Origin of the sequence: Streptomyces sp. NPDC053513 (genome assembly GCF_044544765.1) — a bacterium.
In the GTDB taxonomy this organism is placed as follows: domain Bacteria; phylum Actinomycetota; class Actinomycetes; order Streptomycetales; family Streptomycetaceae; genus Streptomyces; species Streptomyces litmocidini.
The window spans coordinates 669929-756297 of sequence record NZ_JBITXP010000001.1; the positions used below are offsets into that span (position 1 = coordinate 669929).

General features: G+C 71.8%; 73 protein-coding genes and 1 pseudogene. 33 read left to right on the plus strand and 41 right to left on the minus strand.

Annotated features, from left to right (window positions below; all coding sequences use genetic code 11):
• Positions 1-457: 457 nt before the first annotated feature.
• The 6 genes from ACIGW4_RS02800 (at position 458) to icmF (ending at position 8343) form a co-directional block, all read left to right on the plus strand.
• Positions 458-973: a toxin-antitoxin system HicB family antitoxin gene (locus ACIGW4_RS02800; RefSeq protein WP_399578051.1), complete on the plus strand. Its 516-nt coding sequence runs from the start codon at positions 458-460 to the stop codon at positions 971-973.
• 97 nt (positions 974-1070) lie between these two features.
• Positions 1071-1913: a DUF4097 family beta strand repeat-containing protein gene (locus tag ACIGW4_RS02805; protein WP_123456909.1), complete on the plus strand. Its 843-nt coding sequence runs from the start codon at positions 1071-1073 to the stop codon at positions 1911-1913.
• Positions 1914-2048: 135 nt separating this feature from the next.
• Complete coding sequence (locus ACIGW4_RS02810) at positions 2049-3050, plus strand: ATP-binding cassette domain-containing protein (protein WP_399578053.1); 1002 nt, start codon at positions 2049-2051, stop codon at positions 3048-3050.
• Complete coding sequence (locus ACIGW4_RS02815; RefSeq protein WP_399578055.1) at positions 3047-3832, plus strand: ABC transporter permease; 786 nt, start codon at positions 3047-3049, stop codon at positions 3830-3832. The genes ACIGW4_RS02810 and ACIGW4_RS02815 overlap by 4 nt, the downstream gene beginning before the upstream one ends.
• Positions 3833-3974: 142 nt before the next feature.
• Positions 3975-4805, plus strand: coding sequence for a glycoside hydrolase domain-containing protein (locus ACIGW4_RS02820; RefSeq protein WP_399578057.1), 831 nt, complete (start codon positions 3975-3977; stop codon positions 4803-4805).
• 307 nt (positions 4806-5112) lie between these two features.
• Positions 5113-8343: a fused isobutyryl-CoA mutase/GTPase IcmF gene (gene icmF / locus ACIGW4_RS02825; RefSeq protein WP_398706493.1), complete on the plus strand. Its 3231-nt coding sequence runs from the start codon at positions 5113-5115 to the stop codon at positions 8341-8343.
• Between the two features lie 283 nt (positions 8344-8626).
• On the opposite strand, the gene ACIGW4_RS02830 is transcribed toward icmF, so the two are convergent.
• Positions 8627-9124, minus strand: a complete 498-nt coding sequence (locus ACIGW4_RS02830) for a hypothetical protein (RefSeq protein WP_399578059.1) — start codon at positions 9122-9124, stop codon at positions 8627-8629.
• Positions 9125-9394: 270 nt separating this feature from the next.
• Between ACIGW4_RS02830 and ACIGW4_RS02835 the strand changes: the two genes are divergently transcribed.
• Both ACIGW4_RS02835 and ACIGW4_RS02840 read left to right on the plus strand, forming a co-directional pair.
• A complete protein-coding gene (locus tag ACIGW4_RS02835; RefSeq protein ID WP_359591223.1) occupies positions 9395-11044 on the plus strand; it encodes a phospholipase A2 in 1650 nt (549 codons plus the stop codon).
• A gap of 191 nt (positions 11045-11235) precedes the next feature.
• Positions 11236-14034, plus strand: coding sequence for a S8 family peptidase (locus ACIGW4_RS02840; protein WP_399578062.1), 2799 nt, complete (start codon positions 11236-11238; stop codon positions 14032-14034).
• Between the two features lie 77 nt (positions 14035-14111).
• Here ACIGW4_RS02840 and ACIGW4_RS02845 read toward each other — a convergent pair whose 3' ends face one another.
• Positions 14112-14768 carry a DUF5701 family protein gene (locus ACIGW4_RS02845; RefSeq protein WP_399578064.1) on the minus strand — a complete coding sequence of 219 codons (657 nt, stop codon included), beginning with the start codon at positions 14766-14768 and terminating at the stop codon, positions 14112-14114.
• A 212-nt stretch (positions 14769-14980) separates the two neighbouring features.
• On the opposite strand from ACIGW4_RS02845, the gene ACIGW4_RS02850 reads away from it, so the two are divergent.
• From ACIGW4_RS02850 to ACIGW4_RS02865, 4 genes are all read left to right on the plus strand, one after another.
• On the plus strand, positions 14981-15868 hold the full coding sequence (locus ACIGW4_RS02850) for a DUF4436 family protein (protein ID WP_399578067.1): 888 nt from the start codon (positions 14981-14983) through the stop codon (positions 15866-15868).
• Positions 15869-16226: 358 nt separating this feature from the next.
• On the plus strand, positions 16227-17636 hold the full coding sequence (locus ACIGW4_RS02855; RefSeq protein WP_399578068.1) for a phytoene desaturase family protein: 1410 nt from the start codon (positions 16227-16229) through the stop codon (positions 17634-17636).
• 152 nt (positions 17637-17788) lie between these two features.
• A complete protein-coding gene (locus ACIGW4_RS02860; protein ID WP_185094720.1) occupies positions 17789-18712 on the plus strand; it encodes a serine hydrolase in 924 nt (307 codons plus the stop codon).
• Positions 18713-18880: 168 nt separating this feature from the next.
• Complete coding sequence (locus ACIGW4_RS02865) at positions 18881-19912, plus strand: nitronate monooxygenase family protein (protein ID WP_123456897.1); 1032 nt, start codon at positions 18881-18883, stop codon at positions 19910-19912.
• A 120-nt stretch (positions 19913-20032) separates the two neighbouring features.
• Here the strand turns inward: ACIGW4_RS02865 and ACIGW4_RS02870 are convergent, their stop codons facing one another.
• From ACIGW4_RS02870 to ACIGW4_RS02975, 22 genes and pseudogenes are all read right to left on the minus strand, one after another.
• On the minus strand, positions 20033-20746 hold the full coding sequence (locus ACIGW4_RS02870; protein WP_123456896.1) for an alpha/beta fold hydrolase: 714 nt from the start codon (positions 20744-20746) through the stop codon (positions 20033-20035).
• A gap of 172 nt (positions 20747-20918) precedes the next feature.
• Positions 20919-21827 carry a helix-turn-helix domain-containing protein gene (locus ACIGW4_RS02875; protein WP_399578071.1) on the minus strand — a complete coding sequence of 303 codons (909 nt, stop codon included), beginning with the start codon at positions 21825-21827 and terminating at the stop codon, positions 20919-20921.
• Between the two features lie 41 nt (positions 21828-21868).
• Positions 21869-22720, minus strand: a complete 852-nt coding sequence (locus ACIGW4_RS02880; RefSeq protein WP_359589626.1) for an alpha/beta hydrolase — start codon at positions 22718-22720, stop codon at positions 21869-21871.
• Positions 22721-22858: 138 nt separating this feature from the next.
• Positions 22859-24106 carry a PucR family transcriptional regulator gene (locus tag ACIGW4_RS02885; RefSeq protein WP_399578076.1) on the minus strand — a complete coding sequence of 416 codons (1248 nt, stop codon included), beginning with the start codon at positions 24104-24106 and terminating at the stop codon, positions 22859-22861.
• Between the two features lie 134 nt (positions 24107-24240).
• The gene (locus ACIGW4_RS02890; protein ID WP_399578078.1) at positions 24241-26259 is read right to left on the minus strand and encodes a LuxR C-terminal-related transcriptional regulator; all 2019 of its coding nucleotides are present in this window, start codon (positions 26257-26259) and stop codon (positions 24241-24243) included.
• 367 nt (positions 26260-26626) lie between these two features.
• Positions 26627-27079, minus strand: a pseudogene (locus ACIGW4_RS02895) (ATP-binding protein); the annotation flags it as partial.
• A gap of 59 nt (positions 27080-27138) precedes the next feature.
• On the minus strand, positions 27139-27267 hold the full coding sequence (locus ACIGW4_RS02900) for a hypothetical protein (RefSeq protein WP_398706475.1): 129 nt from the start codon (positions 27265-27267) through the stop codon (positions 27139-27141).
• A complete protein-coding gene (locus ACIGW4_RS02905) occupies positions 27264-28100 on the minus strand; it encodes an alpha/beta fold hydrolase (RefSeq protein ID WP_123456891.1) in 837 nt (278 codons plus the stop codon). The genes ACIGW4_RS02900 and ACIGW4_RS02905 overlap by 4 nt, the downstream gene beginning before the upstream one ends.
• A gap of 132 nt (positions 28101-28232) precedes the next feature.
• Positions 28233-30989, minus strand: a complete 2757-nt coding sequence (locus tag ACIGW4_RS02910; RefSeq protein WP_399578081.1) for an ATP-binding protein — start codon at positions 30987-30989, stop codon at positions 28233-28235.
• On the minus strand, positions 30986-31873 hold the full coding sequence (locus ACIGW4_RS02915) for a carbohydrate ABC transporter permease (protein ID WP_399578084.1): 888 nt from the start codon (positions 31871-31873) through the stop codon (positions 30986-30988). Before ACIGW4_RS02915 ends, ACIGW4_RS02910 begins: the two co-directional genes overlap by 4 nt.
• The gene (locus ACIGW4_RS02920) at positions 31870-32835 is read right to left on the minus strand and encodes a carbohydrate ABC transporter permease (protein WP_399578087.1); all 966 of its coding nucleotides are present in this window, start codon (positions 32833-32835) and stop codon (positions 31870-31872) included. Before ACIGW4_RS02920 ends, ACIGW4_RS02915 begins: the two co-directional genes overlap by 4 nt.
• Positions 32835-34166: an ABC transporter substrate-binding protein gene (locus tag ACIGW4_RS02925; protein WP_399578088.1), complete on the minus strand. Its 1332-nt coding sequence runs from the start codon at positions 34164-34166 to the stop codon at positions 32835-32837. Before ACIGW4_RS02925 ends, ACIGW4_RS02920 begins: the two co-directional genes overlap by 1 nt.
• 102 nt (positions 34167-34268) lie before the next feature.
• A complete protein-coding gene (locus ACIGW4_RS02930; RefSeq protein WP_123456886.1) occupies positions 34269-34994 on the minus strand; it encodes an alpha/beta fold hydrolase in 726 nt (241 codons plus the stop codon).
• Between the two features lie 50 nt (positions 34995-35044).
• Positions 35045-35359 (minus strand): GNAT family N-acetyltransferase, encoded by a 315-nt coding sequence (locus ACIGW4_RS02935; protein WP_123456885.1) that lies wholly within the window; start codon positions 35357-35359, stop codon positions 35045-35047.
• Between the two features lie 46 nt (positions 35360-35405).
• Entirely contained in the window at positions 35406-36143 is a 738-nt protein-coding gene (locus tag ACIGW4_RS02940) for a GPR1/FUN34/YaaH family transporter (protein ID WP_398706464.1), read from the minus strand.
• Positions 36144-36159: 16 nt separating this feature from the next.
• Complete coding sequence (locus ACIGW4_RS02945) at positions 36160-38046, minus strand: amidohydrolase (RefSeq protein ID WP_399578092.1); 1887 nt, start codon at positions 38044-38046, stop codon at positions 36160-36162.
• On the minus strand, positions 38043-38996 hold the full coding sequence (locus ACIGW4_RS02950; protein WP_399578094.1) for an alpha/beta hydrolase: 954 nt from the start codon (positions 38994-38996) through the stop codon (positions 38043-38045). Before ACIGW4_RS02950 ends, ACIGW4_RS02945 begins: the two co-directional genes overlap by 4 nt.
• A 45-nt stretch (positions 38997-39041) precedes the next feature.
• Entirely contained in the window at positions 39042-39863 is an 822-nt protein-coding gene (locus ACIGW4_RS02955; RefSeq protein ID WP_399578096.1) for an alpha/beta fold hydrolase, read from the minus strand.
• Between the two features lie 112 nt (positions 39864-39975).
• Positions 39976-41427, minus strand: coding sequence for a dihydrolipoyl dehydrogenase family protein (locus tag ACIGW4_RS02960; protein WP_399578098.1), 1452 nt, complete (start codon positions 41425-41427; stop codon positions 39976-39978).
• Positions 41427-42005 carry a Dps family protein gene (locus tag ACIGW4_RS02965; protein WP_399578100.1) on the minus strand — a complete coding sequence of 193 codons (579 nt, stop codon included), beginning with the start codon at positions 42003-42005 and terminating at the stop codon, positions 41427-41429. Before ACIGW4_RS02965 ends, ACIGW4_RS02960 begins: the two co-directional genes overlap by 1 nt.
• 113 nt (positions 42006-42118) lie before the next feature.
• Complete coding sequence (locus tag ACIGW4_RS02970; RefSeq protein WP_123456878.1) at positions 42119-42628, minus strand: DoxX family membrane protein; 510 nt, start codon at positions 42626-42628, stop codon at positions 42119-42121.
• Between the two features lie 5 nt (positions 42629-42633).
• Positions 42634-43296, minus strand: a complete 663-nt coding sequence (locus ACIGW4_RS02975; RefSeq protein WP_123456877.1) for a hydrolase — start codon at positions 43294-43296, stop codon at positions 42634-42636.
• A gap of 370 nt (positions 43297-43666) precedes the next feature.
• Between ACIGW4_RS02975 and ACIGW4_RS02980 the strand changes: the two genes are divergently transcribed.
• On the plus strand, positions 43667-47935 hold the full coding sequence (locus tag ACIGW4_RS02980; protein WP_399578102.1) for a ricin-type beta-trefoil lectin domain protein: 4269 nt from the start codon (positions 43667-43669) through the stop codon (positions 47933-47935).
• 73 nt (positions 47936-48008) lie between these two features.
• Here ACIGW4_RS02980 and ACIGW4_RS02985 read toward each other — a convergent pair whose 3' ends face one another.
• The 5 genes from ACIGW4_RS02985 to ACIGW4_RS03005 all read right to left on the minus strand — a co-directional run bounded on the left by ACIGW4_RS02985 (position 48009) and on the right by ACIGW4_RS03005 (position 57987).
• Positions 48009-48632: a hypothetical protein gene (locus tag ACIGW4_RS02985; protein WP_399578104.1), complete on the minus strand. Its 624-nt coding sequence runs from the start codon at positions 48630-48632 to the stop codon at positions 48009-48011.
• An 80-nt stretch (positions 48633-48712) separates the two neighbouring features.
• Positions 48713-55912: a polymorphic toxin-type HINT domain-containing protein gene (locus ACIGW4_RS02990; RefSeq protein WP_399578106.1), complete on the minus strand. Its 7200-nt coding sequence runs from the start codon at positions 55910-55912 to the stop codon at positions 48713-48715.
• 409 nt (positions 55913-56321) lie between these two features.
• Positions 56322-56789 carry a GNAT family N-acetyltransferase gene (locus tag ACIGW4_RS02995; RefSeq protein ID WP_399578108.1) on the minus strand — a complete coding sequence of 156 codons (468 nt, stop codon included), beginning with the start codon at positions 56787-56789 and terminating at the stop codon, positions 56322-56324.
• Between the two features lie 56 nt (positions 56790-56845).
• Positions 56846-57199, minus strand: a complete 354-nt coding sequence (locus tag ACIGW4_RS03000) for a hypothetical protein (RefSeq protein ID WP_123454042.1) — start codon at positions 57197-57199, stop codon at positions 56846-56848.
• A gap of 128 nt (positions 57200-57327) precedes the next feature.
• A complete protein-coding gene (locus ACIGW4_RS03005) occupies positions 57328-57987 on the minus strand; it encodes a hypothetical protein (protein ID WP_398713204.1) in 660 nt (219 codons plus the stop codon).
• A gap of 1530 nt (positions 57988-59517) precedes the next feature.
• Between ACIGW4_RS03005 and ACIGW4_RS03010 the strand changes: the two genes are divergently transcribed.
• Entirely contained in the window at positions 59518-60099 is a 582-nt protein-coding gene (locus ACIGW4_RS03010) for a DUF6932 family protein (protein WP_399578110.1), read from the plus strand.
• The gene (locus ACIGW4_RS03015) at positions 60096-61004 is read left to right on the plus strand and encodes a hypothetical protein (RefSeq protein ID WP_399578111.1); all 909 of its coding nucleotides are present in this window, start codon (positions 60096-60098) and stop codon (positions 61002-61004) included. The genes ACIGW4_RS03010 and ACIGW4_RS03015 overlap by 4 nt, the downstream gene beginning before the upstream one ends.
• 992 nt (positions 61005-61996) lie before the next feature.
• Here the strand turns inward: ACIGW4_RS03015 and ACIGW4_RS03020 are convergent.
• Entirely contained in the window at positions 61997-62809 is an 813-nt protein-coding gene (locus ACIGW4_RS03020) for a protein phosphatase 2C domain-containing protein (protein WP_399578113.1), read from the minus strand.
• A 1-nt stretch (position 62810) separates the two neighbouring features.
• A complete protein-coding gene (locus ACIGW4_RS03025; RefSeq protein WP_399578116.1) occupies positions 62811-63647 on the minus strand; it encodes a sigma-70 family RNA polymerase sigma factor in 837 nt (278 codons plus the stop codon).
• A gap of 166 nt (positions 63648-63813) precedes the next feature.
• On the opposite strand from ACIGW4_RS03025, the gene ACIGW4_RS03030 reads away from it, so the two are divergent.
• The 12 genes from ACIGW4_RS03030 (at position 63814) to ACIGW4_RS03085 (ending at position 70898) form a co-directional block, all read left to right on the plus strand.
• Positions 63814-64146, plus strand: coding sequence for a hypothetical protein (locus tag ACIGW4_RS03030; protein ID WP_399578119.1), 333 nt, complete (start codon positions 63814-63816; stop codon positions 64144-64146).
• Between the two features lie 2 nt (positions 64147-64148).
• Entirely contained in the window at positions 64149-65498 is a 1350-nt protein-coding gene (locus ACIGW4_RS03035; protein WP_399578121.1) for an FtsK/SpoIIIE domain-containing protein, read from the plus strand.
• A gap of 84 nt (positions 65499-65582) precedes the next feature.
• Complete coding sequence (locus tag ACIGW4_RS03040; RefSeq protein ID WP_399578124.1) at positions 65583-65762, plus strand: hypothetical protein; 180 nt, start codon at positions 65583-65585, stop codon at positions 65760-65762.
• A 22-nt stretch (positions 65763-65784) separates the two neighbouring features.
• Positions 65785-66501, plus strand: a complete 717-nt coding sequence (locus ACIGW4_RS03045) for a DUF2637 domain-containing protein (RefSeq protein WP_399578126.1) — start codon at positions 65785-65787, stop codon at positions 66499-66501.
• Positions 66502-66521: 20 nt separating this feature from the next.
• Positions 66522-66710: a mobile element transfer protein gene (locus tag ACIGW4_RS03050; protein ID WP_399578129.1), complete on the plus strand. Its 189-nt coding sequence runs from the start codon at positions 66522-66524 to the stop codon at positions 66708-66710.
• 19 nt (positions 66711-66729) lie between these two features.
• Positions 66730-66885, plus strand: coding sequence for a hypothetical protein (locus ACIGW4_RS03055; RefSeq protein WP_107103710.1), 156 nt, complete (start codon positions 66730-66732; stop codon positions 66883-66885).
• 11 nt (positions 66886-66896) lie between these two features.
• Complete coding sequence (locus ACIGW4_RS03060; RefSeq protein ID WP_399578131.1) at positions 66897-67217, plus strand: SpdD-like protein; 321 nt, start codon at positions 66897-66899, stop codon at positions 67215-67217.
• A 5-nt stretch (positions 67218-67222) separates the two neighbouring features.
• A complete protein-coding gene (locus ACIGW4_RS03065; RefSeq protein ID WP_399578134.1) occupies positions 67223-67768 on the plus strand; it encodes a GGDEF domain-containing protein in 546 nt (181 codons plus the stop codon).
• Positions 67769-67863: 95 nt separating this feature from the next.
• Entirely contained in the window at positions 67864-68046 is a 183-nt protein-coding gene (locus ACIGW4_RS03070) for a hypothetical protein (RefSeq protein ID WP_399578137.1), read from the plus strand.
• Positions 68047-68050: 4 nt separating this feature from the next.
• Positions 68051-69457 carry a replication initiator protein RepSA gene (repSA, locus tag ACIGW4_RS03075; protein WP_399578140.1) on the plus strand — a complete coding sequence of 469 codons (1407 nt, stop codon included), beginning with the start codon at positions 68051-68053 and terminating at the stop codon, positions 69455-69457.
• 2 nt (positions 69458-69459) lie between these two features.
• Positions 69460-69660 (plus strand): helix-turn-helix domain-containing protein, encoded by a 201-nt coding sequence (locus tag ACIGW4_RS03080; protein WP_150230041.1) that lies wholly within the window; start codon positions 69460-69462, stop codon positions 69658-69660.
• Entirely contained in the window at positions 69660-70898 is a 1239-nt protein-coding gene (locus ACIGW4_RS03085) for a tyrosine-type recombinase/integrase (RefSeq protein ID WP_399578143.1), read from the plus strand. The genes ACIGW4_RS03080 and ACIGW4_RS03085 overlap by 1 nt, the downstream gene beginning before the upstream one ends.
• Positions 70899-71677: 779 nt before the next feature.
• Here ACIGW4_RS03085 and ACIGW4_RS03090 read toward each other — a convergent pair.
• A complete protein-coding gene (locus tag ACIGW4_RS03090) occupies positions 71678-72436 on the minus strand; it encodes a phosphoglyceromutase (protein WP_123454038.1) in 759 nt (252 codons plus the stop codon).
• A 125-nt stretch (positions 72437-72561) separates the two neighbouring features.
• Between ACIGW4_RS03090 and ACIGW4_RS03095 the strand changes: the two genes are divergently transcribed.
• Positions 72562-73875 (plus strand): MDR family MFS transporter, encoded by a 1314-nt coding sequence (locus ACIGW4_RS03095; protein ID WP_399578146.1) that lies wholly within the window; start codon positions 72562-72564, stop codon positions 73873-73875.
• A 68-nt stretch (positions 73876-73943) separates the two neighbouring features.
• Here the strand turns inward: ACIGW4_RS03095 and ACIGW4_RS03100 are convergent, their stop codons facing one another.
• The 6 genes from ACIGW4_RS03100 to mshA form a co-directional block, all read right to left on the minus strand.
• The gene (locus tag ACIGW4_RS03100; protein WP_123454036.1) at positions 73944-74207 is read right to left on the minus strand and encodes an ABC transporter permease; all 264 of its coding nucleotides are present in this window, start codon (positions 74205-74207) and stop codon (positions 73944-73946) included.
• Positions 74204-74512, minus strand: coding sequence for a hypothetical protein (locus ACIGW4_RS03105; protein WP_399578149.1), 309 nt, complete (start codon positions 74510-74512; stop codon positions 74204-74206). The genes ACIGW4_RS03100 and ACIGW4_RS03105 overlap by 4 nt, the downstream gene beginning before the upstream one ends.
• Positions 74513-74549: 37 nt before the next feature.
• A complete protein-coding gene (locus ACIGW4_RS03110; protein WP_123454032.1) occupies positions 74550-74807 on the minus strand; it encodes a hypothetical protein in 258 nt (85 codons plus the stop codon).
• 13 nt (positions 74808-74820) lie between these two features.
• On the minus strand, positions 74821-77343 hold the full coding sequence (locus tag ACIGW4_RS03115) for a hypothetical protein (protein ID WP_399578150.1): 2523 nt from the start codon (positions 77341-77343) through the stop codon (positions 74821-74823).
• Between the two features lie 527 nt (positions 77344-77870).
• On the minus strand, positions 77871-78359 hold the full coding sequence (locus ACIGW4_RS03120) for a YbjN domain-containing protein (RefSeq protein ID WP_359592056.1): 489 nt from the start codon (positions 78357-78359) through the stop codon (positions 77871-77873).
• A complete protein-coding gene (gene mshA, locus ACIGW4_RS03125; RefSeq protein ID WP_123454024.1) occupies positions 78352-79719 on the minus strand; it encodes a D-inositol-3-phosphate glycosyltransferase in 1368 nt (455 codons plus the stop codon). The genes ACIGW4_RS03120 and mshA overlap by 8 nt, the downstream gene beginning before the upstream one ends.
• 321 nt (positions 79720-80040) lie before the next feature.
• Between mshA and ACIGW4_RS03130 the strand changes: the two genes are divergently transcribed.
• From ACIGW4_RS03130 to ACIGW4_RS03140, 3 genes are all read left to right on the plus strand, one after another.
• Positions 80041-80835 (plus strand): class I SAM-dependent methyltransferase, encoded by a 795-nt coding sequence (locus ACIGW4_RS03130; RefSeq protein ID WP_123454022.1) that lies wholly within the window; start codon positions 80041-80043, stop codon positions 80833-80835.
• A 239-nt stretch (positions 80836-81074) separates the two neighbouring features.
• Complete coding sequence (locus tag ACIGW4_RS03135; RefSeq protein WP_123454021.1) at positions 81075-82124, plus strand: C40 family peptidase; 1050 nt, start codon at positions 81075-81077, stop codon at positions 82122-82124.
• Positions 82125-82467: 343 nt separating this feature from the next.
• A complete protein-coding gene (locus ACIGW4_RS03140; protein ID WP_398713186.1) occupies positions 82468-83769 on the plus strand; it encodes a PP2C family protein-serine/threonine phosphatase in 1302 nt (433 codons plus the stop codon).
• Positions 83770-83800: 31 nt separating this feature from the next.
• Here ACIGW4_RS03140 and ACIGW4_RS03145 read toward each other — a convergent pair whose 3' ends face one another.
• The 3 genes from ACIGW4_RS03145 to ACIGW4_RS03155 form a co-directional block, all read right to left on the minus strand.
• The gene (locus tag ACIGW4_RS03145; protein WP_123457405.1) at positions 83801-84148 is read right to left on the minus strand and encodes a DUF2516 family protein; all 348 of its coding nucleotides are present in this window, start codon (positions 84146-84148) and stop codon (positions 83801-83803) included.
• A gap of 90 nt (positions 84149-84238) precedes the next feature.
• Complete coding sequence (locus ACIGW4_RS03150; RefSeq protein WP_399578155.1) at positions 84239-84790, minus strand: hypothetical protein; 552 nt, start codon at positions 84788-84790, stop codon at positions 84239-84241.
• A 37-nt stretch (positions 84791-84827) separates the two neighbouring features.
• Positions 84828-85217 carry a helix-turn-helix domain-containing protein gene (locus ACIGW4_RS03155; RefSeq protein WP_123454015.1) on the minus strand — a complete coding sequence of 130 codons (390 nt, stop codon included), beginning with the start codon at positions 85215-85217 and terminating at the stop codon, positions 84828-84830.
• Positions 85218-85308: 91 nt separating this feature from the next.
• Between ACIGW4_RS03155 and ACIGW4_RS03160 the strand changes: the two genes are divergently transcribed.
• On the plus strand, positions 85309-85755 hold the full coding sequence (locus tag ACIGW4_RS03160; protein ID WP_399578158.1) for a helix-turn-helix domain-containing protein: 447 nt from the start codon (positions 85309-85311) through the stop codon (positions 85753-85755).
• A 10-nt stretch (positions 85756-85765) separates the two neighbouring features.
• Positions 85766-86182, plus strand: coding sequence for a VOC family protein (locus ACIGW4_RS03165; RefSeq protein WP_359592055.1), 417 nt, complete (start codon positions 85766-85768; stop codon positions 86180-86182).
• Positions 86183-86369: the final 187 nt, after the last annotated feature.

The window sequence follows — 86369 nt, forward strand, 5'->3', positions numbered from 1 at the left end:
TGCCCCGTGGGGGGCGCCGCCCCCCCCGCCGCCCCCCCGCGCCCCCCCCCCCCGCGGCGGGGGGGGGCCCGCCGGGGGGCGCCCCCCCCCCCCGGGCCCGGCCTCGTTCGCATGGGCGGGTGCAGGGACGGGGGTCCGGGACGGGTCCTGGAGGGGTCCTGGAGGGCATCCCGGGCGGGGCGCCAGAACGCCCGGCAGCCCCGTGCCGGGCCGCCGTCCGCTCGACGAAGACACCCCCTGAGCCACACCGTGACGCCATGCGGCACCGCATGGCACCGCATGGCGCCAAGTGACACCAACTGGCGCCACCCACAGAGCCCGCACCTATCCGATGCCACAGCAATACCCCTGGACGCCACGACGTTTTCGCAGGTCAAGGCAGGCGTGCGCCGAGGTGGCCCCACCAGCTCCCCCACGACGCTTGCACATGACGCCATAGTGGTGCCATGATGACGTCATGGACCTCACCCCGTATGTCGAGAACCTCCGCCGCGAGCTCGCGGTGGCCGCCGAAGCCGGCGGCGAGGAGGCACGCGAGCTGGCCGAGCGACTCACCGCCCCCCTGGAATCGGCGGCCCGGCTGACCCTGCTCAACGCCCTCTCCGCCGCCACGGACGAGATCACCCGTGAACTCGCGCCCGGCTCGGTCGACGTACGGCTCCGAGGCCTCGACCCCGACTTCGTGGTGATGCTCCCGCCCACCGGCGGCGCCCCCGCGGAGCCGGACATTGCCGCCGAACCGCTCCCGGCCCCCGCTCCCTCCGAGGGCGACGAGGGCGGCACCGCCCGCGTCAACCTGCGCCTGCCGGCCCACCTCAAGACCCGCGCCGAGGAGGCGGCGGCGCGCGAGGGCCTGTCGGTCAACGCCTGGCTGGTACGGGCCGTTTCGGCCGCGGTCGGCGGCGGCAGCCGGCCGCGTACGCCGGAAAAGCCCCAGAGCGTCGGACAGAGCATCACCGGCTGGGTGCGCTAGCCGCACCTCCGGGTCCCACCGCTCCACCCGCACCACCTCACCCACACCACGTCCCACCTGCGGGGACGACCTGAAGACTCAAGAGGACGGGACAGCCATGCCTTCTTTCGACACCCCCGAACCGATCTCGGCCACGGCGCGCGTGGAGGCCGGTTCCATCCAGTTCATCGCGGGCGACCGCGCCGACACCGTCGTCGAGGTGCGGGCGCGCAACCCGAAGAAGGACCTGGACACGCGGACCGCGGACCAGACGGAGGTCACGTACGCGAGCGGCGTACTGACCGTCAGGACGCCGAAGTCCAACCTGTTCGGCCGCACCGGCGTCGTCGACGTCACGGTCGAGCTGCCCGCCGGCTCGCGGATCGACATGACCGGCTCCTGGACCCAGGTGCTCGGCGAGGGCCGGCTCGGCGAGGTCCGCGTGAAGACCTCCTCCGGCGACGCCCGCTTCGACACCACCGGCCCGCTGCACCTGACCGCGTCGCACGGTTCGATCACGGTGGACCGGGTCGAGGGCAGGGCCGAGATCACCACGAGCTCCGGCAGCCTGCGCGTCGGCCTCGTGGACGGCCCCGCCGTCCTGAAGAACTCGCACGGCACCACGACCCTCGGCGCCGCGACCGGCGACCTGCGGGTGAGCGGCGCCAACGGCGACATCGAGATCGGCCGCGCCGAGGCCTCGGTGGCCGCCACGACCGCCCACGGCACCCTGCGCGTCGGCGAGGTGGCGAGCGGCACCGTCCAGCTGGAGACCTCGTACGGCGCCATCGAGGTCGGCATCCGCGAGGGCGTGGCCGCCTGGCTGGACGCCCACTCGACCTCCGGCCAGGTGCGCAACGGGCTCACCACGTCCGAGGCCCCCGGGAAGACGGAGGACACCGTCGAGGTCCGCGCCCGCACCCGCCACGGCAACATCGACATCCGCCGCGCCAGGGCCTGAGCGCCGGCTCCGCACCAAGGCCTGAGCGCCACTTCCCCGCGCGCCACCCACGCGCCGGGGTCGAGCGCCGCCTCCGCGCCCGGCCCCGCGCCCCTCTTCTCCCCTTCACCCTTCACCCCTCGATCGGAGGGCCCCATGCCTTCTTCTGTCATGCCCATGACCAATCAGACGAACGGACGGCCGACGGCGGCCGCCATCAGCGCCGTCGGCCTGCGCAAGTCCTACGGCGACAAGACCGTCCTGGACGGCATCGACCTGCACGTCCCGGCCGGTTCGGTCTTCGCCCTGCTGGGCCCGAACGGCGCGGGCAAGACGACGGCGGTGAAGATCCTGTCCACCCTGATCACGGCCGACGGCGGCCAGGTCCGCGTCGGCGGCCACGACCTCACCACCGGGGCACAGGCGGTGCGGGCCGCGATCGGGGTCACCGGACAGTTCTCGGCGGTGGACGGCCTGATCACGGGCGAGGAGAACATGCTCCTGATGGCGGACCTGCACCACCTGTCGAAGCAGGAGGGCCGGCGGGTGGCCGCCGAACTCCTTCGGCGCTTCGACCTGACGGAGGCGGCGAAGAAGCCTGCCTCCACGTACTCCGGCGGCATGAAGCGCCGACTGGACATCGCGATGACGCTGGTCGGAGCCCCGCGGATCATCTTCCTCGACGAGCCGACCACCGGCCTGGACCCGCGGAGCCGTCACACCATGTGGGGCATCATCCGCGAGCTCGTCACGGGCGGCGTGACGGTCTTCCTCACCACCCAGTACCTGGAGGAGGCCGACCAGCTCGCCGACCGCATCGCCGTCCTCAACGGCGGGAAGATCGCCGCCGAGGGCACGGCCGAGGAGCTCAAGCGCCTGATCCCCGGCGGACACGTCCGGCTGCGCTTCACCGACCCGACCGCGTACCGCACCGCCGCCGCGGCCCTGACCGGCGCCGCGCGCGACGACGAGGCCCTGGCCCTGCAACTGCCCAGCGACGGCAGCCAGCGCGAACTGCGCTCCATCCTCGACCGGCTGGACTCCACGGGCGTCGAGGCGGACGAACTGACCGTGCACACGCCCGACCTCGACGACGTCTTCTTCGCCCTCACCGCCACCACCCCCGTCCCCGCCCCGTCCGAGGAGTCCGCCCGATGAGCACCCTGTCCCTGGCCGTCCGTGACACCACCACGATGCTGCGGCGCAACCTCCTGCACGCCCGCCGCTACCCCTCCCTGACCCTGAACCTGCTGCTCACCCCGGTCATGCTCCTGCTGCTGTTCGTCTACATCTTCGGCGACACGATGAGCGCGGGCATGGGCGGCGGCGACCGCTCCGACTACATCGCCTACCTCGTCCCCGGCCTGCTGCTGATGACCATCGGCTCCACCACCATCGGCACCGCCGTCTCCGTCTCCAACGACATGAGCGAGGGCATCGTCGCCCGCCTGCGCACCATGGCCATCCACCGCGGCTCGATCGTCACCGGCCACGTCATCGGCAGCGTCCTGCAGTCCGTGATCAGCGTGCTCCTGGTCGGCGCGGTCGGCGTGGCCATCGGCTTCCGCTCCACGAACGCCACCGCCCTGGAATGGCTCGCGGCCCTCGGCCTGCTGGTCCTGTTCGCCCTCGCGCTGACCTGGATCGCGGTCGGGATGGGCATGGTCAGCCCGAACGCCGAGGCCGCCAGCAACAACGCCCTCCCGCTGATCTTCCTCCCGCTGATCTCCAGCACCTTCGTCCCGGTCGACCGGATGCCCGGCTGGTTCCAGCCCATCGCCCAGTACCAGCCCTTCACCCCCGCCATCGAGACCCTCCGCGGCCTGCTCCTGGGCACCGGGATCGGTCACAACGGCTGGCTCGCCCTCGCCTGGTGCCTCGCCCTCGCCGCCCTCGGCCACCTCTGGACCAGGAAGGTCTTCAACCGCGACCCCAGGTGACCGGGACACCCGGCAGGCCGGCTCCCCCGGGCGGCGCACACCGACACCGCGTCGGTGTGCGCCGCCCGTTCGGTCGCGATCACCTCCCCCAGTAGAGTGGGCGGGCTCCGGAAGACCGGAGCCGGATCGTGTGGGGTGGGGAATGGCGAAGCACCGGCTGTCCAGAAAAGGCCGCTACATAGCGCTGTCGACGACGGCCGTCGCGGTCGTGGCGGGTGCCGGGGTCGCGGCGCAGACCTCCATGGCGGCCACGGCGTGGCCGGCGCAGAGGACCTACACGGGCCGGGCGTTCGACGCCTGCACGGCGCCCTCGCTCACCGCGATGAAGGCGTGGAAGAAGGACGCGTACTACGGCGGCGTCGCCGTCTACGTCGGCGGGAAGAACCGCGGCTGCGCCCAGCCCAACCTGACCAGGTCGTGGGTGAAGTCGGTCGACGCGCTCGGCTGGCGGATCATCCCGCTGTACGTCGGCGCCCAGCCGCCCTGCCAGAAGAGCGGGAACAAGGAGAGGTTCACCGCGGCCACCGCGGTCTCGGTCGGGGCGAGCAACGCCGACGACGCGGTCGCCAAGGCCTCGGCGCTCGGCATGAGGCCCGGCAGTCCGGTCTACCTCAACATGGAGCCGTACGACACCGCCGACAAGGCGTGCAACGACGCCACCCTCGCCTATGTCCGGTCCTTCACCAAGACCCTGCGCGCCAAGACCTACCGCGCCGGCCTCTACGGCTTCAGCAGCTCCAGCGCCAAGGCGGTCGCCACGGCGAAGGACCGCACCGATCTGCCGGGCAACCTCTGGTACGCCCTGTGGAACGGCCAGGAGACCACCACCAAGGACTGGCCCTGGGACCCGAAGCTGTACACCGACCACAGCCGCGGCCACCAGTACAAGGCGAACAGCAAGGAGACCCGCGGCGGCTCCACCATCACCGTCGACCGCAACGCCTGGGACGCCCCCGTCGCCATCGTCGGCTGACCGCCACCCCGGTCCCCTGCCGACCGCCACCCCGGTCCCCTCCCCGGCCGCCCGGCGCCTTGACCGCCGTCGTCCGACACGCCGTCCGGCGCCCGTACGACACCGGCGCCGACGGCCACCATCCGCTCGCGGACGCCCCTTGTTCCCCGAGCTCGACGGCCTGTTCCCCGCCCCGCGCGGGGTGCGGAGCCCACCCCCCGCCACGCCCCACCGGTGTGCACCCGGTCACACCGGTCTCACCTTCTGCCAAACTAGTAGGACGTCCTACTATCTGTGGGGTCCCACTCACCTCCCCGGGAAGGTCCACATGACCGCTCTGCACCGGCCCGTGCACCCCGTCCGTCTGGTCACCGCCTCGGCGCTCTTCGACGGACACGACGCCTCGATCAACATCATGCGGCGGATCTTCCAGTCCCAAGGAGCCGAGGTGATCCACCTCGGGCACAACCGGTCCGTGCAGGAGGTGGTGGACGCGGCGCTCGAGGAGGACGTCCACGGCGTCGCGGTCTCGTCCTACCAGGGCGGGCACGTGGAGTACTTCGAGTACCTGGTCCAGTCGCTGCGCGAGCGCGGCGCGGACCACATCCGCGTGGTGGGCGGCGGGGGCGGCGTCATCGTGCCCGAGGAGATCACCCGGCTCCGCGCCAGCGGAGTCACCATCTTCTCCCCCGAGGACGGTCAGCGGCTGGGTCTCGCCGGGATGATCAACTCGGTGATCGAGCAGTGCGACTTCGACCTCTGGGACGGCGGGCCGGCCGACGCGGCGGCGGTCCTCGCGGGCGACCGGGGCGCGATCGCCCGCGCCATCACGGGTGCCGAGCTCGGCAGGCTGACCCCCGACTTCCTGGACCGGCTGCGCACCGCCGCGGCGGCACGCGTCACCCCCGTCCTCGGCATCACCGGCACCGGCGGCTCCGGCAAGTCGTCGCTGACCGACGAGCTCGTCCGCCGGCTCCGCGTCGACCAGCAGGACAAGCTGCGCATCGCGGTCATCGCGGTCGACCCGACGCGCCGCCGCGGCGGCGGCGCCCTGCTCGGCGACCGGATCAGGATGAACTCCCTCGACGGCGACCGGGTCTTCTTCCGCAGCCTGGCCACCCGCGGCAACCACGAACTGCCCGAGCACCTGGCCGATGTGATCGACGTCGTCAAGGCCGCCGGATTCGACCTGGTGATCGTGGAGACGCCGGGCATCGGCCAGGGCGACGCGGCGATCGTGCCGTTCGTCGACACCTCGCTGTACGTGATGACGCCGGAGTTCGGCGCCGCCTCGCAGCTGGAGAAGATCGACATGCTCGACTTCGCCGACGTCGTGGCCATCAACAAGTTCGAGCGGCGCGGCGCCAAGGACGCCCTGCGCGACGTGGCCCGTCAGCTGGTCCGCAACCGCGAGGCGTTCGACAAGCGGCCCGAGGACATGCCGGTCTACGGCACCTCGGCGGCCACCTTCAACGACGACGGCGTCACCGCCCTCCACCAGCACCTCAAGACCGCCCTCGCCGAGAAGGGGCTCACGCTCGCCCAGGGCGCCCTGGCGCCGGTCGACGTGCGCCACTCCTCCGGCATCCGGCAGGTCGTGCCCGCCGACCGGGTCCGCTACCTCACCGAGATCAGCGAGACCGTGCGCTCGTACCACTCGGAGACCGAGCGCCTCGCCGAGGCGGCCCGCCGGGTGCAGCGCCTGGACACGGTCAAGGCCGAGCTCGCCCGGGCCGAGTACGACGACGCCGGCGTGGACGCGCTGCTCACGGACGCCCGCAAGCGGCTCCCCCACGAGGTCGCGGACCAGATCGAGAAGTGGCCTGCCGTCGTGGAGTCGTACTCCGGCGACGAGCAGATCGTGAAGATCCGGGACAAGGAGATCCGCACCAAGCTGACCCGCGAGTCGCTGTCCGGCAACAAGATCCCGCGCGTGGCCCTGCCCCGGTTCACCGACCACGGCGAGCTGGTGCGCTTCTGGCGCCGCGAGAACCTGCCCGGTCACTTCCCCTTCACCGCCGGGGTGTTCCCCTTCAAGCGCGACGGCGAGGACCCCGCGCGGATGTTCGCCGGCGAGGGCGACCCGTTCCGCACCAACCGGCGGTTCAAGCTGCTGTCCGAGGGCCAGCCGGCCACCCGGCTCTCCACCGCCTTCGACTCGGTCACGCTGTACGGCCGCGACCCCGGCGAGCGCCCCGACATCTACGGCAAGGTCGGCACCTCCGGCGTCTCGGTCGCGACCCTCGACGACATGAAGGCGCTCTACGACGGCTTCGACCTGATCGCGCCGACGACCTCGGTGTCCATGACGATCAACGGGCCGGCCCCGACGGTGCTCGCGTTCTTCCTCAACACGGCCGTCGACCAGCAGATCGACAGGTTCCGCGCCGCCGAGGGGCGCGAGCCCTCCGCCGACGAGGCGGCCGAGCTGCGCGCCCACGCGCTCGCCACCGTGCGCGGCACGGTCCAGGCGGACATCCTCAAGGAGGACCAGGGCCAGAACACCTGCCTGTTCTCCACCGAGTTCTCGCTGCGGATGATGGCCGACATCCAGGAGTGGTTCATCGCGAACAAGGTCCGCAACTTCTACTCGGTGTCCATCTCCGGCTACCACATCGCCGAAGCCGGTGCGAACCCGATCAGCCAGCTCGCCTTCACCCTCGCCAACGGCTTCACCTACGTGGAGACGTACCTGGCCCGCGGCATGGACGTCGACGACTTCGCGCCGAACCTGTCGTTCTTCTTCTCCAACGGCATGGACCCCGAGTACTCCGTCCTCGGCCGCGTCGCCCGCCGCATCTGGGCGGTGGCGATGAAGGAGAAGTACGGTGCCAACGAACGCTCCCAGAAGCTGAAGTACCACGTCCAGACCTCCGGACGCTCCCTGCACGCCCAGGAGATGGACTTCAACGACATCCGCACCACCCTCCAGGCGCTCATCGCCATCTACGACAACTGCAACAGCCTGCACACCAACGCCTACGACGAGGCCGTCACCACCCCCACGGAGGAGTCGGTCCGCCGCGCCCTGGCCATCCAGCTCATCATCAACAGGGAGTGGGGCCTGGCGATGAACGAGAACCCCCTCCAGGGGTCGTTCGTCATCGACGAGCTCACCGACCTGGTCGAGGAGGCCGTGCTCCAGGAGTTCGAGCGCATCAGCGAGCGCGGCGGCGTGCTCGGCGCGATGGAGACCGGTTACCAGCGCGGCCGCATCCAGGACGAGTCGATGCTCTACGAGCAGCGCAAGCACGACGGCACCCTGCCCATCATCGGCGTCAACACCTTCCGCAACCCCCACGCGGACACCGCCGAGCCCGGCGCCGTCGAACTCGCCCGCGCCACCGAGCACGAGAAGCGGTCCCAGCTGGAGCGGGTGCAGGACTTCCAGACCCGCCACCACGACCAGGCCCACGAGGCCCTGGCCGCCCTCAAGGAGGCCGCGGTCAGCGGCGAGAACGCCTTCGCCGTCCTCATGGACGCCGCCCGCGTCTGCACCCTCCAGCAGATCACCGAGGCGTTCTTCGAGGTCGGCGGCCAGTACCGCCGCAACGTCTGACGCGCCCCGCACCGTACGCGGACGCGGCGGTCCGGTGCGGGGGAGGGCACCCCCCGGGGGGTGCCCTCCGCCGCACCGAGGGGCAAAGAGGTTACGTATGCAACCAAGTAGAGCACTTGGCCGTACGACGCACCGTGAAATGGTGACACCCCCCGAACTCTTCAAAAGAGGGACGGTTCGCGGGCTTTAAGCCCGTTTTGCCGTGACCATACGGCACTAATGGGTCACTCCGCGCACCGATAGAAAAGTGACTTGGATCACATGACGTCAAGGATCGGCACCGTCACTTCGCAAAGGAGAACGGACCTTTCCGGGGCGCCACACACGCCTCGACGAGGGTCATGTCACCGTCCACCGAGCCGTTGACGCAGAGCCTTCCGCCCTTGTCGCGCAGGTCGAGGGCGAACGTCGTGGCCGCGCCCGACCGCCGGAGCCCGTGGATGCGTTCGTCGATGTAGCCGAGGTCGTTCAGGACCTTCCTGACCTTGGCCGGGGTGGGGTCCGCCAGCTCCCAGACCTCCCGGGTGATGCGCTCCTCGTGCCGGGCGCTCGCGCACCAGTCGTGAGCGTTCAGCTCCACCTCCGGCCCCGCCGTGGGAGCGGGTGCGGCCGCGTCGCCCGGGGGCTTCTCCACGGGGCCGGGCGCGGGACACGGCCGCGCCACCTCGTCGAGCATCGCGGTGAACGCCCCGTCCGCCGCGGTGCCGGCGGAGGAGCCGTCCCGCACCCCCGCCGCCTCCTGCTGCTGGGTTCCGCAGCCGACAAGTACCAGGAGAGCCACGGCAGTTGCCGGGAGGAGTCGCCGCGTTCGGACGAACGAGCCGGTCTGAGCTGGGATTTCGTTCATGCGCACAGTCTGTGGCGCGGCTCCGGGCGCCACATGAGTACGCGTACTCAACCGCGTCCGGGCACGCGGCGGCGTTTGCGAAGCGTTCACAGGTGCAAGCAAACGGTGACTCCGCACCTCGTCGAGGCAGCCTTGTGGAGTTGATCAAGAGCCCCCTATGGTCCGCAGCAATCACCAGCCGAGCACCACTCCAGGGGGCAACTCGTGCGCAAAATCGCACTTCCCGCCATCACGGCGCTTTCCCTCGCGCTCCTGATGCCGCAGCAGTCCATGGCGGTGACGACCGCCGAGCAGGCGAGCGCCACCACGGCGGAGGTCCCGGACCAGCCGCTGGCGGAGGGCACGCTGTCCACGATCGGTCCCGGTCAGTACTCGACCGCGGACAAGACCTTCGAGGTCGCCGAGAACGACGTGGACGCCGCCCTCATAGGCCGACGCCACACCGTCGCCGAGCAGCCCGACGGCAGCCTCGCCAAGCCCGAGTCCGCACCCGCCACCCGTCCCGAGATGGGCGTCTTCGGCCCCAACTGGGAGGCCGAGTTCGTCGGCGGCCAGCTCAACCGGAAGCTGGAGCAGCAGGGCGACAAGATCGTCGTGACCGACCTCGGCGTCGACGAGAAGATCACGTACACGCTCACGTCGAGCATCGACTACCCCGACGGCGGCGGCGTCAAGAAGTACGCGACCGCCGACGGGTCCCAGGTGACGGCGACCTCCAAGTGGAACGACGCCACCGGCACCCTGGTGACGACCATGGTCGAGGTGCTCGGCGTGGACCTCTCCACCGTCGCGGCGGGCGACGACACCTTCACCGACGCCGCCGGAAACCCCATCCCGGCCGCGGACCTCAAGCCCACCTACAAGTGGCAGCAGGCCGCCACCGGCACCGACAGGTGGCGGGTCACCAGCGTCGGCAACAACACCTTCGCCACCACGGTCCAGTACGACGCCAAGGGCCGGGTGTTCAAGATCTCGACCCCCGCCGCCGGCGAGAGGCTCGCGACGTCCACCGCGGTCACCTACGCGGACTCGACCACGGCCGCCGGCACCTCCCTCGGCGACTACACGGGCCGCGTCAAGCAGATCAGCGTCACCGAGGGCGCCACCACGCAGACCCTCGCCCGGTACGCCTACGACTCCTCCGGTCTGCTGCGCACGGTGACCAACCCGAGCGAGGCCGCCGAGCCGCAGGCCACCTACTCCTACGACGGCGTCAACCGCCTCACCGACATCAGCTCGCCGAGCAGCGGCAGCTGGGACCTGAGCTTCGCGGGCAACTCCGCGGCCCCGACCGCCACCGTCGACGGCGAGGCCGTCCCGACCCCCGGCGTGCCGGTCGAGGGTGACGCCCCGGACGACACCACCGGCGTCACCGACCCGCCGCCCGCCACGGACTTCCCCGGCGGTGAGATCACCGACCCGACGTCGTACCCGTCGAAGTGCAGCTGGGCGCGGCACTGGCTGTACTACTGGAAGACCGGCTGCACGGCCAAGGTGGCGCACTACGGCTGGCACTCTCCCAAGTGGAAGAAGACGCCGACCGGTTACTGGGTGCGCGGCATCAACCACGACCACTGCACCACGGCGCCCGACAAGCCGCTCGGCTACAACTTCATCCCCGCCTGCGACATGCACGACTACGGCTACGGCCTGATCGGCAACACGTACAAGGGCTACAAGTACTACCTGTCGCGCAACAAGGGCCTCGCCGTGGACGCCGTCTTCTACAGCACGCTCTACAGCAAGACCTGCTCCGCCTACTTCTGGAAGAGCACCTGCCGCTCCCTCGCCAACACGTACTACGCCGCGGTGACGGTCTTCGGCCGGGCCAAGAACGGCGCGAACGCGACCTGATCCCGGGCGGGGACCTCTGACGTCCCCCGGCCCGACCTCCTGACGGATCGGGCCTTCGGGCGGAAACGGCCGGGCGGCGCGACATCGCCGCCCGGCCCCTTCGCACCCGATCCCTCCACCCCCATCTCCACGGACCCGGCCGCGCCCGCCCATCCACGGACCGCGCCGGGCCCCCTGCTCCCCGAGGCACCATGAAGAAAACGATCTGGGCCACGGTCGTCGCCGCCGCGATGACCACGACCCTGGGTGCGATACCGGCCCAGGCCGCCGCACCGACGAGCACCACCGGCACGGCCACGGCCGCGGTCGCGGGCGAGGTCGTCGACCCGCCGCTGTACGACAGGACCGCCGACGGCTCCACCGTCCGCGTCAACGTGCTCACCCAGAGCCGTACGGACCTTCCCGAAGCGGCCACCGCCGGCGAGACGAAGCAGAGCTTCGACGCCCTGCCGGTGGTCACCCTCAAGGTGGACCGAGCGGGCCTGGACCGGCTCGCCGCCCAACCGGGCGTGGTCAGCGTCACCGAGGACAGGCCCGAGAAGGCGACCCTGGACGAGAGCGTCCCGCTCATCGGCGGCGACGCGGCCGCCAAGGCGGGCAAGACCGGCGCGGGCAGCGCCGTCGCCGTCCTGGACAGCGGTGTCGACACCCACCATCCGTTCCTGGGCGGCCGGGTCAGGGCCGAGGCCTGCTTCTCGCCGATCGATCCCGATCTGGGCGCCACCAGCCTCTGCCCCAACGGCGCCGCGGAGCAGGAGGGCACCGGCTCCGCCGACGCCGCGTCCGGGCCGTGCGCGACCCTGAACGCCTGCGACCACGGCACCCATGTGGCCGGCATCGTCGCGGGCAACGGCGCCGGCCTCACGGGCGCTCCCAAGCAGGGCGTCGCGCCCGGCGCCGACATCGTCGCCATCCAGGTGTTCTCCCAGTTCAACACCGCCGACGCCTGCGGCGGCGAAGCGCCGTGCATCGGCAGTTTCCCCAGCGCCCAACTGGCGGCGCTGGAAGAGGTGCTGAAGCTCAAGCAGGCCGGTACGCCGATCGTCGCGGCCAACCTCAGCCTCGGCAGCGGCCACTACACCACCGCCTGCGAGAGCGACCCGCGCAAGGCGGCGATCGACAACCTGCTCGGCTCCGGTGTCGCCACCGTGGTCGCGGCCGGCAACAACGGCTACACCGACGCGGTCAGCCTCCCCGGCTGCATCTCCTCCGCCGTCACGGTCGGCTCCACCACCGACGACGACGAGCTGTCCTCCTTCACCAACCGGGGCCCGCTGCTCGACCTGTTCGCCCCCGGCACGAGCATCGTGTCCTCGGTGCCCGGCGGCACCTACGCCTCCAAGAACGGCACTTCGATGGCGACGCCGCACGTGGCGGGCGCCCTCGCCGTGCTCAGGCAGGCCTTCCCCACCAAGAGCGTCGCGGACCTCGTGGCCCTGCTGAAGAGCAGCGGCCGGCCCATCGTCTACACCGGCGCCACCACCCCCCGCATCGACCTCGGCGCGGCGCTCGGCGGTGGCGGCAGCACTCCCCGGCCCGTCGGCATGACCGACTTCAACGGTGACGGCGTGGAGGACATCGCGATCTCCGACCCCCAGGCCACCGTCGGCACGGACGCCAAGGCCGGTCTGATCCGCATCGTGTACGGCGGCGGCAAGGGCACCGCGGAGATCAGCCAGGACCTGGACTGGGTGCCGGGCGGCTCCGAGGCGGACGACTACTTCGGCGAGACCCTCGCCACCATCGACTGGAACAAGGACGGCTTCACCGACCTGGTGGCCGGCACCCCGAGCGAGGACATCGGCACCGCCGCCAACGCCGGCATGGTCGACATCCTGTACGGCGCCGCCGGCGGCCTGGGGGCGGGCACCACCAAGGCCACGCACTTCGAGCAGGGCGCGGGCACCGGAGCGATCGCCGCCTCGACCGCCGAGGCGGGCGACCGGATGGGGCACTCGCTCGCGGCCGCGGTCAACGACGCCGGCCGGCCGTACCTGCTGATCGGCACGCCCGGCGAGGCCATCAGCACGCTCACCGACGCGGGCACCGCCTTCTACGTCTACGGCACCACGAGCCTGACGATCCACCAGGACAAGCCCGGCGTCCCCGGCGACCCCGAGAAGGACGACAACTTCGGCTGGTCCCTGGCCGCCGACCAGAACTACATCGCCATCGGCTCCCCCAACGAGGCCATCGGCACCAAGGCGAAGGCCGGCGGCGTCGTCATCTTCGACGCCAACGCGTTCGACCCCGAGGGCCGGCCGCTTCCCCTGGCCGGGCTCGACCAGGACAGCGCGGCCATCTCCGGTGACGCCGAGGCTGGCGACCAGTTCGGCTACGCGGTGGCCATCGCCCCGTACCGGCCCATGGGGACCTCCTCCCCCGCCGACTCGATCCTCGCCATCGGTTCGCCCGGCGAAGGCGTGGTCGTGGGCACCGAGAACCGTCTGAACGCGGGCCGCGTGGTGCAGATCCGCATCAAGCCCGACGGCACCTGGAGCTACCTGCGCGAGCTCAAGCAGGGCACCGCGGACGACGAGGTCTCCGGCACCTCCGAGACCGGTGACCGCATGGGCGAGACGCTGGCCGCCGTCAACACCGCCCCGAACGCGGTGAGCACCATCGCCTCCATGCGCCTCGCGGTCGGCACGCCCGGCGAGGCCCTCGGCACCGCGACCAAGGCGGGCGCGGTCCACACGTTCTCCATGGCCGGCTCGGCCGGGCTGAACGACCGCTGGATCGAGGCGGGTGACGGCGACGGGATCCCCGGCACGCCCGGCGCCAACCAGGAGCTCGGCAGGAGCATCCACTTCACGGCGACCCACCTGTACGTGGGGATGCCGTTCGGGCCCAACGCCGCCGGTGCGCTGTACGCGCTGCCGATGTCCAACGTGACCCAGGGCGGCACGGTCGCTCCCGTGACCACGTACAAGCCCGGCTCGGGCGGCCTGCCGGCCAACGGCGTGGCCTTCGGATACGCCGCTCGGTAGGAACGCGCTCGACGGGTCCGTGCGGCCCCGCCCCACCGGGCGGGCCGCACGGCCTTTCGCTGTCGCACGGCCTTTCGCTAAGGGCGGCGGCCCGTGGCCGATCCGAAGCCCAGCCAGGTGTGCCGGTTGCCCCACCAGCACCAGCCGACCTTCGGGGCGTCGCGCCGCTCGCGGCCGTCGCGCCCCGTCCCGTTGCTGATCCAGATCGCCGGCGTACGGGCGTCGTAGGCGCCGTTCGCCTTGCGCAGCCGCGACCCGATGGTCATGAAGCAGTGGTTGCGCTCCAGGGCGGCCGGCTGCTGGAGCACCCAGTGGATCCCCTCGGCGAGCGTGAGCGGGCTGCGTCCCTCCCCCACGATCGCCGGCAGCGCCTCCTCGGGGCTCCAGTCGGCCATGTGGTCGCCGCGGTCGAGGCCGGTGACGAGGTAGAAGGGGGCGTCCGGGAGCTCGACGCCGTACGGCCGGAAGTCGTCGACGTCCGGCATGTCGACGACCACGAAGCCGGGCTTGTCGCCGCGGCGGAGCAGCGGTGCGAGCGCGGACGGCGGAACCCGGTCCGGGTGCACGGCGAGCAGGGCGTCGGTGTCGGCGGTCGCGGCGGCCCCGGTGAAGGCCCGCAGCTCGTCGGCGGTCCTCCCCGCGAGCTCGTGCACTCCGAGCTCGATCAGTCTCTCGGCCTGGGCGGCGAGGGAGGGCAGCGGGGCGAGGGCGGTGGTGGTCACGGTGTCGGTCAAGGCACTCCCGGGTTCGGAGGGATGCGGAGGGATCGGCGTGGCGTCGAACGACGCCCGCCGCGGAATTGTTCCCGCCGCGGCGCGAGAGGAGCGGGAACCGGGCGCGGCGCCCGGGCCTCCGCCTCCACGGCGACAAGGCGTCGAACGCCTACAGTGGCCATCTGCGATCGAAGGGTGACGGTACGTGTCCTTCTCGTCTCGTCGGAGTCACCATGGCCTCGCCCTCCCCCGTCCCCTCCCCCGGCCCACGCCGCTCCGGGGCGTCGCTCCTGCCGGTCCTGATCCCCCTCGCGGTCCTGATGGTGGTGGCGGTGGCCGTGGGGTCCCGGCTGCAGTTCACCGAGCGGCAGGCGATCGACACGGTCCACACGTCCGGATCCCGTGCTGCCGACCGGGTGGACGTGGAGGCCGTCGTCCAGAGCGTCGACGCCGCGGCCAGAGAGCTCGTCCTGCGGGTCAGGGTCGTTCCCCGTGGGGCTCTCGGCGAGGAGGAGGGGACCGCCCCGGTGGGCGATCTCAGCCTCCAGACCTCCGTGGCGACCCTCAGCGACCTGGCGTTCGGAGCGCACGAGCGGCTCGCCCCCAAGGACGTGCAGGTCGCGATCGCGGGGGGATCGATCGGTGACTACCCGTTCGACACCTACGAGACCGACATCGAGTTCTGGGCGCTGATGGGCGGCAAGGAGGTGCCGGTCCGGTTGTCGGTCTCCAACAACGACACGCGCTTCTCCCTCTCCGCGACGCCCCCGGCCTCCGGGCAGGACGCCGTCGTCGGGCTGCGGCTGTCCCGGTCGACCAGCCTGCTCGTCTTCGCGGTCTTCATGATGGTCGTGATGTGGGCGCTGGCGTCGTCCGTGCTCCTCGGGGCCTGGTACCTGGCGACCCACGGCACGGGGGTGGCCTGGCCCGCCCTCGCCTGGATGGCCGCCACGCTGTTCGCCCTCGCGGCGTTCCGCAACACCGCCCCCGGCGCGCCCCCGATCGGCTGTGTCATGGACTGGTTCGCCTTCTTCTGGGCCGAGACCGTCATCGCCCTGTGCCTGATCACCGTGGTCACCACCGGCGTTCGCGGCGCCCTCCGCTCGGACGACGCCCCCTAGGAACTGCCCGCTGCGGCCCTCAGCCGTCAGCGGCGCCGCCGTCCTCCCGGCCGGGTCCCCCGGTCCGTCGTCCGAGCCACCGGGCGAGGGGCTCGGCCGTCACGCCGTGGAGGATGACGCTGAGCAGGACCGTCGAGGCGGCGAGCCTCAGGACGAGGGCGGCGTCCTGCTCTCCCGGGGAGACCGTAGGCGAGGACCGCGAAGACGAGGGACGTGACCCCGCGCGGGCCGAGCCGGCCCATCACGTTCCGGCCGGTCCGCCGGGCCGCCCGGGAGTGCTTCGTGAGGAACGCCGCCCTGGGTATCGTCGGGCGGGACCGCCGGGACGTGCGCGCCCTCACGGGAAGGAAGCCGTCGCATGACGACAGCAGTCGTGGTCGGCAGCGGGCCCAACGGGCTCGCCGCCGCCCTCACCCTCGCCGCCGAAGGCGTGAGCGTCCGGGTCGTCGAGGCCGCGGACGTCCTCGGCGGCGGCGTCCGTTCCGGCGAACTGACCCTGCCCGGTCTCGTCCACGACGAGTGCTCCGGCATGCACCCCCTGGGGCCCGGCTCCGCCTTCGCCCAGCGGTTCGACCTGGCCGGGGCCGGGCTGAAGTGGCGCTGGGCACCGACCGAGTTCTCCCATCCGCTCGACGGCGGGCGCGGGGCCGTGGCCGTCCGCTCCGTCGCCGGGACGGCGGCCGGCCTCGGGGCGGGCGGCCCTGGCTGGAAGGCCGTCTTCGGCCCGCTCACCGAGCGGTTCGGCACCATCAGCCAGGAGTTCCTCCAGCCGGTCCTGCACCTCCCGCGCCACCCGTTCCACCTGGCCCGACTCGGCCTGTACGGCGGCCTGCCCGCCACGCTGCTCGCCCGGCGCTTCGGCTCGCCCGAGGCGCGGGCCCTGTGGATCGGCACGGCGGCGCACGCCTTCCGGCCGCTGGGCACGCCGTTCTCCTCCGCCATCGGGGTCGCCCTGACCACGGCCGCGCACGCCTATGGCTGGCCGGTCGCCGAGGGCGGTTCGGTCGGCATCCGGGACGCGATCGTCCGCCGCGCGACCGAGTACGGGGTGCGGTTCGAGACCGGCCGCCGGGTGACTTCGCTGGAGGAACTGGAGGCCCCGGACCTCGTCATGCTGGACACCTCGCCGTCCGCCGCCGCCCGGATCGCGGGGAACCGGCTGCCGGCCCGAGTGCGCCGGGCGTACACCGGGTACCGGCACGGGCCGGGAGCGTTCAAGGTCGACTACGCCGTCGAGGGCGGTGTGCCGTGGGCGCACGAGGGCTCGCGCTCCGCCGGCACGGTGCACCTGGGCGGCGGCGTCGCGGAGATCGCCGCCGCCGAGAAGGAGGTGGCGGCCGGCCGGATGCCCGAGCGGCCGTTCGTCCTCGTCGGCCAGCAGTACCTCGCCGACCCGACCCGCTCGGCCGGCGACGTGCACCCGCTCTACGCCTACGCCCACGTGCCGGCCGGTTACACGGGCGACGCCACCGGGGCGGTCACCGCGCAGATCGAGCGGTACGCCCCCGGCTTCCGGGACCGGATCCGGGCCACGTACGTGCGCACCACCACGGAGCTGAGCCGGCACAACGAGAACTACGTCGCCGGCGACATCGTGACCGGCGCCAACGACCCCCTCCAGCTGCTCTTCCGGCCGCGCGTGGCGCTCGACCCGTACGCCACGGGCATCCCCGGCGTGTACCTGTGCTCCGCCGCCACCCCGCCCGGAGCGGGCGCGCACGGCATGTGCGGGTACAACGCGGCCCGGCGCGCGCTGGCCCGCCTCTGATCCCACCGGGGCCGTCGGTCCGGCGCCCGCCGGAGGCCGGGACACCTGATTCCCCGATCTCGCCGGATTCGTACAACCATCCGCACCCCCTGGACGTCGTACACGGCGAGCACGCCGTACGCGTGTTCGTTTCGCTTCCAGGGGGGACCCACATGACTCACCGCATATCCCTGCGTGCCCGCGTGCTTCCGGCCGTGGCCGCCGCCGGGATGCTCGTGCCCGTCGTCGCCGGCGCGGCACCCGCTTCCGCCGCCACCGCGCCGCAGGTCGGCTGCACGTCCGGCAAGGCCGGGCTCGCCGCCAAGCTGCAGAAGGACATCACCGCCGCCCTCGCCACGCGCGGCGGCACCGTCGCCGTCGGCCTGCGCGACCGCACCACCAACACCACCTGTACCCTGCGCGCCACGACCTCGTACGACTCGGCCAGCGTCGTGAAGGTGACCGTCCTCGCCACGCTCCTGTGGGACGCCAAGAAGACCAACCGGTACCTGACCTCACGCGAGACCAGCCTCGCCACCGCCATGATCACCAAGTCCGACAACGCGGCCACCACCTCCCTGTGGAACCAGCTCGGCGTCACCAAGGTGAAGGGTTTCCTGGCGGCCGCGGGCATGACGACGACGGTGCCGGGGTCCGGCGGCTACTGGGGGCTCACCCGGATCAACGTCACCGACGAGCAGCGGCTGCTCTCGCTGATCACCGCCAGGAACACCGTCCTGAGCGACAACGCCCGCGCCTACATCCTCAAGCTCATGGGGAACGTCATCACCTCGCAGAGGTGGGGCACCCCGGCCGGTGCACCCTCGTCCGTGTCCAAGCACGTCAAGAACGGCTGGCTGCAGCGCTCCACGCGCGGCTGGCGCGTGCACAGCGTCGGCACGTTCCAGGGCGGCGGCCACGACTACACGATCACCGTGCTCACCGACGGCAACAGCACGATGAACTACGGCGTGAACACGATCCAGGCCGTGGCCAAGGTGATCCACCGGGATCTGTTCCCGACCACGACCGCCGCGTCCCGCTACACGCCGACCGCCACGCCCCAGGAGGCGTACGTCGCGGTGCCCCAGGGCTGACGCCCGATCGCGCGCAGAACCCGGGGCCCGCACCGAGACCGACGGTGCGGGCCCCGGCCGTGCCGCGTCGGTCCGGCATGCCTCGAACCGTCGCCCACGGGATGATGGGACGGAGGAGCGATCGGCCTGGCCTCGCGTCGGGGACGGCCGGAGCTTGAGGAGGTCGTGATGCTGACCACCCCCGTATGTCACCTGCTCGGTATCGAGGCACCCGTCGTCTGCGCGGCGTTCGGCCCCTGGGACGAGGTCGACCTCGCCGCGGCGGTGTGCCGGGCCGGTGGGCTCGGGAGCCTGGGCACGGCCCTGCGGAGCGCTCCGGAGCTGCGGGAGCAGTGGGCCCGGCTCCGGGAGCTGACGGACCGGCCCTTCGCGATCAACCACACGACGCGGCCGCTCGACGAGGACGCGTTCCGGGCCACGCTGGAGGAACGACCCGTCGCGATCTCCTTCCACCTGGCGGTGGCGCCCGATCTCGTCGCCCGCGCGCACGATGCCGGCATCCTCTGGATCCAGCAGGTCTCCGACGCCCGCCAGGCCGAGGAGGCGCTCGGGGCGGGTGCGGACGTGCTCGTCGCACAGGGCGGCGAGGCCGGCGGACAGGGCGGGGACGTCGCCACGATGGTCATGGTCCCCCAGGTCGTCGACATGGCGGGCGAGGTGCCCGTCGTCGCGGCCGGCGGGATCGCCGACGGCCGTGGTCTGGCGGCGGCCCTGACCCTGGGGGCCCAGGGCGTGCTGATGGGGACGCGTTTCCTCGCCTCGGAGGAGATGAGCGTGTCACGGGCGTGGAAGGACCGGATCGTCGCGTCCTCGGCCACCGACGCGGTGAAGGCCGTGGGCAGCGAGCGGATCCTGCCGCCGTTCAACCGCCCCGGCAGTTCCGGTGTGCCACGCGTCCTGCGGACCCCGCTGGTGGACGCCCTGCGCGAGCATCCCGAACGAGTGGACCCGGCCGAGACCGTTCCCCGGGTGCTGGCCGCGATCCGGTCCGGTGGCGGTGACGAGTACCTGCCCTTCAGCGGTCAGTCCGTGGCCCTGGTGCACGAGATACTGCCGGCCGGCGAGATCGTCCGCCGTACGGTACGGGAGGCCGAAGCGGCCCTGGCCCTCGCCGTCCGCGCCTACACCCCCTCACGGCCCGCCGGCCCGCCGGAAAGCGGAGCGGACGCTCCACTGGCCCCGGCCTCCTCCGATCTCTGAAGAGGCTTCCCCGGCGGACCGTCTCACGCCCTTCCGCCGGTGCCGGGCCGGCCGGTCGCGCGGCCGACCCGCGTGCCCGTGGGGAGCAGCTCCTCGGTTCTCCGCGTCGTGGTCCTCCGGTCAGCTCGTCGCCCGTACGGCGGCTCTGATCAGGTCGGCGACCCGTGCGGGCTCGGACAGGGCGACGGCGTGGGAGGCGTCCGGGAGTTCGACGACGACGGATCCGGCCCGTGCGGCGCCGAAGCGCTGGACCTCGGGGCCGATGGTGCGGTCCGCCCCGGCCACCAGGGCCCAGGACGGTTTCGTCCGCCACGCCGCCGCGGACGCGCTCTCGGTGAACGCGGCCGCGGCGAGCGGGCGTTGGGCAGCCGCCAGCACGCCGGCGACGTCCTCCGGCATGTCCGCCGCGAAGACGGAGGGGAAGGCCGTCTCCTCGATCGTGACCTCGACCGCGGAGCCGCCGTCGAGGAGCGGGTACGTCCACTCCTTCAAGTGGCCCGTCAGCGGGGAGTCGGGGAAGTCCCCCTGGAGGCGACCGAGGCTCTCGCCCTCGTGGGGCACGTAGGCGGCCACGTAGACGAGCCCCACGACGTTCTCCGCGGCACCGGCCACGGTGATCAGCGCACCGCCGTACGCGTGGCCGACGAGTACCGCCGGGCCCTCGATCTGCGCCAGGACCGAGGCGAGGTAGGCGGCGTCCGCGGTCAGGCCCCGGAGCGGGTTGGGCGGGGCGATCACCGGGATGCCGCTGCTCCGGAGTTCCGAGATGACGCCTATCCAGCCTGTCGCGTCGGCGAAGGCGCCGTGCACGAGGACGACGGTGGGGTTGGGCATGCGAGTTCTCTTCTCAGTGTCGGTCCGCGTGCGGGGCGTCGTCACGACGACGGTCGGGGCGCGGCCCGGAATTCGGCAGAGGTCCGTGCGACGGTTGCTCACGGTAGGGCCGGGGAGACGGCGCCTCTTGTCCCCGCGCGCCACCACGCTGTCATGACGGCGCACACGCGTCTCAGCGCCTCGGCTCGTCCCGGGTGCCGGGGTGCGTCGGGGCGAAGGCCGAGGTCGCCAGCGCCTGCCATTCGCTGGGGCTCATGCCGTAGGCGCCGCGGAAGGTGCGGCTGAAGTGCGAGGGGCTGCTGAAGCCCCAGCGGTGCGCCATCGCGGCCATGGTGATCCTCCGGTGGGAGCGGCCCAGTTCGAACCGGCAGGACTCGAGCCTGCGCTGCCGCACCCACTGGCTCACCGTGCTGCCGTCGTTCTGGAAGAGCTTCTGCAGGTACCGGACGGAGATGTGGTGGGCGCGTGCGATCGAGTCCGGTGACAGGTCCGGGTCCCTCAGGTGTTCTTCGATGTGGGCGCGGATGCGGGACAGCATCTCGTTGCCGGTGGCGGACGCGTCGTCGGCCTCGTCCGTCGTGTCCGCTTCGAGGAGCTCCATGACCAGGACGGAGAGGAGGTGGACGGCCGTCCTGGCACGCCGGTCCCCGATCGTGGACCGGCGGAACTCCGCCCTGGCCGCGAGCGCGGTCAGGAAGTCGGACGCCAGCGCCCCGATGCCCTCCCCGCCGCGCACGGGTACGCCGAGCACCCGGTCCAGTTCCGACTCCGTGACGCCCAGGTAGCAGCGGGGCACCCGGAAGAAGATCATCCGGCAGTCGGCGCCGAACTGCAGCAGGTGCCGTCGGGCCGGGTCGCAGAAGACCAGGTCGTTCGGCTCCAAGAGGGTTTCGGCGCGCTCGTGGACGACGGTGACGGGCCCACGGACGTGGACGCCGAGGTAGACGTGGTTCCGGTCGTTCGTGTCCGGCATCTCGGAGACCATCTGGACCAGCCACCCCGAGCGGGAGGGGGACGGGGCCGGATCGGACGCCTGCCGGGGCACCCGTCCGGGCGCGGGTGACGTCAGTGTGAGGCTCATGGGGGTTCCTGGTCGTGGGTTCGTGCGGGCGGAGGGCGGGTTCACGCCCCGTTCGCCGGCTCCTCGGCCAGGAACTTCTCCACCACGGCGTTGAAGGCCGGCGGGTTCTCCAGGAAGGGGAAGTGCGAGCTCGCCACGTCGGAGGCGAAGACGTGCAGGCGTGCGCCGGGAATCCGCTCGGCGACGAAGCGCTGGGAATCGGGGTGCACATGGCTTCCCTCGCAGCCGATCACCAGGGTCGGCACGTCGATCCGGGGAAGCACGTCGCGCCAGTCCTGCGCACAGTGGTCGAACAGCAGCGGTACGCCCGCGTGGGCGGGTGTCGACCGGATCTCCTCGGTGACGAAGGCCAGCACCTCGGGGTCGGGCTCGCCGGTGAACATGCCGCGCACGAAGTCGGCGAGGAACGTGTCGCCCTCCGGCCCCGCGAGTGCCGCGCCCAGGTACAACAGCCCCGACACGTCGAAGATGGCGCCGGAGTCCCGCTGTTCCCGCTCCGTCATCCAGGGCACGGCGGCGACCGCCGCGGGCTGGTCGACGGCGACGAGGCGCCGGATCCGGCCGGTCCCGTACTGGTCGACGAAGCTCCACCACACCGAGACGCCCATGGACCAGCCCAGCGCGTCGAAACGGTCCAGCCCGAGGTGGTCGACGAGTTCGAGCACGTCGCGGGAGAGCCGGGCGATGCGGTAGCCGTGACGCGGTTTGCCGGACTTACCGTGGCCGCGGAGGTCGACGGTGACGACGCGACGGCCGGGCGCGAGACCCTCGACCTGGTGGCGGAACATCGCCTGCGTCTGCCCCCAGCCGTGCAGCATCACCAGCGGGACGCCCTCGCCGCCGGTGTCCTGGTACGCGAGCCGCGCGCCGTCCGTCGTGATCAGTTCCTCCATGACCTCTCCCCTGGTCAGAGGCGGTGTGTCGGTCCCGCCCGTCCCGGACATCATCGAATGGGGCCCGTCGCCCGCACCACCGCGAGCTGTAGGAATCGGGCCGTGGATCCTCCTCGCTTTGTCGAAGCGGGTCCGCGGTCAGGCGGCCGCGTCGTCGCCCGGGGCGAGGAGCTCCTCGATCCTGAGGCCGAGGTGCAGGGTGAGCCGGTGGGCGCCGTCGTCGAGGTCGAATCCGGTGATCTCCTGGATCTGGCGCAGGCGGTAGTAGAGCGAGGTGCGGTGGATGCCCAGCGTGTCCGCGGTCCTGGGGATCGACCCCGCGTGTTCGAGGAAGCAGCGCAGGGTGTCCCGCAGGCGGTCGCCGCCGTGGGCCTCGCTCAGGGCACGGAGCGGCTTCGGGACCAGGGACGCGTTCAGGGCGTGCTCGGGGAGCTGGAGCAGCACGGCGAGTTCCCCGAGGAGTTCCCAGTCGCCGGCGCTCCTCAGGGAGGGCAGTCGGCGCGCCGCGCGGGCCGCCACGAGCGCCTGTTCGTACGAGGTCCATGCCTCGTCCAGGCCGGCGTGCCGACCGCCGACGCCGACCACGGGGTCGGCCGACGGGTCCAGGAAGGTGCGGAGTTCGTCGAGGATGCGGGCGGACTGGGCGGCGACCTCGTCCGGGCCCGGCGGCCGGTCGCGGAGTTGGAGCAGGATCGCCCGCTCCTTGCCGATCGCGATGAGGCCCTGGGCGGAGCGCGTCTGCCGGAAGCCCTCCAGCGCCGCCCACAGGGCGGCCTCGGACTGTCTCACGAGTTCCGTCCCGCAGCTCAGTTGGACGACGGTGACCAGGACGTGCTCCGCCGCCCCGATCAGCCCGAGTTCCTTGCCTCGCCGGCGCGCCGCGGTGCGTGCGGCGACGTCGGCGCCGACGAGTGCGAGGGCCAGGTCCCGCTCGTCGGCCTTCCGGGTGTCGGCGGCGATGTGCTCTCCGTACATCTGGGCGGCCATGGCGTCCGCGGCCCGGGCGATGGCGGTGGTCTCCTTCTCCTCCAGCGTCTTCTCGGGCACGACCACCACGAGCAGTCCGAGGAGGTGCCCGCGTTCGCGCAGCGGCACGACGTAGCGGGGCAGCAGTCCGAGGTCGTCACGCCCTTCGATGAACCCGGGCCTGGACCACTGGGTCACGCCCTGGGCGAGGACGTGGCGGATGGCCGCGTTGTCGGCGCGGCCCTGCAGCAGGGTGACGATGCGCACCGGGTCCTCGTCGCCGAAGTGGCGGCTCGTGCAGACCATGCGGACCAGCGGGTCGTCGACGGCGACGGACCGGCCGAGCCGCTCCGCGAGCTCGTCGACGAGTGCCTGGAGCTCGGGACTGCCGGGGCGGGCTCGCTGGAGCCTTGCGGTCATGCGCTGTTCCTCTCGATCGACCGTTCCCGCGGACTCCTCCGTTCCGCGGTTCTTGATCATTCTGAGGAGACGACGACGCCGGCACATCGCACGAATCGTTCATTGCCGTGACGCCCGCGTGGGATACGAAGCGACTACTCTCCGTGGTCGCGGTGCTTCACCAGCCGGGTCAGCTCCGCGCGCGAGGTGACGTCCAGCTTGGTGAAGGCCCGGCGCAGGTGCGAACTCACCGTGTGCGGCGAGAGGGAGAGCTCCTCGGCCGCCTGCCGGTTGGTCAGACCTCGGGCCACGAGCCGTACCACCCGTGTCTCCGCCGCCGTCAACTCGGGCCACGTGCCGTCGAGTCCGGCCGGCGCGGGCCGTCTGCGGACACCGGCGGCCCGCAGGCGCCGGCGCACCCGTGCGCCGTCCTGTTCGGCGCCCGCCCGCGCGTAGAGCGCGAGGGCCGTCTCGAAGTACGGCACCGCTTCGGGCCTGCGGGTGGCCGCCAGTTTGCGTCCCGCGTCCTCCAGCGCCCATGCCCGCGCCAGCACCCGGGGGCAGTCCTCGTACAGCCGGACGGCGCGTACGAGAGGGCCGAGGTCGTTGTCCAGGAGCCCCCGGGCGTGCGCGGCGGTGGCGGCGAGGAACGTGAGGTCGGGATTGAGCACGGCGCGCCGCTCGGCCAGGGCGACCGCCTGCACGGCCCGTTCGTGCGCGCCGGCGCGCAGCGCGAGACGGACGAGCACCGGGGCGTCGGCGGGGTCGATCAGGCCGGCGTAGGCGGGCCGGTCCGCGGCGGGTGACGTCATCACCTCGTCGAGTTCGGCCATGGCACGGTCGGGCCGGCCTTCGAAGTCGGCCATCAGTGCCAGCATCCAGGAGCCGAAGTGCCGGACGACGGGCGCGCCGTCGCTCCGCATCCGCCTCGCCTCCGCCGCGTGCGCTCGTGCGGCCGACCGGTCGCCGGTGTGCAGGGCGACGCGCATCATCACGTACCGGCTCGTGACGTCGGCGAGGTTGCCCGGCCCGGGACCGTCGGTCGCCTCGGACGCGGCTTCGGCGTCGGCCCGGGCGTCCGTCAGCCGTCCGGCTTCCAGAAGGACGCGGGAGCGGGTCATGCGCCACATGCGGGTGGCGGCCGTCCGGCCCTGCTCCCTGGTGAGCCGGATGCCCTCCTCCGTGGCGGCGAGCGCCTCCGCGGTGCGTCCGGTGGTGTGCGACAGGAGGGCGTGCCACAAGGCCTCCGGCACCCACAGCGAGGTGCTGACGCCCAGGGCGTCGGCCAGCGCGGCGGACCGCTCGGCCTGCCGGAACGCCTCGGTCAGGTCCATCCGGTGGAAACCGACGGCCGAACGGACCGTCGTCAGCGTGGCCTCGGCGGTGCGGTCCCCCGCCGCCGCCGCGGTCTCCCACGCCTCCGCGGCGACCTGCTCGGCCGCCGCGTGCTCGCCCGACATCGACAGGCCGACGGCGAGCATGGCGAGCAGTCGGCCCCTCGCGGCCACGGAGATCCCGGGCAGTGCCGCCCCGGCGCGGGCCTGCCGGACCGCCTCGGAGAAGTCGAACGGTACGGCGAGGCGTGCCAGGGCGAGGCGTATGCGCGCCTCGTCCTCGGGTCCGAGGCCGCCGGCCGCCAGGGCGGAGGTTCCCAGCTCGTGCGCCTGGGCGGCCCGGCCCGTCTGCCAGAGCAGCGGGATCGTCTCGGCGATGATCCGCGGGCGCTCCGGAGCGTCCGTCGGGGTGAGCTCCAGGGCCTTGAGACCGCGTTCGGCGGCCGGTCCCGGAGCGGTGGCCGCGAGTTCCGCCGCTTCGGTGCGCAGCCGGTCGGCCTCCGCGGCGTCTCCGGGGCCCGCCGGCGGCCCGGGGCGGGCGGCGGGGGAGGCCGCGCGTCCCGCCGGCGGCCCGGTGACCTGACGGCGAAGGGCCTGACGCAGGGGCAGGGGGAGTCCGGCTTCGACCGCCTCGCGGATCAGGTCGTGGCGGAACGCGAGGCGGTCGCCGCTCTCGGCGAGCAGGTCGGCGTCGAGGGATTCCCGTACGGCGGTGATGAGTGCCGCCGAGGGCCTGCCGAGCAGTTCGGCCAGCAGTGCGACGGTGACCGGGCCGTCCACGGCGGCTGCCGTCTGCACCAGTTCCCGTGCCTCGGCGGACAGTTGGTCGAGGCGGCGCACGACGGAGGGGAGTTCCCGTGGGGCGGGGGGGGCCGGCCGGCAGTGCGGCCGTGCCGTTCTCGATCGTCACCTCCTCCTCCCGCAGCGAACCGAGCAGTTCGACCAGCAGCTGGGGCACTCCCTCGGCGCGGTGGGCGAGGCGGAGGACGTCCGGGTCGGGAGGGGCGCCCAGGACGTCCTCGGTGATCCGGGCGATCGCCCGGTCCCCCAGCGCTCCGAGGACCAGCTCGTGTGCGCCCGCCTGACGGATCCTGTCCAGGGTCGTCCGGACTCCCGGCGGCACGCTGCCGCCGCGCACGGCGACCAGCCACAGGATCGGGTGCGACGAGAGTCCCGCCGCGAGGGTGTGGAAGGTGAGGAGGGTCAGGTCGTCGCACCACTGGAGGTCGTCGAGGACGACGAGCAGGGGTCCGTTCCGAGCCGCCTCCCGCAGGCGGTCCCCCAGTTCCTGAAGCAGCCAGAACCGCTGGCCGGGTGTCGTGGCGAGGTCCCGGAGGCGTTGGGCGCCCGACAGCGGTTCCTCGCCGGCGAGTACGCCTTCGAGGAGCGGGCCGAGCGGCACGAACTGTTCGTCGGGGTCCGCCGCCCCCTCGAACACCCGCGTCCCGCGCCGCCTCGCGGCCGTCGCGGCCTCCGCGAGGATCCTGGACCTGCCGATCCCGGCGGGCCCCTCGACGCGGACGATCCCGCCTTCGCCCCGGTGGAGCGCGTCGAGCCGCGCCCCGACGAAGGCCAGTTCGGCGTCCCTGCCGCGGAGGGGTGTCCGTACGCCGTCGAGCTCCTCGGGCACGGTCCTCGTCGTCACTCGGTTCACGCTCATACGGCGGAACAGTATGAACCACGCGCGGCCCCGGGCCGTCGCCCGGCCCGGGGCCCGTCTCAGTCGAAGCGCGGGTCGGCGAGTCGCCGTTCGAGGACCGTGACGTCGTCCTCGGGCTCCTCCCCCACCGGGCGCGCCGCCATGGGCGGGGCGAGCCCGGCGCCGGCGGGTCGACAGTGCGGCGTCACTTCGCCAGGAAGGCGAGGAGGGCCGTGTTGACCTCCTCGGCGTGGGTCCACAGCAGGCCGTGCGGGGCGCCCTCGATCTCGACGTAGTCGGCGGACGGAAGGGCCTTGTGGAAGGGGCGCGCGGTGCCCTCGGCGGGCAGGATGCGGTCGGCGGTGCCGTGCAGGATCAGGGCCGGCACGTCGACGGCGGGGATGTCGGCGCGGAAGTCGGTGTACCAGGTCGCCGGCGCGGCGGAGGCGGCGAAGGAGCCGCCGCGGGCCGCGGTGTCCCAGCTGTTGCGGACTGCCTCCTCGCTGATGCGGGTGCCCAGGTTCTCGTCGAGGTTGTAGAAGTCCTGGAAGAAGGCGGTGTAGTAGGCGTAGCGGTCGGCCTTCACCGCGGCGACGACTCCGTCGAAGAACTCCTTCGGGGCGACGCCGTCCGGGTTGTCGTCGGTCTTGAGCAGGCAGGGCTCCAGCGAGGCGAGGAAGGCGACCTTGGCGACGCGGGCGGAGCCGTACGTGGCGACGTAGCGGGCGACCTCGCCGGTGCCCATGGAGAAGCCGACGAGGACGGCGTCGTTCAGGTCGAGGGTCTCCATCACGGTGTTCAGGTCGGCCGCGAAGGTGTCGTAGTCGTAGCCGGTGGTCGGCTGCGAGGACTGGCCGAAGCCGCGGCGGTCGTACGTGATCACGCGGTATCCGGCGTCGAGCAGCGCGGCGCTCTGGCGCTCCCAGGAGTGGCCGTCGAGCGGGAAGCCGTGGATGAGGACGACGGGCCGGCCGGTCCCCTGGTCCTCGAAGTACAGCTCGACGGGGTTGGTGTTCTCCTGGCCCACGGTGATGTACGGCATGGGGGTTCCCTCGTTTCGGGTGGACTGGTCCGCGCGTCGGAGCGGCGCGGCACGCCCGTCACGCTAGGACCGGTCCCGCGCCTCCTGTTGCCGTACCGCGCACCGCGCCTTGCACGGGGGCGCAGAGGTGGCTCAGTCGTCGGCGGCCGTTCCGGCGTCGTCCTCCGCGAGGACGATCCGGGCCAGGTGGACCCTGGAGCGCACCGCGAGCTTGCGGAAGATCGACGCCAGATGGGTGTTGACCGTGTGCGGGGAGACGACGAGGGCCTCCGCGGCCGACCGGTTGGTGTGACCCGCGGCGATCAGCCGGGCCACCTTGCGTTCCGAGGCGGTGAGCGCCTCCCAGCCCTGGTCGGGGCGTGGCCGCAGGCGTCCGGTGCGCCTGCCGGGCCGGTCGGCGGCCCGTTCCTGATCGGCCCGGAGACGGTCGGCCTCCGCGTCGGCCCCGGCCCGGACGTAGATGTCGTGCGCCCTGGTCAGGGCGGATGCCGCGGTGGGGTCGCCGGCCGTGCGGAGCGCGCGCCCGAGGTCGGCGGACGCGGCGGCGAGGGGCAGCGGCCGGGGGCCGGTGAGGAGGACGCGGACCGCCCGCTCCAGGAGTCCCCGGTCGCCGTTCACCAGGGCGGCCGCGTGGGCGGCCGTCCCCCGGGCGGTCGGCACGGCGGGGTTGCGGGCGGCGTGGGCGGCGGCCTGGGCCGCGAGGTCCTCGGCCAGGCTCCGGTCCCCGCCGCGCAGGGCGATCCGCACGGCCTGGACGACGTGCGGGCGCAGGAGCCGCCACCGGAGGAAGGGGTGGTCCCGCTGCGCGGAGCGGAGCCGTTCGGCCGCCGTCGCGTGGTCGCCGTCGGAGTCGGCGACGACGGCCTCGAAGTACTGGTGCGTGGCGTGGTTGCCCGTGTTCGGCCGGTCGGCCACGGCCGTCCGCACGACGTCCAGGTGTGCCCGCGCTGCTGCGCGGTCGCCGCGCAGCAGCGCGAGGAGACCGCGGTTGACGCGGATGTTGACCAGGTTGCCGGGCACGCGGAGGTCCGCTTCGAGCCGCTCGGCGGTGACGAGGTCGGCGTCCGCGTCGTCGAGCCGGCCGAGTCCCATGTTCAGGGTTCCCTGGGCCCAGATCAGCATCGCGGGGCGCAGGGGGGCGTCTCCCGCCGTCCGGAGCAGTCGCCGTACGGTGTCGAAGTCGTCCATGTGGATCCGGGCGACGGCCTCCTCCGCGAGGAAGGCCGTGTCGAACACGCTCAGCGCCGTGTGGTGTTCGACGGCGGCGGCGCAGTCGCCGGCGTTGAGGGCGATCTCGCCGAGGCCCCACAGCGCGAGGACGCGGGCCTCCCGGTCACCGGACCGCTCCGCCTCGGCGAGCGCCCGTTCGCCGGTCTCGCGAGCGGCGTCGAGGTCGCGCCCGCGGGACCGGGCCAGGGCCTGCCGGGCGGTGAGCCGGGCGCGGATCGCCGGTTCGGTGACGGCCGCCAGCGCCGCCGTCGAGCGGCGGGTCAGCTCGTGGACGTCGTCGAGGTGCCACAGCGCGTCGCCGAGTACGGACTGCAGACGGGCGAAGACGTCCAGGGGCGGCCGCCGGGCGAGCAGCGCGTCGCCGGTCTCCCGTGCCCGGGTGTACCGGCCCGCGCGGGTCAGCGCGACGACGGCCCGTTCTCCCACGTCGAACACCATGGGCGCGTGCGGCGGTACGAGTTCCAGGGCGCGTACGGCCAGGTCGGCGGCGAGACCGGGCATCACGGCGATCACGTCCGCGGCGGCCGTGCCGAGCAGCCCGATCGCCTCCTGGTCGCCGGGTTCGGCGCTCTGCAGCAGATGCGGGACCGCGTCGGCGGGGCTCCGGCCCGCCGCGACGAGCCGGGTCGCGGCCTCCCGGTGCAGCGCCCGGCGTACGGAGGGGGCGAGGTCGGCGTACACCGCCTGGCGGAGCAGGTCGTGGCGGAACCGGAGGCGTTCGCCGTCGTCGTGGAGGAGTGCGGCGGCGATCGTCTCGTCCACTTCGGAGCTGAGTCCGGAGGCGGGCCGGCCGCACAGGGCGGCGGCGTCCGCGAGCGAGAACGCGGGGCCGAGCACCGAGCCGATCCGCAGGAAGTGGAGGGTGTCCGGCCGGAGGCCGGCCAGCCGGCCGCGTACGCCGAGGACCAGCCGCTCGGGCGGTTCCGGCCCGTCCGCGCCCGACGCCGCGATGCCCGAGAGCATCTCGGCCGCGAGGAAGGGGTTGCCTCCGGCCCCGTCGAGGAGCTCCTCGACCCGCGCCGGCACGTCTCCTCCGAGGACGTCGCGTGCCAGCTCGGCCAGGGCCGTCGCGGACAGCGGCCGCAGGGGGAGGGTCGTCGTCCGCGGCCCCTGCGCGTACGGTTCCGGGTCGTTCCTGCCCGTGAGCAGCCAGAGGACCGGGGAGCTGAGCAGCCGTGCGGGCATGACGCTCAGGGCGAACCGGCTCAGCGGGTCGGCCCAGTGGACGTCGTCGACCGCGATCAGTACGGGCGTGCCCGCCGAGCGCTCCTCGATCAGCTGGGCCAGCCGTTCGACGAGCCAGATGCGCTGGTCGTGGTGGCCCGCGAGGTCCGCGAAGTCCGTGCCGGACAGCAGCGGCGGGTCGCCGTGCAGGAGGCCCGAGGCCAGGGAGGCGAGCGGTGCCAGCTCGTGCAGTTCCTCGGCTCGTCCGTGGCTGACGAGGAATCCGTGGGCCCGTGCGATCGAGACGGTCTCCTGCAGCAGGACGGTCTTCCCGATGCCGGGCTCGCCCAGGAGCAGCGCGGTCGCTCCTCCCTCGCCGTCGCGCACGGCCTCGACCAGGGCGCGCAGCCGCTCCAGTTCGGCTTCGCGGCCCCGCAGTCCGGGCCGGCTCAGCCCCGCCGCCGCGGCTGGCTCCTCGGGCCGGCCGGGGCTCATCCCTTGACCGATCCGGCGAGCAGTCCCCGTGCGACGTGCCGCCGGAGGGAGAGGAAGACGAGCAGCGGAACGAGCGCCGCCACGAAGGCTCCCGCGGTGAGCCGCTGCCAGTCGCCGCCGTACGTCCCGGCCATGTTCGCCAGTCTGACCGTCATCGGCGCGGTCTCGGCCGTTCCGCCGGTCAGGGTCAGTGCCACGAGGAGGTCGTTCCACACCCAGACGAACTGGATGACGGCGAAGCCGACCAGGGCGGGGCGGGCCAGCGGCAGCACGATCCGGAGCAGCAGCGTCCCGTGGGAGGCGCCGTCGACGCGGGCGGCCTCGACGAGGTCCCGGGGCAGCCCCGCCAGGAAGTTGTGCAGGAGGAACACCGCGAACGGCAGCGCGAAGACCGTGTGGGCGAACCAGACCTGGCCGAACCGCGCGGGGCCGGTGAGGTGCCACGCGGGCAGGAACAGCCAGCCCTGGGAGAAGAGCTTCAGGAGGGGGACGAGCGCCATCTGGAGCGGCACCGCCTGGAGCGCGAAGACGCCGACGACGAGCGCGTCCCGGCCCCTGAAGTCGATCCAGGCCAGGGCGTACGCCGCGAAGAAGGCCAGGACAAGCGGGAACAGCACCGAGGGGAGGGTGATGACGACGGAGTTGACGAAGTACTCCGCGAGCCGCCCCGACCCGTTCCCGCCGCCGGACAGCACCTCGCCGTAGTTGTCGAGCGTGAGGTGCGGCGCACCGAACAGGGTCCACCAGCCCGTCGTCCTGGTCTCCTCCTCGGGACGGAACGAGGAGAGCAGGAGACCGAGGGCCGGTGTCGTCCAGAGGACCGCGATCACCACGGCGACCGACGTGAGGGCGCGGGAGGCCAGGCGCTCCCGGACTCCGTTCACCCCGCCCTCCGCCGCGCCCGGACCTGGTGGGCGACGAAGGGGGTGACGAGGGCGAGGAGGAGCACGGCGAGCGCCGCGCCGCGGCCCGTCTCCCCGTAGCGGAAGGCCTGGTCGTACATCTCGTGGGCGACGACGCCCGTGCCGAACTGTCCGCCGGTCATGGTCCTGACGATGTCGAAGGCCTTGAGGGTGCCGATCGCCTGGGCGAGGAGCACGACGAGCAGCGTGGGTCTGATCGACGGCAGGATGATCCGCCGGAGGATCTGCCGGGGGGACGCGCCGTCGAGTCGGGCCGCCTCGGTCAGCTCACCGGGGACGGCCCTGATCGCTCCGGCCAGCAGGACGGCCGCGAAGCCCGCCTGTGTCCACACCGTCGCCACGACGAGGAACAGGACGTTCCAGGGAGAGTCGACGAGCCACTGCCGCGGTTCGCCGCCGAACGCGACGACGAGCCGGTTCAGCAGTCCGATCTGCTCGGCCCCGGCGGGACGGTAGGCGTAGACGAACTTCCAGACGACGCCCGCGCCGACGGAGGAGACCGCCATCGGCATCAGGAGGAGGGACAGCGCGAACGTCCTGAACCGCGACCGTACGACGGCCGCCGCGTAGAGGAGGCCGACCGCGGTCGCCGTCAGCGGCACCAGCACCACCCACGCCAGGGTGTTGCGCAGCGCCACCAGCGCCCGGGGGTCGGTGAACAGCCACACGTAGTTGTCGAGGCCGGCCCACGCGTCTCCCCCGCCGTCGGTGAACGACAGCGCCAGGGTGCGCAGAGCGGGCAGGAGGAGACCGACCGTGAGCAGCAGCAGCGCGGGGGCCAGCAGGATCAGGGCCGCGGCCCTCCTCCGTACCGGCCCCCGGTGCAGCGCGAGGAGGACCAGGGCGACCACCGCCGCGAAGGCGGCGACGCCCTGGAGCAGATAGAGCAGTTTGGGCTGCTGGGCGACAGCGTCGAACGACATCAGCGGCTCGGCCAGGACCGTTCGATGGAGCGGGCGACCTGCCGGGTGCTCGCGCCGCCGATCCAGTCGACGGCTCCCTTCCAGAACGTCCCCGCGCCGACCGACGCGGGCATCAGGTCCGAGCCGTCGAACCTGAACTGTGTCCCGGGGTCCTGGAGCAGCTGGATCGAGAGCCTGTCGACCGGGGTCGCGGCGTTCGCCGGGTCCGCTCCCCTGTTCGCCGAGACGAACGGGCCCTTCCTCATGCGCGCGTTCGCGAAGTCCGCGGAGGCCAGGTACTCCTGGAACGCCCGCACTTCGGGGCGGTCGGCGAACGCCGCGGTGAACACCCCACCGCCCAGTACGGGGCGGTCGGCCGGTGCGGCCCCCGGCAGGAGGAAGGCGTAGACGTCCTTGTCCGGTCCGATCTCGGTGCCCTCGGGCCACAGGTCGGCGTAGAACGAGGCCTGGCGGTGCATCGCGCAGTCGCCGGAGAGGATCGGTGTGCCGGCCTCCTGGAAGGAGATCGACGCCATCGACCGGGCCGGGCCGAAGCCGCCGTTGGCGTACCGGTCGTTCTTGAGGACGGATCCCACGGTGTCCATGGCCTTGATCACCCGCGGGTCGTCGAACGGGATCTCGTGGGCGACCCACCGGTCGTAGACACCGGTGCCCTGCTGGCGCAGCAGGACGTCCTCGATCCAGTCCGTCACGGGCCAGCCGGTCGCCTCGGCGGACTCGATGCCCGCGCACCACGGCTTGACGCCCGACGCCGCGACCTTCTCGGTCAGGGCCATCAGCTCGGACCACGTGCGGGGGACGCTCAGTCCCCTGTCGCGGAAGAACTTCGGGGAGTACCAGACGAACGACTTCACGTTCGCGACCAGCGGCGTGCCGTAGAGGGTGCCGTCGACGGTCGCGTAGCCGTTCCAGTCGGCCGACCAGCCCTGCTTCGCGAGGGTCACGAGTCCGGCGCTCGCGGGCTTGAGCCTCCCGTCCCGCGCGAAGCGTTCCAGGAGTCCGGGCTGGGGGAAGAAGGCCACGTCGGGCGCGTTCCCGCCCTCCACCCGGACCTGGATCCGGGCCTCGAACTCCCCGTCCCCCTCGTACTGGACGTCGATTCCCGTGCAGTCCGCGAAGTCCGCCCAGGTCTCCTCGAACAGGTCGGCCTCCCGGTCCCGGTTCTCCCCGTAGACGGTGACCTCGGTGCCGGGGTGCTTGCCGTACCGGGCGTACCGGCCGCAGTCCGCGGTGGTGTGCGACCGCGGGGCGCTGTCCTGCGGAACACCGCAGGCGGCGGCGAGGGCGGCGAGGGTGATGACGGCGAGCGCGGACCTCGCGCCGAACCTCATGGGTGTGTCTCCTCCGATCGCCCGCCGAAAGGTTCTCGGGGGCGGTCAGAAGCTATCAGCGCTCGAACACATCGACTAATCGCCCCATCTCGAACGATCGGGTCAGCGGGCGGTGGACCGGACCGCGTCCAGGATCAGCTCCACCACGGCCCCGGGCCGGGAGAGCATGACCAGGTGGGAGGAGTCGACCTCGACGGTGGTCATGCCGGCGCGCTCGTAGCCGTAGCGCTCCACGTCGGGGTTGATGGTCCGGTCGGAGGAGGCGACCAGGCCCCACGAGGGCTTGGTCCTCCACGCCGCGACCGGTGCCTTCTCCGTGAAGGCCCGGGCGGCCAGGGGGCGCTGGGAGACGGCGAGCACCGCGGCGAGCTCGGGCTCGACGTCGGCCGCGAACAGTTCGGGGAAGCGGTCGACCGCCACCGAGACGTCGGTGCCGGTCTCGGTGGAGCCGGCCACCGGGAACGGGGTCCGGACGAGTGCGTCGGCGAGGCCGGAGTCGGGGAAGCGGCCCTGCAGCTCGCCGAGGCTCTCGCCCTCCTCCAGCGCGTAGCCCGCGAGGTAGACCAGGGCGCGGACGTTGTCCTCCGCGCCGGCGAGGGTGATGACGGCGCCGCCGTAGGAGTGCCCCACCAGGACCACCGGGCCGTCGACGGCCCGTATCACCGAGGCGATGTACGCGGCGTCGTCGACGAGGCCGCGGTTGGGCACCGCCGGGGCCACCACCGCCATGCCGGCGGCGGTCAGTTCGGGGATGACGCGGGCGAAGCCGGACGCGTCGGCGAAGGCGCCGTGGACCAGGACGACGGTGGGGCGGGCGTGTCGGGGCACGGGAGAACTCCTCGGTGGGTGGCGGGGGCGGGAGGTGGTGTCGGGGCGTCTCAGAGACCGAAGCGGGCGCGGCGCGCCTCGGGCACCAGGTCGGCGTATGCGGGGTGCTTGCCGATCCAGCCCCGGATGAAGGGGCAGTACGGCAGGACGCGCAGCCCGCGGGCCCGGGCGTCGTCAAGGGCGCCGCGGGCGAGCAGCCCGCCGAGGCCCTGGCCGCCGAACCGGGGATCGATCTCGGTGTGGATGAAGGCGATCTCGCCCTCCGAGAGGTGGTACTCGGCGAAGCCCGCGGTCTCGGTGCCGTCGTCGCCGGCGAGGATCTCGTACCGGGACTTCTCGGGCCGGTCCGTCACCTGCGGTTCCATGGGTGCTCCTGTGCGGTCGTGATGTGACGTGGTGGGTGGGTCGGGGTCAGAGCGTGCGGCGCACGCCGGCCTGGCGTTCCAGGTTGCGGAGTTGGACGGCCAGGTCGCCTTCCACGGCGAGGTGGGCGGGGCCGCTGCGGCCGATGGGCAGGACCTGCTCGCTGCGCATGTCCTCGAGCATCAGGGCGAACGCCGTGTACATCGCGACGAGCGCCACCACGAGGCCGAGCGCGCCGGACGTGCGCGTCAGCCATTCCGCGCCGGTGACGCCCGCGAGTCCGGTGGAGGCCCAACGGGGCAGGGAGGCCGCGAGCACGAACCACAGCGCGCGCTTGGGCCGGGTCACGGCCGTCATCAGCGCCCCGAAGCAGAGGAGCGCCAGGTTGAACACGCCGAGGACCCGAAGGCCGTCGGGTGCGCCGCTGAGCATGACGAGCGAGTACGGCAGCCAGCTGCCGGCGAACACCGCCATCAGCGTCGCCGCGATCACGTCACGGGCGCCGAAGGCCAGGACGCTCACCAGGAGTTGGAGGACGAAGGCAGGCAGCACGGTGAAGGCGACGGCGGCGCGGGCTTCCTCGTCGAAGAGCCCGAGTTGGAGGCAGCCCGTCATCACGGAGGCGATGGCTATTGTGAAGAAGCCGAGCGGCATGGGCGAGGCGATGGGGCGCAGGTTGATCCGGGTCATCGACCGGAGGTCCGGCTCGAAACGGCGTTCCGGGGGAACGTCCGGCGGAGTCGCCGGGGTGTCGCCGCCGTCGGCGGCGGGGGAGGCTGCGGTCATCGGGTGGATCTCCCTTTCAGTGGTCGAAGCAGGGGTCGACGAAGGACGGCGTCGTCTCGGGAGCGGAGCCGCGCGCGACGCGCCAGCGGCGGTGCTGCTCGGACTCGGCGACGGCCTCGGCCACGAGCGACGCCTGTCGGGCACCGCTCTGGTAGCCGCCGAAGTGGGCCACGGGGCTCCACTCGGGGCTCACCGGCGGGACGGCCTCGTCGAGGCCCTCGTACTCGGCGGTCGCCCAGACGATCCGGCCGCCGACGACGGTGAGGACGGACTCGATGTCGGGGATGACGTCCTCGGGCACGGTGAGGTAGTCGTCGGAGAGGATCGCGAGGTCGCCGTACGAGCCTTCGCGCAGGGTTCCCTTGACGTCCTGCTCGCCGGTGAGCCGGGCTCCCCCGCGGGTGTAGAGGTCGAGGGCGGTCTCGCGGTCGATCCGGTTCCCGGTCGGGGAGAGCGCCGTGCCGCCGACGGTCCTGCCGGTCACCAGCCAGTGGAGGGCGACCCAGGGGTTGTACGAGGAGACGCGGGTGGCGTCGGTTCCGGCCCCGACGGTCAGGCCCCGGTCGAGCATGGCCCGGACCGGCGGTGCGTGGGCGGCGGCCTCGGCGCCGTAGCGGTCGCGGAAGGCGGTGCCCTGGAAGGACATGCGGTTCTGGACGGACAGGGCGCCGCCGAGGGCCGCGATCCGGTCGAGGCTGTCGGCCGAGACGGTCTCCGCGTGGTCGAAGAGCCACCGGTTGCCGCCCGGGAACAGCCCTTCGGCCGCGAGCTTCTCGAAGACGGCCAGGTCGCGGCGGATCGTCTCGTCGTAGGTGGCGTGGAGCCGGAAGCCCCAGCCGTTCTCCATCAGCAGCCGGACGGCCTGCTCGAACTCTCCCTCGTACCCCGCGGCGAGTTCGGGCCGGGGCTCGGAGAAGTTCTCGAAGTCGGCGGCGGCCCAGGTCAGGTTCTCGCCCGCGCCGTTCAGCCGCAGCCACTCGTCCCCGTCCCCCGGCTTGACCGTCTCGGTCCAGCGCCTCAGGTCGGCGAGTTCCTGACCGGCCGTCTGCGGGAAGAGGTGGTAGGCGATCCGCAGGGACAGCTCCCCCGACCTGGCGAGGTCGACGACCGTGGCGTAGTTGTCGGGGAAGTTCTGGAACCCGCCGGCGGCGTCGACCGCGGAGGTCAGCCCGAAGCGGTTCAGCTCCCGCAGGAAGTGCCGTGTCGACGTCCGCTTGTCGGCCTCGTCGAGGGCCGGTGCCTTGGCCAGGGTGGAGTACAGGATGAGCGCGCCCGGCGCCGCGAGGAGCACTCCGTTGGGTTCGCCGTCCCGGCCCCGGACGATCTGGCCGCCGCGGGGATCGGGGGTGTCGCGGGTGAACCCGGCCGCCCGCACGGCGGCCCGGTTCATCAGGGCCGACTGGTACAGGTGCAGGACGAAGACGGGGGTGTCGGGCGCGGCGGCGTTCAGCTCGGCGACGGTCGGCATCCTGCGCTCGGCGAACTGCTCGGCGGTCCAGCCGCCGACGACCCGGATCCACTGCCCCTTGGGGGTGCGGCCGGCCTGCTCGCGCAGCATGGCCAGGGCGTGGCGGAGGCTCCGCACGCCGTCCCAGCGCAGCTCCAGGACGTAGTTCAGGCCGCCCCGGATGACGTGCAGGTGCGAGTCGTTGAGGCCGGGGATCACCCGGCGGCCCAGGGCGTCGACGACCCGCGTGCCCGGCCCCACGAGGTGGGCGAGGTCGTGGTCGTCACCGAGGGCCGCGACCCGGCCGTCGCGGACGGCGACGGCGCGGGCCCCGGGGCGGGCGGGGTCGCCGGTGAACACCTTGGCGTTGCGGACGAGGAGGTCGGCCTGCGCGGGTTCCCGGCGCCGGGCGGGGGCGAGGCCCGCCACCGGCATGCTCGTGGACGGCCCGGTCATGCGAGGGCCTTGCGCAGGGTGTCGACGGCGAGGCCGATGGCGAGTTCCGCGCCCCGCGTCTCGCGCAGCGCGTTCAGCATCACGAAGTCGTGGATGACGCCCTGGACGCGCAGGGCGGTGACGGGGACGCCGGCGGCGCGGAGCTTCGCCGCGTACGCCTCGCCCTCGTCGCGCAGGACGTCGGCCTCGGCGGTGACGACCAGGGCGGGCGGCAGGCCGGTGAGCTGCTCGGTGGAGGCGCGCAGCGGGGAGGCGGTGATCTGGGCGCGCTCGGCCTCGTCGGTCGTGTACTGCTCCCAGAACCACTTCATGGCGTCGCGGCGCAGGAAGTACCCCTCGGCGAACCCGTGGTACGAGTCGGTGTCGAAGCTCGCGTCGGTGACGGGGTAGAAGAGGACCTGGTGGACGAGGCGGACGTCGCCGCGCTGCTTGGCCATGAGGGTGAGGGCGGCGGTCATGTTGCCGCCGACGGAGTCGCCCGCGACGGCGATGCGGGTGCCGTCGAGGTCCTTGTGGTGGCCCTCGCGGGCGATCCACTGGGCGACGCCGTAGTTCTGCTCGATGGCGACGGGGTAGCGGGCCTCGGGCGAGAGGTCGTACTCGGGGAAGACCACCGCCGCCCCCGTGCCGACGGCGAGTTCGCGGACGAGCCGGTCGTGGGTGTGGGCGTTGCCGAAGACCCAGCCCGCGCCGTGGAGGTAGAGGACGACGGGGAGGGGGCCGGTGGCGCCGCGCGGGCGGACGATCCGGGCGCGGACGTCGCCGGTGGGACCGCCGTGGACGGTGACCCACTCCTCGTCGACCGCGGGCAGGGGAACGCCCTCGCCGCTCTGGACGTCGTCCACGGCCTTGCGGCCTTCGGCCACGGGGATCTGGTAGAGGTACGGCGGCTGGGCGGTGGCGTCGGCGAAGGCCTGGGCGGCGGGTTCGAGGGTCGGTCGGTTCGTCATGAGGGGTCTCCTTCGGAGGGTGTGCGGGACGGGCGGGTCGAAGCGTCAGCCGGTCGCCCGCGCGGCGGCGAGGATCACGTGGGTGACCACGGCCGGGCGGGAGACGGCCACGGCGTGGGACGCGTCCGCTTCGGTGATCTGTGAACCGGCGCGCCGGGCCATCCATCGTTCGGCGGCCGGCGGGATGTTCTTGTCGGCGGTGGCGATCAGCGCCCAGGACGGGATCGTCTTCCAGGCCGCTCCTCCGGCCTTCTCCTCCAGCGCGGCGGTGGCGACCGGGCGCTGGGCGGCGGCCATGACGGCCGCGTCCGCGGCGGGGACGTCGGCGGCGAACTGCTGGTGGAACCTGGCCTGTTCGATGACGAGTTCGGTGCCGGTGCCACCGCCGGGCAGCGGGTACGGCCGCGGGTTCACGGTGTCGCCGAGGGTGGAGCCGGGGAACCTGGCGGCGAGTTCGGCCGCGCTCTCGCCCTTGTCCGGGGCGAACGCGGCGATGTAGACGAGGGCCTTCACCCGGCTGTCGCCCACGGCGGCGCCACTGATGACGGCGCCGCCGTAGGAGTGGCCGACCAGGACGACGGGTCCGTCGACGGTGGCCAGCACGCCGCGCAGGTAGGCGGTGTCCGCGGCGAGACCGCGCAGCGGGTTGGCGGGGGCCAGGACGGGGTAGCCGGCGTGCTGCAGCCGCCTGATCGTGCCGCTCCAGCTGGAGGCGTCCGCGAACGCTCCGTGGACCAGGACGATCGTGGGCCTGGGATCGTGCCGGTCGGTACCGGCGGCGGCCGTGCCGCTCGCGGGTGCGGCACCGACCAGGGCGGTGAGCGCCACGGGCAGGGCGAGGGCGAGGGTGCGCCTCGTGGGGTGCATGAGGGGTTCCTTGTCAAGTGGTGAAGCGTGCGGGTGGTGAAGCGTTCGGGTGGTGCCGCCTTCGGATGGTGACGCGTGCGGTTGGTGACGCGTTTGCCGGCGGGTTCCCGGCTCAGAGGCCGTACGCCTCCAGGAGCCGTAGCCAGACCTCGCTCACCGTCGGGAACGCGGGCACGGCGTGCCACAGGCGCTCCAGGGGGACCTCGCCCACGATGGCGACGGTGGCCGTGTGGATGAGCTCGGTCGCCATCGGGCCGGTGAGGGTGCAGCCGACGACGACGCCCCGGGTCTCGTCGACGACGAGCTTGGCGAGGCCGCGGTAGTCGTCCGCGTGGAGCGCGGCGCCGGCGACGTCGTCGATGCGGTACTCCACCGTGCGCACCGCGAGACCCGCTTCGCGCGCCGCGCGTTCCGTGAGGCCGACGCTCGCCACCTCGGGACGGGTGAAGACGGCCTGCGGGACGGCGAAACGGTCGGCTTCCGCGCTCCACGGCTGCCCACCGCCGGTGACGGCCGGGCGCCCGGCGGCCCGCTCGGCGATCGCCGCCGCGCAGGCACGGGCCTGGTACTTGGCCATGTGGGTCAGCGGCGCGCGGTGGTTCACGTCGCCGACGGCATGGAGCCAGTCGCCGTCGACCGCGGTGACCCGGCAGGTGTCGTCGACCGGGAGCCGGCCGCCGACCGGCAGCCCGACGGAGCCGAGCCCGAGGTCCGTGGTGCGCGGGCGCCGGCCGACGGCGGCGAGGACCTCGTCGCAGACGAGGGTGGCGCCGTCGTCGGTCTCCACGGTCACGGTACGAGTGGTCTCGTCACGGGCGACCCGGACGGCCGACACCCCGAAGCGGATCGTGACGCCCAGATCGCTCAGCCCCCGGGTGACCTCCTCGCCCGCGCAGGGCTCCCAGCCGGTCAGCAGGGCCTGGTCACGGACGAGCAGGGTGACGGAGGAGCCGAGCGAGCGCCACGCGGTGGCCGTCTCGCAGGCCACCACTCCCCCGCCGATGACGACGAGCCGCTCGGGCACCGCGTCGGCGGTGGTGGCCTGCCGGTTGGTCCAGACGCCGATCCGGTCGATCCCCTCGACCGACGGAAGGGCGGGTTCCGTGCCGGTGCAGATCACGACCGCGCGCCGGGCCCGCAACGTCCGGAGCGTGCCGTCGGCCCCGGTCACCTCCACTCGGCGCTCACCGGCGAGCCGTCCATGTCCCCGTACGAGCGCGATGCCGGCGCCGTCGAGCCAGTCGGCCTGACCGGTGTCGTCACCGCGCCCGGTGAAGCGGTCCCGACGGGCGAGCACGCGCGCCGGGTCGAGCGGCGCCGTGACCGTCTGCCGGGCCCCGTCGACCGAGCGGGCCTCCGCGCGGGCCGCGCCGGGACGCAGCAGGGCCTTGCTCGGCACGCAGGCACGGTAGGAGCACTCGCCGCCGACCGCCTCGGCCTCGACGACGACGGCGGTCAGCCCCGACCGGACGACGCGGTCGGCGACGACCTCTCCGGCCGGTCCTCCGCCGACCACGACGACGTCGTACGCGTCCTCGTGCGTGTTCTCGTACGGGTCGTCCATCAGCCGCGTACCAGCGGGGTGTCCACGAGGTGCTCGGCCAGGAACCACACCTGCGCCTCGCCGGTGCGGACGACATCGGAGACGAGCAGGTCGGCGCTGCCCTCGTCGCCCTCCGCGGAGAGCCGGGCGGCGGCATCCCGGGCGTCGATCAGGATCCGCTCGTGCGCGTCGAGGAGCCGCGACAGCATGACGGGCACCGGCTCGACGCCGTCCGGCGGACGGGGGATCGACGTCAGCTCCGCGACGTGGCGCGGGTCTCCGACGGCGACGCCGCCGAGGCTCTGGACCCGCTCGGCCAGGGCGTCGACGATGGCCAGCTGGGCCTCCGCGTGCTTGTCGAGCATGAGGTGGAGCGAGTAGAAGGTCGCTCCGCGCATGAGCCAGTGGTGCTTCTTGTAGAGGGAGTGGAGGATCTGCGTGTCGGCGAGGACGCGGTTCAGCCGCTGACAGGCGTACATGCGGGTGTCGTGGCCGAGGCCGATCGGCAGCTGCTTGAGCGTGCCGAACGCCTGGGTCTCGGCGCCGTTCTGGTGCAGCAGCGGCTGGCCGCCGCCGTGTGGAGACGTGAGGGTGTCCATCGAATGCTCCTGTACGGGGAGAGGGGAGAAGGGGGGGTGGGTGGGTGGGTCCGGCCGGCCGGTCGGGGGCGCACGGCCGGCCGGACCCGGTCTGCGTTACTCGCGCCGAGCGCTCAGCGCTCGGCGATCGCCGGGTCGGCGGGGGGCCGGTGCAGGAGGAGCCGGGTGAGCAGCCCGCTGCCGAGACCGGCCGCGAGCGCGAGGGCGGCCCACCACAGCGGGTACGGTGCGAGGCCGAGGGCCGCGTCGAGGGACCAGGCGCCGGGACCGGTGGCGGCGAGGGCGGCGGCGGTACCGATGAGGACGAGCGGGTACTCGTATCCGTCGTTCTGCACCCAGAGGCCGTGGCGCCGTTTCACGGTGAGGGCGACCGTCATGACCCCGATGGCGCCGGTGGCGGCGAGCGGCGTCAGGAGGCCGGCGGCGAGCAGCAGACCGGAGCCGATCTGGCCGCCGCCCGCCGCCAGCGCGGTGACGGCACCGCCGCGGAAGCCGTCGGCGCGGAACTCCTCGGTGCCGCCCTCCAGTCCCTTGCCGCCCAGGTGCCGGCTGACCTTCTGCACACCGTGCCCGGCTACGAGCAGTCCCACCAGCAGACGCAGGATCAGAATGCCGGTGTCCACGGACGTCAGCCGGCCGCGTGCGCGCCGATGACCGACTGCGCGTACACCACGCCCAGGCCGTACGCGCCCGCGTGGGCCTTGACGATCTCCATGACGGCGCCGTACGTCTCCTGGCGCGCCCAGTCGCGCTGCAGCTCCAGGAGCACCTGGACCCAGGTCACGGGGACGGCGCCGGCGGCGACCATCCGCTGCAGCGCGTGCTCGTGGGCGGCCGGGCTGACGCCGCCGGAGGCGTCGGTCACGACGTACACCTCGTAACCCTGCTCCAGCGCCGAGAGCGCGGGCAGCACCAGGCAGACCTCGGTCCACAGACCCGACAGGACGATCTTCTTGCGTCCGGTCTCCTTGACCGCCGCGACGAGCGCCTCGTCCTCCCAGGCGTTCATGGTGGTGCGGTCGATGATCTCGTTCTTGGGGAACACCTCGGCGAGCTGCGGCAGCAGGGGACCCGAGAAGGACTCGGCGGCGACCGTGGTCAGAACGGCCGGCACGTCGAAGGCCTTGGCCGCCTTGGCGAGGCCCACGGTGCTGTTGATGATCGCGGCACGGTCGCCGCTGCCGGTGCCGAAGAACATCTGCGGCTGGTGGTCCACGAAGAGCATGACCGAGTTGTCGGGCGTGAGCAGGTCCTTGCTCGGAGCGGCCTGCACCTTGTCGATGTCGAACATGAGGGGTCCTTTCGAAGCGATCGGTGGCGCCCGCCGCCTCCGCGGCTCGGCACTTCTTCACGCTATGAGCGGCCCGGCCGACCGCGTTGACCTCCTGCGCCCAGGAGTTGGCACGACGGCGCACAACCGGTCGGGGCGAGAGCCGCGGACCGCCGGTCGGGCACCGAGCCCGCCGACCGTCCGGGGAAGCGGAAAGCGCAGTTCAACACGTGTGCCCGAGGGCTGCGCCCACGCTCCGTCAGTGATCAAACCGGACAAGGCCGCCCACACCGCCGAGGTGGCTTGACCCCACCTGTCCGAGCCTGCATCGTTCCCGACCGTATGCCCGCCGTCAGACCGGCGGGCCCGTGCGAGGGGACACTCGAACCGCATGTCAGACATAGCCGCGAGACGCCGGACCAGCCGGCCGTCCCGCGTCCGTACGATGGGCGTCGCCGGCCGGGGGACGGTGGCTCTCGCCACCGCGCTCGCGCTCGGCATGACCGCCGCGCCGCTCGCGGCGGCGGCATCGCCCGTCACCGCCGCCACCGGCGGCACCGGCCCGGCCGCGCACCCGGCCACCGGGCAGCCGAAGGCCGCCACCGCCGTCGACAGGGCCGTGCAGGACGCCCTGCGCAAGGCCGGGGAGACCGGCAGGCCCGTAACCGTCGACGCCCTGACGACCGAGACGTCGGAGACCGTCGCGCAGCCGAACGGCCACCGGCTCATCACGAAGGCCCACGCCCAGTCCGTACGGACCAGGCAGGACGGCCACTGGCGCGCGCTGGACCCGACGCTGGCCACCGGCCCCGGGAACACCGTCGTCCCGCGCGTGACCGGCGCCCGTCTCACCCTCTCCGGAGGCGGCACCGGCCCGCTGGCCACCATCACCACCGACGACGGCAAGCGGTTCTCCGTGACCGCGCCGTTCGCCCTGCCGAAGCCGACGCTGAGCGGTGCCACCGCCACGTACGCCTCGGTGCTGCCCGGCGTGGACCTGAGGATGACCGCGCTCGCCGACGGCGGCTGGCGCGAGGTCGTCGTCGTCAAGACGGCGAAGGCCGCGGCCGATCCGCGGCTGAAGCAGCTCCGGTTCCCGGTGCGCACCACCGGCCTGAACCTGTCCGCCGACCGCGCCGGCAACATCGTCCTCAAGGACGCCCGTGGCAGGGCCCGGCTGCACGCGCCCACCCCCTTCCAGTGGGACTCGTCGTACGCGGCCCCCGCGCCGCGCTGGACGAAGTCGGCCCGGCCGGGGACGGCCACTCCCCTGCCGGGTGTCCGGTCCTCGGCCGAGCAGCCGGGTGACGGGGCGAACGTCTCCACCATGAAGGTCACGGCGAGCGCCGACGCGCTGGTCCTGACGCCCGATCCGAAGACCTTCGGCAAGGGCACCGGCCCCTGGTACCTGGACCCGACGGTGAACGCCCAGGCCAACCGCCAGGTCAACGCCCAGGTCCAGGAGAACCACCCGACGACGTCGAACGTCAACACGCTCAGCAGCCTGGGCGTCGGCTACTGCGGCTACTCGGACTGCACCGGATACGGGCGCTACCGCTCGTACTTCCAGCTCGGCATCCCGTCCCAGCTGTTCGCCGACGGTTCGCACGGCACCGCCCAGATCGCGAGCGCCACGCTGGCGGCCTCGGTGGTCAGCTCCGCCGCACCCGGCACCAACAAGCCGATCGGCCTGTGGAGCACGCCGCTGATCCCGGGCGGCGCCACCTGGAACAACCAGCCGTGCGGCACCGGCTCGATCATGGCCGGCTGCACCAAGGTCGGCACCCAGTGGATCACCGGCAACGGCACCGTCTACTACGACGTCAAGTGGTGGATGCAGAAGGCCGCCGACGAGAAGTGGGGCAACTGGACGGTCGGTTTCGCCGCCGACGACGAGTACGAGAAGTACTACCGTCACCACCTGGGCGCGGACCCGTCCATCTCCATCGAGTACGACATCGCGCCCACCATCTGGTACCCGCGCACCGTCCCGACGCCCGGCTTCGCCGACAGCGGCAGCTACAACGACTGCCAGACGCCCGGCGGCAACGCCTGGTACAACCCGGGCTGGGTCGGCGCCAACCAGTTCATCAAGCTGCGGGTCAACACCTGGTCGCCGATCGGCTTCAACCAGCTGTACACCAACTTCCACATCTGGGACGACAACGACTCCAACTGGAGTGTCCGGCAGGACGTCGGCCCGACCGGCAGCTACGGCGAGGTCGAGTACTGGGGCGGCACCTTCGCGGACGGCCACCAGTACGGCTGGACCGCCAACGTCAGGGACGGCTGGCTCTCCTCCGGCGACACCCCGTGGTGCTACTTCCGGGTCGACAAGACCCCGCCGGCGCTCACCGTCAGCTCCACCGACTTCCCGGCCAGCGGCACGGTCAACGTCGTACCGAAGCTGAAGATCAACGACACCGGCACGTTCACCGTGAACGTCACCGACCCGGCGCCGGGCAGCGGCCTGAACGCCTCCGGCGCCGCCTGCTTCCGCTGGACGACGGACCCGACGCCGGTCACCGGCTGGAAGTGCTCCGACCCCGGCGTGGTCCGGGGCGCGAGCGGCAGCTTCGCGTACACGCCGCGGATCTGGGGCACGAACATCCTGTTCGTCCAGGCGATGGACGTGGCGGGCAACTACAGCCAGCCCTTCCCGTACACCTTCTACGTGCCGTGGAACCCGGCGAAGGGCGCGGCCGTCCCCGGCGACCTCGACAAGGACGGTCGCGGCGACATCCTGAAGCCGGACACCGCCGGCAACCTGATGCACATGACGGCGGACAGCGACCCGACCATCGCGCAGGCCGCCCTGCTCGGCCTCGCGCCGCAGGGCACCACCTGGAAGGACGCGCAGACCACGCACCGCGGCGCGCTGCGCTCCATGGGCGTCGACGACGTCTTCGCGCACACCACGGCCAACGCCGCGCTGAAGGGGAACCTCTACCTCTACCCCAACAAGGGTGACGGCACGTTCAACACGTACACGACCGTCGACAAGCCGACGACCTGGGCGGCGCCGGACGGCACTCCGCTCGACGCGGCGCCGGCCGGTTGGGTGCCGGACTGGTCCGAGGCGACCCAGATCCTCGCGCTCGGCGCGCCCAAGGCGACGCTGAACGACTTCGACGGCGACCTGGCCGCCGACCAGACCGCGGTGCTCGCGGTCGAGCGCGGCAACCTGTGGCTGTACCGCTCCAACAGCATCAACAGCCTCGACGCGGACGCCGTCCTGGTGTCCGGCACCGGGAACTGGGGCGGCTTCGAGCTCCTCAACCCCGGCTCGGCGAGCGGCAAGGCGCAGCCGACGCTGTGGACCCGCAGCCTGACCGACGGCACGCTCCGCTCGTACCCGATCGGCACCAAGTCCGACGGCCGGCTCGACCTGTCCGGTCTCGCCTCCCCGACGGGTCCGGCCTCGTCCGTCATCGGCAGCGGTCTGACCACCACGGCCTTCCCGAAGGTCGGCACCGTCGGCGACGCCACCAGGGACGGACTGGCGGACCTGTGGGCCGTCGCCGCCGGCAGCGAGAAGCTGATGTTCTGGCGCGGCAAGACCGCCTCGGGCGCGGCGGCGGGCACCGTCACCGGCTTCGAGGCCCCGGCCGAGCTCGGTGACACCACCGCTCCCGTCGACCGCATGTCGCTCGCCTCGGCCGCGGCGGGCAAGACGCCGGACGCGTACGGGAAGTTCCCCGGCACCGTCAAGGGCGGCGTCACCTTCACCGCCGACACCGTCAACGGCGCGCCGGCCACGGTGGCGACGTTCAACGGCACGGATGGTGTGATCGAGTCCGACGGGCTCAAGGTCGACACGACCAAGTCCTTCTCGATCTCGCTGTGGACGAAGGCGAACGCCCTCGCCGACGGCGTCGTCATCAGCCAGGACAACACCCAGGCCAGCGGTTTCATGCTGTGGCCCGCCACCATGGGCAACGGCTACGTCAACTGGCACCTCGGCATGGCCACCGCCGACAACGGCGGCTGGCCGTACGACACCACGGACGTGCGCAGCAGCGCGGCGCGGGCCCGGACGGGCGTCTGGACGAAGCTGACCGTCAGCTACAACGCGACGACCGGCCAGATGACGCTGTATGTCAACGACGCGCTCGCCTCGACCGGCTTCCACACGACGAAGCTGGCGGCGGCGGGTTCGCTGGTCCTGGGCCGCTACAAGTACCAGGGCAAGGCGAACAACTTCTACAACGGCTCGATCGCCGACGTGGTGGTCCACGACTACGCGGTCGACCCGGCGAGCGTGTCCGGCCCGGTGGTCTCGGACATGGCCCCGGGCGTCTGCCTCGACCTGTCGGGCGGCGTCGCGGAGAACGGCCGCGCGGTCCAGGCGTGGACCTGCAACGGCTCCGACGCCCAGTCCTGGAAGGGCATGCCGGACGGCAGCCTCCAGATCAAGGGGATGTGCCTGGACGCCCCGGGCAACGGCCCCTGGGGCAACGGCACCCTGCCGCAGCTGTGGACCTGCAACGGCGGCGTCAACCAGAAGTGGTACGTCCGCCCGGACGGCTCGCTCTACAACCCGGGCTCGGGCCGCTGCCTGGACCTGCCGAACGGCACGACGGCGAACGGGACGCGGCCGCAGCTGTACGACTGCAACCAGACGCGGCCGCAGAGGTGGCACACGGTTCCGGTGACGTGACCGGGTCGCTGGACGTCTGACACAAGGTCGAAGGCCGGTACCCCCGCGGGGGTACCGGCCTTCACGGCGTTCGTCAGCGATCCTGCGCCGTCACGTGCTCGAGCCAGCGGCCGGCCCACTGACGCTGCTCGGGTTCCAGCCAGTCGAAGTCGACGGCGATGCGGCGGGCGTGCTCGCGCAGTTCCGGGAGGCGGGCCGGATGCGTCAGGGCCGTCGCCCCGATGCCGTCCTGCCAGTAGGCTCCGCCCATCAGGACCTCTCCGTCGAGCGACATCATGATGAAGGCGGGGTTGTTCGCTCCCGCGCCCAGGATCCCGTTCTCACACCCGGCTCCGGCGATGTCCCAGCCGTCGGCGAGCGCCACCCGCACCCAGCGCCAGGACTGGAGCTCGGCGTCCTCGGACGTGTCCTGAACGGTGTCGACACCGATCAGGAACTCGGGGCGTCCCTCCGCCCCCTCGGAGAACAGTCCGCTCTCGCGGGCCAGCCGTTCCCATTCCTCGTTGAAACGACTGCTCAGGTCCTGCTCGTCGTGGGCCAGGAGGAACCCGTGCCTGCCGCTGTCGGGGCCGAGGTTCGACATGTAGCTGACCACGTTGACGGGGGGTAGGTCGTCGAGCGTCTCCATGACCCCGCGGAAGGCGAATCCTGCGGCGGAGAGTTTTTCCACAGCCTCCCGGGCCACTTCCATTTCCATGCGTCCTTTCGTGTGAAACAGCCGGGCGGGCCGCCCGGTGGACGGCCCGCCCTGTCACTTTCTCATCTCATGCGTGCAGGTCAGATACGGCGTGCGTAATGGAAGAGGGTCGGCAGGCCGTAATTGTGCGCTCCGTTCTTGAGCGGGAACCAGGCGATCTCGCCGGTGTTCACGTTCAGCATCACGCGGATCTGGTTGTTGCCCGGCATACCGATGTTGGTGCCGTCGTAGATGGGCGAGTTCACCCAGCTGGCCCAGCCTCGCGCGTTCGAATGGTTCTGGAAGAAGTCCAGCCCCTGGCTGTTCGATCGCTGCACGACACTCGGGTCGTTGGCGACCTTCCTGGCGAGCCGCTCGTGGTTGCGGGTCAGGAGCTCGTAGTTCTTGAAGTGCTCGTGCCATTCATCGCTACGAGCCTTGACCGCGCCCTCGCTGTACGGGTCGTCCTCGAACGCCGGATTCTCCGCGGTCTTGCCGTCACCGAGGTTGTCCCGGGTGGGGCCGCAGTTGTGGACCAGGAGCGGAGTCACGCCGGCCAGCACGTAGTACGTGTGCAGGCGGTCGACCGTGAGGTCGTACGTGACCACGGACTGGTGGTAGTTGCGGACCCGGGTGACGGTGATCAGCGTGCCGTCGGCGGTGCGCAGTTCGTGGCCGGCGGCCAGTCGGCTCGCCTCGGTCCAACGGCGCGTCGTGGCGTCCCAGAACGGGTGGTGCCAGGTCGTGGTCAGCTTGTCCGTCGTCCCGGCGGTGGAGGTCACGACCAGGTCGGTGAACTCCTTGTCGTCGGGCGTCGTGATCAGCCGCTCGACCTTCTCCGCGCGGGTCACACCCGTCTGCGGATCGGTCGCGAGGACCTGGTCGCCTTCCTTTACCGTCTCGATCTGCTTCGTCGTGCCGTCCGCCAGCTGGACCAGCGTGCCGGCCGGGAAGCTGTGCGGACCACCGATGGGGCAGGAGCCCGCTTCATCGGCTGATTTGGCCGCGTCGTCCGCCGCCTTCTTCTCGGCCGCGACCGCCGCGTCCTCGGCCGCAGCCGCCTCGTCCGCGGTCTTCCGCGCCGCGACCATGGCGCTCTCCGCCTCCCTGGCGATCTTCTGAGCGCCGCGGAAGGCGTCGTACGCCTTCTCTCCCTCCTTCCAGAGTTTGAAGGCCCGGATGCCGACCTTCACCGCCTTGAAGACCTTCGACCACGGGACGAAGTTCAGGGCCGTGTTGATGCAGCCCATGACGTCGCCCTTGGTGAAGCAGTCACGCGCGTCGTTGAAGCCGATCAGGTCGCCGACGACGTCGACGATCTTGCTCATCAGCTCTTCGCGCTGCTGCTTGGCCTTGGCGAGGGCCTCGTCGGCGGCCTGCTTCTGGCGCAGGGCCTCGGCAGCGGCGGCCTGCTTGGCCGCATTGTCGTCCTTGGCCTGCTGGGTGGCGGAGGTGGATCCGGTGTCCGTCTGGGTGCCGGAGCCGTCCGAGCCAGTGGGCTTGGGGCGGTAGGTGGGTCCACCGCACATGCCGTCGTCGTAGACGATGCACGTGCCATCCGGGTCCGACTTGCCGACCGGGTCGTTGTCGGCGTAGGCGTAACCGTTCCAGGACTGCGGGTCGCCCTCGTCGAAGAGCGGATCGACCGACAGGAAGCGCCCCGTCACCGGGTCGTACTGCCGTGCCCCCAGCGTGGTGAAGCCTGTGTCCTCGAGGGTGCCGCCGACGAAGCCGCGGCTGCCCGCCCAGACGCCGGCGCCCGGCTGGGTGCCGCGCGCGTTGCCGAACGGGTCGCTCGGACGACGGGCGGTGGCAAGGGTCCCCGCCTCGAACTGGACGCCGTTGGTGCCGTGCGGATCGGCGGCCTGGTAGTACAGCTTGCCCGTGCCGGCCTTGGTGACGCGGGTGATCGAGAGACCGCCCGGCGCCGGATAGGTGCGGGTGTCGGAGAGCGCGCCCGTCGCCGTGTCGAGGATGACCTCGTCGGCACCGACGTAGAGCGTGACCTTGCCCGGCGAGCGGCGGATCAGCTGGCTGCCGGACGCGTCGTAGACGTAACTCGTCGTGCCCTTCGCCGCCGTGTCCTCGACGGACTCGATCCGTCCCTCACCGTTCCAGTTGATCTTCTTGGTGCCGGAGGTGTCGGTGACGGCCGTGGTGTTGCCGGCGGCGTCGTATTGGTACGTCGCCGTCTTCACGTCAGTGCCGACGGTCGTCTTCGACGTCGTCAGCGCGTGCGGGCCGCCTGTGCCGCCGCCCGTGTCCGGTGCGGTGGTCGGGGTGTTCGGACCGGTGGCGAAGGTCTGGTCGACCGTCTGGTCCTTGGTCGTCACACCGGTCGGGTCGTGCCGGACCAGCTTGGTGCGGTTGCCGGTCAGGTCGTACCCGTACGACTGCCAGTACGGCGACGGGCCGCCGATCCGCGTGGCGGCGTCCGCCGCCGTCGGCTCGGCCGGGTTGGCGCAGCCGCCGATGCCGGAGACCGACGGGGCGGGCGCCGTGGTGATGCCGCCCTTGTCGGTCCAGGCGGCGCTGAGCCGGCCCAGGTAGTCGTAGGTGAAGCACTGCGTGTCGACGCTGGTGCCGTCCTGCACGTTGCGGGCCGAGGTGAGCGAGCCCGCCTTGCTGTAGGTGTAGGTGGTGAGGTCGACGTGGTTGCCGGCGAGCTGGCTGTCCAGGGTGGACTGGGTGACCCGGCCGGTGCCGGCGTCGTACAGCTGGGTGGTGACCACCTGAGAGCCGTACGGACCGACCGTGGTGCGCGTGGGTCGGCCGAAGGCGTCGTACTGGACATCGGTGACCAGGGCGGACTTGCCGCTGGAGCCGATGAAGTTGCCGTCGACGTCGTAGGAGTTGGTCAGCCGCTCGGCGGTCATGCCGCCGGCCGCCGGCAGGGTCGTGGTCTTCGGCAGGCCGAGGACCGGGGTGTACGTCACCGAAGATGTGTACGTGCCGGCGAGGGCACCCTCACTGGCTGGGATCGTCACCGACGCGCCGGTGGGGCGGTAGCCGATGTCGTAGCCAGTGACGGTCGACTTGTACGCCTGGCCGTTGACGAAGCGGGTGGCCGAGTCCGGCTTGCCCTTCGCCTTGGCGTCGTACGTCCACTCGAGGGTCTTCTTCGAAGGGTCGGTGGTGTCCGTCCCCTCGTATGCGGCGGTCTGCCGGCCGAGCAGGTCGTACGTCTGGCTGACCGACCGGCCGCGCGCGTCCGTGGCCGTGGTGAGCCGGCCGCCCGCGTCGTACGTGCTGCGCCTCTCCCCCGAATCCGGGTCCAAGCTGCTGGTCACCTGGCCCAGGACGTTGTAGGTGTAACGCCACTCGTGCCCCGAGGAGTCCTTGCGGAGCACCGGGTGCCCGGCGATGTCGTACGACGTCGTCGTCGCGTCGTACGCCCCCGCAGGCGCGTTCGACTTGTACTGCCGGACCTCCGTCGTCCGCCCCAGCGCGTCCGTGATCGTCGAGCTCGCGAACCCGCCCGGCGGCGGCGTCACGTCGATCCGGTCCGCACCGGCGTACGTCGTCGTCGTGCGCCACTGCTCCTGGCCGTACGACATGAACTTGCTGACCGTCACCCGGCCCAGGCCGTCGTACTCGTTCCACGTCTGCGCCGGGATCTGCGCGTCCTGCGGGACGAAGACGACCGGCGTCGGACCCGAGTCGTTGTTGAAGTACGACGGGGTCGTCTGGACCTGGCGGCCCTGGGTGTCGAAGATCGCGTCCGAGATCAGCCGGCCGACGGAGCCGAACGGCGGCTGCGCCTGGGTCTGGCGGACCCGGCCGAAGCCGTCGTGGATCTGGATGCTGGTGCCGTAGCTGCCGTCCTCGCGCAGGTTCTGCGTGGTGATGGCGGCCGGGGCGTCGCGGTTGGTCTTGAGGTCGTACGAGAACTTCTGGTTCGGGGACTGCGTGGCCTTGTCGCGGCCGGGCTTCCACACCGCGACCAGGCGGCCGAGGGAGTCGTACTCCTCGTCCGTGAAGCGCCCGTTCTCGTCCACCGCGCGGGTCGGCAGGCCGCGGCCCGGGTCCATCGTGGTGGTCGAGGTCCAGCCCAGCGGGTTGGTGACCGCCACGGAGGTCGGCAGCGCGCCCTCGGCCGGCGTGTACGCCGTCGTGGTCGTCGCGCCGTTCGGGTGCGTGGCGTCCTTGGTGTTCGGGTCGGTCGTGGAGACCTGGCGGCCGTACTTGTCGAAGGCGGCCTTCGCCGTGACCCGGTAGTTCGCCGAACCGTCCGCGTTGTACGAGCTGAGGACCTCGGTGGAGGTCTGCAGCGCGCGGGCACCGACCGTGCCGAGCGGCTGGTCGTCGTACAGGTTGCGGGTGTCCGCGATGGTGTTGGCGGCGTTCGGCGTGGCACCGCACGGCCCGGCAAGGGTCAGGACCCGGTACGGGAGCTCGATCAGCATCGGGTTGGCGCCGGAGGCGTAGAACGTCTCCGTGCACTGGCGCTGCTCGGGCTTGGTGACGTCACCGAAGACGTCGACCTTCTGCACGCGCGCGGCGTGGGAGAGGTCGGTGTCGTAGGTGACCTCGCGCTTGGTCTCCCGCCAGGTGCCGTCGGCGAGCCGCGACCGCTCCCGGACCTGGGAGGTGTTGACGAAGCGGGCGGTGACCTTCGGCAGTCCGGACACGGACGGCGTGTGGGTGGAGGTGACCTCCGACCGCCACGGGGTGCTCAGCTCGCCGCTGAGGACCTTGGCGTCCGGCGCGATCGACTCGAAGGTCTGGGTCTCGCGGACGAAGCCCGCGTACTCCTCCTCGTCGGTGATGGTGCCGCCCCAGGTGTCGGTCACCTGGCCGCCCATGCCGCGCAGGAAGGTGGCGACGGACTTGCTCTTGGGGCCGTCGGTGCCGTTGCCGGTGGTCGTGGTCACCGTCGCGTAGCCGCGGAAGTTGTCGTACGTGCGGCTGTCGTCGTCGGCGAACTCGGATTCGTTGCGGTGCCAGGCGGCTCCGCCGCCGTACGCGTACTCGGTGACCCGGGCGACCCCGGAGGTGACGCGGGACTCCTGGGTGACCGAGTTGACCAGGTACTTGTGGAACCAGTCGAGCGAGGGCGCGGTGCCCGCCGGAGAGCCCGGCTTGACCCACTTGACCGGCATGCAGGCCATGGTGTTGGTCTCGGGCGAGGCGGGCATGGTGCCGGCCAGCCGCGAGCACTCCACCTGCTTGTAGCCGACGTTGATGCGGCCGCCGGTCTCGGTGACGATCTCCGTCATGCGGGGCCGGTTGAACCGCGGGGCGGTGACGGTTACCTCGTCGACCCGGTTGGGCATCTGCATGCCCGTGAAGGTGACCGGGGGCAGGTCGAGCGCGGCGAGGCCGTTGGAGCCGGTGCGCTTGATCGACTGGAGCCACATGGTGGGGCTCTGGGTGGTGTCGTCGGGGTACGACCAGCCGTGGGTGAGCGTCCAGTTGTCGACGGTGCGGTAGCCCGTGCCGACGAGGACGTCGGTCTTGACCTCGGCGAGCCGCTTGGAGGTCCAGAAGGTGGGGCCGTAGACGGTGCAGGTGCCGCTGCTCGCGCAGTTCTGGTCGAGCGGGGTGTCCTTCCACCGGCTCTGGTTCGCGAGGGTGCGGTCCGCGGGCTCGCAGCCGCTCGTCTCGAAGCAGCGTTCCTTGGCCGTGAAGGTCATCACGACGGCGGGCTTGAGGCCGCCCTTCGCGGCGACCTGCTCGGGCAGGCGCTGGCCGTAGGAGACCGTACGGGGCTGGGAGGCGCGCTGGTACTTGGTGGGAGCACCGTTGCCGTTGTTCTGGCCGCCGCCCCGGGCGTACCAGTTGTCCTCCTGGTCGTACGCGTAGCTGATGAGGTTGCCGTGGAGGTCGACGATGTAGTCGAGGTTCCACTGCCAGCCCATCTGGCACCACGAGGCGAGTCCGGTGGAGGCGCTGTAGCAGGGGTTGCCGGCCTTCGGGTGGTACACCGGCACGGTGTTGACCGAGTTCGAGGCCGGGTCGGTGCCGTCCCCGCCGGGCAGGTGGTTGGCGCCGAAGTAGTACTCGGTGCCCTCGGTCGTGGTGACCTTGAAGCCCTCGCCGTTCCAGGCGCCGTTGTTCAGCCCGGTGAGCGGGGTGATCTTCGTGCCGTCGTCGCCCTGGAGGCGCAGCACACCGGTGGTGTCGTCCTTGACGACCTGGCCGGAGTGTCCGGCCAGGTTGAGGCTGAGGGTCTGGCCCGCCCAGCACTCGTCGCCGGACATGTCGATGCCGCTCTTCAGGCACGGCTTGTACTGCCGCGAGATGAAGCCCGGGGTGTAGGACCAGCCCTCACCGGCCCAGGACGCCTGGGAGTTGGAGGCGGCGGTCATCCCGTCGACGGTGGAGGAGTCGTAGCCGAGCATGACGCTGGGCGCGGCTCCGCCGATCGCGGTCGGCATGGAGAAGGTGTAGCTGTACGTGAAGTTGCCCGCGTTCGAGCCCGCGCTCCACGACATGGAAGGCGAGAGCGGGGTGGCCGCGAACGAGCCGCCCGAACCGGAGGCGGCCGGCTCGGCGGCGAGCACCATGGCGCCGGACGTCGACGACGGGGCGGGGGAGCGCCGGGCGCCGCTCGCGGCGCTCGTCTCCGTGGCGCCCGTCGCGGGCAGGGTGACGTCGGCGGTCAGCTTCCCGGTGAACGGGTCCAGGGTGGACGGGACGGGCGTACGGGTACGGCAGCCGGCCTTCGCGGGGGTCGTCAGCGCGCAGGCGGGCATCCGCACGAGGCGGGCCCGGTCGCGCCAGGCGCCGGTGCCCTGCAACGTGGTGACGTCGAGTTCGACGCGGACGGCGCGCCCGGCCTCGGCGGCGGGCGAAGCGCCGCGCACCGTGATCAGGTTGCCGAACGCGCCTGCGGCCCTGGCCGTGGACGGGTCGCTGACGGTGACGCTGACGGAGGCGGCTCCGGAAGCGGTGCCGGCGTCCGCGGTGGTGCCGCCGGCGGCCTTCCTCGCGCCCCTGTCGGACGTGGTGGGCCCGGTGGGCCCGGCCGGCTTCGCGGCGCCGAGGTCGGCCACGGAGACGGGCAGGCGGCCGGCGCGTATCGCGGCGGCCTTGCGGCCGGCGCCGGGCGCGTGCGGCAGGGTGACGGTGGCCGTACCGGTCGGCACCGGCTTGCGGGCCGCGCGCCAGCGGCCGGCGGTGCGGGGGTCGGCGGAGGTGCCGAGCTCGCCGGGGTCCGTGGCGCCTTCGACGGACCTGGTCTTGTCCAGCTTGGTGTTCGGCGGCGTCCACACCTTGGGGTGGGGTCCGCGGGCGGCCTGCGCCTCGGGGACCGTCACCAGGGACAGCAGGACCGCGAGCACGGAGGCCAGGATCACCGACAGTGATCTACGTCTGTGTCTGGACCACATGGGTGGGTGGGCATACCACGCCCTCATAACATCTCCAGGTACTTCAGGGCAGCACAAAACGACGCCCGGCCGGTTCCGGCGGGGCGTCACCGCACGCGAGGAATGCGATGCGGTCATCCGCACCCTAGGGATCAAAGAGCCATCAACACCACGCTTCACCAGCGGATTTGACGGCTCCTTTACTCTGCCGAAAACAGACGATCAAGGGATATCGCGGGAATGCCCCACCTCTCCCCTCCGCCAGTTCCGGCCCACCGGCCCGCCCGCCCGGTCGCCGCGCCGCCCGCCACCCCGGAACCGGCCGTGGGGGGGGGGGGGGGGGGGGGGGGGGGGGCGCCCCCCCCCCCCCCCCCCCCCCGCCGTCCCGCATGTCTCCCTATATGTCGAGCACGCCGACGGTCTGGCCGCCGCTGACCTCTCCGGTCGTACGGAATCCCAGCCGCTCGTAGAAGGCGCCGGGCCCGTCCTCGCCGGGCTCCCAGGTCACGTGGAGCAGCCGCTCGCCGCGCCGGCGCAGCTCGTCGCGTACGGCTTCGACGGCGAACCGCCCGTACCCCCTGCCCTGGGCGCCGGCGGCGATGTTGAGCCGCCAGAGGCCGCTGCGCCGGTCGTCGGGGTCCTGCTCCTCGTCCCACGGGATGTCGAGGAAGGCCATCAGGAAGCCGACGAGCTCGTCGCCGTCGAAGATCAGCCGCGGCCAGGCGTTCTCCCCGAAGGCGTACGCCTCCGCGAGGGACTTCACGACGGGAGCGACGTTGCGCTCCTGGTGGGGGTGGACGCGCAGGCCGAGGGCGGCGTCGACGTTGGCGGGGGTGACCCGCTCCAGGCGGAGTGACGTGCTCATGCGGTGGACGGTAGCGAGCCGCCGCCGTCTCCGCCCGTCGATATCGGGTGGGCCCGCTACGGCCTGAAGAACATCACCGAACGCAGCTTCAGCCGGTCACCGGCCGGGCGGCCGTGGGGCCGGAGGGTCCAGGAGTCGCCCGAGCAGTCGGTCCCGGTGAAGACCATCGCGTACTCGTCGGTGTCGTTGTGCGGCGCGAAGGCGGGCTCGGAGGCGCCCGGGTCGGCGGCCTCGGCGATCGTGATGCACTCGCCGCTCGCCGGGTCGTGCAGCGTGATCCACTGCTGGGAGCCGTCGATCCCGACGAACCGGTAGCCGAAGTCGCCGGTGGCGGCGTGGGCCGGGGAGGCCAGGGCGGCGGTGAGGGCGAGTGCGCCGCAGACGGCGGCGACGGAGTGGCGGAGACGCACGGGGTTCTCGTTTCGGTGGAGACGGCCAAGGTCGTCCCACCTCTAACCCCCTCCCCTGTTCCCCAAGCGGCGCACCGCAGCCGGAAGGTTTCGCCCTCACCCGTCCGGCGCAGGGACGGGACGGGGCCCTACGGGGTGAAGACCTCTTCGAGGCGGTGGATCGCCCCGTCGTCCCCGGTCTCGTACCGGAAGACGAGCCCCGAGTCGGGGTGGGCGTTCACCCAGTCGATCAGCTCCTGCACGCCGATCCGCTGGTTCTCGGTGCTGGTGACGATCGGGTTGGTGGCGGTGACGTACGCGGCCTGGTCGAGGGCCCAGCGGCTCTCCTCGCCGGTGACGACGAACGGCCCGCCGTCGGAGTCGGGCGATCCGCAGCCCCAGGCCCCGTGCTGGACGACGAGGTTCACCTTGCCGGTGCTGCCGTCGAGCTCCTCGATCCGGTAGAGGGCGAACTCGTCGGGGTCGACGTCGTCGGGTCCGGGCGTCGAGTCGACACAGCCGGCGGGAGCGGGCTTGGCGGTGGGCTTCGGCGCGGGCGCGGGCTCGGAGGTCTTCGGGGACGCCGGCTTCTTCACGACCGGAGCGACGGTCGGGGCGGCGGTGGGAGCGGCGGTCGGCGTGCCGCCCCCACCCGATCCGGCCGTTCCGGGAGCGGAGGTGCTCGCGGCGGGCGCGCTCGGCGCGGCACCACCGGCGGCGGCACCTCCCTGCTGACATCCGGTGAGCACGGCGGCGAGCGCGCCGGCGGCGAGCGTGAGGACAACGGGTCTGAGACGGTCGGCGTTCATCGGGAAGCCCCTCTTTCACGGGCGGCCGTCCACACGGCCACCCTCCGGCCGGAACGTAGCAACGCCCCCGTCACCGCGAAAGCGCCGGACCCCGCCCTGTCACAGACCTGGTACGCCCACCGGACACCGCCCGAACAGGACGGAGCCCCCGACCCGCCGGACACCGCCCGAACGAGAAGAAGCCCCCGACCCGCCGGAAACCGGCGGGCGGGGGCTCCGAGGCGTGAAGGTTACTTCTTGCCCTGGTTCTTGATCCGACCTGGGGCGGTATCGGGCTGTTAGCCCCTGACCTGCGGCTCAGCGGTCATGACCTGTCACGGTTGGCCGCCCTCGATCGCCCTTCCACGGCCCAGACACGGCCCAGCGGCCGGCTACTTCCGCTTCTTCTTCGCCTTGCGCTTCTGAACCTCGTAGGAGGACCACTCGCCGCGGTGACGGTCACACCTGGACGCTCCGATCATGGCAAGGCGCTGACACCGAGTCCCCTTCTGCGTGAGCGCTCCGCACTTGGACTGCGTTCGAGCCACTACTCCCCCTGGTGCCATCAGACGGACAGACCAGCAGAGTGTGTCGAGCGCTCCTGGCTCTGCGGAAGGCGCATGCGGGCGCACGACGCCTGTCCGCAGGGGCATTGGGGCGCACAACAGGTGAGAACACCTCTTTAGGAGAGCGGGAGGGCGGGGCCGTACCTGGCCTGCGCGGATGCTGCGGGAGCTGATCGGCACCCCAGAGCCCGAGCACGCCCCTCGTTCCCCGCAGTTCCCCGCACGATCTGGCACGGATGTGGCACGGTCTTCGCCACCCTCTGTCAGTGCCTCGGGGTAGCGTCCACCGGCGCGGTCGGCTTCCGGGGGTTCCAACTCTGAAGGGAATGGTCGCATCCCCGGCCTGTCTGGGGGAGGCTCAGAGATGACCCCGGAACCACATACCTATCCCCGGGTGATGCGATCTCCCGCTGCCGCGCTACGCTCCCCGCCGCGCCAACAAGAGGAGCCCGCAAGTGACGCCGTATCGACTGGGCGAATGGACGATCTACATCGTCTTGCTCCTGGTGGTGATCTGGGTAGGGACAGGCCGGTGGCGGGATCACCCACGTCCCGAAGGAAGGACGGCCGAAGAGGTCGCCGCTGTGGCGCGACGACGATCCCGACTGTTCGGCCGTTCGGTCCTCGCCGTCCTCACGCTTCTGCTCCTGACGAACATCGTCGTCCTCGTCAGCTACTGAGCGAGCCTGTACTGCGGCCGAAGGGCTACTGCACAGCGAGGCACACGACTCCGGAGGGCGTGTCTGTCCCGCGCATTGCTGCTGGTCACGAGGCGGTAGAGGCTTCGGCGCGGCCCTGCCGTCCACGAATAGGCCGCGCCCTGTGCCCTTTCCTCACAGCACGTCGAGGATGTTCTGGCTGTGCGGCGAGCGCGACTGTGCATCCCGGTCTAACGGCATGAGGCTACGTCGAGTGACGAGCTCTTGCCGACAGTCGCGTACCAGAGGATCATCATCTGGAACAGCTATGCACCCAGGGGGGGTATATGGTTCCGGAGTGGGGCGATAGCGGCTTCCTGCCGCCGGGCAGATACAGGCTCGACCCCGAAGGTGCCGAGCGACTGCTTGTCGAAGACGAGCGATTCAGCGGCTCGGATACTCGCCGGCAGCTCTGGGATGGGCTAGAGACCTACCTGAGTCGCTTCTTTGATCTTGAGGACCGCCATAGGGACACCATTGGCGATCAAGGCCTCGTCCATGCCATTTGGCTGGGTGGGAGCTATGTGAGCACAAAGCTGAACCCCCAGAACATCGACCTCACGGTGCTGATCGACGAGGGTGTCGTTGCCTCGATGAAGGGGCTATCGGGCTCAAGGTGGCTCAGTTCGGCGTTCAATCGCAAGGCAAGGCTCGCCGAGTTTGGAGTGTCCCCCCTGCGGGTTGGGTATCGCCCCGTTGTCTCCGTCTTCCGTGCCGAGCTGCTGGAGCCGGACGATCAGGCGTACCTTCGGGACCGGGGAGCCTGGGACGACTGGTGGCAGCGCTGTCGGCCCAATGGGGTAGACAAGACAGAGCCCACGCTTGAGACAGTAGTGCCACGGCGAGGCTACCTGGAGGTGACGCTATGAGCGCGAGCTGGAAGCGACGTGCCCTTGAGCGCAACCGGGAAGCCAACCGACACTTCTTCGCTGAGCTGGGTGAAGATCATCAGGACAGTGACAGCTACGAAGAGGAGCTGCGGCGGTTCTGGCTAGAAGCGGCGCGTCACTACGATCCGACCGCAAGCCTCGACGAGGAACTGACCGTTCGCCTTAAGGGGGAAGCGGCGGACAGCGGTGCACTCGACTTCAGGATCGGTGATGCTCTCCTTAAGCCGCTGAGGGACGGCGTTAGCGCTGCAGCTCGAAAGGATATCGAGCTGGAGCTAACTGGCCTCTCGCAGGGCAGCACGGTTTTGCATGTCCGTCCTAAGGTTTCAGATTTTTCCGACTCGGATGAACAGGCCAGGCTGGCGCGTATTGATTCTTCCGCTGCCGACCCTGCTATGCGTGACCTGCTGAAACTCGTGGAAGCGGCTGAGAACGAGCAGGATGTTCGCCAGTGGGAAAGAATGGTGCCGGGTCTAGATGGCGTAGTTGAGGCTCTGGATAAGTTTGACCTGGCCATGGAGATGCGCTGGAAAAGCCTAGATGGGACAGTGCGTTCCTCGTTCCTTTCTGGGCGAGGAAAGGGATATGTACGAAGCCTGCGGAACCTGGATTTGCACAAATCTCGAGCAGTCGTCGTGGGGCGCATTACGGAGCTCCGTGAATCAGGGTTGGTCAAAGTCAAGGCTGGAGTAAGTCGCAGGTCGGCGGCCTATGAGGTGCGCGTCGAACCAGAAAGCCTGATGGGCATGCACTTGGAGCTGGGGATGAACGTCTCGTTCGTGGTTCAAGTGATCAAGAAGAAAGACAAGATTGGGCGCGTGCGGTCGACTGAGTACCTCTTTGTAGGGATGGGGGATGGTCAGGCGAGCCTGCTTGATGGGTAGGCCGGCCGCAGTAGTATTCGCCCAAGGCTGCTGCAATGCGAAGGTGCGCGGAAGGACCTTGAAAACCGTCGTGGCGAGAGTCGCCGTGGGTTCAAATCCCGCACCCACCGCGCACGTGAACGGCCCCTGACCAGGTAAATCGGTCAGGGGTCGTCGTGTTGTTTGGTGCCTGCGGCTGACCGTTGTTCCCTGATACTCCCCGCTCGATCGGGCACGCCAGGGGCACGGCCCATGAGAGCTACTCGTAGATTCGAGCGGCAGTCAGAGCACGAGCGAAGAACGTCCAGTCACCTTCGCGGGGCAGATCATGACCGAAGTTTCGGTACCACCCCGGGGAGGCATCGGTCCAGGCTTGCAGGGCCTCCAAGAACCCTTCCAGCGTTGCGTTCTCCCACTGCTGACTGTTGGCGGCGTGGTCTTCGCGAAGACGGCCTAGGAAGGCACTGAAGGCCTCCCGATCGCCAATGTGATCGTCGGGTGCCAAGGGGCTCGTCATGGCACCAGATCCTAAGAGGGACGTTGCAACGACACGCTCATCAGCCACGGCGATACCGGTACCGACGCGGAGCGACCACACCGGCTGGCACCACTTCGCGGCAGCAGCTGCTCCCCGCCCGCCCCTTCCCGGTGGCGTGGTCGCCTCACGCTCCCGTCATCCGTGACGGCGGGGGTACGGCGCCCCGCCCTACTCAGGCCCAGCAGCCAGACGCCGTTGCGCAAGCGGCCACCCCTCCCTCGCTGTTAGCCGCCTTTGGGTCGCCCGTCTTGGCCGCAGTCGGCAGCGCTCGTGGCTACGCATGCCATGTGACGGTTGCCGTGCCTGAAGGCCTGCTTTGACTGCCCATCAACCCGAGCCGCAGGCGTGCGGCCGGCGGCCGGGCTGGAGCGGGGCGGAGACAGGAGCGCAGGCCCGGGCGACGGGCCGCGCGCGCCGCGCCGTGCGCGGCGGGTGCCTTGATGAGGTAGAGAAATCTGTAACAACTCCAGTGCTCTTATGGGCGGATGTACGCGATCGTGGCGTCGTCGTGCTGCTTGCTTCGCGGCCATCGGCTGAGGTCGGGGTCGGATGCTTCCGCTTCGCGGACCTGCCGGAGCACGTCGTGGGGGCCGCCGTGGCTGAGCAAGGCCATGTAGCCCTGCCAGTCGGTTGAGCGGAACGTCGTCACGAGTCGCCCAGCGCCGTCGGTCAGCAAGGCTGCGCCTTGGACCCGGGATGTGCTCTCCGAGCCGGTGAGTGCCTGGCTCGCTGCTGTCGGATCGGCTGCTGCCACCCAGTACCCGCCCCGCACGTTGCGCTGGCTGCGCTCTTCCTGCACCAGGGCCTCATGGGCTCGCTGCCGCTCTGGCGACCCCGGGACTGCCCTGGAGAGGACTTCTCGGGCATGTGATGCCACCTGGGCAAGACGGTCGTCCGTTGTGGCTGTCACCACGTCGTCTCTCTGGATGAGGACCGTGCAGTCCCCCAGGACGAGCCACTCGAAGCTGTCACCCCGCACCCGGGCCATGGCCACTGTCGCGGAAGGGGACAGCGGGGCATCGACCACACAGGTGTCCCGGTGCAGGCTCGCCGTCGACTCGATGGCCGTCGCCAGGCAGACCGTCAGGGGCGCGTCTCCCCGGGCGGCCTCCGCGTGCAGGCGAGTCCCCAGCTGCTCCACGTACCAGGCGACTCCATGCCTGCACCCCGACTTCATGCCCGGTGCCATCCCGGCACCGTCCAGGACCACGGCCGCAGTGGGGTCGGAGAGTGCGAAGTCCTCGTTCGGCCCCTGAGGGCGGGGGTAGCTAGCGGAGTCGACGCGCACGTCAGACGGTTTCGTGCATCAGGACGTCGCTCAGCGCACGGCTACTGCTGATCGCCTTCGTGCTCGGGTCATAGTCCGCGGCAATCACCATGGAGAACGGTGCCGTACCCACCTGCTTGTACAGGTCGGCGACGTTCTCGGAGAGGAAATGAGCCACGCCCAGCGAACCGACCGCGTGGACGCCGGCGATGAGCAAGAAGCTGCCCTGCCCGTCAGGCCTCGGCAGCCTGCCGAGATACGCGATGTCCGTTGGCGATGGCGTCTCAGGATTGTCGGTGGGAGAGGTGTGCACGGCGCCGCCGTCCCGCTCGGTCAAGGCCCAACGCCCATCGGGCAGGGTCTCGAAGGCCAGCCGCGGGTCCTTGCCCAGAGCCTCGGCGGTGACGGGCGACGTCTTCGGGCCGCAGACGACCATGAGGTCATCGCGGTTGAGGTCGATCTCGCCCGAGGTCGGGATGTAGCCGAGGTCTCCGTCGAGTTGCAGCCGATGCGCCAACGCCAACAGCTTCTGTCCCGTGGAGCTGTCTTCGAGCGCCACGTACTCCCGCTCGCCCGGCCGCATGGGCACCAGCACCTGGGCGTGCTCGGTACCGAGGAACGCACGCTCCGGCGGGGGGCCGGCATCGCGGAGCTGCGCCACGCGCGCGCGGCTGACGCCCATCATCTTGGCGACGTCCGCCATGGAGTGCCCATGGTCACGAAGCCAAGCGATGCTCTCCTTACGCATGCGAGAGGTCTCGATGACGGCGGCTTGCAGGTCCCCCATCAGCTCCACGGCGGCCTTCACGCGCAGCGCGTGATCTTGCATGGCGGCGACCCGCCGCACTTCTTCAATCACGGCGAACACCTCGCGAAACCGGACATAGGGCTGACTTCATACCCCCATGCTAAGGGGGGCTTGACACCTCGCACCAGTCGCATGCATCTTGGGTGCTAACCCCCCCTTAGCAGTGCGGGGGATCCGACGCTCGGGCTGTTAAGCCCCCCTTACCGGTGGAGTGGACATGCCGTCCTTCAAGATCGACCTTTCTACCGCCGTCGTGTTCGTCGCGACCGCTCCCACGCCGAAGCTCGTGAACAAGCAGACCGGTGAGCGCGCCGTGGACCGGGAGACCGGCGCCGGCCTCTCCACGGTCGGGCTCCTCATCTCGGACGAGGGCGAGGGCAACCTCTACCAGGTCACCATCCCGGAGACCGGCCTCCCCGACGGGCTCGCGCCGGGCATGCCGGTGTCGGTGATCGGCCTGAAGGCCCGCGACTGGGAGAACACCTTCAACGGCCAGACCCGGCACGGCATCTCGTTCCGCGCCGTCGCCGTGACCCCGATGGGGGCCTGACCATGACGGACATCGCGACCTTATGGGAGGTCGGCCTCCCGCTCGCCGGAACCGTCGGCGGTCTCGGCTACGCGAAGGTCCGCGCACCCCGGGTGTTCTGGTCGCTGGCGGGTCTGCCGGTGGCGACGACGCGGTTCGCGCTGACCTACCGGTCGACGATGGACGTGTGTGGGCTGACGGTGCAGCCGTCTCGCCTGCGGGCGTTCATGGTCCGCACCGTTGGCCGCCGCCCCGACGTCCAGCCGGTGCCGCCGAAGGTCCGTCGGTTCCGGGGCACCTCGACCGGCCTGCGGGTGACCCTCCGTCTCCCGGCCGGTCTGGAGCCCGCCGACGTGATGGCGGCCTCCGAGCGGCTGCGGCACGCCTGGGGCGTCCACTCCATCACCGTCGTCGAGACCAAACCCGGCTTCGTCGAGCTGCGGATGACCGGCTACGACGTCCTCCACCGCGTACGGATGCCCCGCCGGGCGGTCTCCGGGCCGATGACGGTGCCGGTCGCGCTGCGAGAGGACGGGACCGCGTTCGTCCGCGACTACCTCAAGGTCCCGCACGCGCTGACCCTGGGCGCCAACCAGTCGGGCAAGTCGATGTACCAGCGGAACCTGATCGCCGGGCTGGCCCGGCTGCCGGTGGCCCTGGTCGGCATCGACTGCAAGCGCGGCGTGGAGCAGCGCGGTTACGCGCCCCGCCTGTCCGCCCTGGCCATCACCCCGGAGGAGGCGGACGGCCTGCTCGACGGGCTGGTCGGGGAGATGGAAGACCGCTTCGACCTGCTCAGCGCCCACGGTGTCGCCGACATCTGGGCCCTCCCGGAGCATGTCCGCCCGGTGCCGGTCGTGGTCCTGGTCGACGAGGTCGCCGAGCTGTTCCTCGTGGCGACCAAGAAGGACGAGGAGCGCCGGGACCGGATGGTCACCCAGCTCATCCGCCTCGGGCAGATGGCCCGCGCCGCCGGCATCTTCCTGGAGGTCTGCGGGCAGCGGTTCGGCTCCGACCTCGGCAAGGGCGCCACCGCCCTGCGGGCCCAGCTCACCGGCCGCACCGTGCACCGGGTCAACGACAAGCAGACCGCCGAGATGGGCGTCGGTGACATCGCCCCTGACGCGGTGGTCACGGTGCTGACCATCCCGCCGGACCGGCCCGGCGTCGCGGTGGCCGGGGACACCTCCGGCGGCTGGTCCCGTATCCGCACCCCCGCCCTCACCGCCGCCGAAGCCGCCAAGGTCTGCGCCGCGCACGCGCACCTCACCCCGGACCTGCCCGCCGTCGCCGCCTGGCGCCCGGCCGCACCGGCGAGCGTCGGGGACCCGGATCCGGTCCCTCTGGCCAAGCCCGCACCGGCCACCGCCTAGCTCTCTCTTCCCCTCGGTCGGCGTGACCGTCTCACGCCAGGTCCCTACCCCCGCATGCCCGAACCGGAAAGGAGCACCTCCCCCATGCAACGCGCCAACCAGGTAGCGATCCGCAAGGTCCAGCGAGCCATCGACGCCGACGACTTCGCGACGGCGCTCAGCCTCGCCCGAGCCGCCTACCGCGCAGCACCGGATGACGCCGCACGAGCGGAGCTTCTGCTCTTCCTCGGCCCCCGCGCCGCCAGCACGCCCGACGACCAATGACCGCCCACGGGAGATGAACACCATGGCGCGCTCCATCCGCTTCGACGCCGTTCTGGTCCAGGCCGTCATCGCCGGGGCCCTGTCCTTCGCCCACCTGCACGACCTGGCGGCTGCGGCCGGTCAGGACGGCTGGAAGGCGTGGGCCTACCCGGTCTCCGTCGACCTGCTGCTGGTCGCCGCCTGGCGCCGGATGCGCACCGACACCGCCAACCGCGACGCCTGGCTGTGGTTCGCCATCGCCCTCATCGCCTCGCTCGGCGCCAACGTCGCCACCGCCGGACTCCTCGACATGACCGACGTCCCGGCCTGGCTGCGCATCCTCGTCGCCGGATGGCCCGCCCTGGCCTTCCTCGGCGGCACCCTCCTCGCCCACGCCTCCCACCCCACACCCGAACCCGCCCCCGTGCCGGAGTCCGAACTGCCCGCGCCGGAAGAGCCCGTGACCGAGCTGATCGTGGAACGCGCTCCGGAGCCGGCGCCGCAACCGGCTCCCGAGCTCCCGCCGGCCGAACCCGCCGCCCAGGAGCCCCTGCTGGAGCCCGTCCCGCAGGAAGAACGGCCGGAGCCCGCCCCCTCGGCGCCTGCCGTCCCGGTGCCGCCCGCGCTCCTCGCCCACGCCCAGAAGATCGCGGACGCCCACCGGGCCCAGACCGGTGCCCCCATCGACGCGGAGACCCTCCGCACCCGCCACGGCATGCCTGCCGCCCTCGCCGACTCCATCGCCCTCCAGCTCGCCTGACCAGAAAGGAGGCAACACCTATGCGCCCGAACCGCTTCCACGACGTGATCCGCATCGGCCCGGTGCAGGTCGGCACCCACCGCGACGGCCGGGGCCGGACCAAGCACACCGCCGTGTGCACCGCCCCGCGCTGCGACTTCTCCGCCGACTACCACACCCGCCCGGCCGCCGAACTCGCCGCCCGCACCCACCGCTGCCAGCCCCGCTGAATCCGAAGGAGCCCGTCTCGTGGACGTTCCGCTCTGGCTCGCCCTGATCGTCGTCGGCGGCCTCGGCATCAAGCTCATCCGCCCGCCCTGGTGGCTCGTCGCCGTCCTCCTCCTCGGCGGCTACCTCCTCGCCGACAGCCTCTTCGCCCCGCTCATCGACCCGATCACCAAGTAGGGAGAACCGTCATGCTCCGACCGCGCATCCCGGTCAACCCGCTTCCGACCGGCATCGTCACGCCGCTCGTTCAGCCGACTCCCGTTCTGGCCGCCGACGTTGAGCCGACCGCGCCCGTCCCGACTCCGGCGCCGGCCGCTCCGGCCCGCACCACCGTCCAGCTCACCCCAGGCAGCGCGCTCGCCCTCGCCGCCGGCGGTGGCGCCGTCGTCCTGGTCGTCGGCGCCGTCCTGGTCTCGATGCTCCTCGCCGTCGCCCTCACCGGCGTCTCCGTCGCCCTGATCGCCGTCGTCCTGCGCCTGCTCGTCCGCGACCTGCAGAAGGGCCGGTGACTCCCATGGACACCCAGACCCTCGCCGCCGCGGGCTTACCGGCCCTCGGGTGGGCCCTGCACGGCGGCCTGCTCGCACGCCGTCTGGCCACCGCCCGCCGCGACCCGCTGACCGGCCTGCACACCCGCGCCGGATGGAGCACCCGCGCCGAACACCTCCTGAGCAAGCACCCGAACGCGCTCGTGCTCCTGGTCGACCTGGACGACTTCAAGGCCATCAACGACACCCACGGCCACGCCGCCGGCGACGCCGTCCTCACCGCCACCGCCCAGCGGCTCACCGCCTGGTGCGGACGGCACGGGATCGCCGCCCGGCTCGGCGGGGACGAGTTCGCCGGCATCGTCCCCGATCTCGGCGCCGTCAACCTCTTCGACCTCTGGACCGCCCTGGACACCCCGGTCACCCACCACGGGCACGTTCTGCCGGTCTCCGCCTCGGTCGGCTGCTGCCTCCGCGACCAGCTGCCCGTGCCGTCGCTCACCGACGCTCTGTCGGCCGCCGACGCGGCGATGTACGCGGCCAAGGGCCACGGCAGGCGCAACACCCACTGAGCGGCCCCCGGGACGGCTCTCTCGCCAAAGAACCGCCGCCCCGGGCGCCTTCCACCCCATTCCAGATCCACCGGACCCGAAAGGGAGTACTCATCATGTCCCAGACCACCCCGGCCCCGCGCGTCTGCTCCCACTGCGACGGCTTCCCCGTCGTCCACATCACCACCGGCACCCGCACCCCCGACGGACAGCGCCGCACCCTCGCCGCCGCCTGCCCCGCCTGCCAGGGCACCGGCACCCGCACCACCCCGGCCACCCTCGTCCGCGCGGGGAAGTGACCCGTTGACCGACACCGCCACCGCGGCGGGCCTGGACCCGGCCACCCTGAGCGACCTGCTCCGGCTGGCCGGGTCCCCCGGCTTCGACCGCCTCACCGAACAACTGCGCCGCACCGGCGGCTGCACCGCCCCCATCCGCCTCACCGGCGCCACCAAGACCCTCGACCCCGCCACCCGCACCGTGCTCCACGCCTACAACACCGACGCCGAACCCGGCGGCGTCCTGCGCGTCGCCTGCGGCAACCGGCGCGCGTCCCGCTGCCCGGCCTGTGCCTGGACCTACGCGGGCGACACCTACCACCTGATCCGCGCCGGACTCACCGGCGCACCCGACAAGGGCACCCCGGAAACCATCCGCGATCACCCCCGGGTCTTCGCCACGCTGACCGCCCCGTCCTTCGGCCCGGTCCACAACCGGCCCGGGAACCGGCCCTGCCGCTGCGGCACCCGCCACGCCGAGGACGCCCCGGAGCTGGGCACCCCGCTGGATCCGTCCGCGTACGACTACGCGGGCGCGGTGCTGTGGAACAACCACGCCTCCGAGCTGTGGCGGTACTTCACGATCTACCTGCGCCGGGAGATCGCCGCCCGCGCCGGCCTCACCCAGAAAGCCGCCCGCGAACAGTCCCGCGTCTCCTTCGGCAAGGTCGCCGAGTACCAAAAGCGCGGCGCCGTCCACTTCCATGCCGTCATCCGCTTCGACGGCCCCGGCGGACCGGCCACCCCGCCCCCGGCCTGGGCCACCCTCGGCCTGCTCACCGACGCCATCCGGGCCGCCGCTGCCCGCGTCCGCGTCGTCGTTCCCGCCGCCCCGGCGTACGGCGTCGGCCAGGACCTCACCCTTACCTGGGGCACCCAGCTCGACGTCCAGCCCATCGGCGCCTTCGGCCAGGGCGAGGACCTGACCGAGCAGGCCGTCGCCGCCTACGTGGCCAAGTACGCCACCAAAGCCGCCGAGACCACCGGCACCGTCGACCGCCCCGTCGGCAACAAGGAGGCCCTGATCCTCCTCGACATCCCCGACCACCCCCGGCGCCTCATGGCCGCCTGCATGGACCTGGATGCCGCCTACCCCGACCGGCGGTTGAGGGCCTGGGCGCACATGCTCGGCTTCCGCGGCCACTTCTCCACCAAATCCCGCGCCTACTCCACCACCCTCGGCGCCCTGCGCCAGGTCCGCGCCGACTACCGCGCCGCCCAGCAACGCGCCGCCCTGGGCCTGCCCGACCCCGACGAAAACCCGGAGGCCACCCTCCTCGTCGTCGCCCACTGGGCCTACGCCGGCCACGGCGCCACCCCCGGTGAGTCCTGGCTCGCCGCCAGCATCCGCCGCGACATCCAGCACAACCGCGAACACGCCAGAGAGATCAGAACCGAACTCGACGCCGACGACACCAATGGGGAGTGGTGACCATGGCCCGTGCTCTGCCCGAGCGATACCTCACGCCGACCGACCTCGCGGACCTCCTGGGCGTCCCGCTGGAGACCGTCTACCAGTGGCGCCGCAAGCGCACCGGCCCTCGCGGCTTCCGTGTCGGTGTACACCTCCGGTACGACCCGGAGGACGTCCGTACGTGGGTGGGCTCGCTGATGGATCAGGAGAGTGCAGCCTGATGGCCGGACACATTCAGGACCGGTGGTTCAAGACGGAAGCCGGTCCCGACGGAAAGCCCCGCCGGGTAAAGAGCGAGCGTCACGGCACCGGCATGCGGTACCGAGCCCGGTACGTCGGCCCCGACGGGACCGAGAAGTCGAAGAGCTTTCCCGACCGACAGAAGCGTCTCGCCGATCAGTGGCTCGCCCAGGTCGAGGCGGACATGTCCCGGGGACAGTACATCGATCCCCGCGCGAGCCGGATCACCTTCCAGCAGTACGGCGAGAAGTGGCTCCGGAACCATCAGGCCGACCCGAACACGGGCTTCTCGATGGAGTCGCAGCTACGCCTTCACGCCTTCCCCTACATAGGCTCCAGGCCGCTCGGATCCTTCAAGCCCGAGCACATCCGGGACTGGGTCGCGGATCTGACGGCGGCCGGAGTGGTCGGGTCGTACGCGCGGGTCATCTACTCCAACGTCCGCACCGTGCTGAACGCGGCCGTGGACGACGGCCACCTTCCGAAGAACCCGTGCTCCGCTCGTTCGGTGAAGGCGCCGGCCGTCGAGACCAAGCGAGTGGTTCCGTGGACCGCTGACCGCGTCTTCGCAGTCCGTGCCGCCCTGCCCGACCGGTATCAGGCCATGGTCGACATCGGTGCCGGATGCGGACTCCGTCAGGGCGAGATCCTGGGTCTGAGCGCCGACTCGATCGACTTCGCAACGAACACCGTGCACGTCGTCCAGCAGCTCAAGCTGAGTCGCAGCAAGCCGGTGTTCGCCCCGCCGAAGGGAGGCAAGCTCCGGGACGTACCTCTGCCCGAGCCCGTCGCCGATGCGCTCCGCGCCCACCTGGCGAAGTTCCCGCCCGTCGACATCACGCTGCCGTGGATGACCCAGCGGGGGCAGCACGTGACCAAGCAGCTGATCTTCACCGCTCCCCTGGGCAACCACGTCTGGCGGAACATGTTCAACACCGACCAGTGGAAGCCCGCGCTCGCCGCGGCCGGCGTCATCCCGGAACGGGAGAAGGGGCAGCAGAGCTACGCCTCCGCGCGTGAGCACGGGATGCACGCGTTGCGGCACTTCTACGCGTCGGTGCTGCTGGACGCCGGGGAGAACATCAAGGCCCTAGCGGAGTACCTGGGCCACTCGGACCCAGGGCTGACCTTGCGGGTGTACGCCCACCTGATGCCGAGCAGTCGCGAACGCACCCGAACCGCGATTTCGTCCATCTACCCAAACCGAATCACGCAATAATCTAGAGCAATATTTCACTCGCTAATTCGGCTAACAAATCAGCCCTGTAATCTCAACTTAAAATTACATCAAGATTCGACGCTCAACATTGCAACGCAATCCGAATGTTATTCGCGTAGAACATTTGGGTTGCCACGGTTTGGAGTTGCGGCGCAGGTAGCCATGCAGGAAGCAGTGCAGGTATCCATACAGGAAGCAGTGCAGGTATCCATGCAGGTAGCCATGCAGGTGTCAGTTGAAGTTACAGCGCGAGCTTAGAGCTTGATGGCTTGATGGCTTGATGGCTTGATGGCTTGACACTTGATCCCCGCAGATCAGATCGGGCTACCGAGTAGGCGAGCGAGAGGAAACAGACCCCCCTCCCGCACCCTCCCATCTGGGCATTTGCGAGAGCCTCACGATCATGCATAAAGTTCACCCGTGAATGGAAAGACCGCCCCGGCCAGGGGGCGGTCTTTCGCTCCATTCATGCCCAGCCCTGGACAGGACGAGAACACGTAGGAGGTCTCGATGGTACCGCCCATCGTTCGAATCGACATAGCCCCTCGACGCTCCCCCGCACCCATCACCGCCGGCGCACTCGGGGCCATCGCCCTGTGGGTCGACATGCCCTGGGAATACGTGGCCCCAGCGGCGTTCCTGATCGCGTTCCGCGTCAGGATCCTCGTCGGCCCCGCCGCCCGACGCACAGGCTGACGGCCCACACACGGCCCCAGCCCATGAAGAAGCCCCCTCCCAGCGGAAAAACCGCAGGTAGGGGGCTCTTTCGCGGGTAAGGGTTACTTCTTGCCCTGGTTCTTGACGGCCTCGATGGCGGCCGCGGCGGCCTCCGGGTCGAGGTAGGTGCCGCCCGGGTTGAGGGGCTTGAAGTTCTCGTCCAGCTCGTAGGAGAGCGGGATGCCCGTCGGGATGTTGAGGCCCGCGATGTCGGCGTCCGAGATGCCGTCCAGGTGCTTCACCAGTGCGCGGAGGCTGTTGCCGTGGGCGGCGACCAGGACCGTGCGGCCGGCGAGGAGGTCCGGGACGATCGAGTCGTACCAGTAGGGGAGCATCCGCTCGACGACGTCCTTGAGGCACTCGGTCTGCGGGCGCAGCTCCGGCGGGATCGTCTGGTAGCGGGCGTCGTGGGCCTGCGAGTACTCGCTGTCGTCGGACAGGGCCGGCGGCGGGGTGTCGTACGAGCGGCGCCACAGCATGAACTGCTCCTCGCCGAACTCGGCGAGCGTCTGGGCCTTGTCCTTGCCCTGGAGGGCGCCGTAGTGGCGCTCGTTGAGGCGCCACGAGCGGTTGACCGGGATCCAGTGGCGGTCGGCGGCCTCGAGGGCGAGCTGCGCGGTGCGGATGGCGCGCTTCTGGAGGGAGGTGTGCAGCACGTCGGGCAGCAGGCCGGCGTCCTTGAGCAGCTCGCCGCCGCGCGTCGCCTCCTTCTCGCCCTTGGCGGTGAGGTTCACGTCCACCCATCCGGTGAACAGGTTCTTCTCGTTCCACTCGCTCTCGCCGTGGCGGAGGAGGATCAGCTTGTACGGTGCGTCGGCCATGCGTACGAGCCTAATAGACCGCTGAGGATTGACGCGCGTCGTCAATTCGCTGGCGTCCGACGTATGAGATACGTAAGTTACGAGAGCCGGAAGCAGGGCTTACGCACCACAAGGGGCCGCCACACATGTCCATCGATTCGCTCAGACGATCAGCCCGTGCGACGGTCTCCGGACTCCCGCAGGGCTTCTGGTGGCTCTGGCTGTCGACCCTGGTCAACCGGACCGGCGCCTTCGTCCTCACCTTCCTCTCCCTCTACCTGACCGTCGAGCTCGGGCACTCCGCCTGGTTCGCCGGTCTCGTCGTCGCCCTCCACGGTCTCGGCGGCGTGGCCGGATCCCCCCTCGGCGGCATGCTCACCGACCGCTGGGGCCGCCGCCCCACCATGGTCTCCATGCACCTCGCGGCCGCCGCCTGCGCCCTGCTGCTCGCCGTCGTCACCAGCGCCTGGGGCATCGCCCTCGTCGTGCTCCTCATGGGCGTCGCCGTCCAGGCCGTCCGCCCCTCCATCAACGCGACGATCGCCGACATGGTCCCCGCCCACGACGTGCGCCGGGCGTACGCCCTCAACTACTGGGCCCTCAACCTCGGCTTCGCCATCGCCTCCATCGGAGGCGGCGCCGCCGCCTTCCTCGGCTACCGCACCCTCTTCGTCGTCGACGCCGTCGCCACCGTCCTCTGCGCCGTCATCGTCTTCCTGCGGCTCCCCGAGACCCGCCCCGAGGCCGCCGTCGACCGGCACGGCGAGCCGGTCGCCGAGGAGAAGGTCAGCATGGTCACCGTGCTGCGCGACGCGCCCTTCCGCACGCTCGTCCTCCTCAACCTCCTCGTCTGCCTCGTCTTCACCGCCCCGTGGATCGGCCTGCCGCTCACCATGGCGGACCAGGGCCTCTCCCCCTCCTCGTACGGCGTCGTCATCGCCGTCAACGGCATCGTGATCGTCGGCTTCCAACTGCTCGTCAACAAGCTGACCGACAAGCGCTCGCCGGTCCTCCTGCTGAGCCTCTCCGCCCTCCTCTTCGCCTTCGGCACCGGCGCCACCGCCCTGGCCGGCTCCCCCGTCGCCTTCGCCGCGACCGTGGTCGTCTGGACGGTCGGCGAGATGATCCACGTCCCGACGAACGCCGCCGCCACCGCCCGCCTCGCACCCGAGCACGCCCGGGGCCGCTACCAGGGCGTGATGGGCATGTCCTGGGCCGTCGCCGGCTTCGTCGCCCCGATCGGCGCCGGCGCGATCGTGGACGGGCCCGGGCCGGACGTCCTGTGGGCCGCGACCGCCGCGATCGGCGTCGTCTCGGCGGTCGGGTACTCCACGCGGCTGCGGAAGGCGCTCTCCGAGGAGCCCGGTGGGGAGACCGTCGAGGCTTCCGGCGGGGTGTCCGGCGAAGCGGTCGGCGAGGACACCGCCGGGGCCGGGCGCGCTTCCCAGCCCGTCCCGTAGGCCGCCCGCCGCGCCGCCGTCCGGGAACGCCGACGCCCGTTCCCGGGCGGACGAGGAGCAGGAACGGGTCACTCGGTGCGCGGCACCCTGGCTCTGCGCCATTCGCTGCGCGCGAGCAACGAGAAGACGATGGTGGCGCAGAGGGCCACGGCGACGACGGCCCACTCCAGTGAGCCGCTGCCCTGGTCGGGTTCGACGCCGAAGACGCGCTCGATCCAGTCGTGCCAGACCAGGGTCAGTACGAGCACGACGGCGCTGACGGCCGCGGCGGCGGATTCCAGCCAGCCGCGCGCGCGTACACGTCCTCGGAGCTGCCCGGGCGTCGTGTTCATCGCGCGATCTCCTCCTCGGTCGGCGCCCGCCCGGCCGACAGCACGGCCGGCGCTCCTCCCCGGGCATGGGAGCCGGAGGCGGGAGCGTCGGCGGCACGGTCCGGTGGCGCCTCGGTGAAGGCGGGCGGCTCCCACACCGTGCCGTTCCTCGCGGCCAGGCCCACGGGGGCCGGTCCGGCGTCCCGCGCGTTCCCCGTGTACGTCGGCTTCTCCCGCGTCGCGGCCGCGGCCGCGCCCGTCGTCGTCGCCGTTGTCGTCGTCGATGCGGGTTCGTCGTGAACGTCGATCTCGATGGTGATGCGCATCGCGGTCATCTCCCTGCGCCGCCGGGCACCGCTCGGGTCAGTTGTCGAGGACCGCGTACCGGCCCTCGAACGTGACCGTCTTCGATGTGAGGTTCTTGACGGTGATCCAGTACGTGGCCTTGTCCTCGGACGCCCGCTCGACGGCGACGTCCCAGTCGACCTGGGGCGCGCCCTGAGCCGGCGAGGTCGGCACCACGTACCAGACGACGTGCCAGCTCGCGGGCCAGTCGACGGTGGACCAGCTCTGGGTCGCGCCGGGCCCCAGCGAGCCGGTGAACTGCGTATTGGTCCACATGGCCGATTCCCCTTCAGTAACGGCTGAGGATCGCGTAACGGCCTTCCAGGGAGACCGGCTCCGAGGTCAGGTTGACGACGGCGATCCGATAGGTGACGTACTCGTTGGACGCCCGCTCCACCTGGACGGTCCAGCGGAGCTGAGGAGCACCGGGCCTGGGGGTGACCGGCATGACGGTCCACAGGACGTGCCAGGTCGCGGGCCAGTCGACCGTGGACCAGGTCTGCTTCGCGCCGCCGGCCAGCGTGCCGGTCCACTGGGTGCCGCACACCGGCTCGGTCGGCCAGCCGTCGACGGGAATCTCCCACACGCCCCGGTTGCGCGTCCCCGCGCGCAGCACCCGGGCGTGCGGATGCAGCACGATGTCTCCGATGAACGCGTTGGGCAGTCTGTCGGAGAAGGTCTGCCAGGTGCTTCCCCCGTCGGTGCTCTGGTAGACGCCCAGGTCCGCGGCCACCCAGACGCGGTCGTGGTCGGTCGGGTCGACCTCCACCGCGTTGAGCGGCAGCGGGGGCAGTCCGGCGGAGCGGTTCGTCCAGCTGCCGCCACCGTCGGTGGAGTGCCAGATGCGACCGCCACCGGGCTGGCTGTGCGTCACCCAGATTCGCTGGGTGTCGGTGGCGTCGACGTGGATGTCGGACACCTGGGCCCCGCTCCTGGGCGTCGCCAGTGCGCTGAGCGCGCTCCACGCGCTGCCCGACCAGGTGGTGCGGTACAGCTCGCCCAGCGTGGTGCCCACGAGGACCTGGTCGGCGTGGGGGACGTACATGGCGCTGGCCGTGCCCGCAGTGGGGAACTTCAGCCGGGTCCAGTGGGCCGCGTCGTCGCGCGAGACGTAGAGGGCGCCGCCGCCGAGCGCGACGGTGCTGCCGTTGGTGGCGCTGGTCTCCATCGGCGGATAGAACAGCGAGTCCTCGCCGTCCGGCACCGGCGGCTCCACGCGGAACCAGCTGCCCGGCTCGCCCCGGCTGTCGGAACGCTCCGGGCTCATCTCGTAGAACGTGTGGAAGACGGTGTCCGGGTGAGCGCGGTTGACCGCGCAGTCGCCGCCGTCCCCGTCCTGCACGTGCGTCCACTCGGGGGAGCCGGTCCAGCGGACGGTGCCGTTGTCCTGCGTGCCGCCCAGCACCCAGCGCGACGAGCCGAAGTCCTGTGACAGGTACTCGAATTCGCTGATGACCAAGCCGTTGTTGAGGTGCTTCCAGCTGATGCCGCGGTCGGGACTGCGGAACAGCCCGCCGTCGTTGCCCACGTACAGCACGTCGGGACTGCCGGGCTCGAAGGCGATGGCGTGCTGGTCGGGGTGGATGGAGTCGCCGGTGGACTTGGTCGAGATGTTGCGCCAGCTCCACGTCGTCCCGGAGGGTTCGCCCCGGTAGGCGTCGATGGCCCCGACGTACACCCGGTCCGCACGGTCGGGGGCCACTGCGAGGAACCAGTCGTAACTGGCCTGGCCGGTGTCCGCGGCGGGCGGTTTCACCGCGGTCCAGGTGCCGCCGGCCCTGCGCCAGAGCTTCGGCGGCCCGCTGGAGAAGGCGGCCCACGCGTAGGCGACGGCGGCGTCGGACGGAGCCGTCGCCACGGCGCACCGGAGGAAGGGCGTGGTCGCGCCGGGGAGGGCCACGGCGTTCCAGACGGCTCCGCCGTCGGTCGAGCGGAAGAGCCCGTCCTTGCAGGCGGCCAGCGCTTCGCCCGTGCCGGAGACCGAGACCGACCAGGTCCGTACGGACCTGCGCTGGGTCCAGCTGGCCCCTCCGTCGGTGGACGTGTACAGCCCGCGGTTCGTGCCCGCGAGCACGGTGTTCTCCCGGGTGGGGTCGAAGGTCAGGTCGAAGAAGCCCTGCCCGACGAACGGATCGGTGCACAGGGGCGTCCATTTCGTACCGCCGTCGGTCGACTGCAGCACGCCGGCGCCCAGCCACCACCACCAGTTCCCCTCTCCCGTCCCGGCGAGCACGGTCCCCGGGGCCGCGGGGTCGAAGGCGATGGCTCCCACGGTGAGCGTCGCCGCGTCGTCCGTACGGGGTGCCCAGGAGGCGCCGCGGTCGTCGCTCTCCCAGACGCCGCCGTTGGCGGCCCCGACGAGCAGGTGCGCGGGGTCGGCGGGATCGGGGGCGATGGAGGAGATCCGGCCCGAGACGTTGACGCGGCTCGTCCCGTACGTCTGCCCGTTCGGGACGGTCCACGGGCCGATCGAGCGCCACACCGGTCCCGCCACGGCGGCGGGCTCGGCCAGGTGCTCTGCCACGGCCCGGTACTCGGCGGCGACGCTCTGCGTGACCGGAGCGCCGTACTCGCCGGGGTCGCCGTACTCCTCGCGTGTCGCCGCCGCCTCCCGTGCCGTCCGGGCCGTCTCCGGCCCCGCGGCCCTGGCCACCAGCTCGTGCGGTGCGGTGTCAGGGGCGGCCACGCGGATCGCGGCGATTGCTTCCTCGTCCAGTCCGACACGGGTGAGCTCTTGCACCAGTCTGACCAGGGCCTTGCCGCCCTGCGGGCGCTGTGGCGCGTGCCGGCCGGAAGCGGTCGGTTTCTGCATCGCTGTACCTCCTGGGCGCCGGCGCAGGCACTTCACGCCATGCGTCGGCCAGGCGAGCGCTCTCTGGGTGGCCGATGCCGTCAGTCGGCCTGGGAATCAGGGGAGTTCGACCCCTCGGAAGGACCGGTTCCGTCCGAGGGCGCCGAGTCCGAGGACGTCGAGTCCGAGGACACCGAGTCCGAAGACGTCGAGCCTGAAGACGCTGGGTCCGAGGACGCTGGGTCCGAGGACGCTGGGTCCGAGGACGTGGAGTCGTCGTCGGTCCGGCGGGGGTCCTCGTCGTCCGTGCCCTCTCCGGGCGCCCGGGAAGCCGCTTCCACCGGCTTTCGAGCAGCGAGGAACTCCTCCAGCCGCTCCGCGGCCCGGCCACCTCGCTTCTTGGCCGCAGAACCGCCGAGGGACTTTCCGGACGGCCCTTCAATCACCCTTTCCACGCTACTCTCGTGGCCGTTCACCAGCATCTCAGGCGGGGGCCGGGACGGGGACGGATCCGACCGCGTCACCCGGCGGCCGCGCGCCGCCCGGGGCTACGACTTCCGGGTCAGGTTCTTGAACGCGTCCAGGTTGCGGGTCGACTCGCCGCGCGAGACCCGCCACTCGTACTCCCGGCGGATCGCCGACGCGAAGCCCAGCTCCAGGAGCGTGTTGAAGTCGCCGTCCGCCGCCTCCAGGACCGAGCCGAGCAGTCGGTCCAGCTCCTCCGGCGTGACGGCGGAGAGCGGGAGCTTGCCGGCGAGGTAGACGTCGCCGAGGCCGTCGACCGCGTAACCCACCCCGTACAGCCGGAGGTTGCGCTCCAGGAGCCAGCGGTGGACGCCCGCCTCGTTCTCGTCCGGGTGCCGGATGACGAAGGCGTTCAGGGAGAGGGAGTGGCGGCCCACCCGGAGCGACAGGGTGGTGAACAGCTTGCGCGTGCCCGGGAGCTTCACGACGTACGAGCCGGGCTCCGGGGACTCCCAGTCCAGCTCCGCGTCGTTGAACGTGTCCTCGATGATCCGCCGAACGTCCTCAGCCATGGTGCGAGCGTACGCGACGACGGTTCTCGCGCAGCCGGTGGTCGTGCATGGCGGCCGTGTACACGTCCGCCGTGCCCGAGGCCGCCGTGTCCCAGCCGAAGGACTCGGCGTGCCGGGCGGCCGCCGCGCCCATCGTCGCCGACAGCGACGGGTCCGCCACGAACCGGCCGAGCGCCCGGGCGTAGTCCGCCGGGTCGTGGCCCTGCACGAGGAAGCCGGTCACGTCGTCCCGTACGGCCACGGGCAGACCGCCGACCGCCGCCGCGACGACCGGGGTGCCGGCCGCCTGCGCCTCGATCGCGACCAGGCCGAAGGACTCGCTGTACGAGGGCATGACGAGGACGCTCGCCGCGCGGAACCAGTCGGCGAGACGGTCCTGCCCCACCGGCGGGTGGAAGCGCACGACGTCCGAGATCCCCAGCTTGGCCGCCAGCTTCTGCAGCTGCTCCGGCTTGGCCAGGCCGCTGCCGCTCGGGCCGCCGACCACCGGGACGACCATCCGGGAGCGGAGGGAGGGGTCCTGCTCCAGGAGCCGGGCGGCGGCGCTGAGCAGGATGTCCGGGGCCTTCAGCGGCTGTATCCGGCCGGCGAAGACGGGGATGAACGCGTCCTGCGGCAGTCCGAGCCGGGCGCGGGCCGCGGCGCGCCCGTCGGCGGGCCGGAAGTGGTCGAGGTTGACGCCCGGGTGCACGACCGCGATCTTGCCGGGGTCGGCCTCGTAGAAGCGGGCGAGCTCGTCGGCCTCCTCCGCGGTGTTGGCGATCAGCCGGTCCGCGGCGGAGACGATCTGCGTCTCGCCGATCACCCGGGCCGCGGGCTCGGGCGTGTCGCCCTCGGCGAGCGCGGCGTTCTTGACCTTCGCCATGGTGTGCATGGCGTGCACGAGCGGGACGCCCCAGCGCTCGGCGGCCAGCCAGCCGACGTGGCCGGAGAGCCAGTAGTGGGAGTGCACCAGGTCGTAGTGGCCGGGGCGGTGGCCCGCCCACGCCTGCATCACGCCGTGCGTGAAGGCGCAGAGCTGCGCCGGCAGCTCCTCCTTGGCCAGTCCTTCGTACGGACCGGCGTCCACGTGCCGTACGAGCACGCCCGGCGTCAGCTCGACGACCGGCGGGAGGCCGCCGGTGGTGGCCCGGGTGAAGATCTCCACCTCGATGTCGATGGCCGCGAGCCGCTTGGCCAGCTCGACGATGTACACGTTCATGCCGCCCGCGTCCCCCGTGCCGGGCTGGTGCAGCGGCGAGGTGTGGACGCTGAGCATGGCCACGCGCCGGGGGGTGCGGTGCCGGCCGGGGAGCCGGAGCCTGGCCGGCGCCGGGTGCCGGTGCCGGGTGCCGGCGAACCGGGACACGTACTGGCTCACGTCGGCGGTCCTTCCGCTCGGGGGCCGCTCACGGGCCTCGGGGCTGGCTGAGCTGAGCTGGGCGGGCATGGCAGGTGGAGGGCGCGGAACGTCCTCCAGCCGCCACAACACCGGAATGGCCCCTTTCATTTCCGGCAAAGGGGTGCTTTGCCAATTCGTTGCCGGGGCCACCGTCCGGGCGGGGGCCCTTCCCGGCCGACCACCCCCCGGGGCCGGGCCCTTCCCCCGGGGCCAGGGCCCTTCCGCCCGGGGTCAGGGCCCTTCCGCCCGGGCCGCGACCGCCCGGGGCCGCCCCTCCCCCGCACCCCTTACGCTCATGGCATGGCCCCGCGCACCACCCGCCCCGTCGGCACCCCGACCCGCGGGACCACCAACCCGAACCGGCTGCGCCGCATGGACCGCTGGATCGCCGCCGTCCACGGCCCCGCCCTGCGCGGCTTCCCCGAGCCGCCGCTCGCCGTGGACCTCGGGTACGGGGCCGCCCCCTGGACCGCCGTGGAGCTCCTGGCCCGGCTGCGCACCGCCGAGCCCCGCACCCGGCTCTACGGCATCGAGATCGAACCGGCCAGGGTCGAGGCCGCGAAGCCGTACGAGCGGGAGGGCCTCTCCTTCCTGCACGGCGGCTTCGAGGTGCCGGTGCCCGGCCGGGTCGCCCTGATCCGGGCGGCGAACGTGCTGCGCCAGTACGACGAGGACCAGGTCGCGGCCGTCTGGGCGAGGCTCTGCGGGCGGCTCGCGCCCGGCGGGCTGCTCGTGGAAGGGACCTGCGACGAGATCGGCCGCCGGCACGTGTGGGTGGCGCTCGACGCGGACGGCCCGCGCACCGTCACCTTCGCGACCCGGCTCGGCTCGCTCGACCGGCCCTCGGACCTCGCGGAACGGCTGCCGAAGGCGCTGATCCACCGGAACGTGCCGGGCGAGCCGGTGCACGCCTTCCTGCGTGACTTCGACCGGGCGTGGGCGGCGGCCGCCCCGTACGCCTCGCTGGGGGCGCGGCAGCGGTGGATCCGCTCCGTCCGCGACCTCGCGGCGGACTGGCCGCTGACGGACGGCCCGCGCCGCTGGCGCCAGGGCGAGGTGACGGTGCGCTGGGAGGCGCTGGCGCCGCGCGGATGACGGGGCGTCCGTAGGAGGGTCCGCGCGCCCCCCCGGGGCTTCCCTGCTTTTTCCCCAACTCCCGTCGAATTTCCCGTACGGAGGGAACGCCACACGCACCCCACTCGTCCCCCGTGAGGGGGATGGGCCCGACAGGCCCCGGTTTCCTCTGTCGCTTTCCGGTTTCGCATGGCACTATCGCCAGGCCACCATCAAGTTACTGACGGTAAATCAGATTTGGGTCACCAGAGGGGGAGCTCGTGAACCGACGCCGCCACGCCACCGCCGCGATCACCGTGATCTGCGCCCTGACCGTGCTGGCCTCTCCCGCGCTGACCCTCCAGGCCGCCGCCTCGCCGCTCCCGCCTCCCCCGCCGAAGAAGAGCCTGGAGGAGGTGCGCGCGGAGATCGACGACCTGTACCGGAAGGCCGCCGTCGCCACCGACGCGTACAACCTCGCCGAGGAGAGGACGAAGGAGCAGTCCGCCGAACTCGTCCGGCTCGCCCGGATGATCGTGGACGGACGCGAGAAGATCGAGGACCTCAAGGCCAAGGCCGGCGCCGCCGCCCGCGCCCAGTACCGCAACGGCGGGCTCCCGGAGGGCGCGCAGCTCGTCCTCACGAACGACCCGCAGCTCTTCCTCGACGCCGCCGGACGGCTCAAGGACGGCGCGAAGGCCACCCACGACCTCCTGGGCGAGATGACCCGCGCCCAGGCCGAGTTGGACACCTACGCCAAGGACGCCGGTACCAACTGGACCCGGCTGGAGGCCAACCGCGTCCGGCAGGCGAAGGCGAAGAAGGAGATCAACGACAAGATCGCCGCCGCCAAGAAGCTGGAGTCCGAACTCGCCGCCGAGGAGCGCGAACGGCTGCGGCTCCTGGAGCAGCAGGCCCTGAACCGGGCCCAGACGACCTGGCTCGGCACCGGCGTCCTCAAGGGCCTGAAGGGGGACACGACCGAGGAGGGCAGGAAGGCGGTCGAGTTCGCGACGGCCCAGATCGGCAAGCCGTACGTCTGGGGCGCCGAGGGGCCGCTCTCGTACGACTGCTCCGGGCTGACCCAGCGCTCCTGGGGCGCGGCCGGCCGGGGCATCCCGCGCACCTCGCAGGAGCAGTGGCGGCTCCTGCCGCACGTGGACATCAAGGACATGCGGCCCGGCGACCTGATCGTCTACTTCAAGGACGCGAGCCACATCGGGATGTACGTGGGGAACGGGATGATCGTGCACGCGCCGCGTCCGGGGCGGAACGTGACCCTCGCGGGCGCGGGCTCGATGGAGATCCTGGGAGTGGTCCGCCCCGCGTGACCGCCCGCCCTTCACGCCCCGTCCGTCCTTCACGCCCCGTCCGCCCTTCGCGCCCCGACCCTCCGGGCGCGCCCGTCCCACGTGACACGAGCCACCTCCACGGCCCGGTGGGCGTGACGGGGGCCACGTCCGGGGCGTGACGTTTCTCATGGGCCCGGGCCCCCGTGCGGGACCGTGCGGGGGCAAGTACCTCCCCTTCCGCGGCATATGCCAAGCACGCCGCGTCCTCTCACAGGCTGATCACCATTCCGCTGCGCACCGCCCTACCGCTATGGTCCGGGACGGGCGGGACGCCACCCGGCGCCCTGCGCACCCTCGGGGGGAGGGAAGGAAACCCGGACCGATGCCCGTATCCGTACCGCGTCAGAGAAACGTCTCTGCCGCTGCGGGACCCGGCGACGCCACTCCAACGGACGCCACTCCCATGACAGGCACAGTCACAGGCACCGATCGCAGCGATCTCACTCTCCTGGTCGTCGAGGACGACCCGGCGGGTGCCCTCGCCGTACCCGAACTGCTCGACGCGGCCGACGCCGCCGGCACCCGCGTCCGCATCCGCACCGCCCGGAACCTCACCGAGGCCGAGCGGCTCCTCACCGACGACGTCCACTGCGTCCTCGTCGACCTCTCCCTGCCCGGCCCCCGGGCCGCCGCCGGCGACGACCCGCTCGCCCCGCTGCGGCACATCCTGCGCCTCGCCCCGCGCCACGCCGTCCTCGCGCTCGCGGCCTCCGCCGACGCCGAGCTGGCGGCCGAGGCGGTGCGCGTCGGGGCCCAGGACCACCTCTTCCGCGAGGAGCTCGACGGACGGCTGCTCAGCCGGGCCATCCGCTACGCCGTCGAACGCAAGCGGGCCGACGCCGTCCAGGTGAAACTCGCCGAGTCCCGGCTGCGCGCCCAGGAGAACGCCCGGCTGGAACGCGGGCTGCTGCCGACCCCGCTCCTGGAGGGCTCCGACCTGCGGTTCGCCTCCCACTACCGGCCCGGCCGCTCCCGCGCCCTGCTCGGCGGCGACTTCTACGACACCGTCCGCACCCCCGACGGCACCGTCCACGCCATGATCGGCGACGTCTGCGGGCACGGCCCCGACGAGGCCGCGCTCGGCGTCGAACTGCGGATCGCCTGGCGGGCCCTGACCTTCGCGGGCCTCTGCGGGGACGAGCTGCTCTCGACGATGCAGCAGGTCCTGGAGCACGAGCGGGAGAGCGACGAGATCTTCGCGACCCTCTGCACCGTCGACATCGCGCCCGACGGGCGCCGGGCCGGGCTCTGCCTGGCCGGCCACCCCTCGCCGCTGATCGCCCGGCAGGGGCGGGCCGCGCGCCTCCTCCCGTACGAGGACGGCGGCCCGGCCCTCGGACTGCTGCCGCGCGCCCGCTGGCCGCGCCGGCAGGTCGAGCTGGGCGGGGCGTGGAGCCTGCTCATGTACACGGACGGGCTCATCGAGGGCCGCTCGGCGGGCCCCGGCTCCCCGCGGCTCGGCCAGGACGGGATGGTCGAGATGATCAACCGCCAGCTGGCCTCGGGCCTGCGCGGCGAGGAGCTCCTGGAGGCGGCCGTGACGGAGGTCCGGTCCCTGAACGGCGGCGAGCTGACGGACGACGTCGCCGTCCTGGCCCTGGAAAGGGACAGGACCCGGGGGTGAGCACCACCCGGGTCCTGTCCGTCGTACCGCTCTACCGGCCGCCGTTGTAGGGGCCGTACGGTCCGTCGCTGCTGGAGCCGCCGCCACGGCGGCCGCCCCGGCCTCCGCCGGAGACCTGCGCGAGCGCGGGGCGCACGTCCACCATGAAGACGATGGCGGCGATCAGCCCCGCGATCTGCAGGAACAGCATCGGCAGCAGCAGGTTCAGGACGAGGTTGACGCCCAGGACGATCAGCCAGAACTTCTTCGTCTGCTTGTCGGCGGCGCGGTAGGCGTCCTCGCGCGCCATGGCGGCGAAGACGAGCGCGGCGACGGCGAAGCCGGTGAAGACCAGGAAGGTCACCAGGGAGAGAAGGGAATCGAATCCCGCGCGCAACATGCTGAGCACCGCCTAGTGGGGATGGAGAGAGAGCGCCTCGCGGTCAAGGTACCCGGTACAACGTGCCGGGTACCCCCATGAGTGCCCGCCCTACTCCTTCTCGGCGGCGACGGCCGTCTTCTTGGCGGAGGTCTTGCGGGCGGTGGTCTTCCGCGCGGGCTCCTTCTCGGCCTCGGCCGCCGGGGCCTCCTCCGCCTTGGGCGCCGGCTCCGGCTCGACGACGACGGCGATCTCGGTGATCTCCTCGGCGACCTCGCCGCGCCAGGCCCGGACGGCCTCCTCGCCGTGCGCGGCGACCTCCTCGTACTTCTCGCGCGCCTTGACCGCGTACTCGGCGGCGACGCCGACCCCGCGCAGGGCCAGGTCCTGGGCGGTCTCGCCGAGCTTCTTGAGGTCGGTGTCGAGGCCGCCGACGACCTCGGCGAACTTCGCCTGCACGGTGGCCTGGGCCTCCTTGGCCTGCGCGGTCACCTTCTCCTGCACGACCTTCGGGTCGGTCTTCCGTACGGCGTCGATGCGCGCGGGCGCCTCGGCGGCGATCTGCTCGATCAGGCCGGGAACCTTCCGGGCCTGCCGCACGGCGAGGTCGGCGGTGCCGGCGGCGAAGTAGAGGGGGGTACGCAGTTCGTCGATGATGGCCATGCTGGTGGTCCTCCCGGATGTGACGTACTGGGGCGTACTAGCTCGAAGGCGGCACGGTGCCCGTGTCGGCCGCGGCGGCGTCGGCGGCGTTCTCCTTGCGGAAGGAGTCGTAGATCTGGAGCAGCACCTGCTTCTGCCGCTCGTTGATCGAGGGATCGGCCAGGATGACGGCGCGCGTCTCCAGCTCCTCCCGCTCCTTCTCGTCGAGGATCCCGGCCCGTACGTAGAGCGTCTCGGCGGAGATCCGCAGCGCCTTCGCGACCTGCTGCAGGACCTCGGCGCTGGGCTTGCGCAGCCCGCGCTCGATCTGGCTGAGGTACGGGTTCGACACCCCGGCGGCGTCGGCGAGCTGCCGCAGGGAGAGCTGCGCGGTCCGCCGCTGCTCGCGGAGGTACTCGCCGAGATTGCCGACGTTGAGCGATGCCATGCCCCGACCATGCCAGCCTTTGCTAACTATTGCAAGCAGCCGCTTGCAAAAGTCGCGGCCAGGGCGGGACGGGCCGTGCCATGCTGGGGGCGTGGATCTGGAGGACCTGAAACGACTGCGCCGCGCGCGGGACACGATGGACCGCGACTACGCGTCGCCGCTGGACGTTCCGGCCCTGGCCAGGGTCGCCCTGATGTCGACGGGGCACTTCGCGCGCAGCTTCCGCACCGCGTTCGGCGAGACGCCGTACAGCTACCTCATGACCCGCCGCGTCGAGCGGGCGAAGGCGCTGCTGCGGCGGGGAGACCTGAGCGTGACCGAGGTCTGCTTCGAGGTCGGCTGCACGTCGCTCGGCTCGTTCAGCTCGCGCTTCACCGAACTGGTCGGCGAGACGCCGAGCGCGTACCGCGCGCGGAGCCACGAGGAGGGCGCCGCGATGCCGGCGTGCGTCGCCAAGGTGCTCACCCGGCCGGTGAGGAACGGCGGCCCCGCCGAACCGATCAGGAACGGAGAAGCGAGTCCGGGCGCCTCGCCGTAGCGTCGACGGCATGGACGACATCAAGCTCTCGCAGTGCTTCATCACCGTCGACGACGCCGACGAGGCGATCGTTTTCTACCGCGACGCCCTCGGCCTGGAGGTCCGCAACGACGTCGGCTACGAGGGGATGCGCTGGGTGACCCTCGGCTCGCCCGCGCAGCCGGACGTGGCGGTCGTCCTGGAGACCCCGCTCCCCGACCCCCACGCCTCCGAGGCCGACCGCGAGGCGGTCAAGGACCTCCTCGCCAAGGGCCTGCTGCGCGGCGCGATCTTCTCGACGGAGGACGTCGACGCCACTTTCGAACGGATCCGGTCGGCCGGTTTCGAGGTCCTCCAGGAGCCGGTCGACCAGCACTACGGCGTCCGCGACTGCGCCTTCCGCGACCCGGCCGGCAACATGATCCGCTTCGCACAGCCCAAGGTCTGACCTCCTCCGGCCCGACAGCCGGACCACCGTCCACGCCGGGCGCTCGGCCGGGACGCCCCGGCCGAGGGGCCCCCCCCGCGGGGGGGGGGGGGGGGGCCCGGGGCGGGGCGGGGGGGGGGGGGGGGGGGGGCCCCACCCCCCCCCCCGTTGAGAACATAAAGGGTGCCCGGGTGCTTGGTTGGGGGTT

What these genes read in the sequence shown, in the direction of transcription:
- ACIGW4_RS02800 (WP_399578051.1), top strand. Translation starts at nt 458, where the DNA reads ATGGACCTCACCCCGTATGTCGAGAACCTCCGCCGCGAGCTCGCGGTG.
- ACIGW4_RS02805 (WP_123456909.1), top strand. Translation starts at nt 1,071, where the DNA reads ATGCCTTCTTTCGACACCCCCGAACCGATCTCGGCCACGGCGCGCGTG.
- ACIGW4_RS02810 (WP_399578053.1), top strand. Translation starts at nt 2,049, where the DNA reads ATGCCTTCTTCTGTCATGCCCATGACCAATCAGACGAACGGACGGCCG.
- ACIGW4_RS02815 (WP_399578055.1), top strand. Translation starts at nt 3,047, where the DNA reads ATGAGCACCCTGTCCCTGGCCGTCCGTGACACCACCACGATGCTGCGG.
- ACIGW4_RS02820 (WP_399578057.1), top strand. Translation starts at nt 3,975, where the DNA reads ATGGCGAAGCACCGGCTGTCCAGAAAAGGCCGCTACATAGCGCTGTCG.
- icmF (WP_398706493.1), top strand. Translation starts at nt 5,113, where the DNA reads ATGACCGCTCTGCACCGGCCCGTGCACCCCGTCCGTCTGGTCACCGCC.
- ACIGW4_RS02840 (WP_399578062.1), top strand. Translation starts at nt 11,236, where the DNA reads ATGAAGAAAACGATCTGGGCCACGGTCGTCGCCGCCGCGATGACCACG.
- ACIGW4_RS02850 (WP_399578067.1), top strand. Translation starts at nt 14,981, where the DNA reads ATGGCCTCGCCCTCCCCCGTCCCCTCCCCCGGCCCACGCCGCTCCGGG.
- ACIGW4_RS02855 (WP_399578068.1), top strand. Translation starts at nt 16,227, where the DNA reads ATGACGACAGCAGTCGTGGTCGGCAGCGGGCCCAACGGGCTCGCCGCC.
- ACIGW4_RS02860 (WP_185094720.1), top strand. Translation starts at nt 17,789, where the DNA reads ATGACTCACCGCATATCCCTGCGTGCCCGCGTGCTTCCGGCCGTGGCC.
- ACIGW4_RS02865 (WP_123456897.1), top strand. Translation starts at nt 18,881, where the DNA reads ATGCTGACCACCCCCGTATGTCACCTGCTCGGTATCGAGGCACCCGTC.
- ACIGW4_RS02870 (WP_123456896.1), bottom strand. Translation starts at nt 20,746, where the DNA reads ATGCCCAACCCCACCGTCGTCCTCGTGCACGGCGCCTTCGCCGACGCG.
- ACIGW4_RS02875 (WP_399578071.1), bottom strand. Translation starts at nt 21,827, where the DNA reads ATGAGCCTCACACTGACGTCACCCGCGCCCGGACGGGTGCCCCGGCAG.
- ACIGW4_RS02880 (WP_359589626.1), bottom strand. Translation starts at nt 22,720, where the DNA reads ATGGAGGAACTGATCACGACGGACGGCGCGCGGCTCGCGTACCAGGAC.
- ACIGW4_RS02885 (WP_399578076.1), bottom strand. Translation starts at nt 24,106, where the DNA reads ATGACCGCAAGGCTCCAGCGAGCCCGCCCCGGCAGTCCCGAGCTCCAG.
- ACIGW4_RS02905 (WP_123456891.1), bottom strand. Translation starts at nt 28,100, where the DNA reads ATGCCGTACATCACCGTGGGCCAGGAGAACACCAACCCCGTCGAGCTG.
- ACIGW4_RS02910 (WP_399578081.1), bottom strand. Translation starts at nt 30,989, where the DNA reads ATGAGCCCCGGCCGGCCCGAGGAGCCAGCCGCGGCGGCGGGGCTGAGC.
- ACIGW4_RS02920 (WP_399578087.1), bottom strand. Translation starts at nt 32,835, where the DNA reads ATGTCGTTCGACGCTGTCGCCCAGCAGCCCAAACTGCTCTATCTGCTC.
- ACIGW4_RS02925 (WP_399578088.1), bottom strand. Translation starts at nt 34,166, where the DNA reads ATGAGGTTCGGCGCGAGGTCCGCGCTCGCCGTCATCACCCTCGCCGCC.
- ACIGW4_RS02935 (WP_123456885.1), bottom strand. Translation starts at nt 35,359, where the DNA reads ATGGAACCGCAGGTGACGGACCGGCCCGAGAAGTCCCGGTACGAGATC.
- ACIGW4_RS02940 (WP_398706464.1), bottom strand. Translation starts at nt 36,143, where the DNA reads ATGACCGCAGCCTCCCCCGCCGCCGACGGCGGCGACACCCCGGCGACT.
- ACIGW4_RS02945 (WP_399578092.1), bottom strand. Translation starts at nt 38,046, where the DNA reads ATGACCGGGCCGTCCACGAGCATGCCGGTGGCGGGCCTCGCCCCCGCC.
- ACIGW4_RS02950 (WP_399578094.1), bottom strand. Translation starts at nt 38,996, where the DNA reads ATGACGAACCGACCGACCCTCGAACCCGCCGCCCAGGCCTTCGCCGAC.
- ACIGW4_RS02955 (WP_399578096.1), bottom strand. Translation starts at nt 39,863, where the DNA reads ATGCACCCCACGAGGCGCACCCTCGCCCTCGCCCTGCCCGTGGCGCTC.
- ACIGW4_RS02960 (WP_399578098.1), bottom strand. Translation starts at nt 41,427, where the DNA reads ATGGACGACCCGTACGAGAACACGCACGAGGACGCGTACGACGTCGTC.
- ACIGW4_RS02965 (WP_399578100.1), bottom strand. Translation starts at nt 42,005, where the DNA reads ATGGACACCCTCACGTCTCCACACGGCGGCGGCCAGCCGCTGCTGCAC.
- ACIGW4_RS02975 (WP_123456877.1), bottom strand. Translation starts at nt 43,296, where the DNA reads ATGTTCGACATCGACAAGGTGCAGGCCGCTCCGAGCAAGGACCTGCTC.
- ACIGW4_RS02980 (WP_399578102.1), top strand. Translation starts at nt 43,667, where the DNA reads ATGTCAGACATAGCCGCGAGACGCCGGACCAGCCGGCCGTCCCGCGTC.
- ACIGW4_RS02985 (WP_399578104.1), bottom strand. Translation starts at nt 48,632, where the DNA reads ATGGAAATGGAAGTGGCCCGGGAGGCTGTGGAAAAACTCTCCGCCGCA.
- ACIGW4_RS02995 (WP_399578108.1), bottom strand. Translation starts at nt 56,789, where the DNA reads ATGAGCACGTCACTCCGCCTGGAGCGGGTCACCCCCGCCAACGTCGAC.
- ACIGW4_RS03005 (WP_398713204.1), bottom strand. Translation starts at nt 57,987, where the DNA reads ATGAACGCCGACCGTCTCAGACCCGTTGTCCTCACGCTCGCCGCCGGC.
- ACIGW4_RS03010 (WP_399578110.1), top strand. Translation starts at nt 59,518, where the DNA reads ATGGTTCCGGAGTGGGGCGATAGCGGCTTCCTGCCGCCGGGCAGATAC.
- ACIGW4_RS03015 (WP_399578111.1), top strand. Translation starts at nt 60,096, where the DNA reads ATGAGCGCGAGCTGGAAGCGACGTGCCCTTGAGCGCAACCGGGAAGCC.
- ACIGW4_RS03030 (WP_399578119.1), top strand. Translation starts at nt 63,814, where the DNA reads ATGCCGTCCTTCAAGATCGACCTTTCTACCGCCGTCGTGTTCGTCGCG.
- ACIGW4_RS03035 (WP_399578121.1), top strand. Translation starts at nt 64,149, where the DNA reads ATGACGGACATCGCGACCTTATGGGAGGTCGGCCTCCCGCTCGCCGGA.
- ACIGW4_RS03040 (WP_399578124.1), top strand. Translation starts at nt 65,583, where the DNA reads ATGCAACGCGCCAACCAGGTAGCGATCCGCAAGGTCCAGCGAGCCATC.
- ACIGW4_RS03045 (WP_399578126.1), top strand. Translation starts at nt 65,785, where the DNA reads ATGGCGCGCTCCATCCGCTTCGACGCCGTTCTGGTCCAGGCCGTCATC.
- ACIGW4_RS03050 (WP_399578129.1), top strand. Translation starts at nt 66,522, where the DNA reads ATGCGCCCGAACCGCTTCCACGACGTGATCCGCATCGGCCCGGTGCAG.
- ACIGW4_RS03060 (WP_399578131.1), top strand. Translation starts at nt 66,897, where the DNA reads ATGCTCCGACCGCGCATCCCGGTCAACCCGCTTCCGACCGGCATCGTC.
- ACIGW4_RS03065 (WP_399578134.1), top strand. Translation starts at nt 67,223, where the DNA reads ATGGACACCCAGACCCTCGCCGCCGCGGGCTTACCGGCCCTCGGGTGG.
- ACIGW4_RS03070 (WP_399578137.1), top strand. Translation starts at nt 67,864, where the DNA reads ATGTCCCAGACCACCCCGGCCCCGCGCGTCTGCTCCCACTGCGACGGC.
- ACIGW4_RS03080 (WP_150230041.1), top strand. Translation starts at nt 69,460, where the DNA reads ATGGCCCGTGCTCTGCCCGAGCGATACCTCACGCCGACCGACCTCGCG.
- ACIGW4_RS03085 (WP_399578143.1), top strand. Translation starts at nt 69,660, where the DNA reads ATGGCCGGACACATTCAGGACCGGTGGTTCAAGACGGAAGCCGGTCCC.
- ACIGW4_RS03090 (WP_123454038.1), bottom strand. Translation starts at nt 72,436, where the DNA reads ATGGCCGACGCACCGTACAAGCTGATCCTCCTCCGCCACGGCGAGAGC.
- ACIGW4_RS03095 (WP_399578146.1), top strand. Translation starts at nt 72,562, where the DNA reads ATGTCCATCGATTCGCTCAGACGATCAGCCCGTGCGACGGTCTCCGGA.
- ACIGW4_RS03100 (WP_123454036.1), bottom strand. Translation starts at nt 74,207, where the DNA reads ATGAACACGACGCCCGGGCAGCTCCGAGGACGTGTACGCGCGCGCGGC.
- ACIGW4_RS03105 (WP_399578149.1), bottom strand. Translation starts at nt 74,512, where the DNA reads ATGCGCATCACCATCGAGATCGACGTTCACGACGAACCCGCATCGACG.
- ACIGW4_RS03110 (WP_123454032.1), bottom strand. Translation starts at nt 74,807, where the DNA reads ATGTGGACCAATACGCAGTTCACCGGCTCGCTGGGGCCCGGCGCGACC.
- ACIGW4_RS03115 (WP_399578150.1), bottom strand. Translation starts at nt 77,343, where the DNA reads ATGCAGAAACCGACCGCTTCCGGCCGGCACGCGCCACAGCGCCCGCAG.
- ACIGW4_RS03120 (WP_359592056.1), bottom strand. Translation starts at nt 78,359, where the DNA reads ATGGCTGAGGACGTTCGGCGGATCATCGAGGACACGTTCAACGACGCG.
- ACIGW4_RS03130 (WP_123454022.1), top strand. Translation starts at nt 80,041, where the DNA reads ATGGCCCCGCGCACCACCCGCCCCGTCGGCACCCCGACCCGCGGGACC.
- ACIGW4_RS03140 (WP_398713186.1), top strand. Translation starts at nt 82,468, where the DNA reads ATGCCCGTATCCGTACCGCGTCAGAGAAACGTCTCTGCCGCTGCGGGA.
- ACIGW4_RS03145 (WP_123457405.1), bottom strand. Translation starts at nt 84,148, where the DNA reads ATGTTGCGCGCGGGATTCGATTCCCTTCTCTCCCTGGTGACCTTCCTG.
- ACIGW4_RS03150 (WP_399578155.1), bottom strand. Translation starts at nt 84,790, where the DNA reads ATGGCCATCATCGACGAACTGCGTACCCCCCTCTACTTCGCCGCCGGC.
- ACIGW4_RS03155 (WP_123454015.1), bottom strand. Translation starts at nt 85,217, where the DNA reads ATGGCATCGCTCAACGTCGGCAATCTCGGCGAGTACCTCCGCGAGCAG.
- ACIGW4_RS03165 (WP_359592055.1), top strand. Translation starts at nt 85,766, where the DNA reads ATGGACGACATCAAGCTCTCGCAGTGCTTCATCACCGTCGACGACGCC.